Consider the following 115,343-nt stretch of genomic DNA (forward strand, 5'->3'; position numbering starts at 1 on the left):
TCGCCTCCGTCCTGCTCTTCGCCGCCACGGGCCTAATCTACCCCCTCACCGCCTCGCTCGCAGCGCTCGTCGCCGTCCGAATAATCCAGGGGCTCGGGTGGAGCGGCGTGCCGCCCGCCACGAGCACGATGGCCGCCGACCTCGTCCCCCGGGAACGCCGCGGCGAGGGGATAGCCTACGTCTCCACCTCTCAGAGCGTCGCGATGGCGATCGGCCCGGCGATCGGGCTCTACCTCGCGGGCGCCTTCGGCTACACGGAAGCGTTCCTCTCGGCGACGGCGCTCTCCCTACTCGCCCTCGTGCTCGCGCTGTTTATACGGGACCGCTACGTCCCGCCGAAGGAGAAACGAGGGTTCGGGCTGCAAGACCTCGTCGAGCGCTCGGCCGTAACCCCTTCCGTCGTCACCGCGCTCCTGACCTTCGTCTTCGGCGGGCTCACCGCCTTTATCCCGCTCGCCGCCCTTGAGCGCAACCTCGGCAACCCGGCCGCCTTCTTCGTCACGTTCTCCGTCGTCCTGATAGTAGTGCGGCCCGTCACCGGACGCCTCAGCGACCGGCAGGCGCGCCGCGGGGTGCTGCTCTTCCCGGGGATCGGCCTCGTCGCCGCCTCGCTCTTCGTCCTCGCGTTCACCGAAGCCCAGTGGACGCTCCCCGTGACCGCCGTCCTCTGGGCCCTGGGTTTCGGCGTGGCCCAGCCCGTTCTCAGGGCGATGGTGCTGGACCTCGCGCCCCGCGAACACTGGGGCTCTGCCAACGCGACCCTGGGGAGCGCCTACGACCTCGGCATGGCCCTGGGCGCCGTGCTGCTGGGCGTCGTAGCAAGCCAGGTCGGCATCCCCGCGATGTTCGCCTATGCCTCGCTCGCGATGGCGCTGGCCTTCTTCGTGATCCTGTGGAGTGGGCTCTACCGCGCCTGAGGCAGGGCGTTACCCTTCTCCGGCACCGGGGTCTGGTGCGAGAGGTAGACCTCCTTCCTCTCCCTTGCGGACTCCAGGGCCGCAACGCATACCTCTATGTTCGCCCTCCCCCAGCGCCCGTCGTGCAGCGGCGCCTCGTCGTTCGCTACCGCCTCGTAGAGCTCCCCGATCAGGGCGTCCCGGCCGGTCACGTCCTTGGGGAGGATTACCTCTTCCTTCTCCTCGGGCCCGTAGACCAGCAGCCCATCCGGCGACTGCCTGATGTCGCCGCGCTCGCAGCTCACCACCGTCAGGCCGAAGAAGGGGTGGTGCGGCTCGGTCTTCGCGTAGTTTTTTGCGCGCTCCCCCCCGTAGCCTGCCGCGTCCTTCAGTGCTACCTCGGCATCTGAGCCGCCGGACTTCCGGATCAGCTTGCGCGAGCGGCCGTAAACGTCGCTCGTGACCAGCGGTCCGCCCTCGCCTATGCCGAAGGTGATCTCGGTGGTATGGAAGCGGTCGTAGCCGTTGTAGACGGCGGTAGCGGCGGTCCTGTCCTCGAATTCCAGAAAGACCGAATGGGCGCCTTCCGTCGGGCGATCGTCGTCCCACCTGCCGGTCATCGCCCGGACGCTCCTCACCATCCCGCCCCCGATGAGGCGGATGATGTCGAACTGGTGGGCGCCCTGGCGGTAGGTGACGCCACCACCCTGCCCCGTGTCGAGCTCGTCCGGGGTGCGTGGACGGTACATCCAGTCGTTGAAGTACCAGTTGTGGATCATACGCACCCGGCCGAGGGAGCCGCCCTCTACGATCTCCCGGATCTTGCGGATCGGGGGCTCGAAGCTCTGCGACGGGCCCACCACCATCTTCACGCCGTTGCGCTCGGCCGCCTCGATCATGGCCCCCGCCTCTTCCAGGGTGACGGCGATGGGCTTCTCGACGATGACGTGCTTACCGCGTTCGGCGGCGATGATCGCGTGCTCCCCGTGCAGCTGGGTAGGCGTGGCGACGTAGACCGCGTCGACGCTCTCGCTCTCGCAAAGCTCTTCTATACCCGGGTAGACCTCGACCGGGAAGTCCTCGGCGAACTTCCTGCCCCGCTCCTCGTTGCGGGTCGAGACCGCCGTGAGCCGAACGTTCGGGTGCTTCTGAAGCGCCGGCACCATCGAGCTTCCCGCTATCCCTAGGCCCACTATCCCGACCCTCAAGGCCGGCCTTCCGTTCCCCTCGCTCACCCCACAACCTCCGCTCATCCGATGATCCCCAGCGCCCCGCCGCCCAGATAGTCGAAAGCGTGCCTCCTCTACAAAAGGGGGCACGCTTTCGAAACGTTCTCTTCGAGCCGGATCTAGCTCATGGCTACCGACTTCGTCTCGTCCTTCTTCCCCTGGATGAGGTCCAGGATCTCCTGCAGGTTCGGGGCGTAGCGGGTATTCCACTCCCCGGCGGCCTTGAAGAGCGCGGCCCCCGAGCCGAAGATCTCCTTCTCCTGCGGCATCTGGATGTTTTGGGCCTCCTCCGTTGTGCGGAAGACGCACATCGGGTCCTCGCCGTTCTCCACCGCCTTCATCTGCTCGAAGAGCATCTGACGGTAGAGGATGATGCCGCGGTCCGTCGTACCGAGCCGCTCGATGGTGCGGTCCGTGATCTCGCCCTGGCTCACCCAGGCCATCATGTCCTGGCCGTCTATGTAGTCGACGACGAACTTGCCGTTCTCGTCCTTCAGCGGCACGTCGTAGTAGGAGATCGGGTAGTCCTCGGGGATCTCCACGCCCTCCGGGGCGACAAAGCACGAGTACCAGATGTGGTAAGTGTGCGTGTCGTCCATGGGAACCCGGATCTGGAAGGTCTGGATCGCCCCGTCGCCGACGCGCAGGACGTTCGGGAAGATTACCGGGTGACCGATCTTCCAGCCGTCGCTGTCCTCGGACTGGCCCTCGAGCAGACGGCGCTTGATGATGCCGTACTCGAACTTGTCGAACCCGAGCTTCAGGTGGTGCTTGCTGAAGTACCAGTCCTCGACGTCCCGGCCCTTCTCCTCGAAGACCTGCTCGAAGTACCTGCCGTGCAGCCACTCGAGATGCACGGGATCCAGCGAGTTCTCCATGATCTGCACCCAGTTGCACGGCACCACGCAGGCCCCAACCGTCCTTATGACGTCGTCACGCGTGAACAGGTCGAACTTAGGCAGCTCCGGCACAGGGTTGGGTCCGAGGTAGGCGAAGATCAGCCCGCCGAGCTCCCTCACCGGGTAGGCCTTAAGCTGGACCCGGTTCTTGAACCCCTTCTCCTGGGGCTCGTTGGGCTGCTCCAGGCACCGGCCTTCCTCGTTGAAGAGCCAGCCGTGGTACATGCAGCGTATGCCCTCGGGCTCGATGATGCCGTACTCCAGCGATGCCCTGCGGTGGGCGCAGTTCTCCTGCACGAGCCCGTAGTTACCAGTCTTGTCCTTATACAAGATCAGGTCCTCGCTCAGTATCCTGACCTTCTTGGTGTAGCGCCCCTCCATCTCGGAGACCGCCGAAATAGGCATCCAGTACCGGCGCAAGAGCTCCCCGCCCGGCGTGCCCGGTCCCACCTGAGTCAGACGCTCGTTCTTCTCTTTGCTGATCGGCATTCGTGCCACCCTCCTTCGTCGCGCTACGCTGGCCGTTCTTCGGTCGCAACCCGTCTACCCTGCGTTCCTTCGGCTCTCGACCTATCTCCGTACGCTTACCTTGAGCATTCTAAAGAGGTGTTTACACCACCGTCGACACCATCACAACTCGGCGTTCGGCTTTCTCGAACGTCGTGCTTGCTAGCTCTTATGGGGAGCCTTACCATCCCCTCGAAAGGGCAGAACGAACGTCGGTTGGAGGAGGTTACGGCCATGAAGGTATCCCATCTCGGGCACTCCGAGATCCAGGTTCCTGATCTGGAAGTATCGAAGAGATTCTTTAACGAGGTCCTGGGCCTAACGGTGAGCTACGAGGACGGAGATCGCGTCTACCTCCGCGCCTGGCAGGACTTCGAACACCACACCATGATCCTGACGAAGGGTCCGGAGCGCGGCGTGGGCCACCTCTCCTTCCGTGTCTCGGACCCCGGAGATCTCGAAGAGTTCGCGAACCACTTCGAAGGGACGGGCGTCGACCACCAGGTGGTCCCTGCCGGTACCGAGGAGGGCCAGGGCGAGGCCGTCCGCTTCACGACCCCCGGCGGCATCCCGATGGAGCTGTACTGGGAGATGGAGAGCTTCCAGACGAACGACCCCGAGATGGCATCGCCCTTCCCGAGCTTCCCGCAGAAGACGCCCCTGATGGGGGTCGTGCCGCGCCGCGTGGACCACGTCAACGTGATCGTCAACGACGTCGTCGCCGAGCAGGAGTGGCTCACGGAGAACCTCGGCATACTCCACCGCTACTACACGGAGAACGACGAGGGGGTGCGCACTGGCTCCTGGATGAGCGTCACCAACCAGTCCCACGACATCGCCCTGATGCACAACCAGAACCAGGACGGCGGCCTCCTCCACCACCCCGCCTACTTCCTCGACTCCCCCGACGACCTCTTGAGGGCGACGACGGTCATTCCCCAGTACGGCGGGAGGATCGAGTGGGGCCCCGGCATGCACGCCACGAGCGGCGCGAGGTTCCTCTACTTTATGGAGCCCGGCGGCAATCGTATAGAGATATGGACCGGCGGGATGATGATCTTCGCCCCTGACTGGAAGCCGATCCGCTGGGACCCAGAGGTCGCCAACATCGGGTTCAACCTCTGGGCGACCCTCCCCCGAAGACCTTCTTTACCTACGGCAGCCGCCCCAACGCCCTGCTGGGCAGCCGCTAGACGTACTCCCCTAAAGGCCCCTTCGCTCCGCGCCGTCGTCGTAACTCCCGACGACGGCGCCTTTCGCTGCTCCAGACGTTCGGCGATTACGAACCCATCGTCGCTGCACTCGCGCTCATCGTAGAAAATAGCCGGCAATATCAGAAACTCTCGGCGGAAGGGGAAGAAACGGGCGAGACGACCACCCGCGACGGGGAGAGGGTCGGCGAGACGGGTAGGCTCCTGACCGGGGAAGAGTACCTGGAGAGCCTGCGGGACGCCGGTTTCGTCCACATAAACGGCGAAAGGGTGGACGATGTCACCCGCCACCCCACCTTCCGCAACTCGGCTCGCTCGGTGGCGCGCCTCTACGACGCCCTCCACGATCCCGAGAAGAGAGACCGGCTTACCGGGGTGGACAGGTTCGGCAACCGCACCCACAAGTTCTTCATGCCGAGCTACACAGCCGGGGAGCTCCTTGAGGCGCGGAACGCAATGGCCGAGTGGTCGAAGCTTTCCTACGGGTTCATGGGACGCACGCCCTATTACGAGGCGGCGTTCATGGCGACCCTCGGTGCCGATCCCGGTTTCTACGGGCCGTTCACGGAGAGCGCGTCAACTGGTATCAGCGCTACGCCTCCAAGGCGATATTCCTCAACGACGTGCTCATCAACCCACCCGTCGACCGAAACAAGCCTGTCCACGAAGTCGCCGACGTGTTCCTGCACGTGGAGCGGGAGGCGGACGGCGGCATCATCGTCAGCGGGGCGAAGATGCTCGCGACCGGCTCGGCGCTGACGCACGCCACGTTCGTAGCCCAGACCAGCGCGGTCAGCCTGGAGAAGGGCAAGGCCGAAGACTTTGCGCTCGTCTTTATCGCGCCGATGGACACGCCGGGGACCAGGCTGATCTGCCGCACCTCCTACGAGGAGAAGGCGCACGCCCGTGCGACTACCCGCTCTCCAGCCGCTTCGACGAGAACGACGCGGTTTAGTCTTCGACGAGGCGTTCATCCCCTGGGAGAACGTGCTGGTTTATCGCGACGTGGACCGGGCCCGCGCCTTCTACGCCGCCTCCGGCTTCCTGAACCGCTACAACCTTCAATCCGGCACCCGCCTGGCGACGAAGCTAAGCTTCATGGCCGGGCTCCTCGCCAAGGGCATCGCGGCGAACGGGACCGGCGATTTCCGTAGCGTCCGGGTCTCGCTCGGGGGCGCAGTTGCCTGGCGCCAGCTGATCTGGGCTCTCACCATCGCGATGGCCCTCGACCCACAGCCGGGACCGGGAAGCACCGTGATCCCGAAGCTAGAGAACGCCGCAACGCTGCGCCTGTTCGCCACGCAGGTGGCCGAAGATAAAGGAGGTCTTCGAGACCCAACTCGGCAGCAGCCGCTCGTTACCCCGTCGGCCTTGAAGGACTTTCAGGACTCAGACCTCAGGCCGCCCATCGACAAGTACTACCGCGGCACGGGTGTCACGGCCGAAGAACGCATCAAGCTCGTCTGGGACGCCATCGGGACCGATTTCGGCGGACGCTACGAGCTCTACGAGCGAACTACTCAGGCAATCACGAGCAAATACGCCTCGACGTCGCGAACTTTGCAGAGATACGCGGCCTCATGCAGGAGTACACCGACCTGGCCGAAGAGTGCCTGAACGACTACGGCCTGAACAGGTGGACCTACCGCACCTGGAGCTTCGACGCGAACAACCCAGCGTAGCGCGATGCGCCTCTGCGGTGTGGTTTGTCGGAGACAAATTCGACCCCGGGCGAGAGCAATCGCCCGGGGCTTGGTAGGGCTGTCGGCGAACCTATAGGGCGCCTGCGAAGAAGTCGGCCAGGAGTTTGTTGAACGCGTCCTTGTACTCGATCATGGTCCAGTGGCTGCACTGCCCGAAGATGTGGACCTGGACCTGCGGCAGGTGCTGCAGCAGATATAGGCTCGTCTCCAACGGCACGATGCCGTCATCGCGCCCGTGGATAAGGAGCACCGGGTGGTCCATTCTCTCCAGAGCTTCGTCGGGCGGGGCAAGGGCGTCCACGTGGCGCTGGCGGGGCGCGGGGAACATCGCGGAGAAGCTGCGCCGCACCCCCGGGTTCATGGCCGCTTCTAGCCTCATGCGCGCGATGGCGTCCAGGTCGTCCCCAACCACCGAGGAATCGTAGGCGAACCAGCCGAGTATCCGCTTCATGCGCTCTTCGGTGGGATCGTCGTAGAACCCCCACACGGTATCAAGTTGCTCGGTTATGCGGTGCGGCGCCCCGGCCGTCCCCATGAGCACAGCCCGCTCGAAGCGCTCCGGGTGGCGGTCCAGCAGGTGCTCGGCGACGGCGCCCCCCATAGAGTTGCCAACCAGATGGACCTTCTCGAGCCCAAGCTCTTCGAGCAGCGCCACGCTCTGCGCCACCCACACGTCGATCCAGACCGATACGCTACCGGGAGGGTCCTCCGGGTGCTCGCTCTGGCCGAAGCCTATAAGGTCCGGGGCAATGCAATCGTAGGAATCGCCCAACACTGGCAGGGCAAACTGCCAGTTCGACCATGCCATCGCCCCGGGTCCCGAGCCGTGCAGGAAGAGGACTGCCTCCGCGTTCCCTTGCCCAATCCGGTTCAGGTAGGTCTTGTACGGGCCTGTCTGAATCGTGTTCTTTTCTACAGTCTTCATGTTCCTCCATCGTTCGGCCGGGATGTGCCGGCACGTGGCGATCTACGATGCACCGGAAGCTTTTGCGAGCGGGATAGGTCCGGGACAGTAGCTGTCCTTCTCGTCGCCGGTAGGGAAAGGCTTCCCGACATCCGGCAGGGACCTGCACGCTCCTCAACCCTGTCGCGGAGCAGCTCATCTATGAAGCGTGGTCAACTCCCTCGGCAAAGAACGCGCGTGCTTCGGTAGCGCAGCGGAGATACGCTGAGCCGCCTTGAGAATTCCCTCCGTGAACTCTTCCTCCCTCTCCTTAAAGCGGAAGGCCGGCACCGAGAAGCTGATCGCTGCGATGACGTTGCCCTCGCAGTCGCGGATCGGTGCGGCCACGCAACGCAGCCCGATCGATACCTCTTCTATATCGTAGCCGTAACCCCGCTCCCGGATCCTCTCGAGCTCGCGCTCCAGCTCGTCGAGGTCCGTGATGGTGTGGGGCGTGAGCTTCGGCATCCCCATGTGCCTGAGGTTCGCGGAGATGTTCTCCCACGGACTATAAGCCAGCAGCACCTTGCCCACCCCGCTGCAGTGTGCCGGGAGCCGCGCACCGGCCCACGAAACGAGTATCTTCACCGCCGGGGTCGGCTGCAGCTTCTCGACGTAGACTGCCTGCACCCCGTCCAGCACGGCAAGATGCATGATCTCCCTCCACTGCCCGACCATATCCTCCATCACCCGTCGGGCCTCGACACGGAACTCCGCGGTCTGCAAAAGCGTCTGGCTCAACTCGAAGATGCGCCACCCCAGACGATACCTGCCCTTACCGATGCGACACAACAACCTTCTGTTCGCCAGACTAGCCATAAGCTCGGACACCGAAGATTTCGGATAACCGAGGGTTCTGGCTGCCTCACCTACGCTCCACTCGGGGTTTTCGAGCGAGAATAGATCTAGGACCTGCGTAACCTTTGAAACAGTCTGTAGCATCTACCGGCCCCCACTTTCTGGCGAACGGTTTCTGAACCTTCCCCAATACCGCCGCTAACTATAGGCCGTTGGGGTATGCGCAACAAGTCTTGCGTTCGAATATGCCGAACGCAAGACTGCTTACAGGTGCGAACCTCTGGGTCGAAAGGAGCCCATGAAGCTCGTGGGGCCTGACCACAACGATGGGTCATCCTAGCTTATTACCATTGTTGTATTCTCCTCAGTCGACCGCCTCTCCGTGAAAACCGCTCGACCGTCTCGGCGTACCATCTTTTGGCACCGCCCCTAATCGGAGAACGAACGTAGAGACCTTAAGCACAAGCACATTCAGACAGAGCGGAGCCTCTATACACGCTCTGTAGGCTCGGAAAGCAGTACCAGACGCGGAACGCGCAGGAGAGTCTTGCTAACACGGACCATGAAGAGGCCAACGCTTCCGACTACAAAAACCGTCGCGACCAGAAGCATTCGTGCCCCAGGATGTGTTGGGTGGGTCGCGTCGTACGACGCACAATGACATTACTATCCATTAATCGCACCCGAAACAGAAATAGCGTAGTAAACAACAAACTACCAGGAAGTCTCCAAAGACATTACGAGTAGCTTCCACCCCAGGTCCCCGCCTCGATGATCGATAACGGAGAGGCTCGGCGCCTCGTGGATGCGGCGGCGCTCCCCGGGCAGCAGGGCGTCGGGGATGGGTCTTGCGCGGGACTCCGGGAGGGCGTTCCGGTGGCGCTCGCGTATCTCGACGAGGGCCTGCCTGCTCCTCGGGCGTTCCGAACCGGACCCGGCTCGATCCGGGCCGCGCACCATGGACCCGTACCGGCCCTCGTCCAGCTTCCCGTCCAGGTCGTCGAGGTCGGGGAGCTTTTCGAGCCACCCCCGCTCCTCCTCTTCGGGGTTGCGGCTCGACGCCGCTCGTTTCGTCCGGCATCTCGTCCGGGCCCGCGCGTGGCCGTTTCGGGTCCTTCGGGACCTCGGAGACGGAGTCCTTTGCGTTGGAGCCGAAGACCGACGCTTACGACGACCGAGGCGGCCGATGGCACCGGCGCCATCGACCACCCTGCTACGTCCCTCAGAGGTTGCTTCTATTCCTTCACGCGTCGCCAGGCCGAGGCCGGCGCGGGTGCGTACGAAGGGACCCGTCGCTCCGCCGAACGGGAGCGATCTCTCCACCCGTGGCGCGGCACCAGGCTGGCGTTCTATCCCGGCGCCGATCGAGGTCGTCCGGGCGGGGCGAGCTCCTCGTCTATGCGCCCTTCTGAACGGTCTGGGCGTGTTTGAGTTGCAGTATCTCCCGCGCCTCCGACGGCGTGGCTACCGGGCGGCCCAGCGTCAGGGACATCTCGGCGACCATCCTCACCAGGTCGCTGTTTCGCGGCTTCCCGAAACGGGAGTAAGGGTAGTCGCCGAGGCCGATGCTCACGTGCCCGCCCAGCATGATCGCCCACGCGGCGAGCGGCAGGGCGTCCCCGTTGCGGCAATGCACGGTCCAGGGGTCTCCGGCCGGGATCGCCTCCAGGTAGGTCTGGAGGTTGGCGAGGGTCGGCGGCGGGCCACCCGGCACCTCGTCTCCCGTGAACCCGAGGCACCAGAAGGTCGATCGGTCGAGGAGCTCCATCTGCTGGAAGCTGCGCGCCGTGCGCACCGCGCCCGCGCCCCAGACCACCGAGTACACGAAGACGTCGGTCTCCTGGAGCACGCAGAGCAGCTCCCTCAGGTAGCCCACCCTGTTGACGATAATCTGGTCGTCCGTCAGGAAGCGCTCTTCCCCCCCCTCCCAGACGTCCGCCCCGAAGGCACCGAAGTCTACCGGCGCCATGTCGACCCGCGTCTTCGGGTCTTCGTTGAGCTCCTGTATGTGGCGTACGCGGCCCCGCGCGTCGCCCTGGGTGCTGATAAAGCCGAGGGTCGGATGCAGGAGAAGGTCCGTCCCTTCTCGAACCCCCTCGATGACCTCGCGGTACAACGCGGTATCGTTCGCTCTCTCGGTACCGTCGTCGTCGCGGGCGTGCCAGTGCAGGACCGAGGCGCCCGCCTCCCTGGCGAGGATGCCCTCCTCGATCACTTCCTGCGGCCCGTAGGGCAGCGCCGGGTTGTCCCCCCGCTCCGCCGACTCGTTGCACCGAACCTCGATGATGAGGGGTGTCTCGTCGTTCACAGCCTACCTCCTCCTCGCGAAAGGCCCTCAGGCTAGTCCGCTCGCCGTTATCTTGCCCACGCTCTCCTTGATGCTCTGAGGCTCGAAGACCTTCTTCCAGTCGGGCTGGAAGATGTCCTTCTTGGCCTCCTCGACGGCCATCTGCGCGCCGGCGGAGAGCTCCCAATCGAGCTCGTCGAAGAGTATGGCAAGCTCGACGTTGATGTGGCCCAGTACGAAGTCGCGGGCCGCCTCGAACGGTACCCCACGTTCGGCCGCCTCGTCCACCGCCTCGCGTATGATGGTCAGGCAGGTCGCCGTCACCGTCTCCGAGAGCACGGGCTCGAGGATCGCCATCTGCTCGACCGTGACGCGGTGGGAGCGCAGCACGGGGCCCCACAGCTTGCGGGCGATCTCCTCGCCCCTGGCGTAATCCTCCTCGGGCCCGCTCATGAGCGCGTTGACTATCGCCTGCTTGGCCTTGCCGCTGCCGAAGTAGTCCCGGCGGGCCTCGGGGTCCGTCTCGTCGTTGTAGATCGGCGGGTGGGCGGGGTGGGTCACGAAGTAGGAGATGTCCTCCCGCTCCGGCAGCTCCCCGCCGTAGGCGGCGGCCGGATCCAGGGTGACGACCATCGTCCCGGCCTTCAGCGAGGGCACGATCTCCCTGGCCAGCGGGCCGACGACGGTGTCGGGGACGGCGAAGATGACCACGTCGGCCTCCCCGACGGCCTCCTCTTGGCTCGTGGGCTCGATCCCCCTCTCGCGCAGCCGGGCCTGCCCGGCATCGCCCGATTCCACGTAGAGCATCCGGTAACCGGGGTCGTCCTCGAGGGCGTTCGTTACGCGGGTCCCCATGCTACCGGCAGCGCCGAAAACGGCTACGTTCATCATCTACCTCCTCCGACGGTGTCTTTGGTCGTGCCTCGTAGCACGTCCACGAAAAAGTCCTTGCGGCCCATCTGTCCGCCCTTGAAGACGATCTCCACCCCCTCCAGGGTCCCACCTTTCGAGTGGATCCGGCACAAGGGAGCGCCGGGGCGGCGGGGGCGATCATCTCGACGGCCTGGATGTCCAGCCCGCTCGCGATGTAGCTCGAGGTGTCGCCGCCCGCCACCGCCACGCGCCGGACGTCCGACCGACCGAGGACGGCCTGCAAGATGCCCCCCGTCGCCTCCGCCAGTATTCTCCCGCCCTTCAGCTTCGCGGCGAGCCCCTCGTAGCCCAAAGACTCCAGGCGTTTGGCGGTGGCTTCGCGCCTCGGGTCGTCCGGCCCCCGACAGGTGTGCGCGATCACGCTGTTGCCCCGCTGAAGCTCGTCGAGCATCTTCTCCACGGCGGCCTCGCTCTCGCCCCGGGCCTCCTCCGGGTCTACCAGGCGGGCGGGATCCAGGGGCACGTCCACGAACCCGTGCTCGATGGCGCGGCCGATCTGCCCGTCCGTAACCGGCGAACAGCTCCCGGAGACGGCCAGAACCTGCTCGACCGCCCCCGCGTCCTCGAACTCCTGCGGCTCCGCAAGCTCCCCGGTAGCCCTCCAGTGCGCGGTCAGCGCGTACTCCACCCCCGACGACCCGACCACGAACAGCGGCGTCTCTCGACTCGCCCCGTTCCACATAAGCTCCCCGAGGGTGGAGAGCTGCTCGTCGTAGAGAACGTCGAAGAGCACGATCTCCGGTCCGCCCTCGAGCATGGCTCGGAGGCGCTCTTCCGTATCCGCGCCGTCGCCTTCGAGCTGCAGGATGTCGAAGAGCTCGATCTCCTTGGCCGTCTGCTCGGAGAGGTGCAGCCGCAGATCGCTCTCCAGCATGGGGGTAACGGGATGGTTGCGCATCGGGCCGAGCTGATCCAGGCGGTAGATCTTGCCGTCGACCCCCGAACGGGCGTAGTGGTTGCCGAACACGGTGTACCGTCCCAGCCGGGGCGCCCCTACGACGAGGGGCACGAAGGGCGAAGCGAAGATCTCCTGCCCCAGGTCGGTCGCCCGGCCGATGCTGCCTATCTCCGGGGACGAATCGAAGGTGGAGCAGACCTTGTAGTGGAAGAGCGGGGCCCCCAGGTCTTTGAGCCTGGAGAAGGCCTCCGGCAGGGTCCTGTCCATGTCTTCGGGCGGCATCGCCCGGCTGTCGCCCGCGACCCCGACCGCGCCCACGCCCTCGAAACCGGCGAGCACCTCGGGGGTGGGGGGCTTCAGAAAGAGTATCGTTCGTATCCCCGCTCGGGCGAGGGACTCCATGGCGTCGGTAGAGCCGGTGAAGTCGTCGCCGTAGAAGGTCAGGAGTAGCCCGTCCGAAGAAACCATTTATTGCCCCCTATCCGCGGTGCGGCGAAGTTTTCCGAACTTCTCGAGGCTCTGCATGAGCTCCCGGTGGTCCTCGGCGTATTCCTGGAGAGGGATGCCCTTCACCGCAGCCTCCCAGGCCTGGCGAATCGCCGTGACCCCGGCCCCCGGTCCCCCGGGGTGCGCCACGATCCCCGCGCCGGCCAGGTAGATGTAGTCGGTGCTCCCGGTGAGCTTGTAGGTGTCCGGGGCCTGCCCGCCCCATTGGCCCGAGGAGAGCACGGGCATCGCCCGGTCGCTCTCCGCGAACATGGGCCTCAGGCACGCCTCGATAGACCTCACGACGGACTCGTCGGGCTCCCAGAACTTGCTCTGCAAGGCGTTGACGTGCAGGTGGTCCGCGCCCGCCAGGCGCCACAGCTTCCCGTAGGCGGAGAACTCCATCCCCAGGTACGGGTAGCGGTTGAGCACCCCCCACCCGTTGCGGTGGCCGTGGATCGGCAGCTCCGCGTGGCGCCTGAGGTGCGAGACCCCGACGAGCCCGACGCTGTTGAGGCTGACCATCACGCACGTCCCCCGGCATTCAGCACCGTCTCGTGGTGCCGCAGCATCGCGTCGAGATCGTCCGTGATGTTGAAGGCGTACATGACCTTCTTGCCGGTCCTCTGGGCCACCTCGTTGATGACCCCATCACCGCCTCTACCCGCTCCTCCAGCGGAGAGTGCGGCGGGTTGGCCATGAGCTCGTCGTCCTTGATAAAGTCGATCCCGCCTTCGGCGAGGTCGCGCACCAGCTCGGCGGTTCCTTGCGGGCTCAGCCCCACGCTCGGTTTTATGATCGTGCCGATCACGGGACCGTCGTAGACACCGGTGAGCTCCCGGGTTCCCCCTATGCCGAACCTCGGGCCGGGATGGGCGTCCGCGAAGCCCTCCGGCAGCTCGATGTCCAGGAGCCTGAGCCCCGAGAGCTCCCTGAGCTCCGAGAGGTTGCCCGAGACCGTGGTCAGCAGCGTGGGAAGGTTCGTGCCCATGTTCTCCAAGGACCACGACACCGTCACCTCGGCCCGCGTGTACCGTCCGGCGTCGTCGGCAGGAAGCGCGCCCGGCAGGCTCGGGGCGCCGACGTTTTCGAGCTCCTCGATCTTCTCCACCCGGGCGAGGAACCTCTCCTTCAGGTCCTCCGTCTCCCCGGGTACCTGCGTGAAGGTGCCGGAGGACTGCTCGCCGGCCAGAGACGCGGCGGCGTCCTCCACCCGGCGGGGGGTCTCGATCAGGTACTTCGCTAGGACGCGGTCGGCGGACACGACCCTCCCCCCTCCCGATCCCGGCTCGTCGCGGCGCTCAAGAGGTCTTGACCCCGTATACGGAGGCGATGGCCTCCTGCAGCGGCAATCCTTCGCGAAAGCCCGCGGCCCTGGCGGTCTCGTTGAGGTGCGAGACGACGCCGTTCTCCCAGTGGTCCCGGGCGTCCCCGATCTTCGCCGAGTCGTTGTCCACGGTGCCGGCCGCGACACCCAGCCCCTCCAGCATCTCCAGCGCGGCGATGCCGGCGTTCTCCTTGCCGACGCCGGCGTCGTTAAAAAAGACCGCGCCGAGCCGGTGCTCCGAGGCGAACCCGCCGGAGCTCACGCCCCCGTGCGAGGCGGACACCACGATCTGGTCCGTGTCCCCCTCCTCCACGTGGGTGATGGAATCCATCAGTATCACCTTGCGTCCGTCGACCTCCGCTACCACTTCCCTGGCCACGAGAGCCCTCCTTCTACTAAGAATTCGATGGAACGATCAACACCGCCACGCCCCGGCCTCTCAAGACCGCTCGCGCCCCCCGTCCAGCTCGATCATGACCTTGATGTGGTTCAGGCCCCCTCGATCCGGCCGAAGAGGTCCGGCGCCTCTTCGAGGCCGATGCGCTCGGTTATGAAGGGCTCGAGGTCTATCTCGCCGTCGTTGACGAGCTTCGCGACGTCCCCGAAGTCGCCGGAGGTGTACGTGAGACACCCCTGCGCCGTGATCTCGCGCGTGACCAGCAGGTTGGCGTCGAACGGGATCTCCCCCGGGTACAGGGCGATCGCCACCACTACCCCCCGCGGCTTGCACAGCTTCACCGCCTCGGTCATGCTGCCGCGCGACCCGGACGTGACCACCACGGCGTCGAACCCCGCCCCGTCCGTCAGGTCCAGCCCCTTCTCCACGGTATCCGCCTCTGCGGCGTTCACGGGCGTACACGGCCCCAACGAGGAGACGAAGTCCAGGTTGTAGTCCTTGACGTCCGTGACCATAAGTTCGGAGACCCCCGCCCACCCGCAGAGGCGGGCCACCAGGCTTCCGATGGCGCCGGCCCCGAGCACCGCCACCCTGCTCTCGGCGCCGATCCCACCCGTGCGAAAGGCCCGATAGGCCACGGCGAGGGGCTCGAGCATCGCCCCTTCCTCGTAGCTCACCCCGTCGGCCAGCTTGTGGAGCACCCCCTCGGGCGCCGCGATGCGCTCGCTGAACGTGCCGGCCCAGCCGACCCCGGGCACCCGTTTGTTTCTGCACAGGTTGACGAAGCCCCGCGCGCAGAACTCGCACTCGCCGCAGTAGATGTGCGGCTCGACCGCGACCCGGTCGCCGACCTTCAGCCCCTCGACGGCGTCGCCTACCCTTATGATCTCACCGGCGACCTCGTGTCCCAGGGTCACGGGCGGCTTGCGGAAAGGGTGGTGTCCGAGGTAGGTGTGGACGTCCGACCCGCACACCCCGCTGGCTTGCACCTCGATCAGGGCCTCGTGCTCCCCGCACTCGGGCTCGTCCACGTCCTTGATGACGAGGCGTTTCGGTGCTTCGAGGACGGCCGCTTTCAAGAATGAACCTCCTTAGATCTGTCAGATAGCTCCTACGATCCCCCGCCGACCTCGATTCGGTCGAGGCGGCGCGTGCGGGGGACGAGACGCCCACCCGGCATGCCGGGACCCGCGCCCGGAGCTTCGGAAGCTCCGGGCGCGGTATCCGGGCGGTTACGGCGCGGGGCGCGCGGCGTCTCCTCGCCCGCCGCTCCGGCGCCGTCTAGCCCTTCAACCGGCGTCGCGCACGCTGTGGGCGCGCGTCACCTCGTTGACGCCCATGCCCGAGCGGATAAGCTCGGCGCACCTCTCGCCGATCATGACGCTCGGCGCGTTGGTGTTGCCGGAGGTGATCGCCGGCATGATCGAGGCGTCCGCGACGCGCAGCCCCTCCACGCCGTACACCCTGAGGTCCGGGTCCACGACGGCCATGTGGTCTATGCCCATCTTGCAGGTGCCGCTCGGGTGGTAGATGGTGCTTGCCGCGCGGCGGACGAAGTCGCGCAGCTCGGCGTCGGTCTTCCGCTCCGGTCCGGGCAACACCTCTCGCTTCCTCCACTCCTTGAGGGCGTTGGCCTCGCCTATCTCGCGCGACATCTGGATGCCCCTGACGTGCGCCGCAAGGTCCGCCTCTTCCTTGAGGTAGTTGAAGTTGATCAGCGGCATGTCGTCGGGGTCGGCCGAGCGCAGCGTGAGCTCGCCGCGGCTCAAGACGCGGTTCGGGCCCGGCGTCACCGTGTACCCGTTCCCCTCCTCCGGCGCCGTGAAGCCCTCGGGGGCGAAGGGGATGTGGATAAACTGGATCTGCATGCCCGGGCACAGCCCGACCCCGCGCTCGTCGTCGGGCCAGAACAGCGTGGTCTCCGAGTGGTTGGCCCACGTGGCGCGCGGAACCTCCCTGGCCGATTCGTACACGACGCCCACGAGCAGGTGGTCCATCAGGTTCTGCCCGACGCCCGGGAGGTCGACCTTGACGTCCACCCCGATCTGCCTGAGCTGGTCCGCCGGCCCGATGCCCGAGAGCATGAGGAGCCGGGGCGAGTCGATGGCGCCCGCGCTGACGATGACCTCCTCGTTGACCTCGGCGCGCTGGAGCCCGCCGTTGCGCCCGTTCGTCTGCGCGAACTCGACCCCCGTGCAGCGCCCGTTCTCGATGATCAAACGGCGCACCTGGGCGTGCGTGGTTATCGTGAGGTTGGAGGGGACGCTCCTCAAGTACATGAAGGTGCCGGAGCGCGTGTTGTCGGGGTTGATGGTCACGCTGTTGTAACCGGCGCCCTGCATGTCGGCCCCGTTGAAGTCCTCGGTGGACGGGTACCCGACCTCGACGGCGGCCTCCAGCATCGCCTGGGAGACCGGGTTGCAGTTGTCCTCGCGGAAGCGGCGGACGGAGATCGGGCCGCCCGCGCCGTGAAACTCGTTCTCCCCGTACTCGTAGTTCTCGGACCTGCGGAACGAGGGCAGGACGCTCTTGTAGTCCCAGCCATAGTTGCCCCAGTACGCCCAGTTGTCGAAGTCGCTCTTGTGGCCGCGCACCCACACGAGCGCGTTGATGGCGCTGGTGCCGCCCAGCACCTTGCCGCGCGGCACGACACCCACGCGCCCGGCGGCGTGCTCCTGCGGCGTGCTCACGTACTGGTAGTCGAACTCGGTGCCCTGAAGGGTGTACGGCCAGGCCCCCGGGTCGGCGATGTCCGGATAATCCGTATCCGCTCCGCCCGCCTCCAGCAACAACACCTGCGTCTCCGGGTTCTCGGCGAGCCGCGCGGCCACCGGGGCGCCGGCCGAGCCGGCGCCGATCACGATGTAGTCGTACTGCGCCACGGTAGTCTTTCCTCCTTGTTCGTCTTCCGCGACATCGATCTATGCTCAGCTACTCTTGTGCAACCTCTGTCGTCTCCGGTCCCTCCTTCCGGGCGCGGGCTCCGCCCGTGCCTCCGGCCGCGTCCCTTGCCCTTCTCTTCGGGCTAGTCCCTGCTCGCTCCGGCGGACGTCGGAGCGCCGCCCGGCGTCGGGGAGCCGAGTTCTTCGGCCTGGGTCCCGGCGGCCAGGGCGTCTTCGGGGCGTGGGGTGAGGAAGCTACCGAGCAGGAACTGCCACACGGCTCCGCCCACGATCGCTCCGGAGATCGGCCCCAGCGTCCAGACCCACCATATGGCGCCGGGTCCGGTGAAGGAGACCCCGTTCCAGCCCAGGAACGTGATCGCGATGCGCGGCCCGAGGTCGCGCGCCGGGTTGATGCCGGCCATGGTGAGCGGGGCCTCGACCGCGACGATGAACGCGACCACGAGCCCGAGGATGAGGGAGAAGACGGGCAGGCTCGGCGCGAAGGAGTTGCGCTCGTCCACCACCGCGAACACGACGAGGGCGAGCACCATCGTCGCGAAGGCCTCGGCGAGGAACGCGCCGGTCGTGGTAACGGTGCCCGGGGGCCACTCCAGGGCACCGGCGATCGCCGGGTTCGGCGCGAAGCAGGCGAAGATCATCGCGGTGATCTCGCTTCCCGGCTCGCCGCGGACGATGTTGTTGGCGCGCTCGAAGGCCGTGATCGGGCCGCTGTACAGCCCGTACAGGACCGTCGCCCCCACGACCCCGCCCGCAATCTGCGCCGCGATGTACACCGGCACCTCGCGCCACGGGAACTTCCTGTACACCGCCAGCGCGATGGTAATGGCCGGGTTGATGTGGGCCCCGCTGACGGCCCCCACGACCATGATGATGACCATGATCGCCAACCCGAAGGTTATGCTCAGGTCGAACAACCCGAAGAGCGTGGCCGCCCCGGTCGTGATCCCGGTCGCGACCACCATCAACCCGATCGAAGCAAACAAAAACAAGCCGATAAACTCGGCCAGCGCCCGTTTCCACAGAGCGACTTCCACTTAGAACCTCCCCGTTGGTCCTAGTCGTCCATGCCGCCACGCATCGAGATACACGCGCCCGGCAGATGACCACTGCATAGCGAGAGAACACCCTCGTCACTTACCGGCTGAACTTCCGAATCTGCCGTCGAGATGCTCCCCGATAACCGACGAAGCATGGTCGTTGTCCGCCGCACGCCCCCGACATTCATCGAGCGGCAACCGCACCGGATTCCGGCTCCCCGGCACAAAGAAAACTCAAGGATCGGCCACGATTTCCTCCTCCACTACCCTTTCCCTTGCGGAAAATGCACGTGCATTTTCCGCCTCGGCCGCAATAGTAAATGCACGTGCATTTTTCTGTCAATAGCTCCCATCAAAAAATTCGGGACGTTGGGGAGACCGTGTTCCGGCGCCCCCGGTCGAGGGCGGCCTCAGGGGAGTTTCTCCGGGACTGCCGGGCGCGTTGGCGGCAAATGGCGTATCTGGCCTATCGGCGTTATATTCTCGGTTGGACCAGGGTGTCGTAGCGCGCGAAAGGTGAGGATTCGTGGCGTCAGGTCGAGGTAGGAGAGATTGAATAGGGCACTGCAGCGGGGGCGCGAGCAGCCCGTGTATCGGCAGCTGGCGGGGGCGCTCCGGGCGGAGATCGAGGAAGGTCGGTTCGACGACGGCAAGCCCATGCCGACGGAGGCGCAGCTCGTCGCGGAGCACGGCGTCAGCAGGCACACCGTGAGCCAGGCGTTTCGGGAGCTGGTCGCGGACGGCCTCGTTTACCGGGTACCCGGGCGGGGCACCTTCGTCACCCGGCTCTCCAAGCGCGGCAAGTACCTGCGCTCGATCGGCACGCTCGAAGAGATGATGTCGTGGACCGGTACGGAGATGAAGGTGCTGGACCCCGTAGCGATCGTCGGAGACCCGGAGGCGGCCTCCCGCCTCGGGCTGTCGACCCCGGAGGTAGCGAAGCTCACGGTGCTGCGGTTCTACAAGGGTAGCCCGCTGTTCGTGAGTCACATACGCCTTCCGCCCGAGGTCGGGAGGCGCATGCGGGAGGAGGGCTTGCCCCCCGAAGGCCCGGGGACCGTCATCGGCGCGGCCGAGCGCTTCATCCCGCTGCCAATCGCCGGGGTGAGCGTGGATATTACGGCGGTGCTAGCTCCCGAAAGCACCGCGTCTCTGATGGACTGCGAGCCCGGCGAGCCGATCCTGTGCGTCGAGCGCCTCTTCTACGACAGCGAGGAGAGACCGGTAGAGTTCGCCGTCTCCCATTACAACCCGAGGCAGAACTCCTACCGCATGGAGATGCGCCACCGAACGACGCACTGACCGCGATTCCCCCGTCGGCCCGCGGCCGGGGAACGCTCTCCTCCGGCACGCGTCCCGGTACGCTCGCACGGGGCGCCCCGTACGAGGCGGCGTTGACAGGCGACGGTGGTGCGTACATCATTTCCGATCACGACGTCCGCCGCCGCGATGGCGGACGATCGCGCAGGAGGGGCTGGCGGCGCACCCCTACGACGATCGTCATCACCGTAGGGTGGACGGTTACGCAGACCGGCAACTTCCGGCGACGAGAAGCCGTGGGCCGGCGCCCCAGGCGACAATTTCCGTGTCCCTCCTCGTCTTGCGGCGTAGGCTTTTCGGCTACCGAAGGAGGTCCGGCAGTGGCGAGCGTCAATCGGATAAAGGAGGCGTGGGCTTCGGGACGTCCGGCCTTCGGGTTCTGGTCGGCTATCCCCGACTCGTTCGCGATCGAGCTGGTCGCCGGCCTGGACCTCGACTACGTTTGCGTGGACGGTCAGCACGGGGTCGTCGACTACGCCTCCATGGTCTCCATGTTCCGGACGATCAAGTTCGCCGGCGCCGCCCCCCTCGTGCGCGTCGCGCAGAACGAGCCCTGGCTGCTGATGGGGGCGCTCGACGCCGGGGCGTTGGGCGTCATCGTCCCCATGGTGAACAGCGCCGCCGAGGCCGCCCGGGCCGTGTCCGCCTGCCGCTTCCCGCCCCAGGGCGCGCGTTCCTACGGCCCGATCCGGGCCTCGAGCGTCGTCGGCTCGAAGGACCCGAAAGCCCTGGCCGACGAGGTCTTGTGCATCGTGCAGATAGAGACGCGGGAAGGCCTGGAGAACGTGGAGGAGATCGCCGCCACCCCGGGCCTCGACGGCATCTACATAGGCCCGGCTGACCTCGCCCTGTCGATGGGGCTCCCGCTCGACCTCGGCGACGGGAAGTCCGAGCACGGCGAGGCCATAGGTCGCATACGGGAGGCCTGCCGGAGAAACGACGTCGCCGTGGGCCTGCACGGAACCTCGGGGGCATCGGCCAGGGAGTACGCCGAGCAAGGGTACTCCATGGTGAACGTGGGAGTCGACTACCTCTTGCTGACCGCCGCCGTTCGCCAGGAAGTACAGGAGGCTCGGGGCGGACGGACCTGATATCCGGGTCGCGGAGACGCACCCGGAGGGCGCGACAGAGGTCGCCGGAGCCCTGAACGGGCGACCGCCCATCGAGCCGGTCGCCTACGCGGACCGGGACGGGGGCGGAGCGCCGGGGCTTCCGGGGCATCGTCGATGCGTGGAGGCAGCAGCCGAGGAGGGAGTTGTCGCGAGAGACCGATAGCATGGCCGTCATAGGGGCGGCGTTCGATCCGCTCGCCGGGAAGCGGGTGCTGGACGTAGGCTGCGGCGCCGGCGTTCTCGCGCGTTCTCTGTCGGCCCAAGGGGCACGCGTGGTCGGGGTGGATCCGAACGAGCAGGCGCTGGCGCTCGCGCGCGAGGCCGTCCCCGAGGGGAAGTTTTACCGGGCCGGCGCGCAGGAGCTGCCGTTCGCGGACCGCTCCTTCGACGGCGCGGTCTTTCTGAACTCCCTCCACCACGTCCCCGAGCCCGGCATGCACGCGGCGCTTCGGGAGGCGGCCCGCGTCGTAAAGCCCGGCGGGAACATCGTCGTGATAGAGCCCCTCGCCACGGGCTCTTTCTTCTCCGTGCTGCGCCTGGCCGAGGACGAGACGCGCGTCCGCGCCGCCGCGCAGAAGGCCGTCGGCGACGCGCTGGACGGCGGGACGGTCGAACCCGTCGATCGCGCCGAGTACGTGCGTCGCGAGCGTTTCGCGGACGCCGACCAGTTTCTGGCCCGCATCATCGCCGTGGACCCCGCGCGCGCACCCGTCGTCGACGAGCGCCGCGACGAGCTTGTAGACGCCTTCCGGCGCCACGCCAGAAGGGACGCCCACGGACGGTGGGTACTGGAGCAACCCCTGCGCGCCCACGTCTTTACGGCGAGGTCTTGACCCGAGATCCCCTCCGAGGGATAGGCCGCCGCTCAAAGGTCGAAGCTCCCTGCGAGCACCCTCCGCGCAAGCTTCGTAGGCCCCTCCGTCCCCGAAGATACCCAACATCCACGACCCAACGTGGTTGCCGAACCCTCCCGGGTTTACAATGTCACGAAAATGTACTGTGCATCGAGGTATTTGTATTGACATATTCTCGTGGAGGAGCGTAGCGCTCCCGCACGGTTAAGGAGGGTTGTGGGTAGGACGGCTACGGAGGAGATTCGGAAGGGACGCGGTCGCGCCAGCTTCGAGGTACGCGTCGCGTACCGCCGTTCCTCGGCGCGGACGCATAACCTAGCCAGCGGTCGTTCCTACGCTGGACTACCGGAGAAGGAGAGAGCGTGAGCGAGACCGTCGCGACGGAGCAAACCACTCGGGCGCTCGCCTCGTTCCTCGCGGGCCTTCGCTACGAGGACCTGCCGGACGAGGTCGTGGAGCGCACGAAGGACTTCTTTCTCGACTGGGCGGCGTCGGCGCTCGCGGGCCGGGGGGCGAGACCGGTCGTGGCGCTCGGCTCCTTCGCCGACGCGATGGGGCCCCGGAGCGGTCCCAGCGAGGTTCTCCCCTCCGGCAGGCGCACGTCGCCGCTCTTCGCGGCGCTGGTCAACGGCGCCTCCTCGCACGTCGTCGAGCAGGACGACGTGCACAACGGGGCGGTCTTTCATCCTGCGACCGTGGTCTTCCCCGCCGCCCTCGCCGCCGCTCAGGAGACCGGCGCCTCGGGTCGCGAGTTCGTCGCGGCCTGCGTGGCCGGTTACGAGGCCGGGGTGAGGGTGGGCGCCTTTCTCGGGCGGAGCCACTACAAGGTCTTCCACACGACCGGGACGGCGGGCACCGTCGCCGCCGCCGCCGCGGTCTCCCGCCTCCTGGGGGCCGACGAGGAGACGATGCTGCACGCTTTGGGCTCCGCCGGGACCCAGGCGGCCGGGCTCTGGGAGTTTCTGCGCGACGCCGCCGACTCCAAGCAGCTCCACGCCGCGAAGGCGGCGGCCGACGGGCTGCTCGCCGCCTACCTAGCCCGGAGCGGCTTTACGGGGGCGAGGCGGATCCTGGAGGGGGCGCAGGGCATGGCGGCGGGCATGTCCTCCGACGCGGAGCCGCGGAGGCTCACGGACGGCTTCGGCGAGCGCTGGGCCGTGCTGGAGACCTCGTTCAAGTTCCACGCCTCCTGCCGCCACACCCATCCGGCCGCCGACGCGCTCCTGCGGGCGATGCACGAGCACGACCTCGGCGCGGACCGCATCAGTTGCGTCCGGGCCCGCGTCCACGGGGCGGCCATCGACGTGCTCGGCCCGGTCACGGACCCGCGCACCATCCACCAGTCCAAGTTCTCGATGGGCTTCGTTCTCGCCCTCGCGGCGCTAAGGGGGCGCGCGGGGATAACCGAGTTTACCGAGGAGGCGCTCGGAGACCCGGAGCTGCGGGCCTTCCACGACAAGGTCGAGATGGTCCTCGACCCCGAGATCGACGCGGCGTACCCGGAGCGCTGGATCGGTCTCGTCGAGGTGGAGACCACCGACGGCGAGAGCCTCACGTCCAGGGTCGAGACACCCAAGGGCGACCCCGGCAACGCGTTGAGCCGCGAGGAGATCGAGGAGAAGACGAGGAGGCTGGCGGAGTACGGGGGCGGGGCGTCTCCAGAAGACGTACAACGAATCATCCAGCGCGCCTGGAACCTGGAGAACGAGGGGGACCTGCGCGACCTGCTGCCCGCCCGGTAGACGGAGGGACGACCCGCACGACGACGACGACGACGAGAGAGGAACGGCATTGATCAAGGAAGACCGCGGATTGCAGGAGCTACGCCAGGGCGTGCGGGAGGTCTGCGACAGGTTCCCGAACGAGTACTGGCGGGACCTGGACGCGAAGCGCGAGTACCCCGAGGGGTTCGTGCGGGCGATGACCGAGTCCGGCTACCTGGGGGCCCTCATCCCGGAGGAGTACGGCGGGATGGGGTTGGATCTCACGGCCGCCTGCGCCATCCTGGAGGAGGCCAACCGCTCGGGCGCGAACGCCAACCCCGCCCACGCCCAGATGTACACCATGGGCACCCTCCTCAGGCACGGCTCCGAGGAGCAGAAGAGGGAGTACCTCCCGAAGATAGCGAGCGGGGAGCTGAGGCTGCAGGCCTTCGGCGTCACCGAGCCCGACGCGGGCACGGATACCACCCAGATCACCACCTTCGCCAGGCGCAGCGGCGACAAGTACGTCGTCGACGGACGCAAGATCTACATCTCGCGGGTGCAGTACTCGGACCTCATGATCCTGCTCGCCCGCACCACCCCACTTGAGGAGGTCGAGAAGCGCTCCCACGGCCTCTCCGTCTTTATCGTGGACCTGCGGGAGGCCGGCGACCGCCTCGGGGTCAAGAGGCGCCGGGTGATGATGAACAACTTCACCAACGAGCTCTCCTTCGATGGGGTGGAGGTTCCGGTGGAGAACCGCATCGGGGAGGAGGGCAACGGCCTCCGCTACATCCTCGACGGCATGAACGCCGAGCGCATCCTGATCGCCGCCGAGTGCGTAGGCGACGCCCGCTTCTTCCTCGACAGGGCCGTGGCAAGGGCGAAGAAGCGCGAGGTCTTCGGCAGGCCCATCGGGCAGAACCAGGGCGTGCAGTTCCCCATAGCCCGCGCATACGCCAACCTCGAGGCGGCGAACCTGATGGTGCAGAAGGCCGCGGGCCTCTTCGACCGGGGGGAGGGTTGCGGCGCCGAGGCCAACATGGCCAAGCTCCTCGCCGCCGACGCGAGCTGGGAGGCGGGCAACGTCGCCATGCAGACCTTCGGAGGCTACGGGGTGGACGCCGAGTACGACATCGAGAGGAAGTTCCGCGAGACGCGCCTCTACCAGGTCGCCCCGATCTCCACGAACCTCATCCTCTCCTACGTCGGCGAGCACGTGCTCGGGATGCCCAGGTCCTTCTAGATGCTGCCGCTGGAAGGGATCACGGTGGTCTCGCTGGAGCAGGCCGTCGCCGCCCCCTTCGCCACCCGACAGCTCGCCGACCTCGGCGCCCGCGTCGTCAAGGTCGAGCGCCCAGGCGCCGGCGACTTCGCCCGCTCCTACGACGGGACCGTCAACGGCATGTCCAGCCACTTCGTCTGGCTCAACCGCTCCAAGGAGTCCCTCGCCCTCGACCTCAAGCAGGACGCCGCCAAGGGGGCGCTGCGCAGGCTCGTGGCCGGGGCGGACGTCTTCGTGCAGAACCTCGCCCGGGCGCGGCCGAACGGCTCGGCTTCGGGGCGGAGGCGCTGAGGGGGAGGACCCCGGCCTGGTGCACTGCTCGGTCTCCGGCTACGGCGGGGCGGCCCCTACACGGAGAAGAAGGCCTACGACCTTCTGGTGCAGTGCGAGGCCGGGCTCGTCTCGATCACCGGCACGGAGGAGGCCCCCTCCAAGGTCGGCATCTCCGTGGCGGACATAGCGGCCGGGATGTACGCCTACTCGGGGGTGCTCTCGGCCCTGTTCCGGCGCGGGAGGACGGGGGAGGGGGCGACGATCGAGGTGTCGATGCTGGAGGCCTTGGGCGAGTGGATGGGCTTCCCGGCCTACTTCTCCGGCTACGGCGGCGAGGAGCCGAGGAGGAGCGGGGCGAGCCACGCGGCGATAGCGCCCTACGGGCCGTTCGCCTGCGCCGACGGCGGGGTCGTCTTCCTCGGGGTGCAGAACGAGCGGGAGTGGGAGCGGTTCTGCGGCGGGGTGCTGGGGAGGGAGGGGATGGCAGGGGACGAACGCTTCGAGACCAACTCCAAGCGCGTCGAGAACCGCGACGCGCTTCGCGCCGAGATAGAGGGCGTTTTCTCCGGGCTCTCCGCCGAGGAGGCCGTGGGGAGGCTGGAGGGGCGGGGATCGCCAACGCGAGGATGCGCGACGTGAAGGGCTTCCTCGATCACCCGCAGCTCGAAGCGCGCGGGCGCTGGCGGGAGTTCGGCTCTCCGGCGGGCCCCCTGCGGGCGCTCCTGCCGCCGGCGACGCTCGCGGGGACGGAGCCGGTGATGGGGCCGATCCCCGGGGTCGGGGAGCACAACGGCTCGATCCTCGCCGAGCTCGGCTACGGGGACGCGGAGATCTCGGCCCTGTCGTAGCTCGGAGCGAGGATTTGTAAGAATTTCGGTGGTTGCCACCGATCGGAGAGGACCCGTCCTCGGGAGGCTTCGATCGGTCGGCTCGGAGGGTCCCGCCCGCGCCTAACCGCTACGATCCCCGCTCGTCCCCACGCGTAGCGCGTCGTGCGGGGCTGGCGGAGGATCTTCGGTCCGGCGGCGTCCGACCGCTAGTGCCAGCGGCTCACGTGGTCCGCCGGCGCATCTGTAGCCGGTAGGAGTAGCGTTCGGAGTTGTAGAAGCTGATGGCGAGTTCGACCGGGGTGCCCTCCGTGTCGAAGTAGGTGCGGTCCGTACGCAAGCAGGGCTCGCCGGCCTCCCCGTCGATGAGCGGCGCGACCTCCGCGGGGGTCGGGACGGCGGTGATGACCTGGTTGGCCCCCGCGACGGTGCCCGGCATGAGCTTCTCGAGGGTGCCTATAACCGTTCCGACGCCCTTGGCGGGTAGGGCCTCGGATTCCGCGAGACGCTGGCCCAGCTCGGGCGGGAGGTAGACGTGGGTGAGGCCGAAGGGGGCGCCCTCGTAGAAACGCCGCAGCGCCAGCGCGGCCACCACCTTGGTCGGTAGCTCGAGGCGGAGCGCGGCCTCCTCCTCGGGGATCAGCTCGATCCGCTGCAGCAGCTCCATCTCGGTGCCGGCGAAGGCTTGCAGGTCCTCGATGGCGCCGATCGAGCGCACGTAGTGGCGCTGCTGCGAGAAGTTGGTGGGGAAGGTGCCCCTTCCCGCCACCCTGTACACGAGGCCCTCGCCCACGAGGTCCTGGAACGCCCGCCGGACCGTCTGGCGGCTCACGCCGTACGTCTCCGCGAGCTCGACCTCGGTCGGCATCTGCTCGCCCATCTTGAAACGCCCCTCTTCGAGCGCCGAGCGAAGATCCTCGGAGAGCCGCTGATGGGCAGGCCCGGTCTGGCGTCTGTGCTCCGAACGCCTCACTTTTCCACCAGGAGCACCCTTACGGACGGATCGCAACCACGACTACGCAAGGGTCGAACGGCTATGCATCTCGCCAGTCTCACTGGCGCCACCTCTCTGCCGAGTGAACCGAAACCTTTTCCCTGCTCGAATTCTAACTTATTCTTACCCTACCGGTCCTGCCGTATAAAACGGACGGGCTTCTAAGCGGCCCCGGCGTCCCGGCACCGAACTCCGTCCCGATCCCGGCGCAGCGCGACAACGAGCCGCATCGATCGGCCGGGTGCTCGCCGGCTCGGGAACTACGGCGAGGACGCCGGACGGGGCTCATGGAACGGTCAGACACCGAGGGAGTAGTGATGGAAGGCTTCGTCCCGCCGCCAACCTTTCCGCTCGTAGAGGTGTTGCGCGGGGTTGTCCCTCGCCGTCTTCAGCTCCAGTCCCTTTGCCCTCGTCTCGACCGCCAACCGCTCGGCGCGATCCAGCAGGGCGGAGGCGATGCCCCGCTGCCTGGCCTCCGGCACGACGAACAGGTCGTTGAGGATCCAGACCCGCTTCGCGGAGACCGAAGAGAACGACGGGTAGAGCTGCGTGAAGCCGACGGGCGCCTCGCCCTCCATCGCGAGAAAGACCACGGACTCGTCCCTCTCCAACCGTTCGAGCAGGAAGCGGCGCGCTCCCTCCGGGTCGGAGGGCTGCCCGTAGAACCGGCGGTACCCGTCGAACATCGGCGTGAGGAGCTCCACGTGCTCGACGGTGGCCCGGGTAATGACCGCGCCGGGGTCTTTGCGTGCCATTCGCGTCTCCTTGCTTCGCGCTCGCCCGATCTCGTGGCGTTATCGGGGAACACGCGCTTGTGGAAGGGACCGGGTCCCGTAACCGGCGGCGCCGTCCCGCGCGTCAGCACGGTGACGCGCGGGACGGCGGCCGTTGATACGGCCCTAGCCCCTGGGGGAACCGTTCTGCCAGTGCGGTACCGTGCGCCGCTGGAGCATCGCGCGGAAGCCTTCGGTGGTCTTCGGCAGCAGCTCGCCGGTGCCCCAGTCCAGGATCACGCCGTGGCGCCGGATAAGCTCGCTCGTCCCCACCTCTCCGCCTCGGTAGCGCGCGGCCAGGGCTTCGGGGTCCTCCTCCAGCCAGCTCAGCCGCTTCTCCCGTATCTCGGCCCGCTCCTTACGAGTGGCCCCTTCGTCCACCTCCCACTCCGCGAGTTCGGCGTCGACCTCCCTCACCACGACGCCGTAATCGCGCCTCGCGCCCTCGACCGTCACGTACCCGTCCGCGACGTCCTCACGGACGGCCTCCGGGTCGCGTAGCAGAGGATCTCCGTAGCCTCCCCCTCCCGCGGAGGGACGCGTGAACTCGTCGCCCTCCCCCACCTCGACGTTGGAGAAGACGGCGCCGAGAAACTGCCCCTGGGGCCTCTCCTTGTTGAGCCAGACGCCGTGCGGGATCGAGGGCAGGCCGCCCTCTATGCCCCAGGTGATGGAGCGCGCCCGGTCGCAGCAGTAGGACATGACCGTGTCGTCGAGCTGGGTGAGCGTCCCGCCCTTCTCGACGCCGCAGCCGCCGCGGAACCGGCCCGGCCCGCCCGAGTCGGCGACGATGTGGTGGGCCGAGGTGACGACCGGTGAGAGGCGCTCCTGGCCCTCGAAGGGCTGCACGGCCAGTCCGACGCCGAAGACCGGCGAGGTCGCGTTCGAGCCGTCCTTGCCGTTGCGCCCGCCCCAGCCGCCGACCATCCAGTCGTACCACATGAAGAACGGAGCGTCCTCCGTGCGCCGGTCCCGGCCGCCGATCAGGAGGTACTCCAGGTTGAAGCAGCAGGCCAGGGCACGCTCGGGCATCACCCGCGACCACAGCTCGAAGAGGGCGTTCATGATCTTCTCGTAGGCCCCGCTGCAGAAGCCGGTAACCGCCGTCGGCCACGGGGCGTTGACGACGGTGTTCTCCGGGAGGTTGGCGTCGATCACGCGGTAGAAGCCGGAGTTCAGGGGCACCTCCGGGAAGAAGGTCTTCGTCCCCGCGACGATGCCGGAGAAGCCCGTGCCCATGCCCGCGTTGAGGAACGTCCCGATCACCGGGTGGCTGCCGGAGAGGTCGTAGAGGATCTGATCTTCCCGGATGGTCATCTTGACCTTGATGGGGATCAGGCCCTCCTCGGCGCTCGGGTCCCCGTCGATGTAGTCCTCTGTCTCCCAGGTCCCGTCGGGGAGCTCCGAGACCCGCCGCCGCGTCAGGCGCTCGACGTAGTCCTGGACCTCGGCGAAGGCCGTCAGCAGGGTGCCCTTACCGTACTTCTCCACGAGCCGCAGGATCTCGCGCTCGGCGACCTTCGTGGCCTCGGCCTGGGCGAGCAGGTCGCCCTCGACGTCGCCCGGCGCCCGGGTGTTCGACGTCAGAAGGTTGACGACGTCCTGGCGGTAGTGCCCCCTGTCCCAGATGCGGATCGCCGGGATGCGCAGGCCCTCGCCGAAGTGGGCCTTGGCGCTGATGTCGAACGAGCCGGGGACGGTGCCGCCGACGTCGGCCCAGTGGCCGGCGGACTGGGCGAAGGCTATAAGCTCGTCCCCGACGAAGACCGGGCGGATGATGCGCACGTCGTTGAAGTGGGTGCCGCCGACGTACGGGTCGTTGATGGCGAACACGTCGCCGGGGTGGATGTCGCCTTCGAAAGCCTCGATCACGGCCTTCGCCGTGAAGTGCAGCGTCCCGACGTGCACGGCGATGTCCTGCGTGCCCTGCATCACCGTGTTCCCCTCGGCGTCGCAGATCGCGTTCGAGAAGTCGCGCGCCCAGATCACGAACGAGTGGCAAGTCCTCAGGATCTGCTCGGCCATCTCGTCCACGACGGTCGTCAGGGCGTTCTTCAAGACCTCGAAGGTCACGGGATCCAGCGTCTGCTTCTCTGTCACTTCGCGCCTCCCACGTGGACCAGTATGTTCGAGTAGCCGTCGACCTCCGCCCCGTCCCCCGGCGGCACGACGACCGTGGAGTCGAGCTGCTCGACGATCGCCGGGCCGTCGATCCTCGCCCCCGGCCTGAGACCGTCCCGGCGATAGACCGCCGTGCGGAGGGCTTCTCCGTCGCCGAACACCACCTCGCGGTAGTTCTCGGGCTCGGGCTCGTGTTCCTGGGGTTCCTCGTACGGGAGCTCGGGCTTGGGGATCGTCCCGATGGCCGCGACTCGGAGCCCGTAGATCTCGACGGGCTGCCCCTCGCGCTTGTAGGTGTGCTGCCGCTCGTGCTCCTCGTGGAAGCGAGCCGTGAGGGCGTCGAGGGACGCGACCTCTCCCTCCACAGGTATCTCCAGCGAGCGCCACTGCCCGAGGTAGCGCATGTCCACGGAGCGCACCAGCCGAACGTCTTCCTCCCCGATCCCCTCGGCTCGCAGGCGCTCGCGGGCCTCCCCTTCCAGCGCCTGGAAACGGGCCTCGATCTCCGGGGGCTCCGTCTCGTCCGCGGGGACCAGGCGCATCTCCGAGAAGTCGTGCCGGACGTCCACGAGCAGGCACCCGAGGGCGGAGGTGATCCCCGGGTTCAGCGGGACGAGCACGGTCGGGATGGAGAGCTCGCGGGCGAGCTCCGCCCCGTGCAGCGGCCCCGCGCCGCCGAACGCGACGAGCGCAAAGTCCCTCGGGTCGTGCCCGCGCCGGATGAGCGCTAGCCGTATCGCGTCGGCCGAGTTGGCGTTCGCAACCTGAACGACCGCCCGGGCTGCCTCTACGGTATCGAGCCCCAGCGGCCCCCCGACCTTCCCTATGGCGCCCTCCGCCTTCTCGCGGTCCAGCGTCATCGCGCCCCCGATAAGCTCCGCCCCGAGCCTGCCGAGGACGAGGTTCGCGTCCGTGTTCGTCGGCTCTTCGCCCCCGAGGCCGTAGCAGGCGGGGCCGGGGTTGGAGCCGGCCGACTGCGGGCCGTTCCTCAGGGAGCCCGCGGCGTCGATCCAGGCGATGGACCCGCCCCCGGCCCCGATGGTAAGGACCTCGACGCTCGGGAACCGTATCGGGTATCCGTACTCGACGTACCAGTCGTTCGTGACGCGCGTCTCGCCGTCGACCATAACGGAGATGTCGGCGCTCGTCCCGCCCATGTCGAAGCCCACGGCGTTCTCGTATCCCGCGAGCCTGGCGATGTGGCCGCACGCGATGGCCCCGGCGGCGAGACCCGAGGAGGCGAGCCGCCCTCCCAGGCGCTCGACCGCCTCGGTCGTCATCACCCCGCCGCCGGAGTGGAGGAGCAGGACGTCACCCCTGTACCCGCCCTCCTTCATCCGCTCGGCGAGCCGCCTGGCGTAGCCGCCGACGAGCGGGGAGAGCACGGCGTTAGCCACCGTGGTCGAGAACCGCTCGTGTTCGAAGATCTCCGGCAACACCTCGCTGGAGGTCGAGACCGAGACCCCGGGGAGCTCCTCGCCGAGGATCTCCTTGACCCGCTCCTCGTGCCCGGGGTTCGCGTGGGAGTTTACGAGGCAGACGGCGACGGTCTCTATTCCACGGCGGCGGATCAGGTGCGCCACCCGCCGGAGTTCTTCCTCGTCCACGGGCTCCAACTCCCGCCCGGAGTAGTCGACGCGCTCGGAGACCTCGAAGCGGTCGCGACGCCTGATGTACGGCGGGGCGACGTCCTTGTAGGCGTCCCAGAGATCCTGCTTGGTGCCGCGACGGATCTCGATCACGTCCCGAAACCCCTTCGTGGTGATCATCGCCGCCCTCGGGAAGCTCCGCGTGATCAGAGCGTTGGTCGCCACCGTCGTGCCGTGGGAGAACAACCCTATCTCCCCCATCTCGACCCCGACCGCCCGTATGCCGTCGAAGACGGCGTCTATGGGATCCTCCGTCGAAGATACCTTCCCGACGCGCGTCGTCCCGCTCCCGTCGTCGAACACGCACACATCTGTGAAGGTCCCCCCGATATCTACCGCCAAATGCAGCACCTGTTCGGCCCCTTTCCCGAGTCCCCGACGCGACGAAGGCAGGCTACCCCGGCCCTCGTTCGGTCCTCTGCGCCGCACCCGAGCCCCCGCACCGACCTCTCCTCCGGACGCGCGGCGGTACAAAAGTGCGTACATTTGGGTACACTACGCCGCACGGAATTCCGGGTCAAGGCACGCGGTCGAACCCGTCGCTCTGCTCCGGCGGGGGGTGGCTCTCGCCCGAACGTCGGTCGGCTCCGGTGGGGTACGTTCGGCGGCCTGTTATGGGGTTTCGATCGCCGCCCCCTCTTCCGCGGCAGTAGACGACGTTGGAGATGCCGTAAGGAGGTAGATGGCCGGCGGGAGAACGAGCGCCACGGTACCGTCGGTGCCGCGCTGGTCCTCCTCGGGGCGTCAAGGGCGGGTGCTTCTGGCCCGTGGGGGCGGACGCGAGGGCGGTGGTAGCGGCGAGGAGGGCCGGGTGGGGGATCCGGACGGGCCGCGGTAGATGAGGACGAGATGGTTTCCCTACGGGACGCGGCAGCCGAACGCCCGGCTGAGGCTTCTCTGCCTCCCTTACGCCGGGGGCAACGCGCGCATGTTTCGCTCCTGGGGCGCGGAGATGCCCGAAGGGGTGGAGGTATGCCCCGTCGAGCTACCCGGTCGCGGTACGCGGCGGGGCGAGGGTTGCGTCTCGAGCATGTCTTCGCTCGTGGAGGCGATGGTGGAGGAGACCGAGGCGCTGCTCGACCTGCCGCTCGCCATCTTCGGCTACAGCATGGGGGGCCTCGTCGGCTTCGAGCTCGCCCGGGTGCTCAGGCGCCTGTACGGCCGGGAGCCCGTGGCGCTGCTGGTCGCGGCACAGAACGCGCCCTCGGTGCCGCTGGAGCGCCCCACCGCCCGCGGCTCCACCGACGAGGAGTTGAGCGCCGCCCTCTACCGCTCCGGGGGGATGCCCGCGGAGGCGCTGGCGAACGACAGGTTCATGCGCGCGTTCCTGCCGGTGCTGCGCGCGGACTACGCGGTGGTCGACACCTACGCCTACGCGCCCGAGCTCCCCTTGAGTTGCCCCATCCACCTGTACACCGGGACGGAAGACGCGCTGGTGAGCGAGCGCGGCCAGGAAGGATGGCGCCGGGAGACGTCCGGCCCCTTCGTGGTCCATCGCTTCCCCGGGGGCCACTACTTCGTGCGGGAGGCCGAAGGGCCGTTTCTGGCCTCGGTCTCAGGCGTGCTGCGCGAGCTTCCTTGAGCAGGAGCCTCCCTGGGATGGCGGGCTCGAAGCGGCCGTCGCGGGAGGACTCAGACCCGGACGTCCGACTCCAGCGGTTGGGGCCTGGCCCCGATCAGGCCGGAGAACGTCTCCAGCGAATCCACGATCTCCTCGGCGCGGATGCCCCTCGTTATAAAAACTATGCGCGACTCGTGGTCGCCGTCGGGCCACTCTTCGAGGTGATCCGGCGGGTGGATGACGTGCTGGACGCCGTTGAGCAGCACGGGCCCGGGCCCTCCGACGTCGAGGAGCCCCTTGACCCGCAGCACGTCCTCGCCGCGGGCGTGCAGCAGCATGCTGAACCAGGTCCCGAAGGCCGTCCAGTCGACGGGCCCGTCGAAGGTCAGGGAGGTGGAGTGGGTCTCGGAGACGTGCCCGCCGTCTCCGAGGTCCACGGCCGGGGCACGCGGCCCGGACGGGTCCGTCGAGCCGTCCCCGAAGAGCTCCTCCGGCCGCACGTCGCCGAAGGGCGCCTCGAGGACCCGGGCCGAGGGGTTGATGCCGCGTATCCTGGCGCGCAACGCGTCGACGGTGCCGGCGTCCGACACGTCCGTCTTCGTCAGGACGGCGACGTCGGCGGCGGCTATCTGCTTCGTGGACTCCGCGTTGCGGTCGAGGTGCAAGGCGCCGTTCACGGCGTCGACCGTGCAGATCACGCGGTCCACCCGGTAGTGGTGCTGCAAGACGGGGTGTGAGAAGACGGTGTAGAGGATGGGGGCGGGGTCCGCGAGCCCCGTGGTCTCCACGACGACGCCCTTGAGCGGCGGGATCTCGCCGCGCCCCTCCTCGTCGAGCAGCCCGAGCATGGCCTCGACGAGGTCGTCGCGCGTGGTGCAGCAGACGCAGCCGTGCCCCAGGAGGACGGTCTTCTCGTCGGCGCGCCTGAGGAGGTGATGGTCGAGGCCGACCTTGCCGAACTCGTTGACGAGGACGGCGGTGTCGCTCATCGACGGGTCGGAGAGGACCCGCGAGAGCAGCGTGGTCTTCCCGCTCCCGAGGAAACCCGTGACGACCGTCACGGGGCGCTTCGTCGGGCTACCGGGCGAGGGCACCGTCGAGCATCCGTTCCTTCAGGGCGGGGTCGAGCGGGTCGAGCGGGCGGCCGAGGATCTTCTCCGCCGCGGCCCACAACGCCCCGAGATCCTGCACGATCTCCGAGTTCCCCTTGCCGTCGCTCAGCAGGTACTTGCTGCCGGCCCAATCCTTCACCCGCATGCCGTAGCAGGCGAGCACCTGGTTCGTCACCGCCGCCCGGTGCGCCCGGTCCCGGCGCCGGTCGCGCTGGTACTCGGTCGGGTCGGCGCCCGGGCCGGCCGCGCGCGCCCGGTCCTCGACGTAACGGTCCGTCCAATGGGCCTGCGCCACGAAGTCCTGCCCGCAAAGCACGCACATCTCGCTCTTACCTCCCGAAGAAAATCCAGCCATGGACCACGACCGCAGCCTACGCCCGCGCCGCACGGACGACAACCCCGAGCCGGGCCGTCGTTCCGTCCACAGGGGGCGGTGCGTATTCTCGCGCCGCCCCCCTGGGGTCCCGGCCGTTACGAAGAGGCGGCCGGGGTGTCGATCCCGTACATGTTCAGGCCCGGGTCGTGGTTGGGCTTGGACCTCGGGTAGCGCTGGAGGAAGTCGTCGGCGATGTTCTCCATCGTCGCCCACTTCACGCCGTCGTGGCCGTTGATGTAGTCGATGAGCCGTTCGAGCATCAGGAGGACCTGCGGCCTACCGGCGACGTCCGGGTGGATCGTCAAACAGTACGTCGCGTAGTCCATCTCCCGATACACCCAGTCGAACTGGTCCCTCCACAGCTCCTCGATGTCGCGCGGGTTGACGAAGCCGTGGGAGTTCGGCGAGCCCTTGATGAACATCATCGGCGGCAGGTCGTCGAGGTACCAGTTGCCGCCGATCTTGACGAGGTCGATCTCCTCGCCGCGCACGAGCGGCTTCATCCACTCCTCTGCCTTCTTGGAGTAGTCGATCTTGGTCCACGTGTCGCCCACCCGCGCGTAGTACGGCGTGAAGTCGCGGTGCTGCAACGAGTGGTCGTACTTGTAGCCGTACTTCATCAGGAGCTCGTTGGAGGCGTTCGAGACCTCCCACCACGGGGCCACGTTCCCGACGGGCTTCTTGCCGGCGACGTTCTCGATCAGGTCGAGGCACTTCTTGAGGACGTCTTCTTCTTGCTGCGGGGTCATGGCGACCGGGTTCTCGTGCGAGTAGCCGTGAGAGCCGATCTCGTGCCCCGCGTCCACGACCATCTTGACCTGCTCGGGGAAGGTCTCGATGGAGTGGCCGGGGATGAACCAGGTCGTCTGCAGGTCGTACTTCTCGAAGAGCTTCAGGAGCCTCGGCGTGCCGATCTCACCGGAGAACAAGCCCCGCGAGATGTCGTCGGGGGAGTCCTCGCCCCCGTAGGAACCGAGCCACCCCGCGACCGCGTCGATGTCGATGCCGATGGAGCAGAAGATCTCTTTCTGAGCCATCTCTCTCCTTTCATTTCCCCTTTATCCGACGCGCAGCATCTTACAAGATGTGCGTACAATTGCGCAAAACCCGCGGGCTACTGCGCACAACGGAGGGTTTTGAACGGCCACGCGGCGCTCGGCTAACATGGGAATCCGGGCGTCAAAGGAGCAAGGAGGACGTTAGGTGACCCTTCCCCAGATTGCGGTGCTCTCCCTGGGCGGCACGATCTCCTCGACGAGGTCGGGGAGCGGTTCGGGCGTGACCCCGACGCTGACCGGCGAGGCGCTCGTCGAGTCGGTCCCCGAGATCGCGGAGGCCGCCGAGGTCTCGGCCGAGGCCTTCCGCCAGCTCCCCTCGCCGGAGATCACGGTGGACGACCTCGTGGAGCTGGCGGCGGAGATCTCGCGCCGCGTCGAAGGGGGCGCCGCCGGCGTCGTCGTCACCCAGGGGACGGACACGATCGAGGAGTCCTCCTTCGTCCTCGACCTCCTCCTCGACGTCGACGCCCCCGTGGTGATGACCGGCGCGATGCGCAACCCCACCCTCCCCGGAGCCGACGGACCGGCAAACCTGCTGGCCTCCGTGCGGGTCGCGGCGAGCGAGGCGGCCCGGGGCCTCGGCGTCCTGGTCGTCTTCGACGACGAGATCCACGCCGCCCGCTACGCACGCAAGACCCACACCCAGAGCACCGCGACCTTCAAGTCGCCGCCCGTCGGCCCGTTGGGCTGGGTCTCGGAGGGGACGCCGCGGGTCGCGCTGCGCCCGGTCGGCCGCCACCACGTAAGGGTCCCGACGGGCTCCGAGGACCGCCCCGTGGCGCTTCTCGCCGGCGCCCTGGGCGACGACGGAAGGCTGTTTTCGGCGGTCGGGGAGCTCGGCTACGCAGGGCTCGTGGTCGAGGCGACCGGCGGGGGGCACATGCCCTCGTCCACGGTCGAGCCCCTGGCCGACCTCGCGGCGCGCATGCCGGTGGTCCTCGCCTCGCGCACCGGCAGCGGCGAGGTTCTGAGGCGGACCTACGACTTCCCCGGCTCCGAGATGGACCTCATCTCGTGCGGACTGATCCCCGCGGGCCCGCTCGACGGCCGCAAGGCCCGCCTCCTCCTCTCGCTCCTCCTCAGGTCCGGGGCGAGTGGGGACGAGATCTCCGGGGCATTCGACCGCTGGCTCCGGTGATACAGGACAGAGCGGGACGATTCATTAGAGTTACGCAGACCAGACGCGGAGCGCGACGCACCGCTCCGGGGGGACAGAGGAGGCACGCATGGCGGTAAGGGAAGGCTGGAAGGGCAGGTTCTTCGAGGACTTCGAGGTCGGCGACGTCTACGAGCACCCCCTCGGGCGCACCGTCACCACCACCGACAACATCTGGTTCACCCTCCTGACCCAGAACACCGCCCCATCCACTTCGACCACCACCTCTCCGCGCAGACCGAGTTCGGCAAGCCCCTCGTCGACTCGACCTTCACGGTGGCGCTCGTCACCGGCCAGTCCGTCACCGACGTCTCCCAGAACGTCTTCGCGAACCTCGGGTGGGACGAGGTCCGCCTCCCCGCCCCCGTCTTCGAGGGCGACACGATCTACTCCCAGTCGGAGGTCCTCGAAAAGCGCGAGTCGAAGAGCCGCCCGAACGTCGGCGTCGTCACCGTCAAGACGACCGGCTACAACCAGGACGGCACGGTCGTCATAACCTTCAAGCGCACCCTCCTCGTCTACAAGAAGGACCACTCCCCCGGCATGAACCGCCCGCGCCCCGCCCAGAACGCCTGAGAAGCGAGAGCCCCGCCGGAGCACTCGCCCGGATCTGTTGACAATTGTGCTTACAATATCGTTCAATGTCTCGGGAAAGGTCGAGTAGCTCTTGGGGTGAGGAGGCGCTAGTGCGGAGAACGGTGGATCTCTCGTTGGTGATCACGGACAACATGCCGGCACACAAGCTGTTCCAGAGCCCGGTGGTCCTGCCGGCGCTCTCGCACGAAGGGACGAAGGACTTCGGGCTCGGCGTTCCGGAGGATCGGATGACCTTCGCGACAAACTACCTGGGCATGCTCGACCACGTCGGGACGCACGTCGACGCGCTGTACCACACGAACCCCGAGGGGGCCTCTGTGGACGAGATGCCGCTGGAAGATTTCATGGGCAAGGCCGTCTGCTTCGACCTCACGCACGTCCCGGACCTCGGCGAGATCGGGGTGGAGGACCTCGAGGCCGCCGAGGAGAAGTCGGGCGTGAGGGTCGACGGCCACATCGTCCTCCTCAACACCGGCCTGCACAGGCGCCACTACCCGAACCCCGAGGTCGTCCGGACCAACCCCGGCCTGACCGCCGAGGCGACGCACTGGCTCGCCGACCGGGGCTCCAAGGCCCACGGGGTCGAGGGGCCGTCTACGGACGTGCCGAGCAACGACCTCTTCCCGAGCCACCGGGTCTGCCGCGACCGCGGAATCTTCCACTGGGAGTGGCTCGTGAACCTGGAGGAGCTCGTCGGCAAGGGCGAGTTCACGTTCTACGGCGCCCCGCTGCTCGTCAAGGGCGGGAGCGGCTCGCCGGTGCGGGCCTTCGCCATCGTGGAGGAGTAGCAGGTCCGGGGGAGGGGAGCGCCGTGATGGATGGCGCTTACGGGACCGCCCTGGAGCTCCGCTCGGCTATCGCGAAGGGTGAGGTCTCCGCGGTCGAGGCCGTGCGCGCGAGCATCGCGCGCATGGAGGCCCTCGAGCCCACCCTGAACGCCTTCGTCACGCCGACACCGGAGCTCGCGCTCGCGGCGGCGGGGGAGGCGGATGCGAAGCTCGCCCGCGGGGAGGCGTTGGGGCCGCTGCACGGGCTCCCCCTCTCGGTGAAGGACCTGATCAACGTCGGTGGCGTGAGGACGACCTTCGGCTCGCGGCTCATGGCGGAGAACGTCGCCGGGGCCGACGCCCCTTCCGTCGAGCGCGTCCGGGCCGCGGGGGCGTGCATCGTCGGCAAGACGACGACGACCGAGTTCGGCTGCAAGGCCGCCGGGGACAGCCCGCTCACCGGCGTCACCCGCAACGCGTGGGATACCTCCAGGACCGCCGGCGGCTCCAGCGCGGGCGCGGCCACCTCGGTCGCCGCAGGCGTAACCCCCTTCGCCCTCGGGACCGACGGCGGGGGCTCCATCCGCATCCCGTCGTCGCTCTGCGGCGTCTTCGGGATAAAGGCCCACTTCGGGCGCGTCCCCGTCTTCCCGACGAGCGCCACCCCGACCCTCGCGCACGTCGCCCCCTGGCCCGCACGGTCCGCGACGCCGCCCTGCTCCTCGAAGCGGTCGCCGGCTTCGACGCGCGCGACCCCGCGAGCGTCGCGGCCCCCGTCCCCCGGCTCCTCGCCGCCTGCGACGAGCCGGTCGAGGGATGCGCGTCGCCTGGAGCCCGACCCTGGGCTACGCCCGCCCCACCCGCGAGGTCCTGGAGCTCGCGGAGGGGGCGGCCCGTACCTTCGAGTCCTTCGGCTGCGAGGTCGAGATCGTCGAGGAGGTCATGGACGACCCGGTGGAGCTGTGGAGGGCCGAGTTCTTCGCGAGCGCGGGCACGCGTCTCAGGGACGCCCTGCGGGACTCGCCGGAGCTTCTGGACCCGGCGGTGGCGGAGGTCCTCGAAGGGGCCCTGGACCTGGGGCTCGACGACTACTACTCGAAGGTCTTCGAGAGGTACGCGCTCAGGGAGAAGGTGCGCCGGTTCTTCGAGGACTACGACCTGCTGCTGACGCCGACCCTGCCGGTCGCGGCGTTCGACGCCGACCGGAACGTGCCGCCGGAGCTGCCCCATCGGAGCGTAGTGGATTGGGTGTACTACACCTATCCCTTCAACCTGACGGGCAACCCGGCGGCCTCCGTGCCCTGCGGCCTCACCGAGGACGGGCTGCCGGTCGGGCTGCAGATCGTGGCCGGCGGCCACCGCGAGACCGACGTGCTGCGCGCGGCGGCGGCCTTCGAGGCCGCGCGGCCCTGGACGTACCCCGGCCGCGCCTCCCCGGCTGAGGACCGGAAGTGAGATCGAAGACCACGCGAGAGGGAGAGGAGCCTGAATGTCGACACGGCAGCTAGCCGTAGATCGGGGGGGGAGCACGGAGAGGATCCGGCGCGACGTCGAGACCCTGGCGGGCCCCGACTACACGCGCTCCGACGAGGCGATCCGGCGCTACGCCTACACCCCGGAGTACCGCAACACCCTGGACTACTTTATCCGCGAGCTGGAGTCTCTGGGCTTCGAGTGTTACGAGGACCCTGTCGGCACCCTCGTCGCCCGCAACCGAGCGCCGGGCGAGCCCGTCTTCGGCGTCGGATCCCACTCCGACTCCAACCGCAACGGCGGGAAGTACGACGGCACCCTGGGCGTGGTGACGGCGCTCGAGGTCTGCCGGCTGAACGAGGAGCTCGGGCTCGGGTTGCCGTTGCAGCTCGTCTCGTTTCTGGAGGAAGAAGGCTCGGGCTTCGGGCAGATGCTCCTGGGCAGCAGGATCATGGCGCAGAGGGTGACGGAGGAGGAGCTCAAGGAGAGCTTCCGGGCGGTGGACGACGGGCGCTCGTTCTGGGAGCACGCCGAGGAGGCCGGCTACGACCCCGCTCGCTGGCGGGAGTCCGTCCACGTCCTCGACGATCTGTACGGCTGGATCGAGCTTCACATCGAGCAGGCCCGCGTCCTCCAGGACACGGAGAAGCGCATAGGCGTCGTGGACGCCATAGCGGGCTACGTCCACGCCGACGTCACGGTCCGCGGGCGCTCCGACCACGCGGGCGCCACCCCGATGAACCTCCGGCTCGACGCGGGCCTCGTCGCCGCCGAGTGCATGCTGGAGCTCGAACGCCTCGCGACCGCGGCCGGGCGCGGCACCGTCGGGACCGTCGGGGAGATCTCGCTCACCCCGAACCTCATAAACGCGATCCCCGGCACGGCCCGCTTCTCCCTCGACGTCCGCGGCCCCGACGAGGAGGCCTTCCGAGGCGTCGCCCGAGACCTCGCCGCCTTCGCGGAGGAGGCCGCGAGGAGGCGCGGCATGAGCGCGGAGTACCGGGAGCGCCAGACCCTCTCGCCCGCCAGGCTGGACGAGGGTATCGTGGGGGCGCTGGTGGCAGCGGCGGAAGAGAGCGGGGAGCCCTTCACGAGGATGCACTCCGGGCGGCGCACGACACCATGAGCATCGCGGACCGGGTCCCGAGCGCGATGGTCTTCGTGCCGTGCAGGGACGGGATCAGCCACTCGCCCGAGGAAGACTCGGACCCGGCGGACGCGGCGCTGGGGCGGAGATCATGCTGAAGGCCATAGCCGCGCTCTCCGAGGGCAGATCGTAGGGCCGGAGAGCACGAACTCGTTACCACGACAGGCCCCCGCGAGGGGGCGGGAAGGAGCAGGATGTCGGTTCTGATAAAGGGCGGCCGCATCATCACCGCAGGGGACGACTACGTTGGCGACGTCTTCGTCGAGGGCGAGAGCGTCTCCCTAATCGGGCGCTCGCTCGACGTCCAGGCGGATAAGGTCATCGACGCGCGCGGCAAGTACGTGATCCCGGGGGCCGTCGACCCCCACACCCACATGGAGATGCCGTTCGGCGGGACCGTCTCCTGCGACGACTTCACCTCCGGCACGATCTCGGCGGCCTTCGGCGGGACGACGAGCCACGTGGACTTCTGCCTGCAAGAGCCGGGCCAGAGCCTCCCCGACGCGCTCGCGACCTGGCACGAGAAGATCGAGCGCAAAAAGCCCGTGATCGACGTCGGCTTCCACCTCGCCGTCACCGACCTGACGAAGGGCGGCAACCTCGAAGACCTCGCGAAGGCCCCCGACGAGGGCGTGACGAGCTACAAGCTGTTCATGGCCTACAAGGGCGCGATCATGGTCGAGGACGAGACGCTCTTCAAGACGATGCAGGTCGCCGCCCGCACCGGCGCCCTCGTGATGGTCCACGCGGAGAACGGCGACGCCATAGACATCCTGGTCAAGGAGGCCCTCGCCGAGGGGAAGACCGAGCCGAAGTGGCACGCGGCGACGAGGCCGCCGCTGACCGAGGGCGAGGCGACGAACCGCGCCATACAGCTCGCCCGCATCGCCGGGGCGCCGCTCTACGTGGTCCACGTCTCGTGCAAGGAGGCGATAGACCCCGTCGCCCGCGCCCGCAGCGCCGACTGGCAGGCCTGGGGCGAGACCTGCACGCAGTACCTGTTCATCGACGAGACGGCCCTGGATCAGCCGGACTTCGAGGGGGCCAAGTACGTCTACACCCCGCCCCCCCGGCCGAAGGAGAACCAGGAGCACCTCTGGCACGCGCTCGCCACCGACATGCTCTCCGTCGTCTCGACGGATCACTGCCCCTTCAACTGGGACGGCCAGAAGACCCTCGGCCGCGACGACTTCTCCAAGATCCCTAACGGGGGCCCCGGCATAGAGAACCGCCTCCACATGCTCCACCACTTCGGCGTGCGCGAGGGCCGCATCTCGATGAACCGCTTCGTGGAGCTCGTCTCGACCAACCCGGCGAGGTTCTTCGGGATGTACCCGCGCAAGGGCACGATAGCGGTGGGCTCAGACGCGGACATCGTCGTCTTCGACCCGGAGAAAGAGCACACCATCTCCGCCCGCACGCACCACTCCAACATCGACTACAACCTCTACGAAGGGACCGAGGTCGTCGGCGCCCCCGACACCGTCCTCGTCCGCGGCAAGGTGATCGTGGAGAACGACGAGCTCGTCGGCTCCCCCGGCGACGGCCGCTTCGTCCGCCGCGCCCGGTTCGGCGAGCACCTGACGGGCGCCGGAGGCTCCTAGCGTGAGCGAGGAGACTACCCGCGAGATCTACGAGCGCTCGGGGCTCGGCGGCGACGCGAACCTCGGGACGCGTCCCGCGGTCCTGGTGGTGGACCTGAGCCGCGGCTTCACGGACACGAGGGCCACCCTGGGCTCGGACCTCACGGCGGTGGTGGAGGCGACGACGCGCCTCCTCGCCGCCGCCCGCGAGGGCGACCTCCCGGTGATCTTCACGACCATCGGCTTCGAGCCGAACCTCAAGGACGGCTCGCTCTGGCTCCAGAAGGTGCCGTCGCTCGGCGAGCTCGTGATCGGGAGCGAGTGGGTCGAGATCGACCCGCGCCTCGGACGGCGAGGGGAGGAGACGGTGATCCTGAAGAAGGGCGCCTCGGCCTTTTTCGGGACGAACCTCCCCTCGGTGCTCGTCTCCGAGGGCGTGGACACCGTGATCCTGTGCGGCGCCACGACGAGCGGCTGCGTCCGCGCCACCGCCGTGGACCTCCTGCAGTACGGCTACCCGACGATCGTCCCGCGCGAGTGCGTCGGCGACCGGGCCCAGGGGCCGCACGAGGCGAACCTCGTGGACATCCAGGCCAAGTACGCCAACGTCGTCCCCGTCGAAGACGCCCTCGCTTACCTGGAAGGGATCGCGAGGGGGAAGGCCGGGGCACCGAAGTAGGGGCGACGCGCCGGCGGGAGCGGCGCTCCGGCAACCCGACGGAGCGCCGTGGCGGGCAGGCGGAGGCGGGTTCGTACACATCGCGCAGAGGGAGAAGATCGTGGAGAGTTGGAGGAATCGGAAGACCCTTATCCTCGGTCGCGCCGAGATGGTCGGGTTGCTCACCCCGGACGAGTACAACGATCGCGTCGAGCACGCCTACCGGATGCACGGCGAGGGCCGCTACTACATGGAGCCCAAGGGCCACATCGTGCTCGACAAGTACCCCGGCGAGTGGGAGGTGATGCCCTCGTACATCGAGGAGCCCGAGGCCGCCGCGTGCAAGTGGGTCTCGATCCGCGAGGAGAACCGCGAGAAGTTCGAGCTGCCGACCGTCTTCTCCATCCTGATCTACACCCACCCCGAGACCGGCTTCCCGCTCGCCATCTGCGACGGCAGCCACCACACCGTGATGCGCACCGGGGCCGCGGCGGCGGTCTCCGCGAAGCACCTCGCGCGCAAGGACAGCAAGGTGCTCGCCATCGTCGGCGCCGGCAATATGGCCGAGGGCGCCCTCGCGTGCTGCAACGAGGTCTTCGACTGGGAGGACGTGCGCGTCTGGAGCCGCTCCCGGGCGACGCTCGACGAGTTCGTTAAGGGCCAGCAGCCCCACTACGACCGCTTCGAGATCAAGACCTCCACGAACCTGGAAGAGGTGGTGCGCGGCGCTGACGTGGTGGTTACCCTCATCCCCGCCAGGGGCCCGATCGTCGAGGACGCCTGGATCTCCGAGGGAACTCGCGTCGCCGCCGTCGGGGCGGACAAGGAGGGGGACCAGGAACTGGACCCCGGCATCCTCGGGAGGGCCCGCATCTTCGTCGACGACCTCCGCCAGTGCCGGACCGACGGCGAGATAAACGTCCCGCTGCGCGAAGGGATCATCTCCGAGGACGACGTCGCGGGCGAGATCGGCGAGGTCGTCGCCGGGAAGCTCGAAGGCCGCACCTCCGAGTCCGAGATAACCGTCTTCGACTCGACGGGCTTCGCCCTCCAGGACTCCGCGACCGTCCCCCTGGAATACGAGCGGGCGCTCGCGGCCGGGGTCGGCATCGAGAAGAAGATGATCTCGACCTGAGAGCGGTCACCAACGGACGGCAGGGCGATCCTCCGCTTGCGAGGAGGATCGCCCTGCGCGTTCTCCCGTCGGCCCTGTCTGGCACTTCTCGTACCCCAGGGCCATACCTAACCGGTCGGCGCTACCCGGCCTTAGTAGCGTCCGACCAGCAGCCCGCCGTCGACGACCACCGTCTGGCCCGTCAGGTAGCGGGCCGCGCTTGACGCGAGAAAGAGGATCACGTCGGCGATGTCCTCGGGCTCCCCTACCCGTTTCATGGGGATAAACTCCGCCGCCTGCTCCAGCCCCGCGGGGCCGAGCGAGTGCTCCTCGGAGAGGGCCTGGGCGGTCCTTATGTAGCCGGGGCGATGCCGTTGACGCGCACCCCGTCCCCGCGAGCTCGACGGCGAGGCCGCGCACGAGGCCCACGATGCCGGCCTTGGCCGCCGAGTACTGGACGTGCTCGTCCCAGCCGTAGGCCACCCCATGATGGAAGAGACGGCGACCATGCTCCCCCTCCCGGCCTCGCGCATCGCGGGGGCCGCGGCGCGGCAGACGCGCATCACGCCCTTGAGGTCGATCTCGTGCGTCTGGTCCCACTTCTCGTCCGTGAGCTCGGGGAGCGGCACCCTGTGGGCGATCCCGGCGTTCGCGATCACGGCGTCCAGCGGCCCGTACCGCCCCTGTGCGTCGTTCACCACGGCGTCGGCCTGCTCCGTGTTCGTCACGTCCAGGCGGTGGTACTCGGCCTCCCCGCCGCTACCCTCGATCTCGGAGACGACCCCTCTCCCCTCCTCGTCGAGGACGTCGGTCACGATTACCCTGTAGCCCGCGGCGGCGAACTCCCGCGCCGTCGCCGCGCCTATGCCGATCCCCGCCCCCGTTATCAGGACGGTCGGCTTCCCTCCTTCGTTCACGCTCTCCTCCTCCCGCCGGTCATCGACGACCGGCTCCCCTGGTTCTCCCTGCCCAGCCTAGAGCATCACGTCGCCCGAGTTCGGCCCGAGCGTCTGCCCCACGTACAAAGAGGCCGCGTCCGAGGCGAGGAACGCCACCGTCTCGGCCACCTCTTCGGGCTCGCCGAAGCGCCCCAGCGGGAGCTCCGCGGCCTTGGTGTTCCGCCAGTCCTCGGAGAGACCGAGGACGAGCTCCGTGTTGATCGGGCCCGGCGCCACGGCGTTTACCCGCACTCCGCCCTTCGAGACCTCGCGGGCGATGGACTTCGTCAGGCCGATGATCCCGGCTTTTGCGGCCGAGTAGTGCGAGAGCTCGACGCCCCCGATCTGCCCGAGCTGCGAGGCGACGTTGATGACCACGCCGCTGCCCCGCTCCAGCATCGCGGGCAACACGGCGCTCGTGCACAGGAACGTCCCCCCGAGGTGCACCGCGACCATCCGCTGGAAGTCCTCGAAGGTCAACTCCACGAAGGGCTTCTGCTGCAGGAACCCCGCGTTGTTCACGAGCACCTCGATCGGCCCGAACACCTCCTCGGCCGAGCGCACGATCCCGGCCACGTCGTCCGGCTCGGAGACGTCGCCGGGGGCCGCGGTCGCCCGCCCCCCCGCGCCTTCTATCCCCGAGACGACCTCGGCGGCGGCCTCGGCCCGAAGGTCGTTCACCGCGACCCTGTATCCCTGCCTCGCCAGCTTCTCGGCGATCGCGCGGCCTATCCCGTTGCCGGCCCCGGTAACCAGGGCCACCCTTCCTCCGGAGTCGGTCACGTCTTTGCCTCCTCTCGAGGAGAGAGGGCGGCCCGATAGACCGGCCCGCCCTCCGCTCGCTCCATCCAGACTTTACGGGCAGCTTAGCGCACCCGGGCGGCGGTGGAGTCCTGGGAGACCACCTCGGCCTGGTGCGGGTCCTTCACGTCGCGGGTGCCGAACATGAGGAACCCGGAAGCTATCGTCGCGAGCCCCCCGCTGAGGAACGCGGCGGTGACCACGCCGAGGCCCGCGCCGGTGAACAGGCTCAGCAGGCCCGAACCCGCGATGGCGCCCAGCGGCCCCATGGCGTTGACCAGGGATGCTCCGGTCCCCCGGACGCGCGTGGGGAACGACTCGCCCATAAAGAACAGGAGCGCCGCGTAGGGGCCGATGATGAAGAACAGCCCGACCGTGTACATGGTGAACACGAAGGCCTGCGAGTCCGGCCCGAAAAGCATCAGGGTGTAGGCGACGCCGGAGATCAACCACCCGCCGGCGATGGTCAGGCGGCGTCCGATGCGGTCGCCGACGAAGCCGTGGCAGAGGTAGCCGATGTAGGAGGCGGCGTTCGAGACGATCAGGACGAGCACCGCGTTGGTGAACGCGACCCCCTTGCCCTCCGTGATGATGGTGGTCCCGAGCACGGCGAAGACCTGGATGCCGATCCAGTTCATGAACATCGCGAGGCTGATGAAGATGGTGTGCCTGCGGATGTCCGGCTCGAAGAGCTGCTTGAAGGTGGACTCCTCGGAGTGGCTGAGGTCGATGTCGTACTCGCGGGCGAACTCGACCGCCTCCTCGCGCCTGCCCTGCGTCTCGAGGGTGCGGGCCGCCCTCATGGCCTGCCACTTCGGAGACTCCCTGAGCTTCAGGGCGAGGATCGAGATCACGATCGCCGGGAAGGTCGCCACGATGAACATGCCGCGCCAGCCGATCAGGCCGCTGGAGAACAGCACCGCGGTGAGCGCCGCGCCGAGCAGCACCCCGATGGGCCAACCGCCCTGCACCAGGCTGTAGATGAAGCCCCGGTTTCTGCGGTTGCCGTACATCTCGTTGAGGTAGGTCGCGTTGACCGCCTGCTCGGCGTACCCGAGCCCGGAGAAGGTCCGCACCACGGTCATGTACGCCGCCGCGAACGCCCCCGGTGCGAGCGCCGTCAGCCCCGAGCTCAGCGCCGCGCCCACGGTCGTTATGACCAGCGACGGCTTGCGGCCGAAGCGGTCCAGCAGCGGCCCGACGGAGAGCGCCACAAAGAAGATGCCCACGTTGATCAGCGTCACGATGAAGGTGGCGTAGGACGTCGACCAGCCGAGGTCTTCCGCGATGGGCGGGAGCAGCGTCCCGAAGAGCGTGTAGTCGTAGACCGAGAACACCCACGCCAGAAAACAGACGATCGACGAATACACCAGCGTCTTGTTGGTGATGGGTCGGGTGTCGACACCTAGCGTGCCGCCACGACCTTGATTTCCTGAACTCTCCAAGGACCACCGCCTCTCTTTTTCCTTGCCTCGCCCCACCCCCGTTCCGGGTAAGGCCCGTTAGGCGGCAATCATAGATTGGTATTTACATTTGTGTCAACTGAGTCATTTTGTCAAGCGTTACCCTTGCTTGACGTGCGTAACGTTCGGTCCCGGGGTTTATCCGGCGGGTTTATAATGAGGTCCGGCTACGAAAGGCTCCTGGCACCCCATGTCGTACGCAATATGGTCGCTCGTGTTGCTCGCTGTGATCTCGCTGTGGGCCCTCGCGATGTCGGAGATCGGCGTTCACCTGCGCCGGGGCGTGTTCTCGCCCACGCGGTTAGCGACGATGGCGGCGGTCGTCTCGGTCGCGGCCGTCGCGACGGTCGTCGCGGCGAGCGGGACCTTCCCATCTCTCCTCCCGGGCTGATGCCCTTCGGCGGCGGAGCCCGCCGAAGCGGGCTGCGCGGCAGGGGTAAGGGGGACGTTCGTGTTCAGCTTCGGCCTCGAGCGCGGTTCGGGGGCACCCCACGAGTGCCCGGCGAGTAGTCCGCCGGACTGACCCCCGGCGCGCCCGGTCTGGACGACGAGAGCGTCCACCCGGCGGGCGCGGCCCTAGATCGTGGGGCACCGATCGGGGTAGGTGATCTAAGGGCGGACGACGGGCCCGAGGAGGACCCCCTCCTGACGCGCCCCTTCTTTTGTAGAGCTATCCGTCCTTGCGCAGCAGCTTCTCGAGGTATCCGGTGTCGTATCTGCCGGAGACGACGGCCTCCTCGTCGAGGAGACGGAGGTGGAGGGGGATCGTGGTTTTGATACCTTCCAGGCGGTACTCCCCGAGCGCGCGGCGGCCGCGGGCGAGGGCCTCGTGCCGGTCGGAGCCGCGGACGACGAGCTTGCCGACCATCGAGTCGTAGAACGGCGGGATCCCGTAGCCCGCGAAGACCGCCGTGTCGACGCGGACGCCGGGGCCGCCGGGCACCTCGACGGCCGTGACCTCGCCCGGCGACGGGAAAAAGTCGTTCTCCGGATCCTCGGCGTTGATGCGGAACTCTATGGCGTGCCCGGAGAGCGGGATCTCCTCCTGCCTCAGCGAGAGCCCCTCGCCCGCGGCGACCTTCAGCTGCTCCTTCACCAGGTCGACGCCCGTGATCTCCTCCGTGATCGGGTGCTCGACCTGTATGCGGGTGTTCATCTCGATAAAGTAGAAGGCCTCGTCCTCGTCCACGAGGAACTCGGCGGTCCCCGCGTTCGCGTAGCCTGCCTCCTCGGCGAGCCGCACGGCGGCCGCGGTGATCGCCTCGCGCGTCTCGGGCTTATCCCGGGGGAGGGCGCCTCCTCCAGGAGCTTCTGCCGCCGGCGCTGCATCGAGCACTCCCGCTCGTAGAAGTGGACGACGTTCCCCTCCCCGTCGCCCATCACCTGCACCTCGACGTGGCGGGGGTCCGCCAGGAACTTCTCCAGGTACACCGAGCCCTCCCGAACGCCGCCGTGGCCTCGCGCGAGGCCGCCCTGACCGCCTCTTCGAGCTCTCCGGCGCTCTCGACGACGCGGATGCCCCGGCCGCCGCCCCCGGCCGCCGCCTTGACCATGATGGGGAAGCCGATCTCCTCGGCCTTCTCCAGCGCCTCCGCAGGGGTCGCGTTCCCGATAGTGCCCGGCACTATCGGGACGCCGGCCTCCCGGGCGATCCGGCGCGCCGCCGACTTGTCGCCCATCTTCTCGATGGTCTCCGCCGAGGGCCCGACGAACGCCAGCCCGGCCTTCGAGCAGGTCGCGGCGAAGCCGGCGTTCTCCGCGAGGAACCCGTAGCCCGGGTGCACCGCGTCGGCCCCCGTCTCCCTTGCCGCGGCGACGATCGCCTCGACGTTCAGGTAGCTCTTCTGGGCCTTGGGCGGACCGATGCGTACCGCCTCGTCGGCGAGGCGGACGTGCATGGCCTCCTCGTCCGCGTCGGAGTAGACCGCCACCGACGCCACCCCCAGCTCGCGGCAGGCGCGGATGATGCGCACGGCGATCTCCCCGCGGTTCGCGACCAGAACCTTCTTCAGCATAGCGTCGCCCCCTCTATCCCCGATCCCCGACCGAACAGGCGCCCATCATACCCACGCGAAACGGTCCGCACCCAGCACCCCTCCCGGCGCGGCGGGTCCGGCCGCGAGGGCCCTCCCGGCGATTGACCGGATTTTTCCGCCCTAGTAGTATCCCGGCACCGTCGAGGAAGGGAGGGTGCGACAACATATGGCACACGAGGTCGAGACCGGTCAGCCCCAGGCACGCTACAGCTACGGCGGGGACGAGTTCGTCTTCGTGGAGCTCGCCGAGGGGATGAGCATGCAGGTCAACTTCCGGGCGATGGCGATCACGAACAAGCTCAAGGAGGAGGAAATCCCCGGCATCGTGGACATCTGCCCGTCCAACGCCTCCTACATGGTCCGGGTAGACCCCGACGTCTTGCACCCCGACGAGCTCATAGGGCGCCTCAAGGAGATAGACGAAGAGGTCGGAGACGTCGAGGGCTTCGAGCTGGAGACGCGCGTCGTGGACGTCCCCGTGATGATGAACGACCCCTGGACGCACGAGGCCCTGATGCGCTTTCGCGACCGTCACCAGGACCCGGAGTCGACGGACCTCGAGTACTCGGCGCGCATAAACGGCTACGACTCGACAGAGGACTTCATCGCCGCCCTCCTGGGCTCGCCGTGGCTCGTGACCATGATCGGGTTCGTGCCCGGCCTGCCATGGTGCTACCAGCTCGTCCCCCCCGAGGAGCAGGTCGAGGTGCCGAAGTACGTGAGGCCCCGCACCTTCACCCCCGAACGGGCCTTCGGCTTCGGGGGCGGGTTCGCGGTGGTCTACTCCGTACAGGGGCGGGCGGCTACCAGCTCTTCGGCCTGGCCCCGGCCCGGTCCTCGACGTCAAGCAAGAGCTCCCCGACTTCCAGGACTCCATCGTCTTCCCCAAGCCCGGCGACATCTTCAACTACCGCGGCATCGAGCGGGAGGAGTTCGACGAGATCCGCTCGAGGGTCGAGGACGGCACCTGGGCGTACCGCCAGAGAGAGTTCACCTTCCGCCCCGACCGCTCGCTCGCGGACCCGCACGGGTACAACAAGGAGATCCTGGGGGTGCTGTATGGCGATTAGGGTCAGGCAGCCGGGCCTCTTGACCACCGTGCAGGACACCGGCCGCTTCGGCGAATACGACATCGGGATGCCCCCCTCGGGGGCGATGGACGTCTTCTCTTATCAGGTCGGGAACTACCTCGTGGGGAACGACGACGGGGCGGCGGGGCTCGAGATCACCTACTTCGGACCCCAGCTCGAGTTTACCGAGCCCGCCGTCGTCGCCGTGACCGGAGCCGAGATGCCGCCGAAGGTGAACGGCGAGGAGGCCCCGACGTGGGAGGCCTTCTCCGTGGAGGAGGGCGACGTCCTCTCCTTCGACTACCTCAGAAGCGGGGCCCGCTCGTACCTTGCGGTGGCGGGTGGGATAGACGTCCCCGTCTTCCTGCACAGCCGCTCGACGTACACCCTCATAGGGCTGGGGGGACACGAGGGACGCGCCCTCAAGGAGGGCGACGAGCTCGAGGTAGGCGAGGCGGGGGACCGCTCGGGGCGGGTCGGCATGGCGGTCGCGAGGGAGCAGATCCCCGCGTTCCCCGCCGAGGCGGAGCTCAGGGTCATCATTGGTCTTGCGAGCTACCGGCTCACCGAGGAGAGCCTGCGGACGTTCCTGGAGACCACGTGGACGGTGACGCCGGACGCGGACCGGGTCGGCTACCGCTACCGGGCGGCGAGCTCGGGTTCGTGGAGCGGGAGCAGCCCGCGGGCGCGGGGGCCGACCCCGCGAACGTCGTGGACTTCGGCTACCCCGTCGGCTCCATCCAGGTCCCGGGCGGGGTCGAGCCGATCGTGCTGATGAACGACGCCGTCACCGGCGGCGGCTACGCGACCATCGGCACCGTCATAAGCGTCGACCGCGACAAGCTCGCCCAGACGGCGACCAACCACAAGACCCGGTTCCGCTCCGTCGACCTCGCCGAAGCGCTTCGGGCCCGCGAGGAGCGGCGCCGGCAGATGGCAGAGATCCGGCAGGCCCTGCTGTGAGAGCCGGTCATAAAGGTACGGAGAGCCGGGGGAACGCGGCCCCCGTCGGGGTACGAGCGACCGGGGCCGACGAGAAGGACTGACGGACACCGACCGAAGGGAGGCGTGATGCAGGTAGACTTCAACTGCGACATGGGCGAGAGCTTCGGGCCGTACACTTTCGGCGCCGACGAGGCCCTGATGCGGTGCATAAGCTCCGCGAACGTGGCGGGCGGCTTCCACGCGGGCGACCCCACCACGATGCGCAAGACGATTGCCCTGGCGAAGGAGAACGGGGTCGCGGTCGGGGTGCACAACGGCTACAGGGACCTCGTGGGGTTCGGGCGACGGGAGTTGAACGTCTCCCCGGAGGAGATCCAGGACGAGCTGCTCTACCAGCTCGGGGCGCTCAAGGAGTTCGCCCGGCTCTACGGCATGGAGGTCCAGCACGTAAAGCCGCACGCCTCGCTCTACATGGCCGCCGCCCGCGACGAGGATCTCTCGCGCGCCATCATAGAGGTGATCCAGAAGGTCGATCCGGGCCTCGTCGTCTACTGTATGCAGTCTTCCGCGACCTACGAGGTCGCCCGGAAGATGGACCAGCCGGTGGCCGTCGAGTTCTTCGCGGACCGCGAGTACAACGACGACGGACAGATCGTCTTCACCCGCAGGGTAACCGGGGAGATGGACCCGGACGCGAACGCGCAGAGGGTCCTCCGGGCCCTCACGGAGAACAAGGTCACGACCGTCTCGGGCAACGAGTTGGAGGTCTTCCCGGACTCCGTGTGCGTCCACAGCGACACCCCCGGCGCGGCCGCCATCGCCGAGTCGATCGTGCGCAAGCTCGACGAGAAAGGCATCGAGATCCGGCCGTTCGGACGCGCCGGACAGAAGATCTCCTGAAACCAACCGACCGCAAAGGAGCATCGGCCTTGGCCCAAACGATAAAGAGCCCCATGCCCGGCACCTTCTACCGCCGCCCGGACCCGGAGAGCGACCCGTTCGTGAACGAGGGCGACGAGGTCTCCGCTGGTGACACCGTGGGGCTTATCGAGGTGATGAAGTCCTTCCACGAGGTCAAGGCCGAGGAAGGGGGCACGGTCTCCAAGGTCCTCGTCGAGGACGAAGACCCCGTGGGCGCCGGCCAGGACCTCGTCGAGCTAGCGTAGGGCGCGGCCTGCCGCGTACTCCCCCGGGCTCCCGTCATTCGGACGACGGGAGCCCATAATTCTGGTGTCTCCGTGTGCCCTTGCTACCCGTTTTGCGGCGGGGTGCGAGTGTCAGCATAATCATCGGTAGTGGTAGGCGGTTCGGGGACTGTTCCGGGGAAGGAGTACGTGCGTGGCCGAGAGAACCGAGCGGTATGTGGGGAGCAGCGTCCCGCGCAAGGAGGATCCCGCCCTGCTGACGGGCGGGCGAGGTGGACGGACAACATCAAACTGCCGGGATGCTACACCTGGATATCCTCCGAAGCCCCTTCGCCCACGCCAGGATAAGGAGCATCGACGTCTCGGCGGCCCTGGAGCAGCCGGGCGTGGTCGCGGTGTTCACCGGCGAGGACCTCGCCCCGAGTGGGGCGGGAGCGCGATGGACGCCGAGGCCGCGCCGGGGTACGCCCTGGAGGTGGACGGTGCTTCCGGGAGGGATACCGAGGCGACGCCGACGGGGGCGGCGACGAGGCGCCCCCCAGAACCTTCTGCGCGTGGCCGGTGACGGAGGACATAAAGATCCCGAACCACTGGCCCATCGCCCGCAGCGAGGCGAACTTCGTCGGAGATCCGGTGGCGGTCGTGGTCGCCACCGACCGCTACACGGCCCAGGACGCCCTCGCGTTCATCGATGTCGACTACGAGCCCCTCGCCGTGGTCACGGACCCGGAGGCGGCGCTCGAGGATTCGAGCCCGCTCGTCCACGAGGGGCTGGGTACGAACGACTCCTACACCTGGGCCCTGGCCACCGGCGACGTGGAAGACGCCTTCTCCAGGGCCGACGTGACGATAAAGGAGCGCTACCTCCAGCAGCGGGTGCTGCCAAGCGCGATCGAGCCCCGGGGGACGGTCGTGAACCCCGACCCCATGGGCGACGGGTTCACGGTCTACTCCTCGACGCAGATCCCGCACATCTTGAGAAGCGTGCTCTCCGCCGTCTGCTCGGTCCCCGAGCAGCGCCTGCGCGTCGTGGCTCCCGACGTCGGGGGCGGCTTCGGGGGGAAGCTGAACGTGTACGCGGAGGAGGTCATAAGCCTCGCGGTGGCGCGGCGGCTGGGGGCACCCGTCAAGTGGATCGGGAGCCGCTCCGACGACTACCTCTCCACGATCCACGGCCGCGGTCAGGTTCAGCACGTCGAGCTCGCCGCCACCTCCGAGGGCCGCCTCCTCGGCATGCGGGTCAGGATCATCACGGACATGGGCGCCTACCTGCAGCTTCTGACGCCCGGCATCCCGCTCCTCACCGCCTTCATCTTCCCCGGCGTCTACTCCTTCGGGGCCTACTCCGTCGAGTGCAAGGGCGCCTTCACCAACAAGACCCCGACCGACTCCTACCGGGGCGCGGGGCGCTCCGAGGGCATCTACGGGGTCGAGCGGGCGATGGACGCCCTGGCCCGGGAGCTGGGCATGGACCCGGCCGAGATCCGCCACAGAAACTACCACGAGCCCTTCAGCGAGCCGGTCACCAGCCCCGCCGGCCTCCAGCTCGACTCCGGCAACTACGCCGCCGCCCTCGAAAAGGCCCTGGAGCTCGCCGACTACGAGGGCCTGCGCGCCGAGCAGCGGCGCCGCCGCGACGCGGGCGACCCCGTCCAGCTCGGCATCGGCCTCGCGAGCTACACCGAGAACGGCGGCCTCTCCCCGTCGAAGATGACGGCGGCCCTTAGGCTTGGCGCCCCGGGCTGGGAGACCGCGTCGATACGCATGCTCGCCTCGGGCAAGGTCGAGGTCGTCACCGGCACCTCGCCCCACGGCCAGGGCCACGTGACGAGCTGGTCCCAGATCGCGGCCGACGCCCTCGGGGTCTCGCCGGAGGACGTCGAGGTCCTGCACGGCGACACCTCCCTGTCCCCCTACGGCCTCGACACCTACGGCTCCAGGAGCTTGTCCGTCGGCGGGGTGGCGGTCCACATGGCGGCCAACAAGGTCGTCGACAAGGCCAGAAAGATAGCGGCCCACATGCTGGAGGCCGCCGAGGACGACGTCGAGTTCGAGGGCGGGCGCTTCAGCGTCGCCGGTTCCCCGGAGCAGAACCTGACGATCCAACAGGTCGCGGGGGCGGCGTACCTCGCGGACAACCTGCCCGAGGGGATGGAGCCGGTGCTCTCGGAGGAGACCTTCTTCGACCCGCCGAACTTCACGTACCCCTTCGGCACCCACGTCTGCGTGGCCGAGGTAGACACCGAGACCGGCTCCGCCAGGATACGCGACTACTTCGCGATCGACGACTGCGGGCCCGTGGTCAACCCGGCGATCGTCGACGGGCAGCTCCACGGCGGGATCGCCCAGGGCGTGGGCCAGGCCCTCTTCGAGGAGGCCGTCCACGACGAGGACGGGAACCTGGTGACGGGGACGATGGCGGAGTACATGATCCCCGGCGCCCCCGAGCTCCCCAACTTCACCCTGGACCGCACCTACACCCCCTCCCCGACGAACGCGATGGGCGTAAAGGGGACCGGCGAGTCCGGCACCATCGCCTCCTCGCCGGCGGTCGTAAACGCCGTGATAGACGCGCTCTCGCACGAGGGCGTGACGCACATAGACATGCCGGCCTCGCCCATGAAGGTATGGCAGGTCCTTCAGGAGGCCCGGGGAGTGGGGCAGTAGACTCGAACCACTCCCCCGTCCAGGTAGCCGACGCCGGGCGGGTTCGACGCTACCCGGCAAGACGTCGACGGCGGCGCCCCGTGGAGGTGGGGACTACCGCCGTCGACGCTGGTGGCGGGGCCGCTCGGAGCGGCCCTTAGCTCTGCTTCCGTTACGGGCGCACGATGCCCACGGGCTCGCCGGCGTACGCCATCGGGGTGTACGTGACGACGCCCTGCCACTCGTTGGCGTTGAGAAGCTGGCCGTTGCCCACGTACATCGTGGCCCAGTTCGGGTAGATCACGATGTCGCCGGGCTGCAGGTCGCCCGGGGCGACGGGGGCGTAGCGGTACAGGTAGTCCTCCGGCGTCCAGGGCGCATCGTAGTCGATGCCGCTGGTCCTGAGGATGTAACGCATCAAGCCGCTGCAGCTGAACGTGTCGGGGCCGTCCGTACCGTACGCGAACGGCTTGCCGACCTGCGCCTCGCCGATCGCCACGGTCCCGTAAGACGCATACCCCGTCGACTGGGCATTCGCGGAGATCGCGAACGCGGTAACAAGCATGGCTACGAGGCCAAGCAGCACTGTAATCTTCGTCCTGGAAAGCACGCTATCCAGACTCCTTCCTGTTATGCCTATGTCTTCTTGCGTGGGATCTCGGGAGATCCCCCCTCCAACGGCTCGGTACCCTAGGGAAAGCCCCTCCGCAACGCAACCCCCCTCTCCTCCGCCCATCGCCCTCGAACCGGCCCAGAGATACGGTCAATCCGCTTAGATAAGCCAGATCAGTTGTTTTGCGGTTGAAACCGATATTTAATAAACTTTAATATTAGTTACGTCTGCGCAAGCAAAAACGGTACATGTGGTGCCCGGATGGTGGTTGGAGCGGATCCCTCACAGGGTCGAAAGGCGGGTCGCTCGCCCATGAAGCATGCTCTAGGGGCGCACGTGCCGTGCTTCTCACCGCGACGGGTGCGTTGACGCATGGGCCGTGGCGCTTTGCTGCTACGTGGAGTCGTAGTGGTGACGCGCGTTGAGGGCTCGCTCGTGCGTGAGCACGCGGCGGCGGCCGGGCGTCAGGTCGAGTGCTTCGGGCCTCCCCGCGTGTTGCCCGGGCGATCCCGGTCGGGCGCGGTGCGTCGCCGCCTCCAGGCCTCCCGGAGTTGCTCTGCCCTGCGCTCCGTCTCGACGAGGCGCTCCTCGCTCTCGCGATCCGGGCTCGCCCCTCCCGGCTTCTCCCCGCGCCCGAGGCTCCCTCTGCGGCGGCCCTCACCCGAATGTTCGTTCAAGATGCACCTCCCCTGCGCCGGTGTCCCGGCGCGAGACCGGCGCCTGGAACATCGGCAGTTTCGCCCGTTCTCGCCGCCGTACCGGTACGTGCGGTCCCCCCGGGTAGACGTCCGGGGGTTGCTCCCCAACAGCTAAGCCGCCTCGGGGAGCCGGGCTCCGTCGAGGCGGGGACGTTCGGCAGTCGCGGAGGCGGTATGATGAGGGTATCGAGCGATGGAGCATCGCTCGAAGGCGTAGGACCGCGACCTGCCCTCCTCCAAGACTCGGGATAGCGCCCCAACCTTTCGTAACGAGTGGCAGAGGAGTGCGTGTGCGGAATCGGGATCGCGACGGGGCAGCGGAGAAGCGTGCGGAGCGGGTCGGGTGGCGTCCGCGACAGGCCAGCCAGTTCTCGCGGAGCATGGACGAGCGCCTGCGGGAGATGAACGAGCGGGCGGGCGCACTGGACGTACGCCTGCGACGCCACGCGGAGGCGAACGCGAACTGGCACAGGAAGTGGGACGGCTCCCGCTCGTAGGGAGGAGCTAGGGGTCCTTCGCCGCCCCATCAGCCGGCCACCGGAGGGACGCGCATCCGGTGGCCGGCTCCTCCTACGAGCGCCTCTCTTTCGAGGCGATCCAGCCGTCCCGCCTCTCCTTGAGCCACGTCGTCCGCGACCTGTTGGCGGCGACCCTGGACGGCATGTCCTCCTGCGAGAGCTCCTCGACGTGCTTGTAGGAGACCGCCCCGTTCTTCATCACGGACACCATCCCCTGCTCCGCCTGCCTCCGGTCTTCGTGGGCGAGACGCTGCAGCGCCGCCGCCGACTCCCCGGGGAGCGGTTCGCCCAGGGACCGGCCGAGCTGACCGTTCTTGCGGAGCTCCAGTTCCCGCAGCTCCGTCCGCACGAACTGCTCCCAGTCCGCCTCTCGCTGGGCCCGGTCGCGCTCCCGCCTCTGAGCCTGCTTGCGCTCCTCGACCCGGTCCGGCGCGAGGGGCTCCGGCCGGTGGTCCGGCCTCTCGTCGCGCAGTTCCCCGAGCCCCTGGCGCGCCCCGGGCTTCGGGATCTCCTCGACCGTGCCTCCGGTCCGTTCGGCGCGGAGCCCGGCCTGGCGCGTCGATACCTCGACCGCCACCCGTTGCTTCTCGTGCATAGCCTCTTCCTCTCCGAGGGTAGCCCTCGTCGGCAAAACATTCGGGCCGGCGAGGCCACTCCCGTAGAGAGTTGGCGATCGCCGGCCCGATCGGCGGACGCTGGTCGTGTCCCAGCGCCGGTGCTTTGTCCTGTTGGTTTGTCCTCTCGTGCATCCGTCCTCGCCCCACCATAGGGGCGCAACACCGTAATTGTACCCCGGATTGCTAACAGCGAGCCCGCCGCCGGAAGCCGGGCCGTAGATAGAGCGCCCGACTCCCCCCAGCGACCTGTCCAGCAGCTTCTCGGGAGGCCCCCGGACGAAGCCCTCCGGATGGTCACGCTCTTACAGGAGGTCTCGCGCCTCGATGGGGAGGCCGTGCGGGAGCTTGCGGAGCAGGAGCACGCCGTGCTCGCCGTCGACCTCGTAGTCTTCGGACGAGAGATCCAGGACGCGGGCCGCCCTCTCCGGCTGCAGGACGTACCACTCGTCCCCGACGGGTCTGTAGGACTTCAGCGCGGCCACGAAGCGCCCGGAGCCCTGCGCGCGGAGGTTGCCGCCGAACTCCCTCTCGTACTCGCCCACGGAGTAGAGGTGCATCTTCATGTCCTCGTCGTTCTCCAGGCTCGTCCGCTTGTAGAACTCGTGCGGGTCGATCGCGGCCCTCTGCTCCGAGCTCCCCGAGAGGCCCTCGGAGCTGTCCACGCGCTCGCCGCCGCGCCGCTTCACGGAGGCGAGGTAGAGCGCGCCGGCGATCGCCCCCAGGACCAGGAGCGCCACAAGCACGAGCTCGAAGGTAAAAACTTGGCCGAAATTCATGCGACATCACTCTCCGTCCGTCGCGTCCTCTTACCGTTCGTTACCTACCCGATTCGGGCCGATATATGCGGCGGCACGGGGCGTAGGCCGCTCCGCCGGAGGGTCTTCGGGGGCTTACCGGCGGCGGCGCGGGTCGAGGGCGTCGCGCAGCCCGTCGCCGATAAAGTTCACCGAGAGGACGCTCAGGGCGATGGCGATGCCGGGGAAGACGATCGCGTGCTGCCCCTCGACGAAGACGCCGAAGCCCGAGCGGAAGGCGTCGGTGAGCATCGCGCCCCACTCGGGCGTGGGCGCCCTGGCCCCGAGGCCGAGGAAAGAGAGCGCCGCGACGTCCAGGATCGCCGTCGCGAGCGTCAGGGTCGCCTGCACTATGAGGGGGGCGGTGCTGTTCGGCAGGATCGCCGAGGCGACGATGCGCGTGTTCGAGGCGCCCAGAGCCCGTTCCGCCTCCACGTAGTCGCGCTCGCGGACGCTTATCACCGAAGAGCGCACGACGCGCGCGATCTGGGGCACGTTCACTATCCCGACCGCGAGCAGCGCGTTCGTCAGCCCCTGCCCCAGCACCGTCACGATCACTATCGCGAGCAGGATGCTCGGGAAGGCGAGCAGGACGTCCATGATCCGCATCAAGACCGAGTCGATCCAGCGCCCCGCGTAGCCGGCCGTTACCCCGACGAGCGTCCCCACGACCGTCGCGAACGCCACCGCCGCGAGCCCGGCGGTCAGCGAGATCCTGGCGCCGTAGATTATCCGCGAGAGGATGTCCCGGCCGAGCTCGTCCTGGCCCAGAGGGTGGGCGGCCGAGGGCCCGGCGAACTTCTCCGTCAGGTTCTGCCCCGCGATGGGGTCGTACGGGGCGAGCAGGGGCGCGAAGAGGGCCATGAGGACGAAGAGCGCCATCACGACCGTCCCGAAGACGGCGAGCTTGTTGCCCAGGAAGGCCTGCCTGAAGTCGCCCCACCGCGTGCGGGCACGCACCGTCTCCGGGGTGGCGAGCTCCGGGCCGCCCATCGGGCCGCCTCCCGAGCCCTTCGGTATCCTCGCCTCGGCCACCCTAGTACCTCACGCGCGGGTCGAGGACCGCGTAGAGGAGGTCCACCGCCAGGTTCACGAGCACGAAGAACGTCGCGCCGTAGAGGACTACGCCCTGGATCATGGCGTAGTCTCGCCGGTAGATGGATTCGAGCGCGATCTGGCCGATGCCGCCCCACCCGAAGATCGTCTCCGTGAGGACCGCCCCGCCCATCAGGAGCCCGAACTGCAGCCCTATGACGGTGACGGTCGGGAGCATGGCGTTCCTCAGCGCGTGGCGGAAGACGACCCGGGCCGGCAGCACGCCCTTCGCGTGCGCCGTCCGGATGTAATCCTCCCCCATCACCTCCAGCATGCTGCTCCTCGTCATGCGCGTGACCACCGCCATCGGGATCGTGCCGAGGGCCACCGCCGGCATTATGAGGTGCAGCAGGCCGTCCCAGAAGCCTGCGAGGTTCAGCGTCAGGAGCGAGTCCACGAGGACGAGCCCGGTGATGCTCAGGACCGGCACGTCCACCCGCCCGGGGAACGGCAGGAGCTGCAGGTTCACCGTGAAGACGACCACGAAGATCAGGGCGAGCCAGAAGATCGGCATCGAGACGCCCGTCAGGGCGACGACCGAGGTGATCCGATCGATGAGGGAGTACTGCTTGACCGCCGCGATCACCCCGACCGGTATCCCCACGACGACCGCGAAGAGGAGTGCGGCGAGCGTGAGCTCGAGCGTCGCCGGGAAGCGGTCCAGAAGCTCGGCCGTCACCGCCCGGCCCGTCACGATGGAGTCCCCGAGGTCCCCCGTCACCGCGTCCCTCAAAAAGATCAGGTACTGGGTGATAGGGTCGCGGTCGAGCCCGAGCTGCGCCCTGAGCGCCGCGACCCTCTCCGGCGTTGCCTGCTGACCGAGCAGGATCTGCGCGGGGTCCCGGGGATGGCGCGCACCATGAAGAAGACCACGATCGAGACCCCGATGAGCACGGGTATGATCTGGAGCACCCTCCGCCCGATGTAGGTCGCCAGGGCTTAATCACCCCGCCCACGTGAACCCTCACGCCGCCTCTCCCGAACCCCTCAGGCCCCGCCTCCCGAGAGCTCGACGGTGTTGAACGCCTCGCCGCCGGTCGGGCTCGGCTGGTAGCCCTGCACGCCCTCCTGGAAGCCAAGGGCGGCTCCGCGTAGGCGATCGTGGCGACGGGCGCGTCCCGGTTGACGATCTCCTGCGCCTGAAAGTAGAGGTCCCGGCGCTCGTTCTCGTCGATGGTCGAGGCTGCCCGGTTCAGGAGGTCGTCGAACTCGGGGTTCTTGTAGTAGGCGTAGTTCTGGGCGTCCTCCGGCGTCGCCGTCTTGCTCGGCAGCAAGACGTTCAGGAAGTTGTCCGGGTCGCCGTTGTCCCCCGTCCAGCCTATAAGGCACATGTCGTGGGCCCCGCGCCCGATCTCCTCGAGGTACGTCCCCCACTCCCGCGTCTCGAGCCTCGTCCGGATGCCGACCTCCTCGAGGTCCCGCTGGATCGCCTGCGCGATCCCCTTCCCGTCGGGCATGTACGGGCGCGGTATCGGCATGTACCAGAGCGTCGTCTCGAAGCCGTCGGGCATGCCCGCCTCGGCGAGAAGCTGCCTGGACCGCTCGGGTCGTAGGCGTAGGGCTCTATGGAGTCGTTGAAGAACGGCACGGTCGGCGGCATCATGTTCGAGGCGACCTCGGCCGTGTCCCGAAGAAGGCCTGCACGATCTCCTGCATGTTTATGGCGCTCACGACCGCCTGGCGGACCTGCGGGTCGTCGAACGGCGCCTTCTCCATGTTCATCGCCATGTAGCTGACGTTCAGCGGCGGCCGGGTGAGGACCTGCAAGCCCGCCTGCTCCACGCTCGGCACGTCGTCGGGGGTGAGCCCGTCGGCCCGGAGAGCTGGTTGCCGGTGAGCGCCGCCACGCGCGCGGTGTTGTCCGGGATGGAGCGGAAGACGACCCGATCCACGCTCGGACCGCCGCCCCCTCCTCGGCCGGGAGGTCGGTCCCCACCACTCCTCATTCCTCGCGAGGCGGACCTCCTGGCCCTGGTCCCAGGACTCGAACCTAAACGGCCCCGTCCCGACCGGGTTCTGCCAGAACTCCTCGACGTTCTCCCGAATGGCCTTCGGCGAGGCGATCCCGAACGGCGCCATCGCCACGTTCCTCAGGAACGGCCCTGCGGCTCCGTGAGGTTGAAGCGCACCGTCGTCTCGTCCACCGCCTCCACGCTCTCGATGACCGACTCGTCGTCGAAGCCGCCGAACATGGTGTAGTAGGAGAAATCCGCCGTCTGGCTCCCGCCGCCCGCGTGGAACTCGTTCGAGGTGTCGCGCCAGCGGTCGTAGTTGAACTTGACGGCCTCGGCGTTCAACGGCTCGCCGTCGTGGAACGTAACGCCCTCGCGCAGCGTGAACGTGTAGACGCGCCCGCCCTCCTCGGGCTCGGGGACCTCGGTGGCGAGCGCCGGGACGACGTCCGTCGTGCCGGGCGCGTAGTCGAGGAGGCCGTCGAAGATCTGGCGCGTCACGATCAGGGACTCGCCGTCGGTGACGTTGATCGGGTCGAGCCCCACGGAGTCGGCCCCGCGCCCGAAGGTGAAGGTGCTGCCGCCCTCGCCGCCTCCACCGCCTCCCTGCTGCCCCCCGCCGATGGTCTCGCCGCTCCCGCAGCCCGCCACCCCGAGGAGCGCCGCGCCCGCGAGCCCCGCCCCGCTCAGCTTGAGAAAGTCGCGGCGGTTCATGCCGCGCAGTCCCCTTATCTCCACCATGAGCGTTCCCTTCTAACCCGTTTGCCACCCACGCGCCCATCGAGCACCCACGGTCAATAGGTAACGGCAAATTAACATCGTCCCCACCCGCCGCCACGGGCCGGGCGCGGGCTAGGGCGAGACGCCGATCGGCGGGTTCTCGGCGAACCCGGGATGGCGCGGTCCATAAACACCCAGGGCTGGGCGCTGTCGCACCATATGTTCATCTGCGGCCGGAGCCACGATCGGTCGTCGAGCGTCCCGCCCCGGATCCAGAGGAGATCCGGCGTGATCGAGACGTCGCTGAGGATGGGCGAGCCGCACCCCGGACAGAACCGGCGCGTGACGGGCCACCCACTCGCCCCCACGCCCTCGTAGGCCGTGAGACGTCCTTCTATCCGCACGCTCTCCTCGGGGACGGCGACGAGGATCGAGAACGCGGAGCCCGTCTGCTTCTGGCAATCCTCGCAATGGCACAGCGCGACCAGCTCGGGCTCCGCGTCGACCGAGTAGCGAACACCGCCGCACAAGCAACCGCCAACCATGTTCGGCCTCCGAACCTTCCTCTACGGACCCCGCCGGGAACATCCTCGCACGACGACCCGAGCGCGACCCACCCGGCGACGTATTGTCACCCGAGTTACATCTTAGCTCCGGCCCGACCCTCCGGCAAGGCGACGACCCGGCGTCCGGATCTAGAAGAGGCCCGGCTCCTCGCCGCGCCGCAGGCGGTTCGCGGCGTTGTGGGCCTGACGTGTCGTCTCGGGAAGCCGGTACTTCGGGGAGCAGGCGAGCACGAGCTCGACGGCGCTCTGCGCGTCGATCCTGTTCCCGACGGAGACGAAGACGGGCGAGACGCCCTTCCTGGTCCGCACGACCTGCCCGACGACCTCGCCGCGGTGCACGAGCTCGCTCCGGCTCCCCTTCTCGACGCCCGGCTCCTCGTACTTGCCGACGAGCAGGCTCTTGGCGCACCCGATGCTCGGGACGTCCAGGAACAGCCCCAGCTGGGAGGCGAGCCCGAGCCTGCGCGGATGGGCCAGGCCGTGAGCGTCGAAGATCACCGCGTCCACCTCGGTCTCGATCGCGCGGAGCGCTCCCACCACGGGCGGTATCTCCCGGAAGGCGAGGAGCCCCGGCACGTAAGGGAACTCGAGCCTGGCCTCGTATCCCTTGACCTCGACCACTTCGAGCCCCGGGAAGGTGAGCACGACGACGGTCGCATAGCCCTCGTCGCCCTGGGTGGAGACGTCCGCCCCCGCAACGTAGCGCACGCCGGAGAGATCCAGCGGCGGCCCCTTCTCGACCCTCGGCGCGAGCTCGCCCTGCAACCGGCGCGCCTCGGCGGGCGTCAGATCGAACGGGTGCGTCACCTCGACCCTCAAAGAGATCCTCCAAAGAACGCTAAAGGAGAGAAACTGCGGGAAAAGAACCGATCCGACCGACGGGCTCTGGAGGGGGGAAACGTCCCGTCGGCCGGGGCTCGGTTAACCAGAACTATACCCTTGCCATATTACGGATACCTTGCCCCCATGTTACGATTTTGTTGCGCTAGCGAAACACTTTGGTTACGGATTCCGCTCCTGCTGTGTTTGTCGTCGCTCCCGGCGCCTCAGAGGCTCAACCTCACCCTACGGTTCAGGGTACCACGGGTACAGGCCGCACGGGGTTTCGCGGCCCGCATCAGGCGACGGTGACCCGGATCGTGTGGTATCCGGTGGCGCCCGAGGGGTGTGGGGGGGTCGGCTCCTCGGTCTGGGTCTCGCCCTCGCCGTCCGTCGCGCGGACCTTGATGGTGTGCTCGCCGGGCTCGGCGTCCCAGTCGTAGACGTACTGGCGCCAGGTGTCGGGGTCGAGCTGGGCGGCGAGGCGCGCCTCGTTCCAGGTCTCGCCGTCGTCCGTGGAGACCTCGACCTTGTCGATGCCCTTGTGGGGGGCCCAGGCTACGCCGCCGATGGGGATGCGTCCGGCCTGCGGGCGGTCGCCGTCCTTGACCGTGTCGATGCGCGACTGGGTCTTTACCGGGCCCTCCTTCGTCCAGGTGCGCTGGATCCAGTACGCGTCGTAGTCCCAGTCCGTCAGCTCGATCTCGGTGAGCCACTTGGTCGCGGAGACGTAGCCGTAGATGCCGGGGACGACGAGGCGGACCGGGTAGCCGTGCTTGACCGGAAGCTCCGAGTCGTTCATCCCGAACGCCACGAGCGCGTCGCGGCCGTCGAGGGCGATCTCCGTCTTGAAGCCGCCCGTCCAGCCGTCCGCGCTCCTGCCGATGAGCTGCTCGGAGGCCCGCCCGATGTTCTCCCGGCTCACCCCGGCCTCCTTCAGCACGTCCGAGAGCAGGACGCCGGTCCAGCGCGCGTTCGAGACCAGCCCGCCGCCGACCTCGTTGGAGACGCAGGAGAGCGTCACGTCGGACTCGCGCGTCGGCATGTCGAGCAGATCCTTGTACGTAAAAGAGACCGGGTTCTCGACCGCGCCCTTGACGTTCAGCTTCCACCGGTCGACGTTTATGCGCGGCGAGGAGAGGACGGTGTCTATAAGGTAGAACTCGTCGTTGGGTGTCATAAGGGGCGGCATGCCGGGGACGTCGATGGAGGCCGCGGCGGGGGGAGGCGGCAGGGTCTCGTGGAGCGCCGCGCCCCCCTTGCCGCCAACCTGGATGGGTCCGGCCGCGGCCGTCTCTTCGCCGCCGCCGCCGGAGAGCGCCCGTCCCGTCCCCGCGGCGGTGAGGCCGACCACGGCCGCCGCACCGCCCAGCGCCAGAAAGTTCTTCCGGGGCACCGCGATGCCGCGGGTGGAGTGCGCCTCCCTGTGGCGGACGTTCATTATCGGTGCGTCGCGGGTCTCGCCGGCCCCGGGCGCGTCCTGGGCAGGGGCGGCCTCCCCCTTCGCCGGCGTCTCGGCGCGGAGGTCGGACATGCGGACCAGGTAGTCCGCGAACCAGGCGCCGAGGCCCAGGGCGCCCAGGATCGTGAGGATCGCCGGGATCGGGGCGATAAACGGCTCGGTGAAGGCGGCCACGAGCGCGATCGCTCCGAGCCCCACCACGCCGAGGAGGGCCGCGAGCCGCGAGCGGAGGCTGAGGACGCCGAGGAGACCGGCGACCACGAGCGAGCCCACCACCGTCGAGGCTATGAGCACGGGTATGTCGGCGGTGCCGAGCGTTTCTATCGCCTGGGTAGCGAAGCCGCCGGGCGTCAGCTCTATGATCCGCTGCGCGATGGCCAGAAACACCGACGGGACCAGGTCGTAGATTCCGTGTACGAGCTCCGCGAGCCCGAACGCCAGGATGGCCCCGACCGCGCCCGCGGCGAAAGCCCTCATCTTCCTATTCAAAGCACCACTCTCCACTCCCTGTTCGCCGGGTACGGCTCCGGCAAGACATCCGCGTTCCGTACGGACAGAGTCTACTACCGGGCCTCCGTCCGACCTCTAAAAGAGATCACGTATGGTCTACGGCGGGGGCGCGGGGCACGGATCATTCCTGCGCCCATCATCGGGGTTTCGGGCCCGGGGAGCGCCGTACCTTGACACGCCGCTCCCTTACGGCTACAAAAGCCTTACAGGCGACGACGGGAACGAGTAGGGTCGGAGAGCGTCGAGAGAGCGAGCCGGGGACGGTGGGAGCCCGGCGCGGCGTCCGGCCCGAAGATCCTCCCGGAGCCGCCGGTCCCAAAGCGAAGGGCCGCGAGGGGTTCCCCCCGTTCCCCAGGCGTTAGTAGGTCCGGCCGGGCGAGCCCGTTACAGCGAGTACGCGAGAGGTCCGGGGAGTCCCGGACAAGTGGGGTGGTACCGCGAGGGTTCTCTACGAGGCCCCGTCCCTACGGTGGAGGAAGGAGTTGCTCCCTCCGTAGGGGCGGGGGCTATTATACGAGAGGCGTTGCGTATGGCGTTTGATGCGGTTGGATCGCGGGTGAGCTTCCCGAAGCTCGAAGAGGAGATGCTCGGGCTGTGGCGCGAGATCGGGGCTTTCGAGAAGTCCGTGGAGAGCCGTCCGGAGGACAACCCGTTCGTCTTCTACGAGGGCCCGCCGACGGCGAACGGACGGCCGGGCTTCCACCACGCCCTCGCCCGCGCCTTCAAGGACCTCGTCCCCCGCTACAAGACCATGCAGGGCTTCCGGGTCGAGCGCAAGGGCGGCTGGGACTGCCACGGCCTCCCCGTCGAGCTCCAGGTCGAGAAGGAGCTCGGGCTCTCCGGCAAGGGCGACGTGGAGAGATACGGCATAGAAGAGTTCAACCGCCTCTGCCGCGAGTCCGTCTTCCGCTACGTCGAGGAGTGGCGCGAGATGAGCGCCCGCCTCGGCTTCTGGGTGGACATGGACGACGCCTACTGGACCCTGAACAACTCCTACATCGAGAGCGTTTGGTGGGCCCTCAAGACCCTGCACGAGCGCGACCTCCTCTACGAGGGCTACAAGGTCACGGCCCACTGCCCGCGCGACCAGACCTCCCTCTCCTCCGCCGAGGTCGCGATGGGCTACGAGACCGTCACCGACCCGAGCGTCTACGCGAAGCTCCCGCTCGTCGACGACCCGGAGACCTCGCTCCTGATCTGGACGACCACCCCCTGGACCCTCGTCTCGAACACCGCCGTCGCGGCGAGCCCGGAGGTCGAGTACGCGACCGTGCGGACCGGCGGCGAGAAGCTGATCCTGGCGCGCGAGCTCGTCGGGAAGGCCCTCGGCGAGGGCGAGCACGAGGTCCTGGAGACGAGGAGCGGGCGCGAGCTCGAGGGGACGAAGTACCGCCGCCCGTTCGAGTACGTCCCCGTCGAGGAGTCGCCGAACCTCTTCACGGTCGTCCTCGGCGACCACGTGACGACGACGGAGGGGACGGGGCTCGTGCACACGGCCCCCGCCTACGGCGAGGACGACGCGAGGATGGGGAGGCGTTACGGCCTGCCGACGATCCACCCCGTCAAGCCGGACGGCGCCTTCGACGAGCGCGTGGGCGAGTTCGCCGGCGTCTTCGTGAAGGAGGCGGACCCCGGCCTCGTCGAGGAGCTCCGGGAGACGGGCTTCCTCTACCGGGCCGAGGACTACGAGCACTCCTACCCCCACTGCTGGCGCTGCGGCACCCCGCTCCTGTACTACGCCAAAAAGGCCTGGTACGCGCGGACGACGGCCGTCCTCGACGACCTGCTGCGGGAGAACGAGGGCATAAACTGGGTCCCCGAGCACGTAAAGTGGGGCCGCTTCGGCGACTGGCTGCGCAACAACGTCGACTGGGCCCTCTCCCGCGAGCGCTACTGGGGGACCCCGCTGCCGGTGTGGCGCTGCGAGGAGGGCCACGTCACCGTCGTCGGGAGCGTCGCGGAGCTTGGGGAGAGGGCCACGGGCCCCGTCCCCGACGACCTGCACCGCCCCTATATAGACGACGTACGGGTGAGGTGCTCCGGGTGCGAGCGGGAGGCGACGCGCGTCCCCGAGGTTTTGGACGCCTGGTTCGACTCCGGGAGCATGCCGTTCGCCCAGCAGCACTACCCGTTCGACGAGACGGAGGAGGGCTTCGAGCGCCACTTCCCGGCGGACTTTATCTCCGAGGGGGTGGACCAGACGCGGGGCTGGTTCTACTCGCTGCTCGCCGCCTCGACGATGCTCTTCGGCAGGAGCCCGTACAAGACCTGCATGGTCCTCGGACACGTCCTCGACTCCGAGGGCAAGAAGATGAGCAAGAGCCGGGGGAACATCGTGGACCCGTGGGAGGTCTTCGGGGAGCAGGGCGCGGATGCGCTTCGGTGGGCGCTCTACACGGCGACGAGCCCCGGCAACCCCCGCCGCTTCTCCCGCGAGCAGGTCGACGAGGCGGTCCGAAAGCACCTCCTCACCCTCTGGAACACCTACTCCTTCTTCGTCACCTACGCCCGGATAGACGGCTTCGACCCCGCGCGCGACTACGTCGAGCCCGAGAACCGGAGCCTCATGGACCGCTGGGCGCTCTCGGAGCTCCAGCTCACGGTCCGCGCCGTGACCGAGAAGATGGACGCCTACGACGTTACGGCGGCGGGACGGGCGCTCGGTGAGTTCGTGGACGAGCTCTCGAACTGGTACGTGAGGCGCAGTAGGCGGCGCTTCTGGAAGGCCGAGGACGACGGCGACAAGAAGGCCGCCCACTCCACCCTCTACGAGTGCCTGACGGCGGTAGCGAAGCTCTCCGCGCCCTTCACCCCGTTCGTCGCGGAGGCCATCTACCAGAACCTCGTGGTGAACGCGGACGCCGGGGCACCGGAGAGCGTGCACCTGGCGGACTGGCCGAAGGTCGACGAGGGCCTCGTGGACGAGGGGCTCTCCCGGCGGATGGCGGCGGCGCGGAGGGTCGTGACCCTGGGCAGGGCGGCGAGGAACGCGGCGGCGATCAAGACGCGCCAGCCCCTGCGCGAGGTCGTGGTCGTGCAGGAGGAAGGGGACGGGGAGCTCCGAAAGGGCGTCGAGGCGCTCGCGCCGATCGTGCTCGACGAGCTGAACGTCAAGGAGCTCCGGTTCGGGGAGGCCGAGAGCATCCTGGCCTACGACCTGAAGCCGAACCTCGGGATCGTCGGGCCGAAGTACGGCAAGCTCGTGCCCGGCATCAGGAGGGCCTTGTCGGAGGCGCCGGTCGAGGTCGGGGCCCGGGCGGCGGCGGGGGAGAGCGTCTCCGTCGAGGTGGACGGCGAGCGGGTGGAGCTCTCGCCCGAGGAGCTCCTGGTGGAGCCCAGGGAGCGGGAGGGGTACGCGCTGGTGCGCGAGGGCGACCTCGCCGTCGCCCTGAAGACGGAGCTCGACGACGAGCTCGTGGACGAGGGGCTCGTGCGGGAGCTCGTGCACAAGGTCCAGACCCTGAGGAGGGAGAAGGGGTTCGAGATCGAGGACACCGTCTCGGTGGAGCTCGGCGGGAGCGCCCGCGTCAACCGCCTCCTCGAGGGTGCCTGGGGCGACTACTTCAAGAGCGAGGTCCTGGCCCGGGACCTCAAGCTGGACGGCGAGGCGGACGGCTCCCCCGACGGCGCGGAGAGCATGAGCGTCGAGGGCGAGAAGCTCCGGGTCAGGGTGGAGCCCTTCGGCCCTACGGGGCCGAATGAGTAAAGCCCGAAAAGGGTATGATGAGGGCTTGGCGTTGTTCGACGCAGTCGGTGAGCAGAGGCGAGAGGGAGGTACGAGGTGTTCGGGAGCAGATCGCGGACGGAGAAATTGAAGAGGGGGGCTGTCAACGGGTCTGCCCTTGCCGCCGCCTACGCGGGGGCGAGGCCGGTCGCCGAGAGGCTCCTCTACGACGACGACCTCAGGGACAACATCCGCGTCCTGATCGAGTCTTCCCGCAAGGTCTTGGACGAGCTCTCCGACGAGAGCCCGCAGGAGATCGTGGCGAGGCTCTGGGACGACGACAAGGTCCGCGACCAGGTCGAGTCGGCGGTCGGCGCCATCCAGGAGGGCTCGAAGAGGGTGCGCGGCGAGAAGGTACGCAAGAGGGGCGGCGGCTCCGGGAGGCTCCTGCTGGTCCTGGCCGCCGGCGCGGGCTTCCTCTTCCTGAGCCCGAGGACCGGCCCCCAGGCCCGCCGCATCGCCGGCGACATCTTCAAGGCCCTCAGGTCCGGCTAGACCCCGAGCTAGCGACAAAGAAACAGAGGCCCCGCTCTTATCGAGCGGGGCCTCTGCCTTTTAGTACAGGGGCTTGAAGGTCGGGCAGAGCAGGTCGACCACCCGATCGAAGGCCCTGGCGCCCTCCCGGCCCCCGGCCGCCTCGACGAAGCGGCCCCGGAGCGCGGCGAGCCCCGCCATGACCTCGGTGCGCGCCCTCTCCGCCCTGTTGCGGGCGCTCTCGCTCGGGATGCCGGCCTTCTCCAGGCGCTCGGCGCGCTCCCCGAGCCGTTCGGCTCGCTCGAGGTTTGTGGCCTGGGACCGGAGGTACTCCCGGATCATGCCGGCCGCCCGGGACTCGAGCACGGGCGGTACGGCCTCTCCTTCGCGGGGCGTCCCGGCGCGGCCGCGCAGCGCGGAGCTCGCCCGCGGCGGCAGGAGCCTGCGGGGGATCCAGGACCGGAGAGATCTGAAAAACGGTAAACTGCTCTCACTCATGGGCCATATTCTAGAACTCAGGGCATCGATCGTTGTGATAACCCTCTCACTGCTGCTCGTGGCCGGTTGCTCCGCCTCCGGCGGCCCTCGCGAGCAGGCCAACGAGGCCATCGCCGAGGCGAACGAGACGGTCGCCGAGCACGACCGGCTCTTCGAGGAGGCCCGCCAGACCTACGAGGGCGCCAGGGAGGCGATCGAGGCCGGGGAGGACCCGGAGGCGCAGGCCGAGCGGGTCGCCGAGGCGCGCGGGACGCTGACCGAGGCCCGGGCCAGGCTCGAAGAGGCGCGGGAGCCGCTCTTGGGGGTCCAAAACCTCGACGTCGAGCCGGAGATCAAGGACTACGCGGGGCTCGTCGCGGAGGCGATGGACGCCCAGCTCGAGGCCGAGGCCGCGGAGATAGAGTTCTACGAGATCCTGGAGTCCGACCCCATACTCAGGGGCGACCGCGAGCAGGCGCTCGACACGCTCTCCGAGGTCGAAGAGAGCTACGAGAGGGCCGAGGCCTCCTACGCGAGGTCCCGCGAGGTCGCCGACGCGAACCCCGAGCTTATAGGGGGGTAGCGGGCCGGCGCCCCCTAGAGGGGCTGGCAGGTCGGGCAGACGTGCGTGCCGCGCCCGGCGACGCGAAGCTTTGTTATCTCCGTGCCGCAGACGGGGCAGGGCTCCCCGGCGTGGGTGAAGACCTTCAACTGGTGCTGAAACTTGCCGGTCTCTCCGAAGGCGTCGTGGTAGGAGTCGAAGGTCGTACCCCGAAGCTCGATGGCGCGGGACAGGATGTCGCGGCTGGCGCGGTGGATCGCTTCGATCTCCGTCTCCGTCAGCGTGTTCGCCTTGCGCGTGGGGTGTACCCCGGCCTCGAAGAGCACCTCGTCGACGTAGATGTTGCCGAGGCCGGCGATCATCGACTGGTCCAGGAGCAGGCCCTTTATGGCGGCCTTGCGCGAAAAGATACCGCGCAGGTACTCCACGGTGAAGTCCTCGGAGAAGGGGTCGGGGCCGAGGCGTTCGATCAGGGGGTGCCCCTCCACCCCGTCCGGGTCGTAGAGGTCGAAGTAGCCCAGCCAGAGCCGGGTGAAGGCGAGGACCAGCGGCTCCTCGCCGCCGAACTCCACGACGGCGGTGTGGATCTTGTCGGGCTCCCGCCACCCGGGGAGGCGGAGGACGCGCCCGGAGATGACGAGGTGCACGAGCCCCACCACGTCGCCGAAGTCGAGGGTGATGATCTTGCCGCGCCGCCCCGTCCCCTCGAGCGTCTTCCCGACGAGCTTCTCCCCGAAGTCGGCCACGCCCGCGTTCGAGACGTCGTCGCGGGAGATGGCCGCACGGGTGACCTCCCTCCCCCCGGCGAGGGAGCGGACGTCCTCCGCGATGACCGTGACCTCTGGCAGCTCGGGCACTAGACCTCCTCCCCGACGAGCTCCCCGACGAAGCGGGCGACCCCATCCTCGTGCACCGGGGGCGCCACCCTGTCGGCGGCGGCCCGGACCTCGCCGTCCATCGGGCCGACCGCGACCCCGCAACCGGCGAAGCGGAGCATGTCTATGTCGTTGTCCGCGTCGCCGAAGGCGAGGGTGCGCCCGGGCTCTATCCCCCATCGCTCGCACAGAAACTTCAGGCCCTCGGACTTGGTGCCGAGGAGCCCCCCGACCTCGACGTAATGCGGGAGGCTGCGGGTGACGTGCAGACGGCCCGCGAAGGCGTCCTTGGCCTCCCCGAGCCAGCGCGGGACGTCGCGCGGGTGATCGACGATCACGAGCTTCGTCGGGTCCTCCGTCGCGTCTTCGCGCAGCCAGCGGGCCGGCGACTCGACGATCCGCACGTCCGGCTCCCTGTAAGAGACGTGCTTCATGGCGGCCGAGGTCTCGGGGGAGATGATTATCCCGCCGTCGGTGAAGACGCGGGCGTGGAGGCCGCGTTCGGCCGCCCACTCCAAGACTTCCAGGCTGACGTCCCTGGGGATCTTGCGGTGGAGGAGCGTCTCGCCGTTCATCCTGCGCACCATCGAGCCGCCGTAGCAGACGACAGGGTCGTCGCCGCCGAAGCCGAGCTTCTCGGCGTGCTCGTAGGCCCCCTCGAAGCGGCGGCCCGTCGCCACCACGAGCCTCATCCCCCGCCGCCTGAGCGCCTCGAAGGCCTTCACGGTGGCCGGCGTGATCGTGAGGTCCCGCCTGAGGACCGTACCGTCGAGGTCGAAGGCGCCCAGGTCGTAGGGGAAGCCGCCGTTGCTCTCCGAACCTGGCCCGTCTGCCACGAGACTCCTTCCGCTCTCCTGAACGACCGGCATATTCTAGCCGGTACGTCCCCTCCCGACGGTGCGACGGTTTGCAGTAGCGGGCGCAGCCGTAGCGCCTCCTCGCCGGCGGAGCGAGCTACGCTCCGCCGGCGAGGAGGCGGAGGAAGAGCGCGAGGCGGTGCTCGGCCCAGAAGCGTTCGCTCCTCGAGGCGGAGACGAAGGCGACGTGGCCGCCGCGCGGGGGCGAGACGAGCGAGACCCAGGGGTTGTCCCGAAGCTCCGGGCGGCGCAGGGGCGCGAAGGGGACCAGGGGGTCGTCCTGGGCGTGGATCACGAGCGTCGGCACCCTTATGCGGGAGACGGAGCGGATGGCGCTGGCGCGCGCGTAGTAGTCGTCGGCGTCCCCGAAGCCGCCGTACGGCGCGGTGTAGAGCTCGTCGAAGCCGCGGACGGTGCGCGCGCGGGCGAGGTCGCGCGCGTCGTAGAGGTCGGGGAAGAGCGCCTTCTTGCGCAGGACGAGATCCCGGAGGCCGCGGGCGAAGGCCCTTTCGTAGGCGTAGTTGGAGGGCCGCTCCAGGTTCGCGACGGTCCGCGCGAGGTCGAGGGCGGGCGAGACGGCGCAGACGCCGAGGAGCGACGGCGGCGCGTCCTCCCCCATCTCCCCGGCCATCTTGAGGGCCAGGTTGCCGCCCATGGAGAAGCCCGCGACGAGGATGCGCGAGAGCCCCTCCCGCGCCAGCTCCCCCACGACGGCGGCGAGGTCGCCGGACATGCCGCTGTGGTAGAGCGTCGGCGTGAGGGCCTCGGTGCCGCCGCAGTTGCGCTGGTTCAGGCGCACCACGCTGGCCCCCGCCGCGTGGGCGAGGCGCGCGGCGCCGACGACGTAGGGGGCGTCCGCCGAGCCCCCGAGGCCGTGCACGAGGACGACGGTGGGGCGGGCCCTCCGGTCCCCGTGCCAGCGACAGCGGGCGAGGAGGCGTACCCCCGGCTCGACCTCGAAGAGGCGCGACTCGTCGCCGCGGTTCTCCTCGGCGCGGACGCGCCCCGGCCACGCCCACGCCGCGAGCGTCTGCGCGTGGCCGTTCCGCAGCAGGGGGTGCGGCCGGAAGGGGCGCGCGCGGGCTTCGCGCTCCATCGCGCGCAAGGGCTCCGCGCCCGCCCCCGGGGAGGTCTTCGAGCGATGCGGGTCCAGGCTCCAACTCCTCTCGGGGCACTGCGTCGTGGGGCGCCGTAGGACGGTAGGACGCTCCGGCTGCGTTCGAGCACGTGACTCTACCGGCGCCGGCGGCCGTCTTGCAAGGAGCGTCGTTCGGGTGCAGACTCCGCGGGAGGTGCGAGGGTTCGAGGACAAGAGCGGCCGGGGGACGGGCGGTTGAGCGGGCTCTCGCCAGCGCCCCGGCCGGAGGGAGGCGTCGGGGCATCCTCCCGGGACGGGCGCTTCGCCCCCAGCCCCACCGGGCCGCTCCACCTCGGCAACCTCAGGACGGCGCTCCTCGCGTGGCTGTTCGCGCGCTCGGCGGGGGCTCGTTTTCTCGTGCGGGTCGAGGACCTCGACCGTTCGCGCGTCCGTCCGGGGGTCGAGGAGGCCCAACTCGCGGATCTCGCCGCCCTCGGGCTCGACTGGGACGGTCCCGTCGTGCGCCAGTCCGAGCGGGGGGCGTTTTACGAGGGGGCCATCGCCCGCCTCGACGCGGGGGGGCTGCTCTACCCCTGCTACTGCACGCGCGCCGAGATCCGGGCCGCCGTCTCGGCCCCCACGGCATCGCCGCCTCGGACCGCTACCCCGGCACCTGCCGCGAGCTCTCGGCGGCCGAGCGCGCGAGGAAGGAGGCGTCGGGGCGCCCTCCCGCCCTGAGGGTGCGTGCGGAGGAGACGCGGGCGGCGTTCGAAGACGGGCTGCTCGGACGCCAGGAGGGCGAGGTCGACGACTTCGTTGTCCGGCGCAACGACGGCGCCCCGCCTACCAGCTCGCGGTCGTGGTCGACGACGCGGAGCAGGGCGTGGGCGAGGTGGTGCGCGGCGCGGACCTCGCCGACTCGACCCCGCGCCAGATCCTCCTCTACGACCTGCTCGGCCTCCCCGTCCCCCGCTACGCCCACGTCCCGCTCGTGCTCGGTCCGGACGGCCGGCGCCTCGCCAAGCGCCACGGCGCCGTGACGCTCGCCAACCGGAGGGCAACGGGCCAGACGCCGGAGAGAGTCCTCCGCTGGATGGCCCTCTCGCTCGGCCTCGCCGAGCCCGGGGAGAGACCGGGCCTCACGGACCTTTTGGCCCGCTTCGACCCGGCCCGGCTGCCGCAGGAGCCGACGGTCTGGGACCCGACGTCCGCGGCATAGCCGCCCCCCCTCGAACCCGCTATGGGCTACCCGAGCGCGGCGATCGTTACCGAAGTGCCAGAGCGGCGGGAGCGCCGGCGTCTCTTACCGGCTCGTTTCCCTGCGGAGCTACCTATCCAGAGACCATGCTTCTATGCGGCGTAGGGTCGGGCCCAGATTGGTCTCCTCGTAGTCGAGGTGTGAGAGCAGGTGCTCGGAGAGCCCGCGCAGCCTGGACGCGAGGTCGGCGCGGGCCCCTTCGTCGTCGCCGATCCTCCGGACCGCTTCCTCCACGCTGTCGAGGTACCGGGAGACGAGCTCGTGGTCGGCCTCCAACCTGTCGATTACGGGGTCTAGCTCCGGGTTCAGGCCGCGCAGCGCGGGGAACCAGTGGGCGTCCTCGTGGTTGTGGTGCAGGTGGACGAAGTAGCAGTACTGCATGCAACTCTCCCGCAGCCGCCACAGCAGGCTCGTGGACTTGAGCTCCTCCACGCGCGCCCTGATCCCCTCGGCCGGCGCCCCTCCGTTGACCTCCTCGACGAGCGCCGCGACCGAGTCCAGGCTCTGGCGGATCATGCCGTGGATAAACAGCAACTCCTCGTAGAGCGCCTCCCCCCGCGGATGCGTCGCCCCCTCGTTGACCATCGACATAACAACCCCTCCGTAACATCCCGGCATCTCGGCGGCACACCGACCTTCGGTGTTCGCCGGCTGCAGCCCGACGCGCCGGCGTCGAAGAAGGGCGCGAGCACCCGGCCCCCTTCGATCCCACATAGAGTACGGCATTCCGCCGCCGAGGACGAGGGCGATCTCGTCGCAGCTTACGCGCGGGGCGGACACGAGCCGGGGTTTTCCTTCTTGTGCTTTTGGGCACATAACTCTCGGGGAAGCTCGAGGGAAGGAGGCAAGCCAGATGCAGACGAACATCGAGAGCGTGTTGTTTATCGACAGCGGGTTGCTGAGCGGTTTGGAGGCCATGAGCGAGTTGAGGGAGCTGCTGGACGAGCTCTACGGCGACCTTGCTTGACGAGGCTTGAGCCTGCGGGGGCGAGGCAGGGCGTGAATGCTCGCCTCCCCTCGCTCCCGTCGGCGGCATACGGCACGAAGCGTCGGTGTCGAGCACCGATCGGGTGCCGTAAACCGAGGCAGAGCCCAGATCCTTCGCGATGTAACTGGAGAGGCGCTCCCTTCTCGGTTCGGTTAGGAGCCTCTCAGCCCCTCTCTCAACCAATACATCTGCAGGTACATGGCTCCCAACAAGCTCTTGAAGTTCCAATGCGCAGTAACCCCGGAAGGGTCGCGGGCTCCATCCTCGACACTGAGAGCAGAGCTGCAATAGTTACTCACCATATGCTGCACCTCATCGGCCACGGTTTCGAGGGCGTGGCAAAGGTAAACCCCGCCGTAGATAGACGGCAGCCCGTACAGTTTGGCGAGACGACATAAATAACATGCGGTGATTCCTCTACAACTTGGTGACGGCTTCCTCTAAGATGTGAAGTTCCTGGGGAGGCGAACAGGAGGCGGAGGGGTGGTTTCGTGGAGGTCATAGAGAACCCTGTCCTTAACTCACCCTTCAAGGAACCTACGAGGCATCTCCGCTTCTCGGATGAAGGTATAACCATCAAGATCGTGGAGACCATTTGCGAAAAACCGGTTAATCCATGAGCCTTGGACGGTCCAAACAGCGTATTGCCGACCACGGAGAGGTGTTCACGCCCGCTTGGATGGTCGAGGCGATGCTAGACCTCGTGAAGGACGAAGCCGAGCGCATCGACTCCCGCGTTCTGGAGCCGGCGTGCGGAAGCGGGAACTTCCTCGTCCAGGTCCTGCGGCGAAAGCTCGCGGGAGTCGAGCTGAAGTTCGGGAAGGCCGATTTCGAGAAGCGGCACTACGCCCTTCTCGCATTGATGTGCACATACGGGATAGAGCTGCTGGCGGACAACGTCACGGAATGCCGCGCGAACCTGCTGGAGATCCTCGCCAAGTGCTTGCATCTGGACGCGTCGGACGATCTCTACCGCGCGGCGTCCTACGTGCTCGCGCAGAACCTCGTGCACGGCGACGCGCTCGCCATGCAAACGCACGACCGCCGGCCGATCACCTTCGCTGAGTGGGGGTATTTGGGCAAAGGCAAGTTCCAGCGGCGCGACTTCCGCCTCGACATTCTGACGCAATCGGCGGCCTTCAGCGCCGAGGATTCGCTCTTCGCCCACCTGGGCAAGCACGAAATCTTTGCGCCTACGAAAACCTACCCGTCGATGACGGTGCGGGATCTGGCCGACGCGTCCGGTAAGTGCCCGGAGGAACACGAATGAGTATGCAAGCCAGCTTTGCACTTCGTGGCCGCAACCCCGACGTGCTGACGTGCATCGCCAACCTCTCCAACGACGAGGTCTTCACGCCGCCCGAGTTCGCGAACCGGATGCTTGACACGCTGGCCGAGGCGTGGGCGGCGGACCACGGCGGCGCAAACCTCTGGGCGGACCCCTCGGTGCGGTTCTTCGACCCGTGCACGAAATCGGGCGTCTTCTTGCGCGAGATCACGCACCGCCTGACCGAGGGACTGGCCGACGAGATACCGAACCTCAATGAGCGCGTGGATCACATCCTAGCGCAGCAGGTGTTCGGCGTCGCTATCACACAGGTCACTGCGCTGCTGGCCCGTCGCAGCGTCTACTGCTCGAAGCACGCCAACGGCGAGCACTCCATCGCCCGTTCCTTCGACGACGCAATCGGCAACATCCGGTTCGATCGCACCGAGCACACGTGGTTGGATGGCAAATGCAGGTACTGCGGGGCAAGCCAGAAGACCCTCGACAGGGGCGAAGGCTTGGAGACCCACGCCTATGCGTTCATTCACACCGACGACATCAAGGCGCGCGGCGCCGAGATATTTGGGAGAGATATGCAGTTTGACGTCATCATAGGTAATCCACCATACCAGTTGAAGGACGGTGGGCACGGCACAAGCGCGGCGCCAATTTACCAGTTATTCGTGGAGAAGGCGCTAGGTCTCGATCCGCGTTTCGCGGTGTTCGTGACGCCTTCGCGGTGGATGGCGGGGGGGAAGGGGCTCGACAGGTATCGGGAGCGGATGCTTTCCGACAAGCGCCTGCGCAACATCGTTGACTTCCCAAAGCTCTATGAGGGCTTCCCGGGCGTGAAGATTCGCGGCGGCATCTCTTACTTCTTGTGGGATCGCGATCACGAAGGCCCGTGCACCGTGCAAACATTCTGGGACGGCAAGCCGACCGGGCCGACGGTCACCCGCCACCTCGATGCCTACGACATCCTCGTGCGGCGCAACGAGGCCGTGCCGATTCTGGAGAAAGTTAGAGCTAGAGGTGAGCCCACACTCGATGCCCGCGTCTCTAGCCGAAAGCCTTTCGGACTCGCTACGAACTTCAAGGGCAAGACGTCTCCGTCAGGTCTGCCCGTACCCATACGGCTTTTTGCCAATCAGCGGGTAGCTTGGGTTGCCCGCAAGGAAATTCCGATCAACACTGAGTGGATCGACAAGTGGAAGGTCCTGATGACGGCGGTGCAAGGGACGAGCGCCGCCGTTGAGACCAAGTTTCTCAGTAAGCCCATCATTGCGGAGCCCGGCACCGCGTGCACAGAGACCTACCTCGTGGCTGGCCACTTCGATACCGAAGTCGAAGCCGGGAACTACGCGAGATACCTCCGCACGCGGTTCGTCCGGTTCCTCGTCTCGCTCCGCAAGGCGACGCAGCACGCGACACGTGACGTATACGCCTTCGTTCCTGATCTACTGCTTGACCAAGAGTGGACGGACGCCAAGCTCTATAAGCGGTATGGGCTGAACGAGGAGGAAATCGCCTTTATCGAGTCGCAAGTCGCCGAGCACGACGACACCCTTTTCGATGAAGCAGCCCCCGCCAATGATGACGGCGAATAAGCCCACCATCGAGGAAGTTCTCGCTCCCAAACCTGAAGTTCGGCCGCGCATCTACGCCTACGCTATAGGCGACGCCGCGCACGCGGGCCTGCTCAAGGTGGGCCAGACGACGCGCAACGTGAAGCGGCGGGTCGCCGAGCAGCTCAAGACGGCCGCGATCACGAACTACCGGATCGAACTGGACGATCCCGCCGAGCGCGACGACGGCACGCCGATCACGGACCACGAGGTGCGCGCGGCGCTCCGGAAGAAGGGCTTCGCGAACCCCCAGCTGGAGTGGATGCGCTGCTCGGTCGCCGACGTGAGGACGGTGCTCACCGAGCTCCGCACCGGCAAGCCGCTCACCGGCACGCACCACGAGACGTTCCCGATGCGCCGGGAGCAGGCGGAGGCCGTCGAGAAGACGGACGCCTACTTCCGCTCGATCTGGCAGGAGGATTCGGACGCCGTCCCGCGCTTCCTCTGGAACGCGAAGATGCGCTTCGGCAAGACGTTCACCGCGTACCAACTCGCCCGGAGGCTCGGCGCTCGGCGCGTGCTCGTGGTCACGTTCAAGCCCGCCGTAGAGGACGCGTGGCAGACCGACCTCGAATCGCACGTGGACTTCGACGGGTGGCAGTACCACTCCCGCGCCACCGGCGCTGACCCCACCGCCGCCGACCCCGCACGCCCGCTCGTGTACTTCGGCTCGTTCCAGGACCTGCTCGGGCGGGACGCGGCCGGCAACATCAAGGCGAAGAACGAGTGGCTCCACGCCATCAACTGGGACCTTGTGGTGTTCGACGAATACCACTTCGGCGCGTGGCGCGAGACCGCGAAGGAGCTGTTCGAGGGCGAGGACGACGCGGTGGCGAAGAAAGAGGCGAAGGTGGAGTATGCGCCCGAACTGGACGTGGTGAACGAAGACCTCGGCACGCTCTCCGCAAACGAGACCGAGTTCTTGCCCATCACCACGCGGGCCTACCTCTACCTCTCGGGCACGCCGTTCCGCGCGCTCGCCACCGGCGAGTTTATCGAGGAGCAGATCTTCAACTGGACCTACACGGACGAGCAGCGCGCCAAAGAGACATTCGCCGCCGGGCACCCCGGTGAGCGAAACCCCTACGGCGCGCTCCCACAGCTGCGCCTGCTCACCTACCAGATGCCCGGCGAGCTGCTCGCGATCGCGAGCGCCGGAGAGTTCGACGAGTTCGACCTCAACGCCTTCTTCGAGGCATCAGGGACGGGGGCCAATGCGCAGTTCAAGCACAAGAGCGACGTCCAGAAGTGGCTGGACATCCTCCGCGGCGCGTACATGCCCACGGCAGTCGAGTACCTGAAGACGAGCACGCGGCCACCGTTTCCGTATTCGGACGTGCGCCTGCTGCCCTACCTCCAGCACTCATTCTGGTTCATGCCCAACGTGGCCGCCTGCCACGCGATGGCGAACCTGCTGGCAGAGCGGCATAACACCTTCTGGCACGACTACGAGGTGGTCGTCGCCGCGGGCGCGTCGGCGGGCATCGGCCTGCACGCGCTGCCGCCTGTGCGCAAGGCCATCGGGGGCGGGTTCGACTCCAAGACCATCACGCTCTCGTGCGGCAAGCTCACCACCGGCGTCACGGTGCCGCAGTGGTCCTCCATCCTGATGCTGCGCAACCTGAAGTCGCCCGAGACCTATTTCCAAGCGGCGTTCCGCGTGCAGTCGCCGTGGTCCATCAAGAACCCGAACGGTGACGACCCGAACGAGGAGGAGATCCTCAAACCCGTCTGCTTCGTGTTCGACTTCGCGCCCACGCGCGCGCTGCGGCAGCTCTCCGAGTACGGGATCGGGTTGTCGCCGAACGAGCCGAACCCGGAGAACGCCGTCCGGGACCTCGTGTCGTTCTTGCCCGTGCTCGCCTACGACGGCGCAAACATGACGCAGATCGACGCGGGCGGCATCCTCGACATCGCGATGGCGGGCACCTCGGCGACACTGTTAGCCCGCAAGTGGGAAAGTGCCTTGCTCGTAAACGTCGATAACGATACCCTGCGCCGCGTCCTAAACGATCCCGAGGCGACTGCCGCTGTCGAGCGCATCGAGGGCTGGCGCTCGCTGGGCGACAACATCATCGAGACCATCATCAACAAGAGCGAGAAGGTCAAGGAGCTAAAAGGGAAGGGCAAGGACCGAGACCTCACGCCCAAAGAGAAGAAGGAGCTATCGGATGAGGAGAAGGAATACAAGTCGAAGCGGAAGCAGATTCAGGAGAAGCTGATTAAGTTCGCGACGCGGATTCCGGCGTTCATGTACCTGACCGACTTCCGCGAGAACACCCTTCAGGACGTCATCACAAAGCTCGAGCCGAACCTGTTCTTGACGGTCACGGGCCTAACCGTGCAGGACTTCCACTTGCTCGTGCGGCTGAAGGTGTTCAACACCGAGCAGATGAACCAGGCGGTGTTCGCGTTCCGCCGCTACGAGGACGCCTCCCTGCGCTACACGGGCATCGAAAGCCACCACGGGCTGACGCACTACGGGCTCTACGACACCGTGGTAGCGAGGGACTGAACGGCGGCAGCTTCATCGTCCGCCGCGCCTACTTTACCGGCGCGGACAAACCGTACGAGAAGCTGAAAAAGACTCTGAAAGTGGAGATAGACGAAGCGGCTTGGGCCAGCCTGTACTCCACCGTTAGCCGTCCCTTCGATGCTCCAGAGACCGGCAAGATCGCCGTGAAAGTAATCAACCACTACGGCGACGAGGTAATCAAGGTCTGCGACGTTGGGAACGGCTCGAACGGCAGTCCCCGACAGAAGAAGGTTTGGACTGCTCCGACTTGTTGAGGCAGGGATCAACCCCGTCCGACAAAGATAAAGGAGCCGGGCGGTAAGCCCGGCTCCGGCGTAACCCTTGCAGGGCTCCCTAGTACCTGAGCCCGCTTCTAAGTACCCCAAGCAGCCTCTCTATCCCCGGCTCCAGCACGTCCCGAAGCTCCGGCTCGATCAAGGTCTCGGCCTTCCTCTCCACCCTCTCCATCATTTCCAGGATGGTCCCGAGACCATCCTGGTCGTCCTGGTTCGGCTGCGCTATCCTCTTCTCGATCAGGAGCTTACTCCTCTTGGTCCGGGCTCCGGGGTGTTCCAGCACCGCCGGGGCCATTTCTCTTCCGACAACTGTATTTTACAGTTTTGTGTGTTTTTTGTCTACTATTTGTGGTAATATTTTGTGCAGGTAGCAGTGCAAAATGTCGGGCATGGAGGTCAACGTGGAGCGGTTACGGGAGTTGAGGCGGGAGCGGGTGCTCTCGCTGCGAGAGCTCGAGGAGAGAAGCGGCGTCTCCTACAACACCATCTGGCGCATAGAGGACGGCCGGCAGGGGGCGCATCCTCGGACCGTGCGGAAACTGGGGGAAGCTCTTGGAGTAGATCCGTCGGAGCTCGTCAAGAAGGGGCAGTAGGCTATGGGCAAGCGCGGTAACGGAGAGAGGAGCGTCTACCAGCGTAAGGACGGGCGCTGGGTCGGTCAGTACCTCGTGTACCTACCAAGCGGACCGAAGTACCGCTACATCTACGCCAAGACCCGCAAGGCTGCGACGGAGAAGCTCACCAGGGCCATGGCGGACCGAAACGGCGGCATCGTCTTCGACGACGAGAACATGACGGTCTCGGACTTTCTGGACGTGTGGATCTCCGATTGCGTCAAGGACACGATCCGGGTCAGCAGCTTCGAGCGGTACAAGAGTATCGTGGAGTTGCACATCTCCCCAGCGCTCGGAAGGCTGAGGCTCAAAGCGCTCACTCCGGCGCACGTACAGGGTTTCTACCGAGGCAGGCTCGACAGTGGCCTCTCCCCGCCACGGTGCACAAAATCCACGTCGTACTCCACAAGGCACTCTCGCAAGCCGTGAAATGGTCCTTGATACCCAGGAACGTCACAGAGGCCGTCAGCGCCCGCGCCCGGCCCCGAAGGAGATGCGGCCCTCTCGGAAGAGGTCAGAAAGCTGCTTGAGGCTGCCAGAGGAGATAACCTCGAAGCCCTCTGGGTGCTCGCCGTGCACACGGGGATGAGGCAGGGAGAGATCTTGGCCTTTAAGTGGACGGACGTTGACCTCGAAGCCGGCAAGGTCAGCGTTAGACGGACCCTGACCAGGGAGAGCGGACATTATCGGCTGGGGGAACTGAAGACGAAGAGAAGCCGCCGAACGGTCAAGCTCACGAAGGCGGCCAACGAAGCTCTACGGGGCCACCTCGGACGCCAGATGGAAGAGATGGACCGGCTAGGGGACCTCTATCAGGATCAAGGTCTCGTCTTCACGACGGACAGCGGCGCTCCGTTGAACCCCTCGAACATACGCAATAGGAACTTGCGCCCTCTCACGAGAAAGGCGGCCCTCCCGCAGATCCGCTTCCACGACCTACGGCACACGTGCGCCACTCTTCTGCTCTCAAGAAACGTCCATCCAAAGATAGTCCAGGAGATGCTAGGGCACGCTACGGTGGCTATTACCCTCGATACCTATAGCCACGTGTTGCCTGGTATGGGAGATCAGGCCGCCAAAGAAATGGAGAATGCGCTTTCCTAACCTGACAATCGTGAAGCGTGTCAAGGTAAAGTCTAAGGTATCGAAAGAGAGGTGCAGGTGTTTGCTTCCGAGCTAGCTCTTGTAGAGAAATTACTTGATTGCGTACAAATAGATTCTCCCTGGGGCCCTGTAGACGTGGGCTTGGAGTTCTTTTATCAGCGCGGCAGAACAGATGTCGTGCTGATCGACAACGATAGATCTATTATAGCTCTCGAGGCCAAACTCTACAGGTGGCGCCAAGCACTACAACAGGCTTATAGAAACACCTGCTTCGCGCACCGCTCATACGTTGTTCTGCCGGAAACTACTGCATCGCTAGCTCAGCGCTACGCATCGGAGTTTCGTCGTAGAGGAGTTGGAATTTGCTATGTATCAGCGAATGGAGTTGCAATAGTGCAAGAGGCGCAGCAAAATATCCCTCTACAGCCTTGGCTGTCTGATCAAGCACTGTCGTGGGTGACGGGGGACGGGGAACTATGTCAGAGGTTCAGCTAGAGAGTATTGCCCGAGAGATTTGCCAGGTTAGAAACTATCAATTCGTTAGTCAAGTTGGAGCGGGAGCTTTCAAGGAAACGTTCCATGTGCGTCCCTCGGAGGATGCATCTCTCGCTCTTAAGGTCTTCAGACCTAAGAACACGGACGATAGAGTTCTACGGGAAATCGACGCGATGAAGCGTTGTGACCATCCCAACGTAGGCAAGTTGTTCGCAGTAGATTATTTCCATACAGAGGATCAAAAGTACTTATTCTCCATCGAGGAGTTTTTAGCCGGCGGTACGTTGACCGAACGCGTCGAACAACGGTTGTTGCCCGTCGAAGAGGTACTGAAGTTCGGTAACTCATTGATAGAAGCAGTGTCGCACATAGCATCACACGGCCTCGTTCATAGAGATCTAAAGCCAGACAATATAATGTTCAAGGAGGACCGGGAGACACCCGTAGTGGTTGACTTGGGTTTGGTTAGGGACCTCGCAGAAAGCTCACTCACGCAAACGTGGCTTATGCGGGGCCCAGGAACGCCATACTTCTCTGCTCCGGAGCAGTTGAATAACGATAAAGAACTTATCGACTGGAGAACTGATCAATTTTCGCTAGGAGTTGTCTTGTCGATATCAGTACTGGGCTACCATCCGTTTTCTGAGGAGAATGAGACAGCCGCTCAGCTGGTGGAGAGAGTAGCGAAAAGGGAATCTCCAAGCCCTCTTTTTTGGAACGACATTTCGGATCTAGGCTTGAATGCGCTCGGCAAGATGATCTCTCCTTGGCCCGTGGAGAGGTTCAGGACACCCGAGAAGTTGGCGGCGGCTTGGTCCGACCAGGGCAACGGTTCGTAGTGCCTGCCTACCACCAAATGGGACACGATTCCCGCAACCTGCTCGCTGAAGAACACTTGTCTCGTTATACGGGAGCAATACTAAGCCCCGTAAATTACGTTGAGACCGATATTAGCACTCAGATTACGACCGCTCCTGACCGTTTCGACACTATCTTTGATCCGCAGTTGTATTACCCACAGACGCTTAGGGGCGAGCTCCGACGGTGGAGCTACTTCCCGAGCGACGTAGACACGGCGGATACGGGTTTGGATACTTGGTGGAGAGATCTGGTAGACGGAATCGCGGACACCTGTGCAAACTTGCGGCCGAGTGCTGCATGTTCCCCAGCTATAGTCCCTCGTTCTTTTACGAATGAGTACTATTCCAGGCTGGTGAGAAGTGGTAACTATCTTCATGAGAGATTGGCAGGGACCGACGTTCGATCCATTCAAACACTAATAGTGGGGCTTGCTGACCTCTCAGTCCCTGGACGCGGTATAGAAATTGCCTCCATAGCTTCTCGTACGGCAGCTTCCGAGATATACATCGTAATCAGCGGGGATACCCTTCCAAGAAGGGAACTAGCTGACACAGAAGGTCTCAAAGGTGCAATGCGACTTGTATCTGCGCTGGAGGGTGCAGGATTACCGGTGCTCATGGGGTTCACATCGTCAGATATGGTGCTCTGGAAAGCTGCTGGAGCCTCTTCGTGTGCAACAGGAAAATTCTTCAACCTACGCAGATTTACTTCGTCGCGCTTTGAAGACGAAAGCGCCGGAGGCGGAGGTCAACTTCCCTACTGGTTCGAGGAATCGTTGCTGGCTTTTCTGCGGGAGCCAGACATAACAAGGATACGAGCTAGACACCCAGACATGTTAAGCGAAAGCAGCCTTAGAAATCCCTTCGGGCTAGAGATATTAGAGGGCTTGGACTCGGGTGAGGGAAGGGCATGGTTGGGTACAAGCTGGCGTCAATTTATGTACGCTTTCGCGGATCTTGAGCATCGCATCTCTCAAAGTACTGTCGACGTTCGGAGTTTTTTACATCGGGCAGAACAGAACTGGCGATTTCTTGATGATTCCTCCTTCTTTATGGATGAGATGAGGAATGATGGTACTTGGCTCCGGACCTGGCGCATAGCGGAGGCGGAGTATAGAGATCACTGATACGTTGGACTCAACGGCTGCTAGCAAACCTCTTAGAAATCCAGTTCGAGTATTTACCTGTTCACCTGTGCCATGAATCAAGTGTTGCCTAGCCCCACTGCTATCGAGGAAGAAGCGGGTTACTGTCAAGTCACTGTCGAATGCGAGAGGGGGAACGCGTACCTCAAATCACGCAGCCAACAATTTGCCTGCAAAATGACATATATTAGAAGTGGAGCCGAGGGGGATCGAACCCCTGACCTCCGCCGTGCAAGGGCGGCGCTCTCCCGGCTGAGCTACGGCCCCGGAATCGGGGTTGAGTTTACGCCGACGAGCGGGGTTCTTCAACGCCGCTTCGCGGCGCGTCCCGGCTCGGCCTGCCGCGCGGGCACCGTCTCACACTCGTGCCGCCGGGCACGCATGGAGGAACGGCGCGTATCGTCCTCTTGGGCAAGGCGGTACAATGTCCGGGCCGGTAGACCAGCAGACCAACCGAGAGGTAGGACCCATGGCCCTCTACGAATACAAGTGCTCCGACTGCGCGGAGCAGTTCGATCTCATGCGCCCCATGAGCGCGGCCGACGAGCCCGCCGAGTGCCCCGAGTGCGGCGGCGCCGAGTCTCGACGTTTGATCTCCAGCTTCGCCTCCGTTACCCCGGGTGCTTCGGCGATGAACACCAACCCGATGATGGACGCCCGCATCGCGAGCGGCAACGCCGCGAGCCGCGGCGGATGTTGCGGCGGGAGTTGCTGCGGCTAGAGATCGGCGAGACGAACCGCCCCGGATAGGGGCAGCCGGGGGGCCGCCGGAGGCGGTCCCCCAACTCGTCCTCAGGGGCATCGAGGAGTTCAATGCGGGCGAGTTCTACGAGTGCCACGAGTACCTGGAAGAGGCGTGGATGCAGGAGCCCCGCAGGGTGCGCTTCCTCTACCAGGGCATCCTCCAGGTGGGCGTCGGCTTCTACCACCTGAAGAACGGCAACTGGCGCGGCGCCACCGGCCTCCTGCGCAACGGCGCCGTCCGCCTCAAGGAGTTCGAGCCCGAGTCCCTCGGCATCGACGTCGCCCGCCTCGTCCGCGAATCCGAAACATGCCTCGGGGAGCTCGAAGCCCTCGGCAGGGAACGCGTCCGCGAGTTCGACCTGAGCAGGATCCCCAAGGTGACTTTTACCGGGCAGCAGGCGTCCTCCTGAGAGACGGAGCGTCTCGCGAGAGGTGCGAGCGACGCTCCCCCTCCCCGAGCGTAGGCGAAGAGCAGCATCCGTGGGCAACGAGGGCGGGTGGGCAGCGATGCCCGGCGGCAACCGGGGGAGGCGAACCCGGGTAGATGCGGGTTTGCCAACGTCGGTGATCGTGGTTATGTTGTGCAGGAGGGAAATCATGGCGGCGCGGGAGCAGAGAGATCGCGGTTCCGGCATCAGGAGGGCGCGTAGCCCGTGGCACGTCCCGGAGGTTTAGGGTGAGGCCCCAGGACCTCGGCATCGGCAAGCTCTTCGAGAACGTCCGCGACGCCGTGATCGTGGCGGAGGCGGGCACGGGGCGCATCGTCCTGTGGAACCGGGCGGCCACGGAGGTCTTCGGCTACGCGCCCGAGGAGGCCCTGGGGATGAGCGTCGAGGAGGTCGTCCCCGAGCGCCTCAAGGAGAGGCACAGGGCGGGCCTCTCCCGCTACCGCGACACCGGCCACGGCCCGTACATCGACTCCTATACGGTGCTGGATCTCCCCGCCGTCCGTAAGGGCGGCGAGGAGGTAAGCATAGAGCTGACGCTGAGCCCCGTCGAGCCCCTGCCGGAGTCGGAGGCCGAGGGGCGTTTCGTGCTCGCCGTCGTGCGGGACGTGACGGAGCGCAAGCGGGCCGAGGAGGCCCTGCGGACCTCCGAGGCCGAGCTGCGGGCGCTCCTCGCCGCGATGACGGACGTGATCCTGGTGCTCGACGCGGGGGGCCGCTACCTCAGGATCGCGCCCACCAACCCCTCGCTCCTGTACAGGCCCCCCGAGGAGACCATCGGCCACACGCTGCACGAGCTCTTTCCGCAGGATCAGGCCGACGTGTTCGTGAGGCACATCCGGGCGGCCCTGGAGACGGGGCAGACGGTGAGCCTCGAGTACAGCCTGCCCATCGAGGAGCACGAGGTCTGGTTCGACGGGACCGTCTCGCCGATGCAGGACGGCACGGTCCTCTTCGTCGCCCGCGACATCACCGAGAGGAAGCGGGCGGAGCGGGAGATCAGGGAGCTCAACGCGCAACTGGAGAATCGGGTGGCGGAGCGCACCGCCCGGCTGGAGGCGGCGCTCGCGGAGCTGAAGGAGAGGGAGCGGGGGCTCCGGGAGAGCAAGGAGCGCTACCAGGCGGTCGTCGAGCAGGCCGGGGAGGGCATCTTCCTCTTCGACCCCTCGACCAAGCGCATCCTCGAGGCCAACCTCGCCTTTCAGCGCATGTTCGGCTACGCCGCAGAAGAGCTGGGGCAGACGACCCTCTACGACCTCGCCCCGCAGGACCCCGAGGGCGTCGACCGCAACGTCGCGCGCGCCATGGAGCTGGGCCAGATCTGGGTCGGCGAGAGGCGCTACCGGCGTAAGGACGGCACGAGGATCGACGTGGAGGTCTCGGGGAGCGTGATCTCCTACAGCGGCAAGGAGGTCGTCTGCTCGGTCGTCCGCGACGTCACGGAGCGCAAGCGGGCGGAGGAGGCCCTGCGCGCCAGCGAGGAGCGCTTCCGTTCCCTCGTCGATCAATCCCCGCTGAGCATACAGATCCTCTCCCCGGACGGCCGGACGCTCCGGGTCAACCGCGCCTGGGAGGAGCTTTTCGGCCTGACCCTGGAGGGCATCGAGGGCTACAACCTGCTCGAGGACCCCCAGCTTGTGGAGAAGGGCGTGATGCCCTACGTCCTTCGGGGCTTCGCGGGGGAGCCCACCGAGATCCCGCCGATCGCCTACGTCCCCGACGAGACCCTCCCCGGGGCCTCCGCCTACAGGGACCAGGAGCGCTGGGTGCAAGCCTTCATCTACCCGGTCAGGGACGCCGCCGGAGAGACGCACGAGATCGTCCTGATGCACGAGGACGTCTCCGAGCGCAAGCGGGCGGAGGAGGCCTTGCGGGAGAGCGAGGAGCGCTACCGCGCGGTCGTCGAGCAGGCGGCCGAGGGGATCGTGCTGGTCGACGTCGAGACGAAGCGCATCTTCGAGACGAACGCCGTGTACGAGAGCCTGCTCGGGTACTCCCCGGACGAGATGAAGGCCCTGACCCTCTACGACATCGTGCCCTACGGCCGCGAGAGCATGGACTGCTACGTCGAGCGGGTGCTGGAGAGAAGGGTCTACGTCAGCGGCGAGAGGCGCCACCTGCGCAAGGACGGGACGCTGGTGGACGTGGAGGTGAGCGCGAGCGTCATCTCCTACGGCGGGCGCGAGGCCATGTGCGTCGTCGTCCGCGACATCACCGAGCGCAAGCGGGCCGAGGAGGCGCTGCGCGAGGCGCGGGAGGCCGAGCGGCGCAGGATCGCCCGCGACATGCACGACCAGGTGCTCTCGGATCTGGTCTACGCCCTGAGCGAGATCCAGATCCACCAGGAGCTCTACGGGCAGGGCGAGGGGGACGGCGGCCTGAACGACGCCGCGGAGGCCATGAGGCGCTCGGTCGAGGGGCTGCGCGCCGCGATCTTCGAGATGCGCCTGGACGAGACCCTGGAGAGGTCCGTCTCGTCCTCGCTCGAAGCCTTGATAGAGGTGAACCGCCGGATGGCCCGCGGGCGCTACGGCGTGCAGTTCGTCCTGGAGGAGGGCGCGGCCGAGACCATACCGCTGGAGACCGGCAAGGGGCTGGTGCGCGTGCTGCAGGAGGCCCTGAACAACGCCCGGCGCCACTCCGGAGCCAGCAACATCCGCGTGGCGTTGCGGCTCGAGGACGGGCAGGTCCTGGCGGAGGTCTCCGACGACGGGCGGGGGTTCGATCCCCGTTCCTCCGTGGGGGGCGTGGGCATGAGCTCGATGCGCGGGCGGGCGGAGGCCCTCGGCGGGCAGCTCGAGGTCGAGAGCGAGCCGGGCAAGGGCACGACGGTGCGCTTCAGGGGCCCCCTGCCCTCGTGAGCGCGGGGTAGCGGCAAGCCCACCCGCCACAAGCCGCGGACGACGGTACCCCGACGTCCATCCCCTTGCGCTCGACGCCCCGAGGCGGCAGCGGCGGGGCACCTCGATCAGGAGGGCCCGACCGGGCGCGCTCTGGAGACCATGCCTACGCTGGACGGACACGAGGTTCGACGGCGGCCACACGGTCTCGGGAGGGCGCCGTGCCCCGCGGGTTCGGTTGGTGCGTCGCGGAGCGGAGAAAGGGGTCGAGATGGCGGAGAGAGGTACCGGGCTCGGGGAGAGCGAGATCCGAGAGATCGTGCGGGACGAGGCGCGGGGGGCGTAGGAGGAGGCCCCGGCCATGGCGGATTCCGCGCCGCTAGGGTTGGCGGCCTTTGCCCTCACGACCTTCCTCCTGAGCCTCTTCAACGCCGGGCTCCTGCCCGAGGCCGGGGAGCCCGTGGTCTTCCCGCTGGCGGCCTTCTACGGCGGGCTCGCGCAGTTTGTCGCCGGGCTCTTCGAGTTCCGCAACAACGACACCTTCGGCGCCACGGCGTTCACCTCCTACGGCGCGTTCTGGCTCGCCTCCCGGGCGCTGGAGACCTTCTACGCCAACCGCATCCCGGAAGACCAGCTTCCCCTCTACGTCGGCTGGTCCCTTCTCGCCTGGGGCCTCTTCACGGCGTACGTGTGGATCGGGTCGTTAAAGGTCAGCGTCGCCGTGAACGCCGTCTTACTCCTGCTCACCGCGACGTTCGTCCTGCTGGGCATCGGCGACGTGATCGGGAGCGCCGCGATCGTACGCGCAGGCGTCTACCTGGGCCTCGTCACCACGCTGGCCGCCTGGTACGCCTCGGCGGCAGGAGTGCTCGACGACACGGTGGGGCGCACCATCCTGCCCGTCGGACACAGGTAGAGACCGAAACCTCCCAGAACCGAAGGCGCGCAAGCGCTCCCGCTCGAGCTCGGAGATCCCTATTCCCTGCGGTCCATCCTCGCGCCTCCGCGCCGGGTCGCCGCCCGGCGACTCTCCCGCAAGGGGGACTATTAGGGGGCGTAGGACCTCGCCGGGGCGTTTTGTGTGGTGGATCACCAAACGCCGTCCCGACAGGTTCTACCGTCCGCTGATGGGCAGGGGCAAGAGATCCCGATTCACCTGCGGACACGACGGACCGGCGCTCGTTCGGCAGACGGACGAGGGCTCTGTCGCCGTATGCCTGCTCTGCGACACCGTCGGCCCCCCGAGGGAGACCGCGGGGGAGGCCCGGCAAGCCCTGCAAGACCTCGCCGACGACAGGCGCGAGCAGTAGTAGCGGGGCCGCCCGCGCAGCACCACCATCTTCTCGGAATCCTGGTCCCCCGATCTAGTCGCACGTACCGGGTGCGCCCGGCCCGGGCGCTCCCGAAGAGGCTATCGCCGTCCGGGACAAACACCCACGAGGGCACGAGACCATCTTCCCATACCCTCACCCCGCAGCCGCGGATACGCTCATCTCACGGCGAGCGCTTGCGGGACCGGTCCCGACGCTTCGGATCGTGCGGGAAGCGTCCGTGGTCCATCGCCCGCTCGCGGGTCGGAGTGAGGGAAGTCGGATAGCGGGAAGGGAGAAGAGAAAGATGAGAAGGATCTCGACCATGGCGGTTCTGTCGGTGCTGATGGTGGCCCTGACGGCGACGGCGGCCTACGCGGTGACGAAGCGCGGCACGAACTACGGCGACGCCCTGTACGGCACGAACTACGCGGACACGGTCTACGGCTACGGCGGCGCCGACCTCATAAAGGGCTACGGGGGCAAGGACGTCCTGTACGGCGGCAACGAGGCCGGCTGGGGCGACAAGATCCTCGGCGGCACGGCCGACGACCGGATTCTCGGGCAGAACGGCCACGACGCCCTCTACGGCGAGGCCAACAACGACAGGCTCGACGGCGGCTACGGCGACGACCTCATCGTAGGCGGCACCGGCCAGGACACCCTCAAGGCCGGCCCCGGCGCCGACAAGATCAACGCCCAGGACGGCCAGCGCGACGTCGTAGAGCTCTGCGGCTCCGGCCCGTACGACGTCGTCTACTACGACGCGGGGCTGGACGTGCTCGTGGGCTGCATCTCGCCTCAGGGTACCGCCAGGGAGAGCGCCGGCATGAGCGCCGCCGAGGCGCGCGAGGCGACCGAGACCGACCTCTCCGCCCAGAAGCCGCCGGAGGGCCTCTTCGAGCACACAGGCAAGGTCCTCGTCGAGCACAAGGGCAAGGAGCTGCTGGTCTCCGAGAAGGACCTCAAGGGCCACGCCGGGCACGGCGACCGCATACTCGACCCGACCGGACGCTCCGACCCGGAGTAGGGAGCGCCAGGGTCCTTCGGGGGAAGAGCCGACCTCGCGCAGGAGGCCCGGGGCACCGATCGCGGTGCCCCGGGCCTCCTGCGCGCCCGGACGCGTAGAATAGTGGGAGGCGCAGGCGGGCTTCGACCACGCTCGCGAACCCCTGGAGGGACCTTCCCGAATCCCATCGGGGTCACGCGCCGGGGAAATAGAGGGTCGAGGTACGCTTCGCGGGCGTGTGACCGGCACCGGGACGTAGTCTCGCGCGCGTTGCGCGGCAGGGCGACGGAGGAGCGGAAGCTGGGAGGTGTGGGTGAGCACGGAGGGGGGCGGCATCGCCGAGGTCCGGTATGAGGCACCGGGGTGCTTCTACGGGAGCATCCTTGGCTGAGGGGCGCCCCGAGACGAACGGGGAAGGCCTACGCACGCCCGCCGAGGCCGCCCGCATCCTCCACGTCCCGCTGCGGCGCGTCCTGGAGTGGCTGGCCGCCGGAGAGATAGAGGCCGAGCAGGACCCGGTCAGCGGCCGGTGGAACATCCCCGAGAGCGCCCTGAAGGGCTCCGGGCCCGCGAAGCAGACGCAGGAGGAGCTGGCCTGGGTGTACGAGAAGGAGCGCCTCCTCGCCGAGGTGCGCGAGTGGCGCGGGCGGGCCGAGCGGGAGCGCGAGAGGGCCGAGGGGTTGCTGGGCGAGGTGGAGGGGCTGCGCAGGGAGCTCGAGGTGGAGAGGATGAGGCGCGGCCTGCGAGGCGGGACGCCCGAGGCATAGGGTGCTCCGGCCGGGTTGGGGTCAGCGCCGGTGTCGCGTCAAGCCGGCATCGGCTCCTCCTCGGCGGGGCCTGTCCCTTGTTCCCGGTTCGCGAAGAGCGGCGCCCCGACGGTCCGCTTCCGGCCGGCCGGCACGTCGGGGAGTGTTTGGGGGCCATGCCGAGGGCGACGGACGCACCGTCGGCGGATGGCTGCCGTACCCATCGCTTGTCAGGCACGACCTCTGGGTGCCCGTGCGGTGCCAGACGCTCGCGGCCTCATAACCCGCTCGGCCAGCGGCACCCGTTGCAGCAACCGCCTGGCGATGGGGGGCAGCAGTAGTTCCTTGGCGACGAGCGTGCCCGAGACCCCGCCCAGTCCCGGTCCCGGGTGCGTGCTCGCGCCGACGTGGTAGAGACCGGCGATCGGGGTCCGGTGCGAGGGCTGCCCCGCGAGAGGACGCCACAAGAAGTTCTGATCCAGCGTGAGGGAGCCCGAGTAGGGGTCCCCTCCGACCAGGTTGATGTTGGCCTCCTGCAAGTCCGCCGGGGAGAGCACCACGCGCTCCAGCAGCGCGGACTCCAGGTTGGGGACGTGGCGCGCGAGCCGGGACTGGATGCGGTCCGCGTAACGCTCCCGGAGGGATTCCGTCCAGACGCCGTCGCCGATCTCGATCTCCCCTGCCGCGTCGCCCTTTGGCCTGGAGGGTAGCTCCTGAAGCTGTATCCACAGGAGCCCCTTCCCCTCGGGGGCGCGGGAAGGGTCCACGGCGAGGGGCTGGCCGCACACGACCGTGGCCTCGGCCGGCAGGAGCCCTCGGTCCGCCTCGTTGACCGCGCGAGAGACGCCGTCGAGCCCGGGCGTGACGTGGACCATGGGTGCGTGTCCGAGGCGCTCGTCCCCGTCCCACCGCGGCGGCTCGGAGAGGGCCATGTGTATCTGCATGCCGGCCCTGCCATAGCGGAATCGCCTGGCCTGCCGGACGAGGCCCGAGGGGACGTCGCCGTCTTCGAGCAGGCGCGTGTAGAGCTGGGTGGGCGTGACGTTGCAGATCACCGCCCCGCTCGCCATCACCGCCTCGCCGCCCCGGAGCAGGACGCCGACGGCGCGGCCCCCCGAGACCAGCACCTTCCCGACGTCGGCCCCCGTCTCGCAGCGGCCCCCGTTCTTCCGGATCACGGCGACCAGGGCGTCGACGAGGCGAGCGCCGCCGCCTCTGGGCACCGGCATGCCGCCCATCTGTAGGGCCACCGCTATGACCTGCGTCATAAACCCGGAGGCCGCCGCGTCCGGGCCGAGCCCCGTGTGCAGGACCCAGGGCGCCAGCAGCCCGTGTGCCCGCGGGGACCGGAAGTTGTCCGACAACCAGTCCCGGCAGGTCGACAGCCCGCTTCCCACGAACTCCAGGGCCCCGCGGGCGCCCATCCTGCGGTAGGCCCCCAGCGCGAGCCGTAACCCGGCGGGCGACCACAGCTCGGTACCCATCACGCCGAAGGCGACGTCCGCGTTCGGCATGAACTCGGAGACCACGCGCTCCCACGCGGCGCCGTCCCCGTCGGCGAACCGGTCCAGCTCGGCGACGTTGTCCTCCTGCGACGTGGATAGGAACGCGCTCTCGCCGTCCGGGTAGACGGAGCCGGTCGGGAGCGTCGTGTTCAGGTACTCGAGGCCCTGGGCGCGCAGGTCCTCCCCCAGCTCGGCGTAGGCCGCGGACCCGACGAAGAGGGGGTGCCAGCCGCTGAACACGTCGTGGCGGAAGCCGGGTTGGGTGATCTCCGCCGTCTTGATCGCCCCGCCAAGGTAGTCGTTGCGTTCGAGCACGCAGACGCTCCAGCCGCCCCTGGCGAGCATCGCCCCGGCGACGAGGGAGTTGATACCGCTGCCGACCAGCACCGCGTCGTACTCTGCCATCCGTGCCTCCCACGCTCCGCGCGCTAGTTCTCCATCCCGCGACGGGCAACGAGGGGGACCGCGAGCCCCCTGTCGCGGTCCCCCTCGTTCAGCTCGTCCCGGCGGGAACCACCGCGGTGGCCTCGATCTCCACCCTCGCCTCGCCCTCGACGAGCGCCGAGACCTCGACCATGGTCATGGCCGGGAAGTGCCGTCCCATCAGGTCGCGGTAGGCCTCGCCCACGCCCCGCAAGTTGGCGAGGTACTCCTCGCGGTCGGTTATGTACCAGGTCATCCGGACGACGTGCTCCGGGCCGGCGCCGACCTCGGCCAGCACGGCGAGGACGTTCTTCAGGGCCTGTCGCGTCTGGCCGACGAGGTCGTGCGCCCGAAAGGTCGCGCCCTCGTCCCAGCCTATCTGGCCGGCGACGAACACCATCCGTCCCTCGGCCACGACCCCGTTGGCGTAGCCTTTAGGCTCCGCCCAGCCCGGCGGTTGGAGCCTCCGGGTTCCCGAGCTCGCGGCGGGGCTCTTCCGTCGCGTCGCGTCGTCGGGGGTGGGCTCCTCCCGGCGGCGCGCGTCGGCCGGGGTCAAGGGCGCCCGCCGAGGGCGCCGGCGCCTTGCATCTCCCGCTCGCGCAGCTTGAAGCGCTGGATCTTGCCGGTCTGGGTCTTCGGGAGCTCGTCGGTGAACTCGATCCGGCGCGGGTACTTGTAGGGGGCGATGCGCCCTTTGACGAAGTCCTGCAGCTCCTCGACGAGCGCCGCGTCGCCCTCGAACCCGCCACGGAGGACGACGAACGCCTTGACCACGTTGCCCCGCTCCTCGTGGGGAGAGGCGACCACGGCGCACTCGCCGACCGCCTCGTGACCCATGAGCGCCGCCTCCACCTCGGGTCCGGCGATGTTGTAGCCGGCGGAGACGATCATGTCGTCCGTGCGGGCCTGGAACCAGAAGTACCCGTCGTCGTCCACCTTGTACGCGTCGCCGGTGACGTTCCAGCCGTCCATCACGTAGTCGGCCTGGCGGGGATCCGCGAGGTAGCGGCATCCGGTCGGCCCTCGCACCGCGAGCCGGCCCACCTCCCCCGGCGGCAGGGGGCTCATGTCGTCGCCGGCGATCATCGCGTGGTAGCCCGGCACCGGCTTGCCGGTCGAGCCGGGTCGTATCTCTTCACCCGCGGCCGAGATAAAGATGTGGAGCATCTCGGTCGAGCCGATGCCGTCCACGATGCGGATGCCGGTGCGTTCGAACCAGGCGTCGGAGGTCGCGCGCGGCAGGGTCTCGCCGGCCGACACGCACTTCCTGAGCGAGGAGAGCTCGGCCTCCCCGACCCTGTCCAGGAGCGCGCGGTAGGCGGTGGGCGCGGTGAAGACCGTGGTGATGCGGTGCTCCTCGATCGCCTTCAGCAGAGCCTCCGGCCCGGGCTGCTCGATCGGGACGGTCGAGGCCCCGAAGCGCATCGGGAAGAGCACCAGCCCGCCGAGACCGTAGGTGAAGGCGAGCGGCGGGGTGCCGGTGAAGACCTCGTCCGGCTCGGGGTCGAGCATGTGGCGCGCGAAGGTGTCGCAGACGGCGAGGACGTCGCGGTGGGAGTGCATGCAGCCCTTGGGCTCGCCGGTCGTCCCCGAGGTAAACGCGATGAGCGCTATGTCCTCGGCCGCCGTCTCGACGGTGTCGAAGCCGGGGCCCTTCTCCCGCATGCGCTCCTCCAGCTCGCCCCCCGGGCCGAAGGTCATCACGCTGGAGAGGAACGGCCTCTGCGCCCCCACCGCCTCGAGGGGCTCGGCCAGCCGGGCGTCGGTCAGCGCATGAGAGACCCTTGCCTTGAGGACGATCTTGTCGAGCTCCGCCGCGCGGAGCATCGGCATCGTGGCGACCACGACGCCGCCGGCCTTCAGCACGCCGAACCATGCCGCGATGAGCATCGGGATGTTCGCCGCCCTGAGGAGGACGCGGTTGCCGGGCACGAGGCCCATGTCCTCCGTCAGCACCCGCGCGACGCGGTCGGCCCTCTCCCGGAGGTCCCGGTAGCTCCAGGCGCCGTCCGGGGCATGGACGCACGCCCTCTCCCCCGCCTCGCCCGCGGCCATGTCGTCGAGCAGGGCCGCGGCGGCGTTCAGGTGTTCCGGGTAGCGCAGCTCCGGCAGGTCGAAGACAAACTCGGGCCACGCCTCGCGCGGCGGAAGGTTGTCGCGGGCGAACGTGTCGAGGTGTGCGCTGTATCCTTCCATGCTCCTCTCCCCCTTTACCGACGGGTCCCCTGCCGCGCTCCCGCGCCCTGGATCTCCGCCGCGCCACCGGCGGCGTGCGCGGCCAGAGCCTGGCGGGCGATGATGACCTTCTGCACCTCCGAAGCGCCCTCGTAGATCCGGAGCGCCCGGATCTCCCGGTAGAGCCGCTCCACGGGGTGCCCCGAGACCACGCCCATGCCGCCGAAGATCTGGACGGCGTCGTCGATGACGCGCTGCGCGGTCTCGGTGGCGTGGAGCTTCGCCATCGCCGCCTCGCGGCTCACCCGTTCGGCGACGCGATCCTTGGTCCAGGCCGCGCGGTACACCAGGAGCGCGCTCGCGTCCACGCCGAGGGCCATCTCGGCGAGCTTGGCCTGCACCATCTGCAGCTCGCCCATCGGGGCGCCGAAGAGGCGGCGCTCCCCGGCGCGCTCCAGCGCCTCGTCGAGCGCCCGGCGCGCGAACCCCAGAGCGGCGGCCCCCACCGTCGGGCGGAAAGTGTCGAGCGTGGCCATCGCGACCTTGAAACCGCCCCCGGGCGCGCCCAGGAGCTGGTCCTTCGGCACCCGGCAGCCGTCGAAGACGAGCCGCGCGAGGGGGTGCGGCGCGATGACGGGGATGCGCTCGGCGACCTCCAGACCGGGGGTATCCGCGTCCACGACGAAAGCGCTCAACCCCCTCGCGCCGGGCGCCTCTCCGGTGCGCGCGAAGACGGTGTAGAAGTCGGCCAGGCCGCCGTTGGAGATCCAGGTCTTGGCGCCGTCTATGACGTAGTGGTCGCCGTCCTCGACGGCGGTCGTGGAGACGGCGGCGACGTCGGAGCCCGCCTCCGGCTCGGAGAGGGCGAAGGCCGCGATCTTTCGGCCCTCGCGCACGGCCGGGAGGTAACGCTCCTTCAGATCGTCCGACCCGAAGAGCGAGATGGCGCCGCCCCCCAACCCCTGCATGACGAAGGCGAAGTCGGCGAGCGCGTGGTGGCGTCCCAACGTCTCGCGCAGCAGGCACAGGGAGCGCACGTCGAGCGCGTCGTGCCGGCCGCCCTGGGCCCCGGGCACCACGTAGTCGAGCCAGCCGGCCCCGGCGAGGTTTCGGACGAGGCCGCGGCAGAGGCCGTCCACGGTCTCCTCGTGCGCCTCCGGTACGTCCCGGAGGTGCTCCACGCACCACTCGTCGAGGTCGCGCGCGAGGGCGCGGTGCTCCCCTTCGAAGAACGGCCAGTCGAGGTAGGTGAGGTCGGGCATCAGTCCCCCTCGAACTCGGGCGAGCGCTTCTCCATAAAGGCCCGGTAGGCGCGCTCGAAGTCCCGCGTCTGCATGCAGATCGCCTGAGCCTGGGCCTCGGACTCGATGGCGGCCTCGAGGCTCATGTTCCACTCCTGGTTGAGCATGGTCTTGGTCATGCCGTGGGCGAAGTTCGGGCCATTGGCGAGGTTCGCGGCGAGCGCCGTCGCCTCCTCCCGCAGGGCGTCCGGCTCGACGAGGCGGTTGAAGAACCCCCAGCGCTCGCCCTCCTCGGCCCGCATCGAGCGGCCGGTGAACAGGAGCTCGGAGGCCCGGCCCTGCCCCACGATGCGCGGCAGCATGGCGCAGCAGCCCATGTCGCAGCCGGCGAGGCCGACGCGGGTGAACAGGAAGGCGACCTTCGCCCCGGGCGTCCCCAGGCGGATGTCCGAGGCAGTGGCGATCGCGGCCCCCGCGCCGACGCAGACGCCGTCTATCGCCGCGATCACGGGCTGCGGACAGGCGCGGATCGCCTTCACGAGGTCGCCGGTCATGCGCGTGAAGCGCAAGAGGCCGGCCATGTCCATCCCGGTGAGGGGGCCGATGATGTCCCGCACGTCCCCCCCGGAGCAGAAGTTCTCGCCCGAGCCGGTGAGGACCACGGCCTTTACGTCCTCGGCGTAGGCGAGCGCGCGAAAGGTGTCGCGGAGCTCGGCGTAGGAGTCGAAGGTCAGGGGGTTCTTGCGCTCGGCCCCCGTCAGCGTCACCACGGCGACGCCGTCCGACTCCTCCCACCGAAAATGGTCCGGCGCGTGGCCTTTCATCGTCAGGGTGTTCATGCGCTCTCCTCCCCCTCGTCGGCGCCCAGCACGGAGCGCTTGGCCTTGCCCAGCAGGTGGTGCAACGTCTCTACCTCCCCCTCGCTCAACCCCGAGAGCATCCCCGCGATCCAGGCCTCGTGCTCGACGGCCATCTCCTCGAAGGCGGCGCGGCCGGCCTCGGTGAGCCGGACGATCTGGCTGCGCCGGTCCCCGGGCATCGGTCGACGAACGATCAGGCCCTCCCGCTCCAGCCTCTCGGCGATGCCGGTGACGTTGCCGTTGGAGACCATGAGCCTGCGCGAGACCTCGCCCATGCTGAGCCCGTCGGGCGCGTCGTGGAGCGCGGCCATCATGTCGAAGCGCGGCAGGGTGACCCCGTACTCGTCGCGCAGCCGCGCGCGCACCCTTCCTTCGACGAGGTTGGTGAACGTGAGGGCGCGCAGCCACAGCCTGAGCTTCTCCTTGGCGCCGCCCGCGGCGGCCTCGAGGGCCACGATGTTCTCCCGCTCGTGCGCATCCTCGCGCACTACGCGACCTCCCCGCCGTCGACGGCGATGGCCTGGCCGTTGATCGCTTCGGCGTTCGGCCCCAAGATCCAGCCGACGGCCTCGGCTACCTCTTCGGGCGAGACGAAGCGGCCCTGCGGGTTGCCCTCGACGAGCCGGGCCCGCGCCCCGGCCTCGTCCGCGCCGGTCTTCTCCACGATGTTGGCGACGCTCTGCGCGAGGAGATCGGTCTCCGTGTAGCCCGGGCAGACGGCGTTGACCGTGACCCCCTTGCGCGCCACCTCCAGAGCAAGGGCACGCGTCATCCCGATCACCCCGTGCTTGGCGGCGCAGTAGGCCGCGACGTAGGGGTAGCCCTTGAGCCCGGCGGTGCTCGCCACGGTGACGACGCGTCCCCGGCGGCGATCGACCATCCCCGGCAGGACCGCGCGGGTCACGAGGAACGCGCCGGTCAGGTTGACCTCTAGCATGCGGGACCAGGCGTCGAGCGTCGTGCGGGCGAACGGCGAGGACTCCGCCGCGCCCGCGTTGTTGACGAGGACGTCGACCGGGCCGAAGCGCTCTACCGCCTCCGCGAGCCCTGCCTCTACCTCCCCTTCGTCGGTGACGTCGAACGGGACCGCCTGGGCGGTTTCGAGACCTCCCGCGACCCCTCTCAGCGGCTCGGCCCTTCGGCCCGCGACCGTGACGCGCGCCCCGGCGCCCGAGAGGCGGGCGGCTATCGCGGCCCCGATCCCGGTGCCGCCGCCCGTTACGAGGGCGTGAGCCCCCTCCAGGCGGTAGGCGCCCGAGGCCTCGCTGGTCTGGGTCGCCCGACTCATATGAGCTGCGCCATCTGGTCGGCGCGCTCGATGAGGCGTTCGAGCTGCGCCTTGCCGGAGAGGTACTGCTTGGGCCACTCCGCGCCGTCGTAGCCGAGCTCGGCGGCTCTCCGCAGGGTCCAGTACGGGTCGTGGAGGTGCGGCCGGCCCAAAGCGCACAGGTCGGCCCTCCCCGCGGCGATGATGCTGTTGACGTGGTCGGCCTCGAAGATGTTGCCGACCGCCATCGTGTTGATGTCCAGCTCGTTGCGGATGCGGTCCGAGAACGGGGTCTGGAACATGCGCCCGTAGACGGGCTTGGCGTCCGGGCTGGTCTGGCCCGCCGAGACGTCGATGAGGTCGGCCCCGGCCTCCGAGAAGGCGCGGGCGACCTCGACCGCGTCGTCGTCGGTGATGCCGCCCTCGACCCAGTCCATCGCCGAGATGCGCACGCTCATCGGCTTCTCCTCGGGCCATACCTCGCGCATGGCGCGGAACACCTCCAGCGGGAAACGCAGCCTGTTCTCCCTGGAGCCCCCGTACTCGTCGGTGCGCCGGTTGAGGAGCGGCGTGATGAAGGCGGAGAGGAGGTAGCCGTGGGCGCAGTGGAGCTCCAGCATGTCGAAGCCGGCGCGCTCCCCCATCTCGGTCGCGCGCACGAAGGCGGCGACGATCTCGTCCATGTCCTCGCGGGTCACCTCGCGCGGCGGCCGGTGATCCTCGGTCCACGGCACCGGCGACGGGCCCAGGGTCTCCCAGGTGTTCTCGTGGAGCGGCTCGTCCATCCCCTCCCAGGCGAGCTTCGTCGAGCCCTTGCCGCCGGAGTGGCCGAGCTGGAGGGCGAACTTCGCATGCGTGTGGCGGTGCACGAAGTCCACGATGCGCCCGAACGCCGCCTCGTGCTCGGGCTTGTACATGCCGCAGCAGCCCGGCGTTATGCGCCCCTCCGGGGTCACGCAGGTCATCTCCGTGAAGAGGAGCCCCGCCCCGCCCTGGGCGCGCGCCCCCCAGTGGACGAGGTGGAAGTCGCCCGGGGTGCCGTCCTCGGCGCTGTACATCGCCATCGGGGAGACGACGACGCGGTTGGAGAGCGCCATCTCCCGCAGCTTGAACGGCGCGAACATCGGCGGCACCGGCTCTTCGGCGGGCTCGCCGGCGGCGCGGGACGCGAACCACCGCTCCATGCCCCCGAGCCACTCCTCGTCGCGGAGGCGCAGGTTCTCGTGGCTGACGCGCTGGCTGCGGGTCAGCAAGGAGTAGGCGAACTGCAAGGGCTCCTGCTTTATGTAGCGCGGGACGTTCTCGAACCACTCGGTCGAGTTGCGCGCAGCACTCTGTAGCTTGAGGACCTCGAGGCGCCGCTCGTCCTCGTACGCGGCGAGCGCGTCCCCCTTGCCGTCGTGCTCGTGGAGCTTCCTGGCGAGGGAGATCGCATCCTCCAGGGCGAGCTTCGTGCCCGAACCGATGGAGAAGTGGGCGGTGTGGGCGGCGTCGCCCATAAGCACGATGTTGTCGTGGAACCACCTCTCGTTGTTGATGCGCCGGAAGTTGAGCCACGGCGCCCGGCCGAGGTGGCGGGCGTTGTTTATGAGCGGGTTCCCGTCGAGGTAGGGCTCGAAGATCTCCTCGCACAAGGCGACGCTCTCGTCGGGCCCCAGCCGGTCGAAGCCGAGCCCCTCCCAGGTCTCCTGGGAGCACTCGACGATGCAGGTGCTCGTCTCCCGGTCGAAGCGGTAGCCGTGGATCCAAACCCACCCGGCCCCCGTCTCCTCGAAGGCGAACGTGAACGCGTCGAAGAGCTTCTTCGTCCCGAGCCAGATGAACTTGTTGCGCCGGACGTCCACGTCCGTCCCGAACTTCTCCTCGTAGAGCCCCCGCACCCGGCTGTTCACGCCGTCCGAGGCCACGATGAGGTCCGCGTCGCGAAAAGCCCCGAGGTCCCCGATCTCCTGCTCGAACCGCACGTCCACGCCGAGCTCCGCCGCCCGCGCCGCCAGGATGTCCAGCAGACGCTTGCGCCCGATGCCCGCGAAGCCGTGCCCGCTCGAACGCACGCTCCCCTTCCCGGAGACGTGCACCTCGATGTCGTCCCAATGGGCGAAGTTCTCCAGGATCCCATCCGCGCTCTCGGGATCGTTCTCGCGGAGGTTGCCGAGCGTCTGATCCGAGAAGACCACGCCCCAGCCGAACGTCACCCCGGCCGCGTTGCGCTCCAACACCGTTACGTCGTGCGACGGGTCCCTGAGCTTCATCGAGATGGCGAAGTAGAGACCGGCAGGCCCCCCACCGACGCAAACGATCCTCATGTCTTCCCCTTGCCCATCGCTTGTTTGCCCATACCTTACCAGATTTGTTTTAAACTTAAACTACTTTGTTCGTGGGTCGGGACGCAGGCCCCCGAGCTTTGCGTCTTGCGACCGGTGGCGAGGTCCGGGGTACGACGGGCGGTCTGCCGGGCGCGCGTGGCTGCGCAAGGCCGGATCTACCCCTGGCTGCGGCGGGCCGGGCGGACGTTGCTGGAGCCGGCGGCGGCAGGCACCCGGGGTCAGCCGCGCGGGACGAGCGCGAGGGCGCGCACGGGGCTGCCGGTGCCGCCGCTGATCTTGAGCGGCGCCACGACGAACAGCGCGCCGGTCGGCGGCAGCTCGGCGAGGTTGGCGAGCTGCGTGACGCCGTACTTGCCCGCGCCGAGAAGGTAGTAGTGCACCGGGAAGGGGGGCTCGAAGCCCGCCGCCGCGCCCGCGTCGATGCCGACCGTCTCCACCCCGACGCCGACGAGCGGCGACTCCTCGGCGATCCAGCGCGCGCACTCGGCGTCGAAGCCGGGGGATCGCGGGCTGCCGGACCCCGCGTTCAGGAAGGCCTCGGCGTCGTGGGCGCGGGCGTCCCAGCCGGTGCGCAGGAGCAGCCAGCCGCCCTCGGGGAGCGGTCCGTGCTCGGCCTCGAAGGCTCGGACGTCGTCGACGGTGAGGACGTAGTCGGGGTCGGCCTCGCACTCGGGGCACTTGTCTATCACCACCGCGGGCGCCACGAGGTGGCGCGGCGGGACCTCGGAGACGTCCAGGCCCTCGCGGCCGGTGATCCAGTGCGTCGGGGCGTCGAAGTGGGTGCCGGCGTGCTCCCCGATCTCGAGGAGGTTCCAGGCCCAGGCGGGGCCGCGGTCGTCGTAGCGGCTGATCTCCCGCACCTTGACGTTCGGCGTGTTCGCGAACGGCTCGGGCAGCTGGATCATCGGCGTGCGCTCGTTGAGGGGCTGCGTGAGGTCGACGACCTCGACCGCGCCGCCGGCGAGCGCCTCGGCGAAGGACGCAACGGGGTTCTTCTTGGACAGCATCTCTCCTCCTGGTCTCTTCGCGTTCGTGTCTCTGCTCAGTGGGCGCGGAAGGCCTCTTCGAGCCACTCGGCCCGCACGTCGGGGTTCACCTTGGCGTCTATGACGAGCGGCCCGTCCCGTCGTCCGAGCCACTCCTTGACGGGCGCGAGGTCTTCGGGGCTACGAACGGTGATCCCCTCGGCCCCCGCGGCGCGGGCGAGGGCGGCGAAGTCCGTCTCGGGGAACCGGGCCTCGTCCACCGATCTCCCCATCGGACCGAAGTGGTGCACCTCGGCGCCGTAGGCCGCGTCGTTGTAGATTGCGACGACCATCGGGAGCCGGTAGCGGGCGGCGGTCTCCAGCTCGCCCAGGGCCATGAGCGCCCCGCCGTCGCCCACGGCGGCGACCGCCAGCCTCTCCGGCCTGCCCACCGCGGCCCCGATCCCGCAGGCGAGCCCGAGCCCCACGGACTGGAAGGCGTTGGGGAAGACGAAGCCGTGGTGATCGGGGACCTCCAGGTACATCGCGGGGTAGCCGAGGAAGTGTCCGGAGTCGGTGGCGACGGTGCGCTCGGCCGGCAAGAGGTCGTCGAGCGCGATGCTGAAGGTGCGCGGGTCGACGAACTCCGCGGTGCCCTCGTCCTCGTACGGCTCCTCGCGCCAGCGCCTGGCGGAGATCTCCCGCGCCACCTCGCGCGTGCGGAAGCCGGTCTTCTGCACCCCCCTCCCCTCCAGCTCCTCCGCCAGCGCCCGCGCGGTGGCGCCCGCGTCCCCGACGACGCCCACGTCGGCCCGGTGAAGCGCCCCGATCGCCTCCTCGTCGAGGTCGACCTGCGCGATGTTTGCCGTGGACGAGAAGAGCCTGCCGTGGCGAGCGGTCCAGTGGTTGAGCGAGGCCCCGAACGCGAGCACGGCGTCGGCCTGCCCGAGCAGCTCCACGGCGAGCGGCGAGGCGAACCCGCCGGCTATCCCCACGGCGTACGGGCTCCCGGCGAAGAGCCCGTGCCCCATCGCGCTCGTCGCCAGAATCGCCCCCACCCGCTCGCCCAGAGACTCCAGCGCCTCGCGCGCCCCTGAGAGCGCCGCCCCCCTACCCGCCACGATCACGGGCCGCTCCGAGGCGGCGAGCAGGTCCGCAACCGCCGCCACCGAACCTTCCGCGGGACGCGGCGCCCGGAGCTCGGGCCGCTCGCGAGGCGCCTCCCCGTCCGGAAGATCCCGCTCCACGAGGTCTATCGGGATGTTCAAGACGACGGGGCGGCGCTCGACCCGCGCCCGGCGCAACGCCCTCGCGGCATCCTCGGCGGCGGTCTCGGGGCCGCGCACGCGCTCGGCGATGGCGCCCGTCGTCCTCGCGAGCGCGCCCTGATCCAGCTTGAAATTCGACCAGAGCGCCGAGGGCGGCGTATCCGCGGCGAGCAGGACGAGCGGCGTCCGGTTCTTCGCCGCCTCCGTGAGGCCCGTGAGCGCGTTCGTGAACCCCGGCCCCTGATGCACGCTGCACACCCCGACCTCGCCGCTCGCCCGAGCGTACCCGTCGGCCATCGAGACCGCCCCGCACTCGTGGCGGGACGAGTAGAACCTCGCGCCACCAGCGCGCAGCGCCTCGACCACGGAGAAGTTTCCGCTGCCCACGAGCCCGAAGAAGACCTCCACGCCCCGCCCGGCCAGCGTTCTGCCTATTACCTCAGAGACCCGCATCGGCCACCCCGTCCTCTCTCCCCACGCACCAGGACCTCCCGCGAAGACACGACCCCTCCGCCCGAAGAGCCGCGCAACGCCCGGCCGACACCGCCGGATAACCCTCCACGGAGGCTCCTTCCCCCAGACCACCCAACCCGGACCCCTCCAATTTGCCAGAGTCCGCCCCTCGCGTCACCACCCCTTAGACAGAAATATTACTATTGACGCCCGTTTATTTTATACTTAAACTGTTTTCGGGAGAAGAAGGGAACAAGGAGGCAGGCGTTGACCGAGCGAGGGAATTCCGGGGTGCGGTACGACCGGTCGGCATTGTGGGTGATCGCGCTGTGCGGCCTGACGATCATCTTCGACGGGTACGACCTGATCGTCTACGGCGCCGTGCTTCCGGCGCTGTTGAGCTACGAGCCGTGGGGGCTCACGCCGGTCCAGGCGGGCGCGATCGGCAGCTACGCCCTCATCGGGATGCTCATCGGGGCATTGGTGGTCGGCACGATCACGGACATCGTCGGGCGCCGCAAGATCATGCTCTTCTGCATCACGTGGTTCTCGCTGGCGATGGGCCTGTGCGCGATGGCGCCCAGCGCCGAGCTTTTCGGGTTCTTCCGCTTCATCGCCGGGCTGGGGCTCGGCGGGGTCGTCCCCACCGCCATCGCCCTCACCATAGAGTACGCCCCGCCCGACTGGCGGACCCTGGCCAACTCGATCATGTTCTCCGGGTACTCCGTCGGGGGGATCCTCGCCGCGCTGCTGGCGATAGTGTTGCTGCCCGACTTCGGGTTCCGGACGATGTTCTGGATCGGGCTGCTCCCGCTCGTCACGCTCGTCCCCCTCGCCTGGAAGTTCCTCCCCGAGTCGGTCGGCTTCCTCGCGGCGAACGGCCGATGGGAGGAGGCCGAGGCCCTCGCGCGGCGCTACGGGCTGCCGCTGGAGCGCGAGGACGCGAGCTCGCCGGCCGCCTCGGCGGAGGGACAGGGCAGGCTCGCCGCGCTCTCGTCGCTCTTCTCGCGCAGCTACGTCGTGCCGACGCTCCTGTTCTGGTTCGCCACCTTCATCGGGCTGCTCCTCGTCTACGGGTTCAACACCTGGCTGCCCCAGATCATGCGCGAGGCGGGCTACCCGCTCGGTTCGGCGCTCTCGTTCCTGCTGGTGCTCAACCTCGGGGCGATCCTCGGGACGCCGGTGGCGGGCGCCCTCGCCGATCGCTTCGGCCGCAAGCGCGTGACCACGATCTGCTTCCTCGCGGCGGCCATGTGCATAGGGCTCTTGAGCTTCCCGCTGCCCGTCCTCGGGCTCTACGCCCTCGTCGCCGTGGCCGGGCTCGGCACCATCGGGACCACCATCCTCGTCAACGCCTACTGCGCCCAGTACTACCCGGCCGGGAGCCGCGCCACCGGCCTGGGCTGGGCCCTGGGTATCGGCAGGCTCGGGGCGATACTCGGGCCGATCTTCGGCGGCTTCATCGCCGCCTCGCAGCTCGGCTTCGAGTGGAACTTCTACGCCTTCGCCGTCCTCGCGGTCCTCGGCGGGCTCCTCATACTGCTCGTCCCCCGCTCCCCGACGGAGAGGCCCTCCGCCCCCGCGGAAGAACGGGTGGCACAGACCATCTGACCCCGCAACGAACTCGCCCTGAAGGTCCTCCGCAGGGCCGGACAAGCGGCCCCTCTTGGACGAGCGCCCGCCGCCCTACGCCCAGGTCCGGCGCCTTCCTCGCGCGCGGGATCTCGAAGCGGCCCGCGCGCGACATCTGCACTTGTCCGTTTTGCCGGTCCGGTCACGCGCGGCAGCGAGGTCGAGAAGCTGGCGCTCGACCTCCGGGCTCTCAAGAATCAGAGGTACTTTTTGAGGAACTCCACGCCTACCACGTAGAAGGCGGGGCCCACGAACTGGTAGGTGTGTATGCGGACGTCGGGGTTGGCGGTGAAGTGCAGGTAGGCCTCCTTCCCGTCCATACCGTGCTCCTCGGTCAGCCACTGCATCATGCCTATGAAGGCCCCGTTCAGCGCCCGCTCCATGCTGCCGGCGTTCCTCGCCGAGTCCACCTGGATGAGGCTCTCCGCAGTCTCGATGCGCAAGACCCCCGGAACCCGCTTCCGCTTCACGACGTGGCAGCGGGCCGTGGTGTCGGCCGCCGTCTCGTCGGCGATGCCCGTGTACTCGGAGTCGCCCTGAGCCGCGTGCGCGTCGCCGAAGAACAGGAGGCCGCCGTCGTGGTAGGCGTTCATGTAGATCTTGTTGCCCTTCTTCACGTCGCGGCAGTCGATGTTGCCGCCCCAGGGCCCCTGGCTGACGAGGGTGTTCTCTATGCCGCGCTCCGGGGCGGTGACGATCGTGCCGAGGAACGGGCGCAGGGGTAGGTGACCTCGCGGTTCACGTTGAAGGAGCCGGTGCCGTCGGAGGTCGTGCCGGAGGGCCCGGGCGGTGGTGGGTGACGCGGGAGTAGGGCTCCTGTAGCTCGGGGAAGGCGGCGTTGCCGGCGAGGTTGCCGAAGTCGGGGCGAAGCCCGTCCAGCCGCGCTCGCTCGGGACGATGTCTTCTATCTCGAGGACGAGGAGGTCGCCGGCCTCGCACCCCTCGACGTGTATGGGCCCGGCCACGGGGTTGACCTTCCAGAACTGGTACCTGAGGGCGGGCAGGTGCTCGGCAGTGAGCAGGACGTCCTCCGAGTTTATCTGGCCGAAGAGGTTGTCCTGGGTCTCCACCACGAACTTCTCGCCCTGCTCCACCCTGAGCGCCGGCTCGAGGTGCGCCCCGAACTCGGTTACGGTCGCGGCTTCTCGTTCTATCTTCTTCTCGACCTCTCGCTTCACGGAAGCTCCTCCTTCGCTCGCCTCTTCCCTAACTCGTCCTTACGGCGCGAGGGCCGCTGGCGTGCCCCGCGCCCGTCACGCGCCCCGCCTTCGAGGGTTCGCGAGGGTTTCGACGCCACCCACGGCCCCGACCATCACGGCGACGGCTCGGGCCAGGTACCGGGTCTCCGTGAACTCCTCCGGGGCGTGGCTGATGCCGTCCCGGCTGGGGACGAAGATCATCCCCGTCGGTACCCGGTGCGCCACCATCATGGCGTCGTGGCCGGCGCCGCTGACCATCTTGCGGGGCACTACCCCGGTCCCCTCCGCCGCTTCTAGCAGGCCGGCGACGACGTCCTCGTCCATGGGGGTCGGAGCGCTGCGCAGGCGCTCCTTGTAGAGCACCTTCTGACCCCGCGCCCCCGCGCGCTGCCTCGCGAAGGCGACGATCCGCCCGACCACCCCCTCGCGCCGCTCCTCGCTCACGTCGCGCACGTCCACGCCCACCCGTGCGCGGCCGGGGACCACGTTGAGCGCGCCCGGGAACATCTCCACGCGGCCGACGGTCCCCACCGCCGCCCCGCCCGCCTCGCGCGCCGCGCGCTCGATCTCCACGACGGTCTCGGCGGCGGTGAGGCCCGCGTCGCTGCGGAGGTCCATCGGGGTCGCGCCCGCGTGGTCGGCGCGCCCCTCCACCTCGAGCTCGAAGTGCAGGACCCCCGCGATCGCCTCGACGATCCCGATCTCCTGCCCCGCGTCCTCCAGGACCCGGCCCTGCTCTATGTGGACCTCCAGGTAGCGCCCGACCCCTTCCAGGTGATCGGGGCACTCCGCCACCCTCTCCGGGTCGTGCCCGGCCCCCTGCGCCGCGTCGTAGAAGCTGGTTCCCGCGCCGTCGCGGTACCCCTTGAGGTCCTCCGCCGTCACCGCCCCGACGGCGCATCGGCTCCCCAGGAGCCCGCTCCCGAAGCGGGCGCCCTCCTCCTCGACGAAGCTGAAGACCTTGAGGGGCGTGTCGGGCGCGGTCCGCGCAGTCTCCAGGGCGCAGAGGACGCCCGCCGTGCCGTCGAAGCGGCCCCCGTTCGGCACCGAGTCCACGTGCGAACCGAGCGCGGCGCAGCGCTCGCCGGGCGCTACGTTCGAGGCCACGAAGTTGCCGACCGGATCGTAGCCGGTACGGAAGCCCACGGCCTCGAACTCCCCGGCGAGGTAGTCGAGGGCCGCGCGGTACTCCGGGGTGAACGAGAGGCGCGTGATGCCGGGGCCCCCGCTACTGAATCGGGATACCGCGTCGAGGTCCCTCTGCAACCGGTCGACCGCGGTCTTCGGATCGAAGGACTTCCCCGCCTCCACTACGCGCGTTCCCCCGCCATCCGCTCGCGCAGGCTCGCCGTCGCGGCGGCGTCCACCCCGCCGTCGGAGAGCACCACGCCGTACTGCTTTCGGGCGTTCTCCTCGGAGACGAAGCCGTCGAGCACGTCGTCGAGGACGCGGGCCGGGTCGCGCTGCAAGGGATCTCCGTAGCCACCGCCGCAGGGCGAGACCGTGCGTACCGTCTCCCCCGCCCTCATCCGGCGGTCCGGTATCTTCGAGGGGAGGTGCTGCTCGCCATCCGTGCCGGGGTTCAGGAGGAGGTCGCCCGCGATCCCCTCCTCGCCGCCGAAGATCCCCCACGGGGCGAAGCGATGGCCGTCGCCTTCGAGGGCGAAGCGGCCCTCCTCGAGGAAGCTGATCTGGCGTATCGAGCCCAGCCCCCCGCGCCACCTGCCGGGTCCAGAGGCCACGTCGTCGCGGAGCTCGTAGCGGTCCACCCTCAACGGGTAGTGGCTCTCGATGTCCTCGACGGGGTTGTTGCGGGTGTTGGCGAAGAGGGTGTCCACGGCGTCCATCCCGTCCTTGCCGTAACGGCCGCCGTAGGAGCCCTCCGTGATGTCCATGTAGACCCAGTAGTCCTCGCCGACGAGGCCGCTGTAGGCGACGACCTTGAGGTTGCCGACGCCCGCGCTCACGTTGCGGGGCGCGACCTCCGAGAGGGCGCGCATCACCGTGTCGGCGACGATGTTCCCCGGGCAGAAGCGGGCGATCGTCGGGGCCGGGAAGATCGGGTTCGTCAGGGTGCCCTTGGGGGCGGTGATCCTGACCGGCCGGGTAAGCCCGTCGTTCTGGGGGACGTACTCGGTGAGGGCGGAGTCGAGCAGGATGGAGCGGATGGTCAGGTAGACCGCGACGTCCACCGTCCCCTCGAACGGCATGTTTATCGGGAGGTCGACCTGCGGGGCCGTCCCCTCGAAGTCCACGTGGATGTCCGAGCCCTCGACGGAGAGGGTCACGGCTATCTTCAGGTCCTTCTCGTTCTCGTTGGGGCTGTCCACGAAGCCGTCTATAAAGCCCTCGGCCCGGTAGACGCCGTCGGGGAGCTCGGCGATGCGCGAGCGGAGCATGCGCTCGGAGTAGTCCATGAGCTCCTCGCTCGCGGCGTTCACCCCTTCCAGGCCGAACTCCTCGACGATCTCGACGAAGCGCTCCGCCCCCGCGCGGCAGGCGGCGATCTGGGCCTCCATGTCACCGACCACCATCCCGGGCGCCCGGATGTTGTCCCGGAGGATCTGCCAAACCGCCTCGTTCTTCTTCCCGGCGTCGTAGACCTTGACGGCCTTGAACTGGAGCCCCTCGGCGTAGGCGTCGACGGCGTCCACGATGCCGGTGCTCCCCGGGTGCAGCGACCCTATGTCCAGGTGGTGCGCCGTGGTGAAGGAGAACCCGATAAGCTCCTCGCCGCGGAAGACGGGGACGCAGAAGCCCACGTCCGGGCCGTGGGAGGCGCCGTGGTAGGGCGAGTTGTGCATGACGACGTCGCCGGGGGCGAACGTCTCGCCGCGCTCTTCCATGACGCGGAAGATGCCGCGCATGTAGCCCGGGATCGGGCCGAGCTGCAAGGGCGTGGAGTCGACCGACTCGCAGAGCTGGCGGCCCTGGGCGTCGAGGAGCGCTGCCCCGAAGTCCTCGGACTCCCGGATGATGCTCGAGTAGCTCATGCGTGCCAGCTTGTGACCCATCTCTATCGCGACGTTCTCCAGAGCCCCCCCGATGACCTGCGCGGTCACCGGGTCTATCTTCGCCTTGCGTCCCTGCATGCTCACTCCCCCTTCAGGTCCACGACGAGGTTCCCGCCCTCCTCGAGGACGCAACCGGCGTCCGGCGGGAGCAGCGTCGTCGTGTCGTTCTGCAAGATCACGGCCGGTCCCTCGATCCTCTCCCCGACGGGCAACCGGTCCCGCTCGTAGAAGGTCGTCGGGAAGGGCTTCAAGGAGCCCTCTTGCCGGAAGTACACCTCCCCCTCCTTGAGGCGCGCGGCCTCGATGCTCCTCTCCCCGGTCAGGGGACCGACTTCATCTTCGGGTCTTGCCCACCCCGAGACCCTGAGGTTGACCATCTCGACGGGGTTGCCCGGGAAGGCGTGGCCGTACTCCTGGCGGTGCAGCTCGTGCATCCGCTCCCAGACCTTGGAGACGTTCTCCTCGTTTATCTCCCCTCCGGCAGCGGGACGCGGAGCTCGTAGCCCTGCCCCACGTAGCGGCAGTCCACCCCGCGGGAGACCTCGATGTCCCCTTGCGCGATGCCGTCCGAGCGGAGCTGGGCGCGGACGTCGCCCTCCAGGCGCTCGATGTCGGCGTTCAGGCGTTCGAGGTCGGGGTCGGTGCTCAGGGTGAACTGGGTGGCGATGGCGTCGTACTTCAGGTCGGTCGTGAGCAGGCCGATCGCCGAGTTGATGCCCGGGTAGGCCGGGACGATGATCTCCCGCACCCCTAGTATCCTCGCCACCTCGACGGCGTGCAGCGGTCCGGCGCCGCCGAAGGCGACGAGGCTGAAAGCGCGCGGATCGTGCCCCTTCTGGACCGTAACGGCGCGCGTGGCGTTCGCCATGCTGTTGTTGAGGATGCGCAGGATCCCGTCGGCCGCCTCGCGCACGTCCATGCCGAGCTTCCCGGCGAGCCCCCCGACGGCGTCGAAGGCGCGCTCGGGGTAGAGAGGCATGTTGCCGCCGAGGAAGTGCTCCGGGTCGAGCACGCCGAGGACGGCGTGGGCGTCGGTGACCGTCGGCTCGGTACCGCCCTTCCCGTAGCAGGCCGGACCGGGGACCGCGCCCGCGCTGCGCGGCCCGACCCGGAAGGCGCCGCCCTCGTCCACGTAGGCGATGGAGCCTCCGCCGGCCCCGATCGTGGAGACGTCGATCATCGGGACCATCACGGGGAAGCCCGCGATCCAGGTGTCCCTGGCGCCGGCCTCCTCGAAGCCCTTTCCGGTGACGATGCCTATGTCCGCGCTCGTGCCGCCGACGTCGAAGGTTATGAGGTTGCGCCGCCCGGAGACCTCGCCGGAGAAGGCGCCGCCCAAGATCCCCGCCGCGGGCCCCGAGAGCAGGAGCGTGACCGGCGACTCGGCCGCGACCTCGGAGGGGGAGACGCCCCCGTTGGAGCGCATGATGTGCACGTCCGCCCGCACCCCGCCCTCCTTGAGCCCGGCCCTGAGGTTCCGTACGTAGCGCCCGACCTTGGGGCCGACGAACGCGTTTATGGCGGCGGTCGTGAACCGCTCGAACTCCCTGAACTGCGGGAAGATCGAGCTAGAAGTGGTCACGAAGGCCCCGGGCATCTCCTCCTCCAAAATCTCCCGGGCTCGCTCCTCGTGCGCGGGGTTGAGGTAGGAGAAGAGGAAGCAGACGGCCACCGCCTCGACCCCGGCCTCTTTGAGCTCCCTCGCCGCTTCTCTCACCGCCTCCTCGTCGAGCGGCGTCAGGACCTCGCCGCGCGGCGGCGAAAGCCTTTCGGGGACGACCTTGCGGTGGCGGCGCTTGACGAGCGCTCGGTCCTGCCAGGGGATCTCCTGCATGATGGAGTAGTTCTGCGGCCGCTGGTGGCGGCCTATGTGGACGATGTCGCGGAACCCCTCGGTCGTCAGGAGGCCGACCTCGGCCCCCTTGTGCTCCAGGATCGCGTTCGTCGCCGTCGTCGTCCCGTGGAAGAGGTACGAGACCTCCGACGGCTCGATGCCCGCCATCCGGCAGACCTCGTAGACGCCCCGTATCACCGCCTCCGACGGGTCGTCGCCGCTCGTGGGTATCTTGTGGGTGTAGGTCTCTCCGCCCTCGGGGTCGGAGAGCACGAGGTCCGTGAAGGTCCCCCCAACGTCTACGCCTACCAGATGCAATCTCGTCGTCCTCCTGTCGATACGGGTCTTCTCGTCGAAAGCTTCAGGCGGAGCGCTCCGCCCTTGGGGTGATGGGCGGGGGTCTCCGCCGCCTCCGCAGCGGCGCGGGCCGCGCGCCGCGTGGAAGAGGGCTACGCCTCAAGGGGGGCTTCCAGGGTCGCGTCGAGGTCCGGGCCGACGGCGAAGAGGACCGGGCAGTGGATGCCGGCCTCGCGGTACTCGGCGATGCGCTCGCGCACGCGTTCCGGGGTGCCGGCGACGGCGAGGTCGTCGACGATCTCGTCGGAGATCAGGGCCGCGCCCGCCGTGAGCCCGCCCTCGGAGACCTTCTCTCGCACCCGGACGAGGTAGTCCTCGCCGTAGCCGGTCTCCCGGGCGATGTTCGGGAAGCGGCTGAGGTACATCGCTATGAGCGGACGCACCCGGTCGCGGGCGACGTCGCCCCTCTCGTCGACGGAGGTGACGAGGCCGATGGCGAGGTCTACCTCGTCGATGCCCCGTCCGGCCCTCTCGCAACCGGCCCTGATCTTCTCTACCGAGCGGCGGACGTAGGCGCAGGAGGTGAAGCCGTTCATCAAGACGCCGTCGGAGATCTCGCCGACGAGCCCCATGGCCCTCGGTCCGGTGACGCCCATGTACACGGGGATCGAGGAGCGCAGCGGCGAGAACTCGAGCGCTACCCCTCGAACGCTCACGCACTCCCCCTCGTAGTGGACCTCCTCGCCGGAGATCAGGCGCCGCGAGACCTCGACGTACTCCTTGAGGCGCGTTAGCGGCTTCTCGAAGGCGTGCCCCTGGGGCCCGAGCACGAGCGGGGAACCGGGCCCGATGCCGAAGACGGCCCTTCCGCCGGAGAGCTCGTCGAGGGTCGCGTACGAGGTGGCCAGGAGCACGGGGCTGCGGGTGAAGACGTTGACGACGCCGGTGCTCACCTTGACGCGTTCCGTCGCGGCGGCGATGGCGGCGGCCGGCACGAACCCGTCCCGGGCGAACCTGGTCTCCGCCACCCACACCGACTCGTAGCCCAAGTCCTCGGCGCGCCTCGCCGCGCGCACCATCTCCGGCACCCCGGGCTCGCCGAGGAACGCCACCCCGATCCTGCCCGTAACGCTCAAGCCGTCCCGAAGCCCTTCATCGCCCCGGTGAAGCCCTTCTTCTCGGGGGGCTTGTACGTCTTCAGCTTGCTCGTCTTCTTCCCGAGGTCGACGATCCCCTCGGCGAACTTGACGGCGGCCACCACCCCGTCGATGACGGGGACGCCGAGCTCCTCCTCCAGGCTGTTGGCGAAGTCGGCCATCCCCGCGCACCCCAGGAGCACGGCCTCGGCGTCGTCCTCCTCGACGGCCCGGCGGGCGTCGTCGCGCACCATCTGCCAGCTATGCTCGGGGTCCTCTTCGATGTCCAGGACGCACAGGGGGGTGGTCCGGATGCTCACCACCCGGCGGGTCATCCCGTAGCCGTCGACCATCTCCTCCAGCATCGTGCGTATCCGCGGCAAGACCGTGACGATCGAGAACCGCGCGGCGAGCATCGAGGCCATGTACAGGGACGCCTCGGCGATCCCTACGACCGGCGCCTCGGTCACCTCGCGCGCCGCCTGCAACCCGGGGTCGCCGTAGCAGGCGATCACGTACGCGTCGGCCCCCTCTTGCTCGCCCTTCCTCACCTCGTCGAGGACCCCCGGGATGCACAGGTACTCGTCGTAGTAGGACTCGATGGAGGCCGGCCCGGACTCCGGGCTGACCGCCAGGATCTCCGTGCCGGGCCGCGCCGCGAGCCTCCCCGCCGCCTCGATGCCGCGGGTCATCTCGAGCGTCGTGTTGGGGTTGATGATCTTTATCTTCACCCTGTCCTCCCTCGCCGCTCCGGGCGGCTCCGACCGGCCTATCCCAGGGGGTTACGAGGCTCCCCCCGCCTGTCCGGCCCCTACCGCCTCCTCCGCCGCGGACCGCTCGCCGATCCGGTCTAGCCCCATCCTGACGAGCACGGCGTGCAGCACGAAGGCGATCGGGAGCCCGACGAACCAGCTAACGTTCAGGAAGACGAGGGAGATCGCCGACGCCACCACGAGGGCGACGTAGGCGGCGGGGCTGAAGCCGCGCAGGAACCAGTAGGAGTCCTCCCGGGAGGCGTAGAGCTTCTCGACGGAGAGGCTCCGCCGACGCGTGATCCAGT

General features: G+C 68.1%; 98 protein-coding genes, 1 tRNA gene and 12 pseudogenes (2 of these 111 only partly in view). 50 read left to right on the forward strand and 61 right to left on the reverse strand.

Annotated elements, in window-relative coordinates:
* On the forward strand, positions 1–917 hold the 3' portion of the coding sequence (locus tag GBA65_RS17770; RefSeq protein WP_166397698.1) for an MFS transporter. The gene continues 250 nt to the left of window position 1, outside the view; only the last 917 of its 1,167 coding nucleotides appear in the window; its start codon lies beyond the left edge, outside the window; its stop codon occupies positions 915–917.
* Here GBA65_RS17770 and GBA65_RS17775 read toward each other — a convergent pair.
* Together GBA65_RS17775 and GBA65_RS17780 are read right to left on the reverse strand one after the other, a co-directional pair.
* A complete protein-coding gene (locus GBA65_RS17775; protein WP_207955884.1) occupies positions 905–2,131 on the reverse strand; it encodes a Gfo/Idh/MocA family oxidoreductase in 1,227 nt (408 codons plus the stop codon). The genes GBA65_RS17770 and GBA65_RS17775 overlap by 13 nt on opposite strands.
* Positions 2,132–2,244: 113 nt before the next feature.
* Positions 2,245–3,513 (reverse strand): aromatic ring-hydroxylating dioxygenase subunit alpha, encoded by a 1,269-nt coding sequence (locus tag GBA65_RS17780; RefSeq protein ID WP_166397700.1) that lies wholly within the window; start codon positions 3,511–3,513, stop codon positions 2,245–2,247.
* Positions 3,514–3,765: 252 nt separating this feature from the next.
* On the opposite strand from GBA65_RS17780, the gene GBA65_RS17785 reads away from it, so the two are divergent.
* From GBA65_RS17785 to GBA65_RS23520, 3 genes and pseudogenes are all read left to right on the forward strand, one after another.
* Positions 3,766–4,848: a VOC family protein gene (locus GBA65_RS17785; protein WP_166397701.1), complete on the forward strand. Its 1,083-nt coding sequence runs from the start codon at positions 3,766–3,768 to the stop codon at positions 4,846–4,848.
* Positions 4,849–4,997: 149 nt separating this feature from the next.
* Positions 4,998–5,593: pseudogene (locus tag GBA65_RS26755) on the forward strand (4-hydroxyphenylacetate 3-hydroxylase N-terminal domain-containing protein); the annotation flags it as partial.
* 136 nt (positions 5,594–5,729) lie between these two features.
* Complete coding sequence (locus GBA65_RS23520; RefSeq protein WP_228281455.1) at positions 5,730–6,359, forward strand: 4-hydroxyphenylacetate 3-hydroxylase C-terminal domain-containing protein; 630 nt, start codon at positions 5,730–5,732, stop codon at positions 6,357–6,359.
* Positions 6,360–6,515: 156 nt separating this feature from the next.
* Here GBA65_RS23520 and GBA65_RS17795 read toward each other — a convergent pair whose 3' ends face one another.
* The 11 genes and pseudogenes from GBA65_RS17795 to GBA65_RS17845 all read right to left on the reverse strand — a co-directional run bounded on the left by GBA65_RS17795 (position 6,516) and on the right by GBA65_RS17845 (position 18,454).
* Positions 6,516–7,370, reverse strand: coding sequence for an alpha/beta fold hydrolase (locus GBA65_RS17795; protein WP_166397702.1), 855 nt, complete (start codon positions 7,368–7,370; stop codon positions 6,516–6,518).
* Between the two features lie 174 nt (positions 7,371–7,544).
* Positions 7,545–8,330, reverse strand: coding sequence for an IclR family transcriptional regulator (locus GBA65_RS17800; RefSeq protein WP_166397703.1), 786 nt, complete (start codon positions 8,328–8,330; stop codon positions 7,545–7,547).
* A 570-nt stretch (positions 8,331–8,900) separates the two neighbouring features.
* Positions 8,901–9,146 (reverse strand): hypothetical protein, encoded by a 246-nt coding sequence (locus tag GBA65_RS17805; protein ID WP_166397704.1) that lies wholly within the window; start codon positions 9,144–9,146, stop codon positions 8,901–8,903.
* Positions 9,147–9,582: 436 nt separating this feature from the next.
* On the reverse strand, positions 9,583–10,494 hold the full coding sequence (locus tag GBA65_RS17810; RefSeq protein WP_166397705.1) for a BKACE family enzyme: 912 nt from the start codon (positions 10,492–10,494) through the stop codon (positions 9,583–9,585).
* Between the two features lie 27 nt (positions 10,495–10,521).
* The gene (locus GBA65_RS17815; RefSeq protein WP_166397706.1) at positions 10,522–11,364 is read right to left on the reverse strand and encodes a phosphogluconate dehydrogenase C-terminal domain-containing protein; all 843 of its coding nucleotides are present in this window, start codon (positions 11,362–11,364) and stop codon (positions 10,522–10,524) included.
* A complete protein-coding gene (locus GBA65_RS17820) occupies positions 11,330–12,772 on the reverse strand; it encodes a four-carbon acid sugar kinase family protein (protein WP_166397707.1) in 1,443 nt (480 codons plus the stop codon). Before GBA65_RS17820 ends, GBA65_RS17815 begins: the two co-directional genes overlap by 35 nt.
* A pseudogene (locus GBA65_RS26760) lies at positions 12,773–14,054 on the reverse strand (ribulose-bisphosphate carboxylase large subunit family protein).
* A gap of 37 nt (positions 14,055–14,091) precedes the next feature.
* Positions 14,092–14,496 (reverse strand): hypothetical protein, encoded by a 405-nt coding sequence (locus tag GBA65_RS17830; protein ID WP_207955888.1) that lies wholly within the window; start codon positions 14,494–14,496, stop codon positions 14,092–14,094.
* 110 nt (positions 14,497–14,606) lie between these two features.
* Entirely contained in the window at positions 14,607–15,593 is a 987-nt protein-coding gene (locus tag GBA65_RS17835) for a zinc-dependent alcohol dehydrogenase (protein ID WP_166397708.1), read from the reverse strand.
* 210 nt (positions 15,594–15,803) lie between these two features.
* On the reverse strand, positions 15,804–17,396 hold the full coding sequence (locus GBA65_RS17840) for a GMC family oxidoreductase (protein ID WP_166397709.1): 1,593 nt from the start codon (positions 17,394–17,396) through the stop codon (positions 15,804–15,806).
* A gap of 143 nt (positions 17,397–17,539) precedes the next feature.
* Positions 17,540–18,454 (reverse strand): MIP/aquaporin family protein, encoded by a 915-nt coding sequence (locus GBA65_RS17845; protein WP_166397710.1) that lies wholly within the window; start codon positions 18,452–18,454, stop codon positions 17,540–17,542.
* 555 nt (positions 18,455–19,009) lie between these two features.
* On the opposite strand from GBA65_RS17845, the gene GBA65_RS17850 reads away from it, so the two are divergent.
* The 7 genes and pseudogenes from GBA65_RS17850 to GBA65_RS23545 all read left to right on the forward strand — a co-directional run bounded on the left by GBA65_RS17850 (position 19,010) and on the right by GBA65_RS23545 (position 25,852).
* Positions 19,010–19,759: a GntR family transcriptional regulator gene (locus GBA65_RS17850; RefSeq protein ID WP_166397711.1), complete on the forward strand. Its 750-nt coding sequence runs from the start codon at positions 19,010–19,012 to the stop codon at positions 19,757–19,759.
* A 338-nt stretch (positions 19,760–20,097) separates the two neighbouring features.
* The gene (locus GBA65_RS17855) at positions 20,098–20,868 is read left to right on the forward strand and encodes an HpcH/HpaI aldolase family protein (RefSeq protein ID WP_166397712.1); all 771 of its coding nucleotides are present in this window, start codon (positions 20,098–20,100) and stop codon (positions 20,866–20,868) included.
* A 185-nt stretch (positions 20,869–21,053) separates the two neighbouring features.
* Positions 21,054–21,722 (forward strand): class I SAM-dependent methyltransferase, encoded by a 669-nt coding sequence (locus GBA65_RS17860; protein ID WP_323127061.1) that lies wholly within the window; start codon positions 21,054–21,056, stop codon positions 21,720–21,722.
* A gap of 383 nt (positions 21,723–22,105) precedes the next feature.
* Entirely contained in the window at positions 22,106–23,485 is a 1,380-nt protein-coding gene (locus GBA65_RS17865) for an MmgE/PrpD family protein (protein ID WP_166397713.1), read from the forward strand.
* 52 nt (positions 23,486–23,537) lie between these two features.
* Positions 23,538–24,692, forward strand: coding sequence for an acyl-CoA dehydrogenase family protein (locus GBA65_RS17870; RefSeq protein WP_407691112.1), 1,155 nt, complete (start codon positions 23,538–23,540; stop codon positions 24,690–24,692).
* Positions 24,693–25,643: pseudogene (locus GBA65_RS24605) on the forward strand (CaiB/BaiF CoA transferase family protein).
* The gene (locus tag GBA65_RS23545; RefSeq protein WP_207955891.1) at positions 25,640–25,852 is read left to right on the forward strand and encodes a hypothetical protein; all 213 of its coding nucleotides are present in this window, start codon (positions 25,640–25,642) and stop codon (positions 25,850–25,852) included. The pseudogene GBA65_RS24605 and the gene GBA65_RS23545 overlap by 4 nt, the downstream one beginning before the upstream one ends.
* A gap of 202 nt (positions 25,853–26,054) precedes the next feature.
* On the opposite strand, the gene GBA65_RS17880 is transcribed toward GBA65_RS23545, so the two are convergent.
* From GBA65_RS17880 to GBA65_RS17895, 4 genes are all read right to left on the reverse strand, one after another.
* Positions 26,055–26,711 carry a GntR family transcriptional regulator gene (locus tag GBA65_RS17880; RefSeq protein WP_407691022.1) on the reverse strand — a complete coding sequence of 219 codons (657 nt, stop codon included), beginning with the start codon at positions 26,709–26,711 and terminating at the stop codon, positions 26,055–26,057.
* A gap of 410 nt (positions 26,712–27,121) precedes the next feature.
* Positions 27,122–27,580 (reverse strand): GNAT family N-acetyltransferase, encoded by a 459-nt coding sequence (locus tag GBA65_RS17885; protein ID WP_166397716.1) that lies wholly within the window; start codon positions 27,578–27,580, stop codon positions 27,122–27,124.
* A gap of 144 nt (positions 27,581–27,724) precedes the next feature.
* Positions 27,725–29,698: a hydantoinase B/oxoprolinase family protein gene (locus tag GBA65_RS17890; protein WP_166397717.1), complete on the reverse strand. Its 1,974-nt coding sequence runs from the start codon at positions 29,696–29,698 to the stop codon at positions 27,725–27,727.
* Positions 29,695–31,719 (reverse strand): hydantoinase/oxoprolinase family protein, encoded by a 2,025-nt coding sequence (locus GBA65_RS17895; RefSeq protein ID WP_207955892.1) that lies wholly within the window; start codon positions 31,717–31,719, stop codon positions 29,695–29,697. The genes GBA65_RS17890 and GBA65_RS17895 overlap by 4 nt, the downstream gene beginning before the upstream one ends.
* Before the next feature lie 331 nt (positions 31,720–32,050).
* Here GBA65_RS17895 and GBA65_RS17900 point away from each other — a divergent pair, with 331 nt between their 5' ends.
* Positions 32,051–32,206 (forward strand): hypothetical protein, encoded by a 156-nt coding sequence (locus GBA65_RS17900; protein ID WP_166397719.1) that lies wholly within the window; start codon positions 32,051–32,053, stop codon positions 32,204–32,206.
* 90 nt (positions 32,207–32,296) lie between these two features.
* The gene (locus GBA65_RS17905; protein WP_166397720.1) at positions 32,297–32,950 is read left to right on the forward strand and encodes a thioesterase II family protein; all 654 of its coding nucleotides are present in this window, start codon (positions 32,297–32,299) and stop codon (positions 32,948–32,950) included.
* A 50-nt stretch (positions 32,951–33,000) separates the two neighbouring features.
* Here GBA65_RS17905 and GBA65_RS17910 read toward each other — a convergent pair whose 3' ends face one another.
* From GBA65_RS17910 to GBA65_RS17920, 3 genes are all read right to left on the reverse strand, one after another.
* Entirely contained in the window at positions 33,001–33,990 is a 990-nt protein-coding gene (locus GBA65_RS17910; RefSeq protein ID WP_266096510.1) for a CobW family GTP-binding protein, read from the reverse strand.
* Between the two features lie 16 nt (positions 33,991–34,006).
* On the reverse strand, positions 34,007–34,363 hold the full coding sequence (locus tag GBA65_RS17915) for a hypothetical protein (RefSeq protein ID WP_166397721.1): 357 nt from the start codon (positions 34,361–34,363) through the stop codon (positions 34,007–34,009).
* Positions 34,364–34,512: 149 nt separating this feature from the next.
* Positions 34,513–35,454: a polysaccharide deacetylase family protein gene (locus GBA65_RS17920; protein ID WP_166397722.1), complete on the reverse strand. Its 942-nt coding sequence runs from the start codon at positions 35,452–35,454 to the stop codon at positions 34,513–34,515.
* A gap of 166 nt (positions 35,455–35,620) precedes the next feature.
* Between GBA65_RS17920 and GBA65_RS17925 the strand changes: the two genes are divergently transcribed.
* The 9 genes and pseudogenes from GBA65_RS17925 (at position 35,621) to GBA65_RS17965 (ending at position 43,991) form a co-directional block, all read left to right on the forward strand.
* On the forward strand, positions 35,621–36,613 hold the full coding sequence (locus GBA65_RS17925) for an asparaginase (protein ID WP_166397723.1): 993 nt from the start codon (positions 35,621–35,623) through the stop codon (positions 36,611–36,613).
* A gap of 88 nt (positions 36,614–36,701) precedes the next feature.
* Positions 36,702–37,207: pseudogene (locus tag GBA65_RS17930) on the forward strand (MaoC family dehydratase).
* 65 nt (positions 37,208–37,272) lie between these two features.
* Positions 37,273–38,016, forward strand: a complete 744-nt coding sequence (locus GBA65_RS17935; protein ID WP_166397724.1) for a cyclase family protein — start codon at positions 37,273–37,275, stop codon at positions 38,014–38,016.
* A 26-nt stretch (positions 38,017–38,042) separates the two neighbouring features.
* Positions 38,043–39,450 (forward strand): annotated as a pseudogene (locus tag GBA65_RS26765) (amidase).
* A gap of 34 nt (positions 39,451–39,484) precedes the next feature.
* On the forward strand, positions 39,485–40,594 hold the full coding sequence (locus GBA65_RS17945; protein WP_166397725.1) for a hydantoinase/carbamoylase family amidase: 1,110 nt from the start codon (positions 39,485–39,487) through the stop codon (positions 40,592–40,594).
* On the forward strand, positions 40,591–40,713 hold the full coding sequence (locus tag GBA65_RS25500) for a M20 family metallo-hydrolase (protein ID WP_166397726.1): 123 nt from the start codon (positions 40,591–40,593) through the stop codon (positions 40,711–40,713). Before GBA65_RS17945 ends, GBA65_RS25500 begins: the two co-directional genes overlap by 4 nt.
* Before the next feature lie 96 nt (positions 40,714–40,809).
* Positions 40,810–42,219 carry a dihydropyrimidinase gene (gene hydA / locus GBA65_RS17955; RefSeq protein ID WP_166397727.1) on the forward strand — a complete coding sequence of 470 codons (1,410 nt, stop codon included), beginning with the start codon at positions 40,810–40,812 and terminating at the stop codon, positions 42,217–42,219.
* A 1-nt stretch (position 42,220) separates the two neighbouring features.
* Entirely contained in the window at positions 42,221–42,877 is a 657-nt protein-coding gene (locus GBA65_RS17960) for an isochorismatase family protein (RefSeq protein ID WP_166397728.1), read from the forward strand.
* A 100-nt stretch (positions 42,878–42,977) separates the two neighbouring features.
* Positions 42,978–43,991 carry an ornithine cyclodeaminase family protein gene (locus GBA65_RS17965; protein WP_166397729.1) on the forward strand — a complete coding sequence of 338 codons (1,014 nt, stop codon included), beginning with the start codon at positions 42,978–42,980 and terminating at the stop codon, positions 43,989–43,991.
* Between the two features lie 131 nt (positions 43,992–44,122).
* Here the strand turns inward: GBA65_RS17965 and GBA65_RS17970 are convergent, their stop codons facing one another.
* The 3 genes from GBA65_RS17970 to GBA65_RS17980 all read right to left on the reverse strand — a co-directional run bounded on the left by GBA65_RS17970 (position 44,123) and on the right by GBA65_RS17980 (position 47,154).
* Entirely contained in the window at positions 44,123–44,887 is a 765-nt protein-coding gene (locus GBA65_RS17970) for an SDR family NAD(P)-dependent oxidoreductase (protein ID WP_207955895.1), read from the reverse strand.
* Positions 44,888–44,944: 57 nt separating this feature from the next.
* Positions 44,945–45,691, reverse strand: a complete 747-nt coding sequence (locus GBA65_RS17975) for an SDR family NAD(P)-dependent oxidoreductase (RefSeq protein WP_166397730.1) — start codon at positions 45,689–45,691, stop codon at positions 44,945–44,947.
* 83 nt (positions 45,692–45,774) lie between these two features.
* Positions 45,775–47,154 carry an MFS transporter gene (locus GBA65_RS17980; protein ID WP_228281458.1) on the reverse strand — a complete coding sequence of 460 codons (1,380 nt, stop codon included), beginning with the start codon at positions 47,152–47,154 and terminating at the stop codon, positions 45,775–45,777.
* Positions 47,155–47,386: 232 nt separating this feature from the next.
* Here GBA65_RS17980 and GBA65_RS17985 point away from each other — a divergent pair, with 232 nt between their 5' ends.
* Complete coding sequence (locus GBA65_RS17985) at positions 47,387–47,563, forward strand: hypothetical protein (protein WP_166397731.1); 177 nt, start codon at positions 47,387–47,389, stop codon at positions 47,561–47,563.
* 279 nt (positions 47,564–47,842) lie between these two features.
* Here the strand turns inward: GBA65_RS17985 and accC are convergent.
* Positions 47,843–49,187: pseudogene (gene accC, locus GBA65_RS26770) on the reverse strand (acetyl-CoA carboxylase biotin carboxylase subunit).
* 187 nt (positions 49,188–49,374) lie between these two features.
* On the opposite strand from accC, the pseudogene GBA65_RS17995 reads away from it, so the two are divergent.
* From GBA65_RS17995 to GBA65_RS23570, 5 genes and pseudogenes are all read left to right on the forward strand, one after another.
* Positions 49,375–50,278: pseudogene (locus GBA65_RS17995) on the forward strand (5-oxoprolinase subunit B family protein).
* A pseudogene (locus GBA65_RS18000) lies at positions 50,268–51,241 on the forward strand (5-oxoprolinase subunit C family protein). Before GBA65_RS17995 ends, GBA65_RS18000 begins: the two co-directional pseudogenes overlap by 11 nt.
* Positions 51,242–51,349: 108 nt before the next feature.
* On the forward strand, positions 51,350–52,123 hold the full coding sequence (locus GBA65_RS18005) for a LamB/YcsF family protein (protein WP_166398590.1): 774 nt from the start codon (positions 51,350–51,352) through the stop codon (positions 52,121–52,123).
* Positions 52,124–52,152: 29 nt separating this feature from the next.
* Positions 52,153–52,389: an acetyl-CoA carboxylase gene (locus GBA65_RS18010; protein WP_166397732.1), complete on the forward strand. Its 237-nt coding sequence runs from the start codon at positions 52,153–52,155 to the stop codon at positions 52,387–52,389.
* 172 nt (positions 52,390–52,561) lie between these two features.
* Positions 52,562–55,035: pseudogene (locus GBA65_RS23570) on the forward strand (xanthine dehydrogenase family protein molybdopterin-binding subunit).
* Positions 55,036–55,186: 151 nt separating this feature from the next.
* Here the strand turns inward: GBA65_RS23570 and GBA65_RS18020 are convergent.
* Both GBA65_RS18020 and GBA65_RS18025 read right to left on the reverse strand, forming a co-directional pair.
* Positions 55,187–55,600 carry a C40 family peptidase gene (locus GBA65_RS18020; RefSeq protein ID WP_166397733.1) on the reverse strand — a complete coding sequence of 138 codons (414 nt, stop codon included), beginning with the start codon at positions 55,598–55,600 and terminating at the stop codon, positions 55,187–55,189.
* Positions 55,601–56,091: 491 nt separating this feature from the next.
* Positions 56,092–56,304 carry a hypothetical protein gene (locus GBA65_RS18025; RefSeq protein ID WP_166397734.1) on the reverse strand — a complete coding sequence of 71 codons (213 nt, stop codon included), beginning with the start codon at positions 56,302–56,304 and terminating at the stop codon, positions 56,092–56,094.
* A 311-nt stretch (positions 56,305–56,615) separates the two neighbouring features.
* On the opposite strand from GBA65_RS18025, the gene GBA65_RS18030 reads away from it, so the two are divergent.
* Positions 56,616–56,822 carry a hypothetical protein gene (locus GBA65_RS18030; RefSeq protein ID WP_166397735.1) on the forward strand — a complete coding sequence of 69 codons (207 nt, stop codon included), beginning with the start codon at positions 56,616–56,618 and terminating at the stop codon, positions 56,820–56,822.
* 73 nt (positions 56,823–56,895) lie between these two features.
* Here GBA65_RS18030 and GBA65_RS18035 read toward each other — a convergent pair whose 3' ends face one another.
* From GBA65_RS18035 to GBA65_RS18080, 10 genes and pseudogenes are all read right to left on the reverse strand, one after another.
* The gene (locus GBA65_RS18035; RefSeq protein WP_166397736.1) at positions 56,896–57,438 is read right to left on the reverse strand and encodes a hypothetical protein; all 543 of its coding nucleotides are present in this window, start codon (positions 57,436–57,438) and stop codon (positions 56,896–56,898) included.
* A gap of 324 nt (positions 57,439–57,762) precedes the next feature.
* Entirely contained in the window at positions 57,763–58,236 is a 474-nt protein-coding gene (locus tag GBA65_RS18040; RefSeq protein ID WP_166397737.1) for a hypothetical protein, read from the reverse strand.
* Positions 58,237–58,350: 114 nt separating this feature from the next.
* Entirely contained in the window at positions 58,351–59,247 is an 897-nt protein-coding gene (locus tag GBA65_RS18045; protein WP_166397738.1) for an ABC transporter permease, read from the reverse strand.
* Between the two features lie 43 nt (positions 59,248–59,290).
* Positions 59,291–60,285, reverse strand: a pseudogene (locus GBA65_RS18050) (ABC transporter permease).
* 383 nt (positions 60,286–60,668) lie between these two features.
* Positions 60,669–60,860, reverse strand: a pseudogene (locus tag GBA65_RS25520) (ABC transporter substrate-binding protein); the annotation flags it as partial.
* 88 nt (positions 60,861–60,948) lie between these two features.
* Positions 60,949–61,428 carry an ABC transporter substrate-binding protein gene (locus tag GBA65_RS25525; RefSeq protein ID WP_166397739.1) on the reverse strand — a complete coding sequence of 160 codons (480 nt, stop codon included), beginning with the start codon at positions 61,426–61,428 and terminating at the stop codon, positions 60,949–60,951.
* 11 nt (positions 61,429–61,439) lie between these two features.
* Positions 61,440–62,042: an ABC transporter substrate-binding protein gene (locus tag GBA65_RS25530; protein ID WP_166397740.1), complete on the reverse strand. Its 603-nt coding sequence runs from the start codon at positions 62,040–62,042 to the stop codon at positions 61,440–61,442.
* A 71-nt stretch (positions 62,043–62,113) separates the two neighbouring features.
* Positions 62,114–62,566 carry a GFA family protein gene (locus GBA65_RS26775; protein ID WP_166397741.1) on the reverse strand — a complete coding sequence of 151 codons (453 nt, stop codon included), beginning with the start codon at positions 62,564–62,566 and terminating at the stop codon, positions 62,114–62,116.
* Between the two features lie 150 nt (positions 62,567–62,716).
* On the reverse strand, positions 62,717–63,406 hold the full coding sequence (locus GBA65_RS18075) for an endonuclease V (RefSeq protein ID WP_166397742.1): 690 nt from the start codon (positions 63,404–63,406) through the stop codon (positions 62,717–62,719).
* A gap of 298 nt (positions 63,407–63,704) precedes the next feature.
* The gene (locus GBA65_RS18080; protein WP_166397743.1) at positions 63,705–65,357 is read right to left on the reverse strand and encodes a molybdopterin-dependent oxidoreductase; all 1,653 of its coding nucleotides are present in this window, start codon (positions 65,355–65,357) and stop codon (positions 63,705–63,707) included.
* 550 nt (positions 65,358–65,907) lie between these two features.
* Between GBA65_RS18080 and ileS the strand changes: the two genes are divergently transcribed.
* Both ileS and GBA65_RS18090 read left to right on the forward strand, forming a co-directional pair.
* The gene (ileS, locus tag GBA65_RS18085) at positions 65,908–69,084 is read left to right on the forward strand and encodes an isoleucine--tRNA ligase (RefSeq protein WP_166397744.1); all 3,177 of its coding nucleotides are present in this window, start codon (positions 65,908–65,910) and stop codon (positions 69,082–69,084) included.
* Between the two features lie 105 nt (positions 69,085–69,189).
* Positions 69,190–69,597, forward strand: coding sequence for a hypothetical protein (locus tag GBA65_RS18090; RefSeq protein ID WP_166397745.1), 408 nt, complete (start codon positions 69,190–69,192; stop codon positions 69,595–69,597).
* A 60-nt stretch (positions 69,598–69,657) separates the two neighbouring features.
* Here GBA65_RS18090 and GBA65_RS18095 read toward each other — a convergent pair whose 3' ends face one another.
* Positions 69,658–69,942: a hypothetical protein gene (locus tag GBA65_RS18095; RefSeq protein ID WP_166397746.1), complete on the reverse strand. Its 285-nt coding sequence runs from the start codon at positions 69,940–69,942 to the stop codon at positions 69,658–69,660.
* Between the two features lie 166 nt (positions 69,943–70,108).
* Between GBA65_RS18095 and GBA65_RS18100 the strand changes: the two genes are divergently transcribed.
* Positions 70,109–70,636 carry a hypothetical protein gene (locus GBA65_RS18100; protein WP_166397747.1) on the forward strand — a complete coding sequence of 176 codons (528 nt, stop codon included), beginning with the start codon at positions 70,109–70,111 and terminating at the stop codon, positions 70,634–70,636.
* Positions 70,637–70,650: 14 nt separating this feature from the next.
* Here the strand turns inward: GBA65_RS18100 and mutM are convergent, their stop codons facing one another.
* From mutM to GBA65_RS18115, 3 genes are all read right to left on the reverse strand, one after another.
* A complete protein-coding gene (gene mutM / locus GBA65_RS18105) occupies positions 70,651–71,472 on the reverse strand; it encodes a bifunctional DNA-formamidopyrimidine glycosylase/DNA-(apurinic or apyrimidinic site) lyase (RefSeq protein WP_166397748.1) in 822 nt (273 codons plus the stop codon).
* On the reverse strand, positions 71,472–72,326 hold the full coding sequence (locus tag GBA65_RS18110; RefSeq protein ID WP_166397749.1) for a Cof-type HAD-IIB family hydrolase: 855 nt from the start codon (positions 72,324–72,326) through the stop codon (positions 71,472–71,474). Before GBA65_RS18110 ends, mutM begins: the two co-directional genes overlap by 1 nt.
* A 118-nt stretch (positions 72,327–72,444) precedes the next feature.
* Positions 72,445–73,443 carry a YheT family hydrolase gene (locus GBA65_RS18115; RefSeq protein ID WP_166397750.1) on the reverse strand — a complete coding sequence of 333 codons (999 nt, stop codon included), beginning with the start codon at positions 73,441–73,443 and terminating at the stop codon, positions 72,445–72,447.
* Positions 73,444–73,680: 237 nt separating this feature from the next.
* Here GBA65_RS18115 and gluQRS point away from each other — a divergent pair.
* A pseudogene (gluQRS, locus tag GBA65_RS26780) lies at positions 73,681–74,644 on the forward strand (tRNA glutamyl-Q(34) synthetase GluQRS).
* 108 nt (positions 74,645–74,752) lie between these two features.
* Here gluQRS and GBA65_RS18125 read toward each other — a convergent pair.
* The gene (locus tag GBA65_RS18125; protein ID WP_166397751.1) at positions 74,753–75,274 is read right to left on the reverse strand and encodes a hemerythrin domain-containing protein; all 522 of its coding nucleotides are present in this window, start codon (positions 75,272–75,274) and stop codon (positions 74,753–74,755) included.
* 888 nt (positions 75,275–76,162) lie between these two features.
* On the opposite strand from GBA65_RS18125, the gene GBA65_RS25535 reads away from it, so the two are divergent.
* The 5 genes from GBA65_RS25535 (at position 76,163) to GBA65_RS18145 (ending at position 81,353) form a co-directional block, all read left to right on the forward strand.
* Positions 76,163–76,291: a hypothetical protein gene (locus tag GBA65_RS25535; RefSeq protein WP_266096515.1), complete on the forward strand. Its 129-nt coding sequence runs from the start codon at positions 76,163–76,165 to the stop codon at positions 76,289–76,291.
* On the forward strand, positions 76,288–76,941 hold the full coding sequence (locus GBA65_RS18130) for an N-6 DNA methylase (RefSeq protein ID WP_166397752.1): 654 nt from the start codon (positions 76,288–76,290) through the stop codon (positions 76,939–76,941). Before GBA65_RS25535 ends, GBA65_RS18130 begins: the two co-directional genes overlap by 4 nt.
* Positions 76,938–78,545, forward strand: coding sequence for an Eco57I restriction-modification methylase domain-containing protein (locus tag GBA65_RS18135; RefSeq protein WP_166397753.1), 1,608 nt, complete (start codon positions 76,938–76,940; stop codon positions 78,543–78,545). Before GBA65_RS18130 ends, GBA65_RS18135 begins: the two co-directional genes overlap by 4 nt.
* On the forward strand, positions 78,529–81,078 hold the full coding sequence (locus GBA65_RS18140; protein WP_166397754.1) for a GIY-YIG nuclease family protein: 2,550 nt from the start codon (positions 78,529–78,531) through the stop codon (positions 81,076–81,078). The genes GBA65_RS18135 and GBA65_RS18140 overlap by 17 nt, the downstream gene beginning before the upstream one ends.
* 80 nt (positions 81,079–81,158) lie before the next feature.
* Positions 81,159–81,353, forward strand: a complete 195-nt coding sequence (locus GBA65_RS18145; protein ID WP_207955906.1) for a hypothetical protein — start codon at positions 81,159–81,161, stop codon at positions 81,351–81,353.
* Positions 81,354–81,432: 79 nt separating this feature from the next.
* On the opposite strand, the gene GBA65_RS18150 is transcribed toward GBA65_RS18145, so the two are convergent.
* Positions 81,433–81,669 carry a hypothetical protein gene (locus tag GBA65_RS18150; protein ID WP_166397755.1) on the reverse strand — a complete coding sequence of 79 codons (237 nt, stop codon included), beginning with the start codon at positions 81,667–81,669 and terminating at the stop codon, positions 81,433–81,435.
* 94 nt (positions 81,670–81,763) lie between these two features.
* Between GBA65_RS18150 and GBA65_RS18155 the strand changes: the two genes are divergently transcribed.
* The 5 genes from GBA65_RS18155 (at position 81,764) to GBA65_RS18170 (ending at position 85,574) form a co-directional block, all read left to right on the forward strand.
* Entirely contained in the window at positions 81,764–81,967 is a 204-nt protein-coding gene (locus GBA65_RS18155; protein ID WP_166397756.1) for a helix-turn-helix domain-containing protein, read from the forward strand.
* Positions 81,968–81,970: 3 nt separating this feature from the next.
* Complete coding sequence (locus tag GBA65_RS23585; protein ID WP_207955907.1) at positions 81,971–82,417, forward strand: N-terminal phage integrase SAM-like domain-containing protein; 447 nt, start codon at positions 81,971–81,973, stop codon at positions 82,415–82,417.
* A gap of 135 nt (positions 82,418–82,552) precedes the next feature.
* On the forward strand, positions 82,553–83,092 hold the full coding sequence (locus tag GBA65_RS23590) for a site-specific integrase (protein WP_407691023.1): 540 nt from the start codon (positions 82,553–82,555) through the stop codon (positions 83,090–83,092).
* Between the two features lie 476 nt (positions 83,093–83,568).
* Complete coding sequence (locus tag GBA65_RS18165) at positions 83,569–84,426, forward strand: serine/threonine protein kinase (protein WP_166397757.1); 858 nt, start codon at positions 83,569–83,571, stop codon at positions 84,424–84,426.
* 404 nt (positions 84,427–84,830) lie between these two features.
* On the forward strand, positions 84,831–85,574 hold the full coding sequence (locus GBA65_RS18170) for a hypothetical protein (RefSeq protein ID WP_166397758.1): 744 nt from the start codon (positions 84,831–84,833) through the stop codon (positions 85,572–85,574).
* Between the two features lie 212 nt (positions 85,575–85,786).
* On the opposite strand, the gene GBA65_RS18175 is transcribed toward GBA65_RS18170, so the two are convergent.
* Positions 85,787–85,859: transfer RNA gene (locus GBA65_RS18175), tRNA-Ala, on the reverse strand.
* 202 nt (positions 85,860–86,061) lie between these two features.
* Between GBA65_RS18175 and GBA65_RS18180 the strand changes: the two genes are divergently transcribed.
* The 6 genes from GBA65_RS18180 (at position 86,062) to GBA65_RS18210 (ending at position 92,708) form a co-directional block, all read left to right on the forward strand.
* A complete protein-coding gene (locus tag GBA65_RS18180) occupies positions 86,062–86,313 on the forward strand; it encodes an FmdB family zinc ribbon protein (RefSeq protein WP_166397759.1) in 252 nt (83 codons plus the stop codon).
* A gap of 124 nt (positions 86,314–86,437) precedes the next feature.
* Positions 86,438–86,746, forward strand: coding sequence for a DUF309 domain-containing protein (locus tag GBA65_RS18185; protein WP_407691113.1), 309 nt, complete (start codon positions 86,438–86,440; stop codon positions 86,744–86,746).
* 266 nt (positions 86,747–87,012) lie between these two features.
* Positions 87,013–89,643: a PAS domain S-box protein gene (locus GBA65_RS18190; RefSeq protein WP_166397760.1), complete on the forward strand. Its 2,631-nt coding sequence runs from the start codon at positions 87,013–87,015 to the stop codon at positions 89,641–89,643.
* A 340-nt stretch (positions 89,644–89,983) separates the two neighbouring features.
* Positions 89,984–90,538, forward strand: a complete 555-nt coding sequence (locus GBA65_RS18195) for an acetate uptake transporter (protein ID WP_166397761.1) — start codon at positions 89,984–89,986, stop codon at positions 90,536–90,538.
* Positions 90,539–91,239: 701 nt separating this feature from the next.
* Entirely contained in the window at positions 91,240–91,962 is a 723-nt protein-coding gene (locus GBA65_RS18205) for a calcium-binding protein (RefSeq protein WP_166397763.1), read from the forward strand.
* 362 nt (positions 91,963–92,324) lie between these two features.
* On the forward strand, positions 92,325–92,708 hold the full coding sequence (locus GBA65_RS18210) for a MerR family transcriptional regulator (protein WP_166397764.1): 384 nt from the start codon (positions 92,325–92,327) through the stop codon (positions 92,706–92,708).
* Positions 92,709–92,917: 209 nt separating this feature from the next.
* Here GBA65_RS18210 and GBA65_RS18215 read toward each other — a convergent pair whose 3' ends face one another.
* The 10 genes from GBA65_RS18215 to GBA65_RS18260 all read right to left on the reverse strand — a co-directional run bounded on the left by GBA65_RS18215 (position 92,918) and on the right by GBA65_RS18260 (position 105,171).
* The gene (locus GBA65_RS18215; protein WP_166397765.1) at positions 92,918–94,597 is read right to left on the reverse strand and encodes a phytoene desaturase family protein; all 1,680 of its coding nucleotides are present in this window, start codon (positions 94,595–94,597) and stop codon (positions 92,918–92,920) included.
* An 88-nt stretch (positions 94,598–94,685) separates the two neighbouring features.
* Positions 94,686–95,030 (reverse strand): RidA family protein, encoded by a 345-nt coding sequence (locus GBA65_RS18220; protein ID WP_407691114.1) that lies wholly within the window; start codon positions 95,028–95,030, stop codon positions 94,686–94,688.
* A gap of 137 nt (positions 95,031–95,167) precedes the next feature.
* A complete protein-coding gene (locus tag GBA65_RS18225) occupies positions 95,168–96,811 on the reverse strand; it encodes an AMP-binding protein (RefSeq protein ID WP_166397766.1) in 1,644 nt (547 codons plus the stop codon).
* Between the two features lie 14 nt (positions 96,812–96,825).
* Positions 96,826–98,052, reverse strand: coding sequence for an acyl-CoA dehydrogenase family protein (locus tag GBA65_RS18230; protein ID WP_166397767.1), 1,227 nt, complete (start codon positions 98,050–98,052; stop codon positions 96,826–96,828).
* Positions 98,052–98,870 (reverse strand): enoyl-CoA hydratase family protein, encoded by an 819-nt coding sequence (locus tag GBA65_RS18235; protein ID WP_166397768.1) that lies wholly within the window; start codon positions 98,868–98,870, stop codon positions 98,052–98,054. Before GBA65_RS18235 ends, GBA65_RS18230 begins: the two co-directional genes overlap by 1 nt.
* Positions 98,867–99,379 (reverse strand): MarR family winged helix-turn-helix transcriptional regulator, encoded by a 513-nt coding sequence (locus GBA65_RS18240; protein WP_166397769.1) that lies wholly within the window; start codon positions 99,377–99,379, stop codon positions 98,867–98,869. Before GBA65_RS18240 ends, GBA65_RS18235 begins: the two co-directional genes overlap by 4 nt.
* Complete coding sequence (locus GBA65_RS18245; protein ID WP_166397770.1) at positions 99,379–100,179, reverse strand: SDR family NAD(P)-dependent oxidoreductase; 801 nt, start codon at positions 100,177–100,179, stop codon at positions 99,379–99,381. The genes GBA65_RS18240 and GBA65_RS18245 overlap by 1 nt, the downstream gene beginning before the upstream one ends.
* Complete coding sequence (locus GBA65_RS18250) at positions 100,176–102,464, reverse strand: bifunctional salicylyl-CoA 5-hydroxylase/oxidoreductase (protein ID WP_166397771.1); 2,289 nt, start codon at positions 102,462–102,464, stop codon at positions 100,176–100,178. Before GBA65_RS18250 ends, GBA65_RS18245 begins: the two co-directional genes overlap by 4 nt.
* A 239-nt stretch (positions 102,465–102,703) precedes the next feature.
* Positions 102,704–103,492: a cyclase family protein gene (locus tag GBA65_RS18255; RefSeq protein WP_166397772.1), complete on the reverse strand. Its 789-nt coding sequence runs from the start codon at positions 103,490–103,492 to the stop codon at positions 102,704–102,706.
* 35 nt (positions 103,493–103,527) lie between these two features.
* Positions 103,528–105,171, reverse strand: coding sequence for a thiamine pyrophosphate-binding protein (locus tag GBA65_RS18260; protein WP_166397773.1), 1,644 nt, complete (start codon positions 105,169–105,171; stop codon positions 103,528–103,530).
* Positions 105,172–105,438: 267 nt separating this feature from the next.
* On the opposite strand from GBA65_RS18260, the gene GBA65_RS18265 reads away from it, so the two are divergent.
* Entirely contained in the window at positions 105,439–106,782 is a 1,344-nt protein-coding gene (locus GBA65_RS18265; RefSeq protein ID WP_207955908.1) for an MFS transporter, read from the forward strand.
* Positions 106,783–107,000: 218 nt separating this feature from the next.
* Here GBA65_RS18265 and GBA65_RS18270 read toward each other — a convergent pair whose 3' ends face one another.
* From GBA65_RS18270 to GBA65_RS18300, 8 genes are all read right to left on the reverse strand, one after another.
* A complete protein-coding gene (locus GBA65_RS18270; protein ID WP_166397774.1) occupies positions 107,001–107,981 on the reverse strand; it encodes an acetamidase/formamidase family protein in 981 nt (326 codons plus the stop codon).
* Positions 107,982–108,056: 75 nt separating this feature from the next.
* Entirely contained in the window at positions 108,057–109,313 is a 1,257-nt protein-coding gene (locus GBA65_RS18275) for a Zn-dependent hydrolase (RefSeq protein WP_166397775.1), read from the reverse strand.
* Entirely contained in the window at positions 109,313–111,094 is a 1,782-nt protein-coding gene (locus GBA65_RS18280; protein WP_166397776.1) for a hydantoinase B/oxoprolinase family protein, read from the reverse strand. Before GBA65_RS18280 ends, GBA65_RS18275 begins: the two co-directional genes overlap by 1 nt.
* Positions 111,095–111,096: 2 nt before the next feature.
* On the reverse strand, positions 111,097–111,450 hold the full coding sequence (locus tag GBA65_RS23595; protein WP_207955909.1) for a hypothetical protein: 354 nt from the start codon (positions 111,448–111,450) through the stop codon (positions 111,097–111,099).
* Between the two features lie 32 nt (positions 111,451–111,482).
* The gene (locus tag GBA65_RS18285) at positions 111,483–113,168 is read right to left on the reverse strand and encodes a hydantoinase/oxoprolinase family protein (RefSeq protein ID WP_207955910.1); all 1,686 of its coding nucleotides are present in this window, start codon (positions 113,166–113,168) and stop codon (positions 111,483–111,485) included.
* A gap of 131 nt (positions 113,169–113,299) precedes the next feature.
* Positions 113,300–114,283, reverse strand: a complete 984-nt coding sequence (locus GBA65_RS18290; RefSeq protein WP_166397777.1) for an LLM class flavin-dependent oxidoreductase — start codon at positions 114,281–114,283, stop codon at positions 113,300–113,302.
* The gene (locus GBA65_RS18295) at positions 114,280–115,014 is read right to left on the reverse strand and encodes an aspartate/glutamate racemase family protein (RefSeq protein ID WP_166397778.1); all 735 of its coding nucleotides are present in this window, start codon (positions 115,012–115,014) and stop codon (positions 114,280–114,282) included. The genes GBA65_RS18290 and GBA65_RS18295 overlap by 4 nt, the downstream gene beginning before the upstream one ends.
* A 51-nt stretch (positions 115,015–115,065) precedes the next feature.
* Positions 115,066–115,343 carry the end of a cytosine permease gene (locus GBA65_RS18300; protein ID WP_407691115.1) on the reverse strand. The gene runs 913 nt beyond the window's last position, so the window shows 278 of its 1,191 coding nt (coding positions 914–1,191); its start codon lies beyond the right edge, outside the window; the stop codon is at positions 115,066–115,068.

This window comes from Rubrobacter marinus, assembly GCF_011492965.1.
Classification (GTDB): domain Bacteria; phylum Actinomycetota; class Rubrobacteria; order Rubrobacterales; family Rubrobacteraceae; genus Rubrobacter_F; species Rubrobacter_F marinus.

Excerpts from the sequence above, each read along its gene's own strand:
- GBA65_RS17780 (WP_166397700.1), bottom strand. The coding sequence starts at position 3,513 with ATGCCGATCAGCAAAGAGAAGAACGAGCGTCTGACTCAGGTGGGACCG.
- GBA65_RS17785 (WP_166397701.1), top strand. The coding sequence starts at position 3,766 with ATGAAGGTATCCCATCTCGGGCACTCCGAGATCCAGGTTCCTGATCTG.
- GBA65_RS17795 (WP_166397702.1), bottom strand. The coding sequence starts at position 7,370 with ATGAAGACTGTAGAAAAGAACACGATTCAGACAGGCCCGTACAAGACC.
- GBA65_RS17800 (WP_166397703.1), bottom strand. The coding sequence starts at position 8,330 with ATGCTACAGACTGTTTCAAAGGTTACGCAGGTCCTAGATCTATTCTCG.
- GBA65_RS17805 (WP_166397704.1), bottom strand. The coding sequence starts at position 9,146 with ATGGTGCGCGGCCCGGATCGAGCCGGGTCCGGTTCGGAACGCCCGAGG.
- GBA65_RS17815 (WP_166397706.1), bottom strand. The coding sequence starts at position 11,364 with ATGATGAACGTAGCCGTTTTCGGCGCTGCCGGTAGCATGGGGACCCGC.
- GBA65_RS17820 (WP_166397707.1), bottom strand. The coding sequence starts at position 12,772 with ATGGTTTCTTCGGACGGGCTACTCCTGACCTTCTACGGCGACGACTTC.
- GBA65_RS17860 (WP_323127061.1), top strand. The coding sequence starts at position 21,054 with ATGGCCGTCATAGGGGCGGCGTTCGATCCGCTCGCCGGGAAGCGGGTG.
- GBA65_RS17880 (WP_407691022.1), bottom strand. The coding sequence starts at position 26,711 with ATGGGCGAGCAGATGCCGACCGAGGTCGAGCTCGCGGAGACGTACGGC.
- GBA65_RS17885 (WP_166397716.1), bottom strand. The coding sequence starts at position 27,580 with ATGGCACGCAAAGACCCCGGCGCGGTCATTACCCGGGCCACCGTCGAG.
- GBA65_RS17900 (WP_166397719.1), top strand. The coding sequence starts at position 32,051 with ATGGCCGGCGGGAGAACGAGCGCCACGGTACCGTCGGTGCCGCGCTGG.
- GBA65_RS17905 (WP_166397720.1), top strand. The coding sequence starts at position 32,297 with ATGTTTCGCTCCTGGGGCGCGGAGATGCCCGAAGGGGTGGAGGTATGC.
- GBA65_RS17915 (WP_166397721.1), bottom strand. The coding sequence starts at position 34,363 with ATGTGCGTGCTTTGCGGGCAGGACTTCGTGGCGCAGGCCCATTGGACG.
- GBA65_RS17920 (WP_166397722.1), bottom strand. The coding sequence starts at position 35,454 with ATGGCTCAGAAAGAGATCTTCTGCTCCATCGGCATCGACATCGACGCG.
- GBA65_RS17935 (WP_166397724.1), top strand. The coding sequence starts at position 37,273 with ATGTCTCGGGAAAGGTCGAGTAGCTCTTGGGGTGAGGAGGCGCTAGTG.
- GBA65_RS17945 (WP_166397725.1), top strand. The coding sequence starts at position 39,485 with ATGTCGACACGGCAGCTAGCCGTAGATCGGGGGGGGAGCACGGAGAGG.
- GBA65_RS25500 (WP_166397726.1), top strand. The coding sequence starts at position 40,591 with ATGAGCATCGCGGACCGGGTCCCGAGCGCGATGGTCTTCGTGCCGTGC.
- hydA (WP_166397727.1), top strand. The coding sequence starts at position 40,810 with ATGTCGGTTCTGATAAAGGGCGGCCGCATCATCACCGCAGGGGACGAC.
- GBA65_RS18005 (WP_166398590.1), top strand. The coding sequence starts at position 51,350 with ATGCAGGTAGACTTCAACTGCGACATGGGCGAGAGCTTCGGGCCGTAC.
- GBA65_RS18035 (WP_166397736.1), bottom strand. The coding sequence starts at position 57,438 with ATGCACGAGAAGCAACGGGTGGCGGTCGAGGTATCGACGCGCCAGGCC.
- GBA65_RS18040 (WP_166397737.1), bottom strand. The coding sequence starts at position 58,236 with ATGAATTTCGGCCAAGTTTTTACCTTCGAGCTCGTGCTTGTGGCGCTC.
- GBA65_RS18045 (WP_166397738.1), bottom strand. The coding sequence starts at position 59,247 with ATGGGCGGCCCGGAGCTCGCCACCCCGGAGACGGTGCGTGCCCGCACG.
- GBA65_RS25525 (WP_166397739.1), bottom strand. The coding sequence starts at position 61,428 with ATGGCGCCGTTCGGGATCGCCTCGCCGAAGGCCATTCGGGAGAACGTC.
- GBA65_RS25530 (WP_166397740.1), bottom strand. The coding sequence starts at position 62,042 with ATGGTGGAGATAAGGGGACTGCGCGGCATGAACCGCCGCGACTTTCTC.
- GBA65_RS26775 (WP_166397741.1), bottom strand. The coding sequence starts at position 62,566 with ATGGTTGGCGGTTGCTTGTGCGGCGGTGTTCGCTACTCGGTCGACGCG.
- ileS (WP_166397744.1), top strand. The coding sequence starts at position 65,908 with ATGGCGTTTGATGCGGTTGGATCGCGGGTGAGCTTCCCGAAGCTCGAA.
- GBA65_RS18115 (WP_166397750.1), bottom strand. The coding sequence starts at position 73,443 with ATGGAGCGCGAAGCCCGCGCGCGCCCCTTCCGGCCGCACCCCCTGCTG.
- GBA65_RS18125 (WP_166397751.1), bottom strand. The coding sequence starts at position 75,274 with ATGTCGATGGTCAACGAGGGGGCGACGCATCCGCGGGGGGAGGCGCTC.
- GBA65_RS18130 (WP_166397752.1), top strand. The coding sequence starts at position 76,288 with ATGAGCCTTGGACGGTCCAAACAGCGTATTGCCGACCACGGAGAGGTG.
- GBA65_RS18135 (WP_166397753.1), top strand. The coding sequence starts at position 76,938 with ATGAGTATGCAAGCCAGCTTTGCACTTCGTGGCCGCAACCCCGACGTG.
- GBA65_RS18140 (WP_166397754.1), top strand. The coding sequence starts at position 78,529 with ATGATGACGGCGAATAAGCCCACCATCGAGGAAGTTCTCGCTCCCAAA.
- GBA65_RS18150 (WP_166397755.1), bottom strand. The coding sequence starts at position 81,669 with ATGGCCCCGGCGGTGCTGGAACACCCCGGAGCCCGGACCAAGAGGAGT.
- GBA65_RS18155 (WP_166397756.1), top strand. The coding sequence starts at position 81,764 with ATGGAGGTCAACGTGGAGCGGTTACGGGAGTTGAGGCGGGAGCGGGTG.
- GBA65_RS23585 (WP_207955907.1), top strand. The coding sequence starts at position 81,971 with ATGGGCAAGCGCGGTAACGGAGAGAGGAGCGTCTACCAGCGTAAGGAC.
- GBA65_RS18165 (WP_166397757.1), top strand. The coding sequence starts at position 83,569 with ATGTCAGAGGTTCAGCTAGAGAGTATTGCCCGAGAGATTTGCCAGGTT.
- GBA65_RS18180 (WP_166397759.1), top strand. The coding sequence starts at position 86,062 with ATGGCCCTCTACGAATACAAGTGCTCCGACTGCGCGGAGCAGTTCGAT.
- GBA65_RS18195 (WP_166397761.1), top strand. The coding sequence starts at position 89,984 with ATGGCGGATTCCGCGCCGCTAGGGTTGGCGGCCTTTGCCCTCACGACC.
- GBA65_RS18205 (WP_166397763.1), top strand. The coding sequence starts at position 91,240 with ATGAGAAGGATCTCGACCATGGCGGTTCTGTCGGTGCTGATGGTGGCC.
- GBA65_RS18215 (WP_166397765.1), bottom strand. The coding sequence starts at position 94,597 with ATGGCAGAGTACGACGCGGTGCTGGTCGGCAGCGGTATCAACTCCCTC.
- GBA65_RS18225 (WP_166397766.1), bottom strand. The coding sequence starts at position 96,811 with ATGGAAGGATACAGCGCACACCTCGACACGTTCGCCCGCGACAACCTT.
- GBA65_RS18230 (WP_166397767.1), bottom strand. The coding sequence starts at position 98,052 with ATGCCCGACCTCACCTACCTCGACTGGCCGTTCTTCGAAGGGGAGCAC.
- GBA65_RS18235 (WP_166397768.1), bottom strand. The coding sequence starts at position 98,870 with ATGAACACCCTGACGATGAAAGGCCACGCGCCGGACCATTTTCGGTGG.
- GBA65_RS18245 (WP_166397770.1), bottom strand. The coding sequence starts at position 100,179 with ATGAGTCGGGCGACCCAGACCAGCGAGGCCTCGGGCGCCTACCGCCTG.
- GBA65_RS18250 (WP_166397771.1), bottom strand. The coding sequence starts at position 102,464 with ATGAGGATCGTTTGCGTCGGTGGGGGGCCTGCCGGTCTCTACTTCGCC.
- GBA65_RS18255 (WP_166397772.1), bottom strand. The coding sequence starts at position 103,492 with ATGCTGTCCAAGAAGAACCCCGTTGCGTCCTTCGCCGAGGCGCTCGCC.
- GBA65_RS18260 (WP_166397773.1), bottom strand. The coding sequence starts at position 105,171 with ATGCGGGTCTCTGAGGTAATAGGCAGAACGCTGGCCGGGCGGGGCGTG.
- GBA65_RS18280 (WP_166397776.1), bottom strand. The coding sequence starts at position 111,094 with ATGCAGGGACGCAAGGCGAAGATAGACCCGGTGACCGCGCAGGTCATC.
- GBA65_RS23595 (WP_207955909.1), bottom strand. The coding sequence starts at position 111,450 with ATGCACGAGCTGCACCGCCAGGAGTACGGCCACGCCTTCCCGGGCAAC.